110 protein-coding genes, 3 tRNA genes and 1 other RNA gene (1 of these 114 running past the window's edge) are annotated in these 109553 nt (G+C 64.4%); 53 read left to right on the forward strand and 61 right to left on the reverse strand.

Annotated features, from left to right (window positions below; translation table 11 throughout):
* Positions 1-319 precede the first annotated feature (319 nt).
* Positions 320-2584 (reverse strand): adenosylcobalamin-dependent ribonucleoside-diphosphate reductase, encoded by a 2265-nt coding sequence (locus P0X85_RS00005; RefSeq protein ID WP_275806531.1) that lies wholly within the window; start codon positions 2582-2584, stop codon positions 320-322.
* A gap of 156 nt (positions 2585-2740) precedes the next feature.
* Here P0X85_RS00005 and P0X85_RS00010 point away from each other — a divergent pair, with 156 nt between their 5' ends.
* Entirely contained in the window at positions 2741-3163 is a 423-nt protein-coding gene (locus P0X85_RS00010; RefSeq protein ID WP_275806534.1) for a DUF1489 family protein, read from the forward strand.
* 141 nt (positions 3164-3304) lie between these two features.
* Here P0X85_RS00010 and P0X85_RS00015 read toward each other — a convergent pair whose 3' ends face one another.
* Both P0X85_RS00015 and P0X85_RS00020 read right to left on the reverse strand, forming a co-directional pair.
* Positions 3305-4102 carry an SseB family protein gene (locus P0X85_RS00015; RefSeq protein WP_275806537.1) on the reverse strand — a complete coding sequence of 266 codons (798 nt, stop codon included), beginning with the start codon at positions 4100-4102 and terminating at the stop codon, positions 3305-3307.
* Entirely contained in the window at positions 4099-4680 is a 582-nt protein-coding gene (locus P0X85_RS00020) for a uracil-DNA glycosylase family protein (protein ID WP_275806540.1), read from the reverse strand. The genes P0X85_RS00015 and P0X85_RS00020 overlap by 4 nt, the downstream gene beginning before the upstream one ends.
* 164 nt (positions 4681-4844) lie before the next feature.
* Between P0X85_RS00020 and P0X85_RS00025 the strand changes: the two genes are divergently transcribed.
* From P0X85_RS00025 to P0X85_RS00040, 4 genes are all read left to right on the forward strand, one after another.
* Positions 4845-5498, forward strand: coding sequence for an ABC transporter ATP-binding protein (locus tag P0X85_RS00025; protein WP_275806543.1), 654 nt, complete (start codon positions 4845-4847; stop codon positions 5496-5498).
* Positions 5482-7182, forward strand: a complete 1701-nt coding sequence (locus P0X85_RS00030) for a KpsE/RkpR family capsule polysaccharide export protein (RefSeq protein WP_275806546.1) — start codon at positions 5482-5484, stop codon at positions 7180-7182. Before P0X85_RS00025 ends, P0X85_RS00030 begins: the two co-directional genes overlap by 17 nt.
* A gap of 23 nt (positions 7183-7205) precedes the next feature.
* Positions 7206-8039, forward strand: coding sequence for a 3-deoxy-8-phosphooctulonate synthase (kdsA, locus tag P0X85_RS00035; RefSeq protein ID WP_275806549.1), 834 nt, complete (start codon positions 7206-7208; stop codon positions 8037-8039).
* An 88-nt stretch (positions 8040-8127) separates the two neighbouring features.
* A complete protein-coding gene (locus P0X85_RS00040) occupies positions 8128-9696 on the forward strand; it encodes a hypothetical protein (protein ID WP_275806552.1) in 1569 nt (522 codons plus the stop codon).
* 16 nt (positions 9697-9712) lie between these two features.
* Here the strand turns inward: P0X85_RS00040 and P0X85_RS00045 are convergent, their stop codons facing one another.
* Positions 9713-10903: a BaiN/RdsA family NAD(P)/FAD-dependent oxidoreductase gene (locus P0X85_RS00045; protein WP_275806555.1), complete on the reverse strand. Its 1191-nt coding sequence runs from the start codon at positions 10901-10903 to the stop codon at positions 9713-9715.
* A 98-nt stretch (positions 10904-11001) separates the two neighbouring features.
* Here P0X85_RS00045 and P0X85_RS00050 point away from each other — a divergent pair.
* Positions 11002-11076: transfer RNA gene (locus P0X85_RS00050), tRNA-Gln, on the forward strand.
* 139 nt (positions 11077-11215) lie between these two features.
* On the opposite strand, the gene P0X85_RS00055 is transcribed toward P0X85_RS00050, so the two are convergent.
* From P0X85_RS00055 to P0X85_RS00160, 22 genes are all read right to left on the reverse strand, one after another.
* The gene (locus tag P0X85_RS00055) at positions 11216-11905 is read right to left on the reverse strand and encodes an anti-sigma factor (RefSeq protein ID WP_275806558.1); all 690 of its coding nucleotides are present in this window, start codon (positions 11903-11905) and stop codon (positions 11216-11218) included.
* Positions 11902-12444: a sigma-70 family RNA polymerase sigma factor gene (locus P0X85_RS00060; RefSeq protein ID WP_275806561.1), complete on the reverse strand. Its 543-nt coding sequence runs from the start codon at positions 12442-12444 to the stop codon at positions 11902-11904. The genes P0X85_RS00055 and P0X85_RS00060 overlap by 4 nt, the downstream gene beginning before the upstream one ends.
* A 130-nt stretch (positions 12445-12574) precedes the next feature.
* Entirely contained in the window at positions 12575-13102 is a 528-nt protein-coding gene (locus tag P0X85_RS00065; RefSeq protein WP_275806564.1) for a DUF2478 domain-containing protein, read from the reverse strand.
* 56 nt (positions 13103-13158) lie between these two features.
* Complete coding sequence (locus P0X85_RS00070) at positions 13159-13869, reverse strand: NapC/NirT family cytochrome c (RefSeq protein ID WP_275806567.1); 711 nt, start codon at positions 13867-13869, stop codon at positions 13159-13161.
* A gap of 24 nt (positions 13870-13893) precedes the next feature.
* Positions 13894-14331, reverse strand: coding sequence for a nitrate reductase cytochrome c-type subunit (locus P0X85_RS00075; RefSeq protein WP_275806570.1), 438 nt, complete (start codon positions 14329-14331; stop codon positions 13894-13896).
* Between the two features lie 20 nt (positions 14332-14351).
* Positions 14352-15272, reverse strand: coding sequence for a quinol dehydrogenase ferredoxin subunit NapH (gene napH, locus P0X85_RS00080; protein ID WP_275806573.1), 921 nt, complete (start codon positions 15270-15272; stop codon positions 14352-14354).
* Positions 15269-16093 (reverse strand): ferredoxin-type protein NapG, encoded by an 825-nt coding sequence (gene napG / locus P0X85_RS00085; protein ID WP_275806576.1) that lies wholly within the window; start codon positions 16091-16093, stop codon positions 15269-15271. The genes napH and napG overlap by 4 nt, the downstream gene beginning before the upstream one ends.
* A gap of 38 nt (positions 16094-16131) precedes the next feature.
* Positions 16132-18621, reverse strand: a complete 2490-nt coding sequence (napA, locus tag P0X85_RS00090) for a nitrate reductase catalytic subunit NapA (protein WP_275806579.1) — start codon at positions 18619-18621, stop codon at positions 16132-16134.
* Positions 18622-18636: 15 nt separating this feature from the next.
* Positions 18637-18897, reverse strand: coding sequence for a chaperone NapD (locus P0X85_RS00095; protein WP_275806582.1), 261 nt, complete (start codon positions 18895-18897; stop codon positions 18637-18639).
* Positions 18891-19394, reverse strand: coding sequence for a ferredoxin-type protein NapF (locus P0X85_RS00100; protein WP_275806586.1), 504 nt, complete (start codon positions 19392-19394; stop codon positions 18891-18893). Before P0X85_RS00100 ends, P0X85_RS00095 begins: the two co-directional genes overlap by 7 nt.
* A 231-nt stretch (positions 19395-19625) precedes the next feature.
* On the reverse strand, positions 19626-19928 hold the full coding sequence (locus P0X85_RS00105) for a hypothetical protein (RefSeq protein ID WP_275806589.1): 303 nt from the start codon (positions 19926-19928) through the stop codon (positions 19626-19628).
* Positions 19885-21384, reverse strand: coding sequence for a nitrite reductase (locus P0X85_RS00110; RefSeq protein ID WP_275807717.1), 1500 nt, complete (start codon positions 21382-21384; stop codon positions 19885-19887). The genes P0X85_RS00105 and P0X85_RS00110 overlap by 44 nt, the downstream gene beginning before the upstream one ends.
* A 130-nt stretch (positions 21385-21514) precedes the next feature.
* On the reverse strand, positions 21515-22726 hold the full coding sequence (gene nirJ / locus P0X85_RS00115; RefSeq protein WP_275806592.1) for a heme d1 biosynthesis radical SAM protein NirJ: 1212 nt from the start codon (positions 22724-22726) through the stop codon (positions 21515-21517).
* A 3-nt stretch (positions 22727-22729) separates the two neighbouring features.
* Positions 22730-23212: a siroheme decarboxylase subunit beta gene (gene ahbB, locus P0X85_RS00120; protein WP_275806595.1), complete on the reverse strand. Its 483-nt coding sequence runs from the start codon at positions 23210-23212 to the stop codon at positions 22730-22732.
* Positions 23209-23682: an Lrp/AsnC family transcriptional regulator gene (locus tag P0X85_RS00125; RefSeq protein WP_275806598.1), complete on the reverse strand. Its 474-nt coding sequence runs from the start codon at positions 23680-23682 to the stop codon at positions 23209-23211. Before P0X85_RS00125 ends, ahbB (P0X85_RS00120) begins: the two co-directional genes overlap by 4 nt.
* Entirely contained in the window at positions 23679-24668 is a 990-nt protein-coding gene (gene ahbB, locus P0X85_RS00130) for a siroheme decarboxylase subunit beta (protein WP_275806601.1), read from the reverse strand. The genes P0X85_RS00125 and ahbB (P0X85_RS00130) overlap by 4 nt, the downstream gene beginning before the upstream one ends.
* Before the next feature lie 2 nt (positions 24669-24670).
* The gene (locus tag P0X85_RS00135) at positions 24671-25819 is read right to left on the reverse strand and encodes a cytochrome D1 domain-containing protein (RefSeq protein ID WP_275806604.1); all 1149 of its coding nucleotides are present in this window, start codon (positions 25817-25819) and stop codon (positions 24671-24673) included.
* Positions 25816-26139, reverse strand: a complete 324-nt coding sequence (locus tag P0X85_RS00140) for a c-type cytochrome (RefSeq protein ID WP_275806607.1) — start codon at positions 26137-26139, stop codon at positions 25816-25818. The genes P0X85_RS00135 and P0X85_RS00140 overlap by 4 nt, the downstream gene beginning before the upstream one ends.
* Entirely contained in the window at positions 26132-26926 is a 795-nt protein-coding gene (gene cobA, locus P0X85_RS00145; protein ID WP_275806610.1) for a uroporphyrinogen-III C-methyltransferase, read from the reverse strand. Before cobA ends, P0X85_RS00140 begins: the two co-directional genes overlap by 8 nt.
* A 115-nt stretch (positions 26927-27041) precedes the next feature.
* Positions 27042-27455: a cupredoxin domain-containing protein gene (locus tag P0X85_RS00150; RefSeq protein WP_275806614.1), complete on the reverse strand. Its 414-nt coding sequence runs from the start codon at positions 27453-27455 to the stop codon at positions 27042-27044.
* A gap of 63 nt (positions 27456-27518) precedes the next feature.
* Positions 27519-29336: a NapC/NirT family cytochrome c gene (locus tag P0X85_RS00155; RefSeq protein ID WP_275806617.1), complete on the reverse strand. Its 1818-nt coding sequence runs from the start codon at positions 29334-29336 to the stop codon at positions 27519-27521.
* A gap of 119 nt (positions 29337-29455) precedes the next feature.
* Complete coding sequence (locus P0X85_RS00160) at positions 29456-31135, reverse strand: cytochrome D1 domain-containing protein (protein ID WP_275806620.1); 1680 nt, start codon at positions 31133-31135, stop codon at positions 29456-29458.
* Between the two features lie 287 nt (positions 31136-31422).
* Here P0X85_RS00160 and P0X85_RS00165 point away from each other — a divergent pair, with 287 nt between their 5' ends.
* From P0X85_RS00165 to P0X85_RS00195, 7 genes are all read left to right on the forward strand, one after another.
* A complete protein-coding gene (locus P0X85_RS00165) occupies positions 31423-32664 on the forward strand; it encodes an NnrS family protein (RefSeq protein WP_275806623.1) in 1242 nt (413 codons plus the stop codon).
* Positions 32665-32799: 135 nt separating this feature from the next.
* Positions 32800-33255 carry a c-type cytochrome gene (locus P0X85_RS00170; RefSeq protein ID WP_275806626.1) on the forward strand — a complete coding sequence of 152 codons (456 nt, stop codon included), beginning with the start codon at positions 32800-32802 and terminating at the stop codon, positions 33253-33255.
* 21 nt (positions 33256-33276) lie between these two features.
* The gene (locus P0X85_RS00175) at positions 33277-34635 is read left to right on the forward strand and encodes a cbb3-type cytochrome c oxidase subunit I (RefSeq protein WP_275806629.1); all 1359 of its coding nucleotides are present in this window, start codon (positions 33277-33279) and stop codon (positions 34633-34635) included.
* Between the two features lie 31 nt (positions 34636-34666).
* Positions 34667-35476: a CbbQ/NirQ/NorQ/GpvN family protein gene (locus P0X85_RS00180; protein WP_275806632.1), complete on the forward strand. Its 810-nt coding sequence runs from the start codon at positions 34667-34669 to the stop codon at positions 35474-35476.
* Between the two features lie 8 nt (positions 35477-35484).
* Positions 35485-37428, forward strand: coding sequence for a nitric oxide reductase activation protein NorD (locus tag P0X85_RS00185; RefSeq protein ID WP_275806635.1), 1944 nt, complete (start codon positions 35485-35487; stop codon positions 37426-37428).
* Positions 37425-38003 carry a cytochrome c oxidase subunit 3 family protein gene (locus P0X85_RS00190; protein ID WP_275806637.1) on the forward strand — a complete coding sequence of 193 codons (579 nt, stop codon included), beginning with the start codon at positions 37425-37427 and terminating at the stop codon, positions 38001-38003. The genes P0X85_RS00185 and P0X85_RS00190 overlap by 4 nt, the downstream gene beginning before the upstream one ends.
* Positions 38004-38007: 4 nt before the next feature.
* Positions 38008-38289, forward strand: a complete 282-nt coding sequence (locus P0X85_RS00195) for a nitric oxide reductase F protein (protein ID WP_275806640.1) — start codon at positions 38008-38010, stop codon at positions 38287-38289.
* A gap of 4 nt (positions 38290-38293) precedes the next feature.
* Here the strand turns inward: P0X85_RS00195 and P0X85_RS00200 are convergent, their stop codons facing one another.
* Positions 38294-38998 carry a Crp/Fnr family transcriptional regulator gene (locus tag P0X85_RS00200; protein ID WP_275806643.1) on the reverse strand — a complete coding sequence of 235 codons (705 nt, stop codon included), beginning with the start codon at positions 38996-38998 and terminating at the stop codon, positions 38294-38296.
* Positions 38999-39178: 180 nt separating this feature from the next.
* On the opposite strand from P0X85_RS00200, the gene P0X85_RS00205 reads away from it, so the two are divergent.
* Entirely contained in the window at positions 39179-39931 is a 753-nt protein-coding gene (locus tag P0X85_RS00205) for a ubiquinone/menaquinone biosynthesis methyltransferase (protein WP_275806646.1), read from the forward strand.
* Positions 39928-40836, forward strand: coding sequence for a 1,4-dihydroxy-2-naphthoate octaprenyltransferase (gene menA / locus P0X85_RS00210; RefSeq protein WP_275806649.1), 909 nt, complete (start codon positions 39928-39930; stop codon positions 40834-40836). The genes P0X85_RS00205 and menA overlap by 4 nt, the downstream gene beginning before the upstream one ends.
* 62 nt (positions 40837-40898) lie before the next feature.
* Here menA and P0X85_RS00215 read toward each other — a convergent pair whose 3' ends face one another.
* Positions 40899-41354: a copper chaperone PCu(A)C gene (locus P0X85_RS00215; RefSeq protein WP_275806652.1), complete on the reverse strand. Its 456-nt coding sequence runs from the start codon at positions 41352-41354 to the stop codon at positions 40899-40901.
* Positions 41355-41541: 187 nt separating this feature from the next.
* Here P0X85_RS00215 and nosZ point away from each other — a divergent pair, with 187 nt between their 5' ends.
* The 10 genes from nosZ (at position 41542) to P0X85_RS00265 (ending at position 51870) form a co-directional block, all read left to right on the forward strand.
* Positions 41542-43833, forward strand: a complete 2292-nt coding sequence (gene nosZ / locus P0X85_RS00220) for a Sec-dependent nitrous-oxide reductase (RefSeq protein WP_275806656.1) — start codon at positions 41542-41544, stop codon at positions 43831-43833.
* A gap of 77 nt (positions 43834-43910) precedes the next feature.
* Positions 43911-44561 carry a c-type cytochrome gene (locus P0X85_RS00225; protein ID WP_275806659.1) on the forward strand — a complete coding sequence of 217 codons (651 nt, stop codon included), beginning with the start codon at positions 43911-43913 and terminating at the stop codon, positions 44559-44561.
* Positions 44562-44577: 16 nt separating this feature from the next.
* Positions 44578-45291 carry a c-type cytochrome gene (locus P0X85_RS00230; RefSeq protein ID WP_275806663.1) on the forward strand — a complete coding sequence of 238 codons (714 nt, stop codon included), beginning with the start codon at positions 44578-44580 and terminating at the stop codon, positions 45289-45291.
* 65 nt (positions 45292-45356) lie between these two features.
* Positions 45357-46538, forward strand: coding sequence for a hypothetical protein (locus P0X85_RS00235; protein WP_275806666.1), 1182 nt, complete (start codon positions 45357-45359; stop codon positions 46536-46538).
* 8 nt (positions 46539-46546) lie between these two features.
* The gene (gene nosD / locus P0X85_RS00240; RefSeq protein WP_275806670.1) at positions 46547-47839 is read left to right on the forward strand and encodes a nitrous oxide reductase family maturation protein NosD; all 1293 of its coding nucleotides are present in this window, start codon (positions 46547-46549) and stop codon (positions 47837-47839) included.
* A complete protein-coding gene (locus P0X85_RS00245) occupies positions 47836-48624 on the forward strand; it encodes a 4Fe-4S dicluster domain-containing protein (RefSeq protein WP_275806673.1) in 789 nt (262 codons plus the stop codon). Before nosD ends, P0X85_RS00245 begins: the two co-directional genes overlap by 4 nt.
* On the forward strand, positions 48621-49598 hold the full coding sequence (locus P0X85_RS00250; protein ID WP_275806676.1) for a NapH/MauN family ferredoxin-type protein: 978 nt from the start codon (positions 48621-48623) through the stop codon (positions 49596-49598). Before P0X85_RS00245 ends, P0X85_RS00250 begins: the two co-directional genes overlap by 4 nt.
* An 8-nt stretch (positions 49599-49606) precedes the next feature.
* The gene (locus P0X85_RS00255; protein ID WP_275806680.1) at positions 49607-50470 is read left to right on the forward strand and encodes an ATP-binding cassette domain-containing protein; all 864 of its coding nucleotides are present in this window, start codon (positions 49607-49609) and stop codon (positions 50468-50470) included.
* 3 nt (positions 50471-50473) lie between these two features.
* Complete coding sequence (locus P0X85_RS00260; RefSeq protein ID WP_275806683.1) at positions 50474-50959, forward strand: hypothetical protein; 486 nt, start codon at positions 50474-50476, stop codon at positions 50957-50959.
* 11 nt (positions 50960-50970) lie between these two features.
* Entirely contained in the window at positions 50971-51870 is a 900-nt protein-coding gene (locus tag P0X85_RS00265; protein ID WP_275806686.1) for an ABC transporter permease, read from the forward strand.
* A gap of 53 nt (positions 51871-51923) precedes the next feature.
* On the opposite strand, the gene P0X85_RS00270 is transcribed toward P0X85_RS00265, so the two are convergent.
* Together P0X85_RS00270 and P0X85_RS00275 are read right to left on the reverse strand one after the other, a co-directional pair.
* A complete protein-coding gene (locus tag P0X85_RS00270; protein ID WP_275806689.1) occupies positions 51924-52466 on the reverse strand; it encodes a TlpA family protein disulfide reductase in 543 nt (180 codons plus the stop codon).
* Entirely contained in the window at positions 52463-53071 is a 609-nt protein-coding gene (locus tag P0X85_RS00275; protein WP_275806694.1) for an SCO family protein, read from the reverse strand. The genes P0X85_RS00270 and P0X85_RS00275 overlap by 4 nt, the downstream gene beginning before the upstream one ends.
* 127 nt (positions 53072-53198) lie before the next feature.
* Here P0X85_RS00275 and P0X85_RS00280 point away from each other — a divergent pair, with 127 nt between their 5' ends.
* Both P0X85_RS00280 and ilvD read left to right on the forward strand, forming a co-directional pair.
* Positions 53199-54065, forward strand: a complete 867-nt coding sequence (locus tag P0X85_RS00280; RefSeq protein ID WP_275806697.1) for a bile acid:sodium symporter family protein — start codon at positions 53199-53201, stop codon at positions 54063-54065.
* A gap of 111 nt (positions 54066-54176) precedes the next feature.
* Positions 54177-56012, forward strand: coding sequence for a dihydroxy-acid dehydratase (gene ilvD / locus P0X85_RS00285; RefSeq protein WP_275806700.1), 1836 nt, complete (start codon positions 54177-54179; stop codon positions 56010-56012).
* A gap of 51 nt (positions 56013-56063) precedes the next feature.
* On the opposite strand, the gene P0X85_RS00290 is transcribed toward ilvD, so the two are convergent.
* A complete protein-coding gene (locus tag P0X85_RS00290) occupies positions 56064-56459 on the reverse strand; it encodes a VOC family protein (protein ID WP_275806703.1) in 396 nt (131 codons plus the stop codon).
* 70 nt (positions 56460-56529) lie between these two features.
* Positions 56530-56606: transfer RNA gene (locus P0X85_RS00295), tRNA-His, on the reverse strand.
* A 155-nt stretch (positions 56607-56761) separates the two neighbouring features.
* Between P0X85_RS00295 and P0X85_RS00300 the strand changes: the two genes are divergently transcribed.
* A complete protein-coding gene (locus P0X85_RS00300; RefSeq protein ID WP_275806706.1) occupies positions 56762-56959 on the forward strand; it encodes a DUF6324 family protein in 198 nt (65 codons plus the stop codon).
* Positions 56960-56965: 6 nt separating this feature from the next.
* On the opposite strand, the gene P0X85_RS00305 is transcribed toward P0X85_RS00300, so the two are convergent.
* From P0X85_RS00305 to P0X85_RS00315, 3 genes are read right to left on the reverse strand one after another with little or no spacing between them, the layout of a single operon-like run.
* Entirely contained in the window at positions 56966-57418 is a 453-nt protein-coding gene (locus P0X85_RS00305) for an MmcB family DNA repair protein (RefSeq protein WP_275806709.1), read from the reverse strand.
* Positions 57419-57459: 41 nt separating this feature from the next.
* Positions 57460-57879 carry a diacylglycerol kinase gene (locus P0X85_RS00310; RefSeq protein ID WP_275806712.1) on the reverse strand — a complete coding sequence of 140 codons (420 nt, stop codon included), beginning with the start codon at positions 57877-57879 and terminating at the stop codon, positions 57460-57462.
* Between the two features lie 22 nt (positions 57880-57901).
* Positions 57902-59554, reverse strand: a complete 1653-nt coding sequence (locus tag P0X85_RS00315) for a phosphoethanolamine transferase (RefSeq protein ID WP_275806714.1) — start codon at positions 59552-59554, stop codon at positions 57902-57904.
* A gap of 190 nt (positions 59555-59744) precedes the next feature.
* Here P0X85_RS00315 and ssrS point away from each other — a divergent pair.
* Positions 59745-59902: non-coding RNA, 6S RNA (ssrS, locus tag P0X85_RS15190), on the forward strand.
* Positions 59903-60101: 199 nt separating this feature from the next.
* On the opposite strand, the gene P0X85_RS00320 is transcribed toward ssrS, so the two are convergent.
* From P0X85_RS00320 to P0X85_RS00340, 5 genes are all read right to left on the reverse strand, one after another.
* Positions 60102-60440, reverse strand: coding sequence for a hypothetical protein (locus P0X85_RS00320; protein ID WP_275806718.1), 339 nt, complete (start codon positions 60438-60440; stop codon positions 60102-60104).
* Positions 60441-60552: 112 nt separating this feature from the next.
* Positions 60553-61062, reverse strand: a complete 510-nt coding sequence (gene nusB, locus P0X85_RS00325; RefSeq protein WP_275806721.1) for a transcription antitermination factor NusB — start codon at positions 61060-61062, stop codon at positions 60553-60555.
* The gene (locus P0X85_RS00330; protein WP_275806724.1) at positions 61059-61610 is read right to left on the reverse strand and encodes a 6,7-dimethyl-8-ribityllumazine synthase; all 552 of its coding nucleotides are present in this window, start codon (positions 61608-61610) and stop codon (positions 61059-61061) included. The genes nusB and P0X85_RS00330 overlap by 4 nt, the downstream gene beginning before the upstream one ends.
* Positions 61611-61613: 3 nt before the next feature.
* Positions 61614-62756 carry a 3,4-dihydroxy-2-butanone-4-phosphate synthase gene (gene ribB / locus P0X85_RS00335; protein WP_275806727.1) on the reverse strand — a complete coding sequence of 381 codons (1143 nt, stop codon included), beginning with the start codon at positions 62754-62756 and terminating at the stop codon, positions 61614-61616.
* Positions 62753-63352, reverse strand: a complete 600-nt coding sequence (locus P0X85_RS00340) for a riboflavin synthase (protein ID WP_275806730.1) — start codon at positions 63350-63352, stop codon at positions 62753-62755. Before P0X85_RS00340 ends, ribB begins: the two co-directional genes overlap by 4 nt.
* 214 nt (positions 63353-63566) lie before the next feature.
* On the opposite strand from P0X85_RS00340, the gene P0X85_RS00345 reads away from it, so the two are divergent.
* From P0X85_RS00345 to P0X85_RS00355, 3 genes are all read left to right on the forward strand, one after another.
* Positions 63567-64853, forward strand: a complete 1287-nt coding sequence (locus P0X85_RS00345; protein WP_275806731.1) for a capsule biosynthesis protein — start codon at positions 63567-63569, stop codon at positions 64851-64853.
* Positions 64854-64967: 114 nt separating this feature from the next.
* Positions 64968-66071, forward strand: a complete 1104-nt coding sequence (locus P0X85_RS00350; RefSeq protein WP_275806734.1) for a polysaccharide biosynthesis/export family protein — start codon at positions 64968-64970, stop codon at positions 66069-66071.
* Positions 66071-68110 (forward strand): capsular polysaccharide biosynthesis protein, encoded by a 2040-nt coding sequence (locus P0X85_RS00355; RefSeq protein WP_275806737.1) that lies wholly within the window; start codon positions 66071-66073, stop codon positions 68108-68110. The genes P0X85_RS00350 and P0X85_RS00355 overlap by 1 nt, the downstream gene beginning before the upstream one ends.
* Here P0X85_RS00355 and ribD read toward each other — a convergent pair.
* The 5 genes from ribD to P0X85_RS00380 form a co-directional block, all read right to left on the reverse strand.
* Positions 68107-69201 carry a bifunctional diaminohydroxyphosphoribosylaminopyrimidine deaminase/5-amino-6-(5-phosphoribosylamino)uracil reductase RibD gene (gene ribD / locus P0X85_RS00360; protein WP_275806740.1) on the reverse strand — a complete coding sequence of 365 codons (1095 nt, stop codon included), beginning with the start codon at positions 69199-69201 and terminating at the stop codon, positions 68107-68109. The two genes, P0X85_RS00355 and ribD, sit on opposite strands and share 4 nt — an antisense overlap.
* Positions 69198-69668, reverse strand: a complete 471-nt coding sequence (gene nrdR, locus P0X85_RS00365; RefSeq protein ID WP_275806743.1) for a transcriptional regulator NrdR — start codon at positions 69666-69668, stop codon at positions 69198-69200. The genes ribD and nrdR overlap by 4 nt, the downstream gene beginning before the upstream one ends.
* 152 nt (positions 69669-69820) lie before the next feature.
* Complete coding sequence (locus tag P0X85_RS00370) at positions 69821-70240, reverse strand: secondary thiamine-phosphate synthase enzyme YjbQ (RefSeq protein WP_275806746.1); 420 nt, start codon at positions 70238-70240, stop codon at positions 69821-69823.
* On the reverse strand, positions 70237-70740 hold the full coding sequence (locus P0X85_RS00375; protein WP_275806749.1) for a hypothetical protein: 504 nt from the start codon (positions 70738-70740) through the stop codon (positions 70237-70239). The genes P0X85_RS00370 and P0X85_RS00375 overlap by 4 nt, the downstream gene beginning before the upstream one ends.
* Positions 70737-71093: a hypothetical protein gene (locus P0X85_RS00380; RefSeq protein WP_275806752.1), complete on the reverse strand. Its 357-nt coding sequence runs from the start codon at positions 71091-71093 to the stop codon at positions 70737-70739. Before P0X85_RS00380 ends, P0X85_RS00375 begins: the two co-directional genes overlap by 4 nt.
* Positions 71094-71311: 218 nt before the next feature.
* Here P0X85_RS00380 and P0X85_RS00385 point away from each other — a divergent pair, with 218 nt between their 5' ends.
* On the forward strand, positions 71312-71839 hold the full coding sequence (locus P0X85_RS00385) for a DUF4760 domain-containing protein (protein ID WP_275806755.1): 528 nt from the start codon (positions 71312-71314) through the stop codon (positions 71837-71839).
* Between the two features lie 31 nt (positions 71840-71870).
* On the opposite strand, the gene rpoD is transcribed toward P0X85_RS00385, so the two are convergent.
* Together rpoD and dnaG are read right to left on the reverse strand one after the other, a co-directional pair.
* Positions 71871-73862, reverse strand: coding sequence for an RNA polymerase sigma factor RpoD (rpoD, locus tag P0X85_RS00390; RefSeq protein ID WP_275806758.1), 1992 nt, complete (start codon positions 73860-73862; stop codon positions 71871-71873).
* Positions 73863-74059: 197 nt separating this feature from the next.
* Positions 74060-76033: a DNA primase gene (gene dnaG, locus P0X85_RS00395; RefSeq protein WP_275806762.1), complete on the reverse strand. Its 1974-nt coding sequence runs from the start codon at positions 76031-76033 to the stop codon at positions 74060-74062.
* 331 nt (positions 76034-76364) lie between these two features.
* Between dnaG and P0X85_RS00400 the strand changes: the two genes are divergently transcribed.
* From P0X85_RS00400 to P0X85_RS00415, 4 genes are all read left to right on the forward strand, one after another.
* Entirely contained in the window at positions 76365-78086 is a 1722-nt protein-coding gene (locus tag P0X85_RS00400; RefSeq protein ID WP_275806765.1) for a vWA domain-containing protein, read from the forward strand.
* Positions 78087-78117: 31 nt separating this feature from the next.
* Positions 78118-78711, forward strand: coding sequence for a TadE/TadG family type IV pilus assembly protein (locus tag P0X85_RS00405; protein WP_275806768.1), 594 nt, complete (start codon positions 78118-78120; stop codon positions 78709-78711).
* Positions 78712-78714: 3 nt separating this feature from the next.
* On the forward strand, positions 78715-79377 hold the full coding sequence (locus P0X85_RS00410) for a TadE/TadG family type IV pilus assembly protein (RefSeq protein ID WP_275806772.1): 663 nt from the start codon (positions 78715-78717) through the stop codon (positions 79375-79377).
* A gap of 164 nt (positions 79378-79541) precedes the next feature.
* Positions 79542-80453 carry a pirin family protein gene (locus P0X85_RS00415; protein ID WP_275806775.1) on the forward strand — a complete coding sequence of 304 codons (912 nt, stop codon included), beginning with the start codon at positions 79542-79544 and terminating at the stop codon, positions 80451-80453.
* A 59-nt stretch (positions 80454-80512) separates the two neighbouring features.
* On the opposite strand, the gene P0X85_RS00420 is transcribed toward P0X85_RS00415, so the two are convergent.
* Positions 80513-81100 (reverse strand): TetR-type transcription factor C-terminal domain-containing protein, encoded by a 588-nt coding sequence (locus P0X85_RS00420; protein WP_275806778.1) that lies wholly within the window; start codon positions 81098-81100, stop codon positions 80513-80515.
* Positions 81101-81221: 121 nt separating this feature from the next.
* On the opposite strand from P0X85_RS00420, the gene P0X85_RS00425 reads away from it, so the two are divergent.
* The 5 genes from P0X85_RS00425 to P0X85_RS00445 all read left to right on the forward strand — a co-directional run bounded on the left by P0X85_RS00425 (position 81222) and on the right by P0X85_RS00445 (position 85968).
* Positions 81222-81461 carry a hypothetical protein gene (locus tag P0X85_RS00425; RefSeq protein ID WP_275806781.1) on the forward strand — a complete coding sequence of 80 codons (240 nt, stop codon included), beginning with the start codon at positions 81222-81224 and terminating at the stop codon, positions 81459-81461.
* Positions 81462-81543: 82 nt separating this feature from the next.
* Positions 81544-82848, forward strand: coding sequence for a homoserine dehydrogenase (locus tag P0X85_RS00430; RefSeq protein WP_275806784.1), 1305 nt, complete (start codon positions 81544-81546; stop codon positions 82846-82848).
* 120 nt (positions 82849-82968) lie between these two features.
* Positions 82969-83931, forward strand: a complete 963-nt coding sequence (gene glpX, locus P0X85_RS00435) for a class II fructose-bisphosphatase (protein WP_275806787.1) — start codon at positions 82969-82971, stop codon at positions 83929-83931.
* An 82-nt stretch (positions 83932-84013) separates the two neighbouring features.
* Complete coding sequence (recJ, locus tag P0X85_RS00440; protein ID WP_275806790.1) at positions 84014-85756, forward strand: single-stranded-DNA-specific exonuclease RecJ; 1743 nt, start codon at positions 84014-84016, stop codon at positions 85754-85756.
* A gap of 137 nt (positions 85757-85893) precedes the next feature.
* Positions 85894-85968: transfer RNA gene (locus P0X85_RS00445), tRNA-Glu, on the forward strand.
* Between the two features lie 105 nt (positions 85969-86073).
* Here the strand turns inward: P0X85_RS00445 and P0X85_RS00450 are convergent.
* From P0X85_RS00450 to P0X85_RS00465, 4 genes are all read right to left on the reverse strand, one after another.
* Positions 86074-86334, reverse strand: a complete 261-nt coding sequence (locus P0X85_RS00450; protein ID WP_275806792.1) for a DUF6455 family protein — start codon at positions 86332-86334, stop codon at positions 86074-86076.
* Positions 86334-86642, reverse strand: coding sequence for a DUF6455 family protein (locus P0X85_RS00455; protein WP_275806795.1), 309 nt, complete (start codon positions 86640-86642; stop codon positions 86334-86336). The genes P0X85_RS00450 and P0X85_RS00455 overlap by 1 nt, the downstream gene beginning before the upstream one ends.
* Positions 86643-86807: 165 nt before the next feature.
* Positions 86808-88097 (reverse strand): DUF2254 domain-containing protein, encoded by a 1290-nt coding sequence (locus tag P0X85_RS00460; RefSeq protein ID WP_275806799.1) that lies wholly within the window; start codon positions 88095-88097, stop codon positions 86808-86810.
* Positions 88098-88179: 82 nt separating this feature from the next.
* The gene (locus P0X85_RS00465) at positions 88180-88935 is read right to left on the reverse strand and encodes a M48 family metallopeptidase (RefSeq protein WP_275806802.1); all 756 of its coding nucleotides are present in this window, start codon (positions 88933-88935) and stop codon (positions 88180-88182) included.
* A gap of 132 nt (positions 88936-89067) precedes the next feature.
* On the opposite strand from P0X85_RS00465, the gene P0X85_RS00470 reads away from it, so the two are divergent.
* Complete coding sequence (locus P0X85_RS00470; protein WP_275806805.1) at positions 89068-89334, forward strand: hypothetical protein; 267 nt, start codon at positions 89068-89070, stop codon at positions 89332-89334.
* A 4-nt stretch (positions 89335-89338) separates the two neighbouring features.
* Here the strand turns inward: P0X85_RS00470 and P0X85_RS00475 are convergent, their stop codons facing one another.
* Positions 89339-89590, reverse strand: a complete 252-nt coding sequence (locus P0X85_RS00475) for a DUF167 domain-containing protein (RefSeq protein ID WP_275806808.1) — start codon at positions 89588-89590, stop codon at positions 89339-89341.
* Between the two features lie 102 nt (positions 89591-89692).
* Here P0X85_RS00475 and P0X85_RS00480 point away from each other — a divergent pair, with 102 nt between their 5' ends.
* Together P0X85_RS00480 and P0X85_RS00485 are read left to right on the forward strand one after the other, a co-directional pair.
* The gene (locus P0X85_RS00480) at positions 89693-90298 is read left to right on the forward strand and encodes a nitroreductase family protein (protein ID WP_275806811.1); all 606 of its coding nucleotides are present in this window, start codon (positions 89693-89695) and stop codon (positions 90296-90298) included.
* Positions 90295-90993, forward strand: a complete 699-nt coding sequence (locus P0X85_RS00485; protein WP_275806813.1) for an EI24 domain-containing protein — start codon at positions 90295-90297, stop codon at positions 90991-90993. The genes P0X85_RS00480 and P0X85_RS00485 overlap by 4 nt, the downstream gene beginning before the upstream one ends.
* 59 nt (positions 90994-91052) lie before the next feature.
* On the opposite strand, the gene P0X85_RS00490 is transcribed toward P0X85_RS00485, so the two are convergent.
* Together P0X85_RS00490 and mce are read right to left on the reverse strand one after the other, a co-directional pair.
* Complete coding sequence (locus tag P0X85_RS00490) at positions 91053-91322, reverse strand: DUF1467 family protein (protein ID WP_275806818.1); 270 nt, start codon at positions 91320-91322, stop codon at positions 91053-91055.
* Positions 91322-91726: a methylmalonyl-CoA epimerase gene (mce, locus tag P0X85_RS00495; protein WP_275806821.1), complete on the reverse strand. Its 405-nt coding sequence runs from the start codon at positions 91724-91726 to the stop codon at positions 91322-91324. Before mce ends, P0X85_RS00490 begins: the two co-directional genes overlap by 1 nt.
* Positions 91727-91910: 184 nt before the next feature.
* On the opposite strand from mce, the gene P0X85_RS00500 reads away from it, so the two are divergent.
* Positions 91911-92621 carry a response regulator gene (locus tag P0X85_RS00500; protein ID WP_275806824.1) on the forward strand — a complete coding sequence of 237 codons (711 nt, stop codon included), beginning with the start codon at positions 91911-91913 and terminating at the stop codon, positions 92619-92621.
* A gap of 1 nt (position 92622) precedes the next feature.
* Here P0X85_RS00500 and P0X85_RS00505 read toward each other — a convergent pair whose 3' ends face one another.
* Complete coding sequence (locus P0X85_RS00505; RefSeq protein ID WP_275806827.1) at positions 92623-93339, reverse strand: GNAT family N-acetyltransferase; 717 nt, start codon at positions 93337-93339, stop codon at positions 92623-92625.
* 147 nt (positions 93340-93486) lie between these two features.
* Between P0X85_RS00505 and P0X85_RS00510 the strand changes: the two genes are divergently transcribed.
* A complete protein-coding gene (locus tag P0X85_RS00510) occupies positions 93487-93621 on the forward strand; it encodes a hypothetical protein (RefSeq protein ID WP_275806830.1) in 135 nt (44 codons plus the stop codon).
* Here the strand turns inward: P0X85_RS00510 and P0X85_RS00515 are convergent.
* The 3 genes from P0X85_RS00515 to aspS form a co-directional block, all read right to left on the reverse strand.
* A complete protein-coding gene (locus P0X85_RS00515) occupies positions 93618-94859 on the reverse strand; it encodes a DUF1501 domain-containing protein (RefSeq protein WP_275806833.1) in 1242 nt (413 codons plus the stop codon). The two genes, P0X85_RS00510 and P0X85_RS00515, sit on opposite strands and share 4 nt — an antisense overlap.
* Before the next feature lie 4 nt (positions 94860-94863).
* Positions 94864-96237, reverse strand: coding sequence for a DUF1800 domain-containing protein (locus P0X85_RS00520; protein ID WP_275806836.1), 1374 nt, complete (start codon positions 96235-96237; stop codon positions 94864-94866).
* A 287-nt stretch (positions 96238-96524) separates the two neighbouring features.
* Positions 96525-98306 carry an aspartate--tRNA ligase gene (aspS, locus tag P0X85_RS00525; RefSeq protein ID WP_275806839.1) on the reverse strand — a complete coding sequence of 594 codons (1782 nt, stop codon included), beginning with the start codon at positions 98304-98306 and terminating at the stop codon, positions 96525-96527.
* A gap of 219 nt (positions 98307-98525) precedes the next feature.
* On the opposite strand from aspS, the gene carB reads away from it, so the two are divergent.
* The 5 genes from carB to P0X85_RS00550 all read left to right on the forward strand — a co-directional run bounded on the left by carB (position 98526) and on the right by P0X85_RS00550 (position 105043).
* Entirely contained in the window at positions 98526-101858 is a 3333-nt protein-coding gene (carB, locus tag P0X85_RS00530) for a carbamoyl-phosphate synthase large subunit (protein ID WP_275806842.1), read from the forward strand.
* A 102-nt stretch (positions 101859-101960) separates the two neighbouring features.
* Positions 101961-103034 carry an NAD(P)/FAD-dependent oxidoreductase gene (locus P0X85_RS00535; RefSeq protein WP_275806845.1) on the forward strand — a complete coding sequence of 358 codons (1074 nt, stop codon included), beginning with the start codon at positions 101961-101963 and terminating at the stop codon, positions 103032-103034.
* Between the two features lie 92 nt (positions 103035-103126).
* Complete coding sequence (locus P0X85_RS00540; RefSeq protein ID WP_275806848.1) at positions 103127-103468, forward strand: carboxymuconolactone decarboxylase family protein; 342 nt, start codon at positions 103127-103129, stop codon at positions 103466-103468.
* Between the two features lie 91 nt (positions 103469-103559).
* The gene (locus tag P0X85_RS00545) at positions 103560-104105 is read left to right on the forward strand and encodes an EF-hand domain-containing protein (RefSeq protein ID WP_275806851.1); all 546 of its coding nucleotides are present in this window, start codon (positions 103560-103562) and stop codon (positions 104103-104105) included.
* 107 nt (positions 104106-104212) lie between these two features.
* Entirely contained in the window at positions 104213-105043 is an 831-nt protein-coding gene (locus P0X85_RS00550; RefSeq protein ID WP_275806854.1) for a glycoside hydrolase family 25 protein, read from the forward strand.
* A 95-nt stretch (positions 105044-105138) separates the two neighbouring features.
* Here the strand turns inward: P0X85_RS00550 and P0X85_RS00555 are convergent, their stop codons facing one another.
* Positions 105139-107640, reverse strand: coding sequence for a GcvT family protein (locus tag P0X85_RS00555; protein ID WP_275806857.1), 2502 nt, complete (start codon positions 107638-107640; stop codon positions 105139-105141).
* Positions 107641-107966: 326 nt separating this feature from the next.
* Here P0X85_RS00555 and P0X85_RS00560 point away from each other — a divergent pair, with 326 nt between their 5' ends.
* Positions 107967-108872 (forward strand): PRC-barrel domain-containing protein, encoded by a 906-nt coding sequence (locus P0X85_RS00560; protein WP_275806859.1) that lies wholly within the window; start codon positions 107967-107969, stop codon positions 108870-108872.
* A gap of 66 nt (positions 108873-108938) precedes the next feature.
* On the opposite strand, the gene P0X85_RS00565 is transcribed toward P0X85_RS00560, so the two are convergent.
* A protein-coding gene (locus tag P0X85_RS00565; RefSeq protein WP_275806862.1) for a 2-hydroxyacid dehydrogenase crosses the window boundary here: on the reverse strand, positions 108939-109553 show its 3' portion. Its footprint extends 372 nt past the window's final position; only the last 615 of its 987 coding nucleotides appear in the window; its start codon lies beyond the right edge, outside the window; its stop codon occupies positions 108939-108941.

Consider the following 109553-nt stretch of genomic DNA (forward strand, 5'->3'; position numbering starts at 1 on the left):
CTCAGCATAACCACGAAAGCCGCCTGATCATGACCTCAGGCCATCTGGGAAATTACACCACCTTGACGGACGCTACCATAAGGAACCCGGGTCGGAGGAGAGGTTAAGTCGATTTCTCCGGACGACGTCAACCGGGCCAGAGCGCCGGAAAACGGGTCAGAAAACCCCTTTGCCGAATATCCACCAAGGCATTGAAACAAAAAGAAACCACCGAAGGCAGAACCCTCGATGGTCACTTTATGCTTTCCGGAATGGACAAAAACCTACCGGAATGGACATTTTATGCGGCGCACATCAATCACATCGGCGCAGCTCTGTCTCAGCCGCATTTCGAATGGCCGCAATCGGCGCAGGTCATGCAACCTTCGACCTTACGCATCGCGTAGGAGCCACAAGACGGGCAGGCCGCGCCGCGCGGGGCTTCGCCGACGACCATGGCTTCAGCCTTGGGATCGGATTTGAGGCCCATCCCCTCACCCTCGATAAAGCCGATCGAGATCATGTGGCGCTCGATGACGCCGCCAATCGCCGCGAGGATCGACGGGATATACTGCCCCTGCATCCAAGCGCCGCCGCGCGGGTCGAACACGGCCTTCAGCTCTTCGACGACGAAACTCACATCGCCCCCACGCCGGAACACCGCCGAGATCATCCGCGTGAGCGCCACCGTCCAGGCGAAATGCTCCATGTTCTTGGAGTTGATGAAGACCTCGAACGGGCGGCGATGACCGCCTTGGACGATATCGTTGACGGTTATGTAGATGGCGTGCTCCGACCCCGGCCATTTGATCTTGTAGGTCGAGCCCTCAAGCTCATTCGGGCGGTCGAGCGGCTCCGTCAGGTAGACGACATCCGCGCCCTGATCGGCCTCGGGGGCCTTCTCGCTATCGGAGGCCACCGAGAGGACCGAGCCCGTGACATCGTTCGGACGGTAGGTGGTGCAGCCTTTGCAGCCAGTCTCGAACGCCTCCATGTAGACGTCCTTGAAGGCGTCGAAAGAAATATCCACCGGGCAGTTGATCGTCTTGGAAATGCTCGAGTCGATCCATTTCTGCGCCGCCGCCTGCATACGGACGTGATCCATCGGCGCAAGCGTCTGGGCGTTGACGAAATAGTCGGGCAGCGCCTTGTCGCCGAACTTGTCGCGCCACATCTGCACCGCGTAATCGACGACCTCTTCCTCGGTGCGCGAGCCGTCTTTCTGCAACACCTTGCGGGTGTAAGCATAGGCGAAGACCGGCTCGATCCCCGAGCTGACATTGCCCGCATAAAGCGAGATCGTCCCGGTCGGCGCGATCGAGGTCAGCAGCGCGTTGCGGATGCCATGGGTGCGGATCGCGTCGCGCACGTCATCATCCATCTGCATCATATTGCCCGACGCCAGATATTTCTCGGCGTCGAACAGCGGGAAGGCGCCCTTCTCCTTCGCAAGATCGACCGAGGCCAGATAGGAGGCCCGCGCGATCAGCTTCATCCATGCCTCGGTCTGCGCCGCCGCCTCTTCCGAACCATAACGCAGACCCAGCATCAACAGCGCATCGGCCAGCCCGGTCACACCCAGCCCGATGCGGCGCTTGTTCTGCGCCTCTTCGCGTTGTTGAGGCAGCGGGAAGCGCGAGGCATCCACCACATTGTCCATCATCCGGATCGCCGTGCGCACAAGCTCATCAAGCGCCGCCGGGTCCAGTTCGGCATTGGCCTCGAACGGGTTGGTGACCAGCCGCGCAAGGTTCACCGAGCCCAGAAGGCAGGCCCCATAGGGCGGCAGCGGCTGCTCGCCGCAGGGGTTGGTGGCCGAAATGCTCTCACAATAGCCGAGGTTGTTCATCTTGTTGATGCGGTCGATGAAGATCACGCCCGGCTCGGCGAAATCATAGGTCGCACGCATGATCTTGTTCCACAGATCGCGCGCCTCGATGGTGTGATAGACACGCCCGTCGAACTTGAGATCCCACGATCCGCCAGCCTTGACGGCCTCCATGAAGTCGTCGGTCACCAGCACCGAGAGGTTGAACATGCGCAGCCGCGCGGAGTCCTGCTTGGCGGTGATGAACTGCTCGATATCGGGGTGGTCGCAGCGCATCGTCGCCATCATCGCGCCGCGGCGCGAGCCTGCCGACATGATCGTGCGGCACATCGCATCCCAGACATCCATGAACGAGAGCGGCCCCGACGCATCCGCCGCGACACCCTTCACCTCGGCCCCGCGCGGGCGGATCGTCGAGAAATCATAGCCGATGCCGCCGCCTTGCTGCATCGTCAGCGCGGCTTCCTTGAGCATGTCGAAGATGCCCGACATCGAATCGGGGATCGTGCCCATGACGAAGCAGTTGAACAGCGTCACCGCCCGCCCCGTGCCCGCGCCCGCCGTGATCCGACCCGCCGGCAGATATTTGAAATCTTCGAGCGCCGCGTAGAATTTCTCTTCCCACAGAGCGGGTTCCGCCTCGACCTCGGCCAGCGCGCGGGCGATCCGGCGCCAGCTATCCTCGACCGAAAGGTCGATCGGCGTCCCATCGGCCTCTTTGAGACGATATTTCATGTCCCAGATCTGTTCGGCGATGGGGGCGGCAAAACGGGTCATCCGGTCGTCCTCTGAGGCTGTGGTCGGGTCTGGAAAAGGGGGCACACGATACGCCGGGGTAAAGAAACCGTCAACGCACCGCGGACGGTTTTCCACATTGGTTGAAGCCCGGCTATACCCCAGTATAAGGTAGGTAGATAGGCGGGAACCTACGACATGTCCGAAAAACTGAACATGATCAAACTCTGCGTCGGCGCCGAGAAGGTCGAGGACCTGATCCTCTGGCAGGCAGCACGCTACGGCGACGGGCCGGCCTGCCACGTCACTCGCATGTGGCCCAAGCGCAGCGCCGAAATTCTGGGCGGCGGCAGCCTCTATTGGGTCTTCAAGGGGCTGGTGCTCGCACGGCAAGAAATCACCGGCTTCGAAGAGCGGCTTGGGGCGGATGGCATCCAGCGCTGCGCGATCATTCTCGACCGCGAGGTGGTCCGCACCGAGGCCCTGCCCCGCCGCCCGTTTCAGGGCTGGCGCTATTTCAAACCCGAGGACGCACCGCGCGACCTGCCCCGGACGCGCAGCCGCGAGGAAAGCCTGCCGCGCGACCTGCTCAGCGCGCTTTCCGAACTTGGCTTGCGGTAGCGGGGGGCGCTGCCCCCTCTTTGCCTGACGGCAAATTCACCCCCGGGATATTTCATGCGATTGGAGGCGGAAGCGTTTCGTCCTTCCAATCGCGTCAAATATCCTCGGGGGTCCGGGGGCAGACAGCCCCCGGCTTCGGCCTTATCGCAGGATCGGCGGCTTGGTCGGGTCCATGCCGGGCATGGTGGGCTTGAGCTCCTGGACCTCTTCGATCTCGGGTTCGGGCAGGTGCAGGACCAGCGCTTTTTCGAGAAGCACCTCGGCGGCGGCACTATCGGCCTCGAGGAAGGTCACATCCAACTCGCCCGCGTCAAGCCCAGAGAAAGCGAGCGCTTCGCTCATCGCCTTGGCAATCCCGGGGCGGGCAGGCTCGGGCGCGCCGAGGAAGGCAAGGACGTGGCCGCGATGGCCGTCCTCATAGGTCACACCGCCCAGAAGCGCGTGGGTCGCAAGACCTGCAAGCTGGGCGAACTTGGCCTCGAATGCGGGCAACAGCAGGCCGAGGATTGCGGGCGGAAGTGGCGGGGCCTCGAAGCTGGCGGGACGCGCATCGGTGCGCGCGGGGGTGTGGGTCAGCGTCTCGGTGAGCCAGTCCAGCGCCTCGGGCGGCAAGAGCATGGCCGACTCCGCCACGCCGAGATTGATGCCAAGACCGATCCCCTCGCCCATGAGGTGCTGGGCGATCACGCGTCCCGGCAATGCGGCATAGGGCGCAGGCTCACCTGTGAACTCGGCCAGCCGTTCCTCAAGATCGAAGACCAGAACGAAGTCCCCCTCCTCGGTCGAAAAGACCTGCGGGCGGATATCCTCGTTCACCGGCTCCTCCTCGAGCAGCAGGAACAGCTCGGCATCGGCGAGCCGGTCATAGACCGCCAGCCGCGCAGTCTCGTTTTCGGGGTCAGCCGACATGGCGGCATGGGCACGATCATAGGGCGTCATAGAACCTCCTTCACCCGCGCGCGCAGGACCGGCAGCAGGTCGGCCTCGAACCACGGGTTGCGTTTGAGCCATCCCGTATTGCGCCAGGACGGATGGGGCAAGGGAAAGACGCCCGGCGCGTGCATTTGCCACTCGCGCACCGTGTCGGTGACGCTGCGCGCGCCCAGATGCCAGCGCTGCGCGGCACCGCCGACAAGAAGCGTGAGATCGACAGGCCCGAGGTGATCGAGCACCCGTTGCCGCCAGGTCTGCGCGCAGATTGCGGGCGGCGGCAGGTCGGAGCCCTTCGCGTCGTAGCCCGGAAAGCAAAACGCCATTGGCAGGATCGCGATCCGGTCCCGGTCGTAGAAGGTTTCGGCGTCAACCCCCATCCAGTCGCGCAGCCGGTCCCCCGACGGGTCGGTGAAGGGGCGCCCGGAGGCATGGACCCGCGCGCCCGGTGCTTGTCCTACGATCAGCAGCCGCGCACCGGGCCGCACCCAGACCACCGGGCGGGGCGCATGGGCCGTGGCCGTGGCGGCAAAGCGTTCAGCGCAAAGGCGACAGGCGCTAATATCTTCGAAAAGCGCCGCAGTCATAGCGGCTCGCCGTTTCGTGTAGCGAAACAACGCCATGGGGATTGTGTCGATTGGAGCATGCGGGACATAATATTGCCCTATTGACCACGTAGACCATGCCTTAAACAAATAGCGCCATATTCGCAAAGGCGCCCGAGGCAACGGCAGCACAGGCCACGACAGCGATGCTCGAATTCGAGAATGTCAGCAAGTCCTTCTGGACCGGCAAGCAGCGCAAGGTGATCCTTGACCGCGCCTCATTCCGCGTGGAACTGGGCAATAGCCTCGGCATTCTCGCCCCGAACGGCACCGGCAAAACGACGATCATCAACATGATGGCCGGGCTGGAGAAACCCGACGAGGGCGAGATCCGCAAGACCTGCCGGGTGTCCTTCCCGCTTGGCTTCATGGGGGGCGTGGTCAACAAGCACACCGCCCGCGAAAACGCGCGCTTTATCGCGCGGCTTTATGGGCTCGACCCCGATTATGTCGAGGCGTTCTGCCGCTGGCTCTGCGGGATCGAGGAATATTTCGACATGCCCGTCGGCACTTACAGCCAGGGCATGCGCGCGCGCTTCACCTTTTCCTTGATGCTGGCGCTTGAATTCGACATCTACCTCATCGACGAGGGGATGCCCTCGACAACGGATGTAGAGTTCAACCGCAAGGCCGGCTCCATCCTGCGCGAGCGCCTGCAAAGCGCGACCGTGATCGTTGTCTCGCATCAGGCCGAGACGCTGGAGAAATTCTGCCGCTCGGCGGCTGTGCTGCGCGATGGTCAGCTTTACATGTTCGATACCCTGGAAGAAGCGAAGCGGATGTATGATTACCATGCCTAAGGCCACGAAATACCGCATCCGCCGCAACAGCCCGGTCCTGTCCGGCCCCTCCAACGCCGCCCGCACGGTGGAGGCAGAGGCCGGGGCAGCGCCCGAAGCCAATGACGGCACGCAGTATTTCGAGCGTCACGACGATGGGTTCGGGGATCAGACCTTTCCGACCGCCGCCGCAGCACAGGACGACGGGTCGGTTCTTGGCCCCGGCGACAAGACGACCGAAGAACAGATCGCCGAGATTCGCGCCGAGGGGCTGACCGGTCGCCAGCTGCGGCTCGCGCGGCGGATGGCACAGAAATACGGGCTAGAGGTGACCTCGGATTTCGAGGCTGTCGTGATGCTGCGCCGAAAGGGGATCGACCCGTTCGACCGCTCGAACATCCTGTCGATGGTCAAGGATGGTGGCGCGAGTGACGATGCGCAGACCTCCAAGGCACTGGCCCGGATCGACGGGCCCGGCGCCGATGCGCGCGTCCAGCTTCCGCAGACGATCAAACCCGGACAGGTGCCCTCGACCGATGTCATGGGCGAGGATCACCGCGCCCGCGAGATCATCCGCATTCAGCGCGACATCGCCCGGCGCCGGCGCCGCAAGCTGGCACTGCTTTTCGCGCGCTTGTCCTTCTTCGTCTTCCTGCCGACGCTGATTGCGGGCTGGTATTTCTTTGTGATCGCCACGCCGCTTTACGCAACCAAGACGGAATTCGTCATCCAGAAGGCCGATGGCGCGGGCAGTTCCGGGCTGGGCGGGCTGTTTTCGGGGACGCAGCTTGCGACCTCGCAGGATTCGATCACCGTGCAATCCTATCTGCAATCGCGTGATGCGATGCTGCGGCTCGATGCCGATCAGGGCTTCAAGGCACATTTCTCCCGCCCCGAGATCGACCCGCTCAAGCGTCTCGCCACCGATGCGACCAACGAAGAGGCCTACAAGCTTTACCGCCGCAATGTGAAAATCGGCTACGACCCGTCCGAGGGCATCGTGAAGATGGAAGTGATCGCAGCCGATCCCGAGACCTCCAAGCAATTCTCGGAATCGCTGATCTCCTATGCCGAGGAGCAGGTCGACAACCTCACCCAACGGCTGCGCGGCGACCAGATGCAGGGCGCGCTTGAAAGCTATGCCGATGCCGAGCAGAAGGTCTTTATCGCCCAGGCCAAAGTCTTGGAGTTGCAAGAGAAGGTCGGCATTCTCGACCCGATCTCGGAAACCAATGTCGTGATGGGACAGATCTCGGGATTCGAGACGCAGCTTCAGCAGAAGAAGCTCGAACTGGGGCAATTGCGCGACAACCCGCGCCCGAACGCGGCCCGCGTCGCAGGGGTGGAGGGCGACATCGCCCGGCTTGAGCGGCTCATTGGCGAGCTGCGCTCGACGCTCACGCAGAAAGAACTCGGCAGCGGGGAGTCTCTGGCCTCGGTCACAGGTCAGCTTCGCATCGCCGAGGCAGAGCTTCAGACCCGGCAGATGTTGCTCTCGGGGGCCGCGCAATTGATGGAAACCGCGCGGATCGAGGCGAACAAACAAGTGCGTTACCTCGAGATGGGCGTGCGTCCGGTGGCTCCGGACGAACCCACCTACCCGCGCGCCTTCGAGAATACGCTGTTGGCATTCCTGATCTTCTCGGGCATCTATCTGATGCTGTCCCTGACCGCCTCAATCCTGCGCGAGCAGGTCTCGAGCTAAGGCCAAAGCTGCTGGAGAACCCGATGAAAGACGTGCAAATCGGCGGGCTGACCGTCAGCAATGATCGCCCGCTCACCGTGATCGCGGGGCCGTGCCAGCTCGAAACGCTCGATCATGCGCTGATGATCGCCGAGACGATGGCGCGGGCCTGTGAGCAGGCCGGGGCACAGTTCATCTTCAAGGCCAGCTACGACAAGGCCAACCGCACCTCGCTCAAGGGCAAGCGCGGCGTCGGCATCGCGGCGGGGCTCGACATCCTCGCCACGGTGCGCGATCGGATCGGCTGCCCGGTCCTGACTGACGTCCACGACATCGAACAGACCCGCCGCGCGGGCGCTGTCGTGGATGTGTTGCAGATCCCGGCGTTCCTCTGCCGTCAGACCGATCTGCTGCTGGCCGCCGGCGAAACCGGCAAGGTCGTAAACGTCAAGAAGGGTCAGTTCCTTGCGCCGTGGGACATGCCCAACGTCGCGGACAAGGTTGCCTCGACCGGCAATGACAAGATCATGCTGACCGAGCGCGGCACCTCGTTCGGCTATAACACGCTGGTCGCCGATATGCGCGGCCTGCCCGAGATGATGAAAACCGGCTACCCGGTGATCATGGATGCCACCCACTCCGTGCAGCAGCCCGGTGGACAGGGTGGCTCGTCGGGCGGGCAGCGCGAATTCGCGCCGGTGATGGCGCGCTGCGCGGTAGCGATCGGCATCGCGGGTGTGTTCATCGAAACCCATGAGGCGCCCGACACAGCGCCTTCGGACGGGCCGAACATGATCCCGCTGGCGCAGATGCCGAAGCTGATCGAAACGCTGATGCAGTTCGACCGCCTGGCCAAGGACGATCCGATCCGACTGTAAACCACTGGGCGCTTGCGGCACGGCCCGATTTGCGCAACCCTCTCTCCCATTACGACCGAATGAATTTCAACGGGTATTGGAGAGACGGATGTTTCGGCTGGTCACGGTTTTCATGCTCGCCCTCTGGCTCGCCCCGCTGCCCGCGCGGTCAGAGTTCCCCGAAGCGGCATTCGACGCTCAGCGCGACGCCGTGCGCGCCGCCGAAGACGCCGAAGATTTCGCACAACTCGAAGCCATCTTTTCAGAGGCGCACAAAGCCGCTCTGGCAGAGCATGACTTCCGGCAGCTCCGCTCGACCTATGCGACGTTCTATGTGAGCGTGAATGCGGAGCGCCGCGCCCTTGCCGAGCGCTGGCTGGCGGCCTATCCGGACTCGCCCTATGCCGCGACGGCGCTTGGCTGGCAGCTTTGGAAACTCGCCTGGGAGTATCGTGGCGACGGCTATGGCCGCTATATTTCCGCCGAGTCTTGGGACCATTTTCACCGCACCACCGAGCGCACGCAGGCGATTGCCGGAGCCGCCTTCGCGCGTACAAAGGACTTCCTGCCGCTCACGGACCTGATGCTGCAATTGCGCCGGGTCCACGCGAACGACCTGCCCGTTGCCCCGCTGGTGGCCAGCGCACTCAAGATCGCGCCCGGACGTCATGTGCTTTTGCTTGGGCTCTCGGCGCTGCATCCGAACTGGGGCGGCAGCCTCGCAGAAATCAGCGCTCTTTGCGCCGGGCAGGCGCCGAGCATTCCCGACTACAGCGAAGAGCTTTGCTTCATCGACGCGACCTTCCATCTGGGACTGAGCGGGATCTGGCGCGAAACCGCGCTTTCGCGGCTGGAACAGCATGACGAGCCTTTCCTCGATTACGCCCGTCTCGACGCCTATGTGAACGAATGGCGCGACCGGCCCGAAGCCGCGCAAGAAGCGATGCGCATCGCCCGCGATCAGGTTGGCGGCGTGATCTCTCCGAGCGGGTTTGAGGACCGGATCAACCGGATCGGCACGATGTTTCACAAGCCCGCATTTTACCAGGAGATGCGTGAGGCCCTGATCGCGCGCGCCGAGGCCCGGCGCCAATACAGCCCGCAGGATGGCGATCTGCTCTATTGGCTGGCGGAAACGACCATCTACAAACTCAACGAAGAGGTGCCGGGCGCCGATCCGAAGGTGGCCTTCGCGCTCTGGCAGGAGATGATGCCTCTTCGACGCTATCAGGGCGCGTTCTGGCGGCTCGGAACCACTGTTGACGAAAAACTGAACGGCGCATGGGACCTGAACCGGCGCGCACCTTTCTTCGAAAACGCAATCGCCTACAGCAACCACGCGCCCAACTACGTGATCGAGTATCTCATGTATCTGGATATGGTGCATGAAATCGCGGTGAACCCCATCATGCGCCCCCCGCCGGGCTTCGACAAGACCACGATGGCAGAGGCCAGCTCTTGCCTGATGGTGCGGGTGATCCGGATTTATGACGCGGTATGCGCGATGGACCCGAACTCGGATGGGTGCCACTATACGGGGCAGGCCGAACTCGCACGCGACAATGCGCGGGCGCTGCTGACGGGCGAAGCCTGCCCGCAGGAACGCGAGGCCCCGGTGCAAGAGCTTGCCTTCGCCCCGCGCGAAGTTTCGATCATCGTCTCGCCCGCCGCCGAATGAGCGCAGGGCGGGCGGGTCAGGCCACCTGCCCCGCGGTCCAGCCTGACGACCACGCCCACTGAAAGTTGTAGCCGCCGAGCCAGCCTGTCACGTCCACGACCTCGCCGATGATGTAAAGACCGGGCACCGACCGCGCCTCCATCGTGCGCGCGTCGATATCCTCGGTAGAGACCCCGCCCAGCGTGACCTCGGCGGTGCGGTAACCCTCCGATCCGACCGGTCGCACCTGCCATGCGTGGATTTGCGCGCCAAGCACCGCCAGCGCCTTGTTGCCGTGATCGGCCAGCCGCCCCGACAGCCCCGCCTCGCCCACCAGAAACGCCGCAAGCTTGTCGGGCATCAGCCGCGCCAGAGCGTTGTGGATGGCGATCTTGCCGCCCTCCTGCCGCATCTGCGCAAGCTCGGCCGCGATGTCGCGCCCCGGCGCCAGATCGACACGCAGCGTATCGCCCTCGCGCCAATAGCTGGAGATTTGCAGGATGGCAGGACCGGAGAGACCGCGATGGGTGAACAGCAGCGCCTCGTCGAAGCTCGTTTTGCCATGGCTCACCCGCGCGGCCATCGCGATGCCGGACAGGTTTGTCGTCTTGGCAAGATCCTGTTCGGCGAAGGTGAGCGGCACCAGCGCGGGGCGCGTTTCGGTCACGCGCAGGCCAAAGCTCTCGGCGATACGATAGCCGATACCGCTCGCCCCCATCTTGGGGATCGACTTGCCCCCGGTCGCCACGATCACCGATTCCGCGCCGATCGGCCCCTCGGAGGTCTCAACGACGAAACCGTCGCCCTCACGCCGCACGGCCTCGACGCTGACCCCAAGACGCAGCGCGCCCCCGCCCGCGCGCAGGTCGTCGCACAGCATGTCGATGATCTGCACGGCCTTCCCGTCACAGAAGAGTTGACCGAGATGCTTTTCGTGCCACGCGATCCCCGCGCGATCCACGCGCGCGATGAAATCGGCGGGCGTAAAGCGCGACAGGGCCGAGAGTGCAAAGCGCGGATTGGCCGAGAGGAACCGCGCCGAGGCGTTCTGCCGGGTCAGGTCGCGATTCGTGAAATTGCACCGCCCGCCGCCCGAAATGCGGATTTTCTCGCCCGGCGCGCGCGCGTGATCGAGCACCAGAACGCGACGGCCGCGCCGCGCGGCCTCGGCGCCGGCGAACAAGCCTGCCGCACCGGCCCCTAGAATGACGATATCGGTTTTTTCCATGCGTTCCGCCTTAGCCGCCGCCCGTGACGCCCGCAATCGAATTTGCACGATTTTCCTCTTGCAGCGCCCCGCCGCCTTAGCTAAACACCGCCCCACGTTGGGGCGTAGCCAAGTGGTAAGGCACCGGTTTTTGGTACCGCGCACCGTAGGTTCGAATCCTACCGCCCCAGCCACTTTCCTCTGGAAATCCAAGACCAAAGGCCGCTTGAACAGCGTTTCTCGTGTCATGGTCTTCGACCTGTCTTTTCACGGGACGGTCCGAAAGGACGCACGCCCCGGCAGTGAACCGGGGCGCGCAGGATTTCGTCACTTTCAGATTTTCTGAACCGCGGCGACCGCGAGCACGTCGCCCGTCGCCGAACCGGTCGGCGAGCCGCCCGGTGGTTCGTCGGAAATTGCGAGCGTGCCCGTCGCCACCAGCCCGGCATAATCGCCCGGCACAAGGATGCGGGCCTCTGCCTCATCGGGCAACACGCCCAGCGACACGGCGGTCGGCGAGCCTTCTGGGAACAGCCACAGCTCGAGCGAGCGGCCCGGCCTTGCAGCCCCGGCACTGCGGGAAATGAGCAGGGTGCTGTCCTCGGGCACATAGGCGGCGGTCATCACGATACCGTCGCTCTCGGCGACCAGCTCTGCAAGGTAGCTCGGCGGGCGTTCACCCGGCCCCGTCAACAGACCAAAGGCCATGAACACGGTCAGCAGCAGGAGCACGGCAAAACCCGCGCCAAAACCAAAGAGCCAGCGCGGCAGCGCCTTGCGGTCCCCGCCCTCGGGCGCGATCCGCTTCAGAAGCGCAGCCCGCAGCGCCGCAGGCGGCGCGACTTCGGGCAGGTCCACAGCAAGGTCCGCCAACCGGATTTCCCAGTCATGGACCAGTCGGCGCAATGTCAGATCCTGCGACAAGCGCCGCTCGAACGCCGCACGCGCCTCCGGATCGAGAAGATGCAGGACATACTCGCCCGCGAGCAGGTCGTCCTCCTGTCTGCCATCGGACTCGGTCATCGCGTCAGGCACTCCTTGAGCTTCATCAGGCTGCGCCGCAGCCAGGTTCGCATCGTGTTGAGCGGCACCGCATGGCGCGCGGCCAGCTCGGCATAGGTCTCGCCGTCGAGATAGGCGCGCCGCACCGCATCCGCGCGCGGGGCCTCCAGCTCATCGAGGCATTGGTCGATCCGCGCGGTCTCGGAGCGCGCGATTACCTGCGCCTCGGGATCGGGCCGGCTATCGGCGACCACCTCTGCGGCATCAAGCGCCTGAACCGGCACCTTGCGGCGGCGCAAACGATCCACGCAAAGATTGCGCGCGACCGTCACCAGCCACGAGATCGGGCTATGCCCGGTCACCGCGTAGCTGTCAGCCTTGTGCCACACCCTCAGATATACCTCCTGCAAGGCGTCCTCTGCCTCGGCGCGGTTTCCCAGCACCCGCAGGCAAACGCCAAAAATCTTGGCGCTCGTCGCATCATAGAGCGCGGCGAATGCCCCTCTGTCGCGCAAAGCGATCCGCGCGATCATGGTCTCGATATCTGCCGGTGTGGTCATCGTGTGAAGCGTCCTCCATTGACGCCAGCCTCTAGATCGCCGTGCAGACATGACAAAGGCAAAGTGAAGCGCCTATCGTCATGCCCAAGACACGCAAAAACCCGCAAAAGAGTTTCACAGGTCGCAAGACTCAGATCGCGCGCACCAGCTTCGGCGTCACGGCGATTGCGTCGATCCAGTCGTAAAGCGCGGCGCGCGTCGGCGCAAGCCGGACGCCAAGCCCGTCGGAAAAAGCGTCGAAAGCCGCTTCATTGAGACCGTTCAGCCCCACGAGAACCGGGATGTCCGCCGCCAGCGCTTCGGCAATGACTTCACGAAAGCCACGGCCCTCGGCTTCGTGTTTGCCGAATTTATTGACGATCAGCAGATCGGCCCCTTGCACAAGACGCTGCTGCGTCTGGCGCACGGCGGTCTCAAGCACATGCGGGTTGAGCCGGCACCCCCGCGAGGCCCGGCCGAGCGACTGCGAGATGCGCAGCACCGGCCCGGCGGGCAGCACCATCACATCCATATCGCAGTGATGCGTTCCCTCGAGCGGCGTGTTGGTCTGGACAGTGCCACACAAGCGCAACCCGCGCGCCATGGCCCGGTCCGCCAGATCGGCCAGAAGCCGGTTCGTGGCACCGGGTTCGGGGGCGTGGACGGCGGCAAGTTTCATCGGGAATTCCCTTGAAAAATGGGCGCGAGGGTATCCCCGCGCCCGGTTCGTTTCGCTCAGTTGGCCGCGGGACCGTCGAGATAGCGGCTCACCGCGACCGCGTCGCCCTTGGGCTTGGGCGGTTCGATGTCACCGTCTTCGATCAGCTGATCGACGACTTCCTTGTAGCGCTCCAGATAGCCCGCCGGCAGGTCATGGGCGATACCCTGATGGCAGTCGATACAGGTCTTGCCCTCGTCGATCGCCTGCTGGTGGTTCGCCGCCGCGCGGTTCTCCTGCATGGTGAAATCCATGAACTCGAAATTGTGGCAGTTGCGGCATTCCTGACTGTCAGTCTTTTTCATGCGCTCCCATTCATGCGCGGCCAGCTCGATACGCATGTCCTCGAACTTCTCGGGGGTCCAGATCGACTTGGTCACGAAGTGGCCGTAGAGCTCTTTGGAGGCCTTGATCTTGCGCACGATCTTAGGGCCCCAATCCTTCGGCACATGGCAATCCGGGCAGGTCGCGCGCACGCCCGAGCCGTTGTTCTGGTGCACCGAGCCCTGATACTCGGCATAGACATTCTCTTCCATCTCGTGACAGGAGATGCAGAATTTCTCGTTATTGGTCATCTCGAGCGCGGTATGGAAGCCGCCCCAGAAGACGATCCCGGCGACGAAGCCGACGATCAGCAGAAAGCCCAGCGAGAAGACGCCCGAGGGCGAGGAAACGAAGCGCCAGATCCGGCGCAGCAGGCCAGGGCGGGGGGTGTTTGTGTCAGACATCGGTTCGATCCTTCATCGCGTCACTTACTGGCCAAACGGCTTGAAGGTGTTTTCGACCAGCTCGGGCGCGTTGACTTGCGGCACGTGGCATTGATTGCAGAACCAGCGCCGGGCCGAGACGGTCTCGCTTTGCAGCCCATCGCGGTCGACATAGTGCGTCATCGAGAGTGTGGGCGCCCCGCGCCCGGCCGAGTTCGACCATTCATGACACGCAAGGCACTCATTGGCCTTCACGTCGATCTGGTATTTCTCGATCGTGTGCGGGATCAGCGGCGGCTGCTGACGATAGGCGCGCTCGAAGCGCTGCTCTTCCTGATGGAAGACAGGCTCGACCGGCACCGCATCGGTGACATCGGCCCCGCGCAGCGACTGCACGGAACCGGCCGATTGCGCAAGCGCAGCACCGGCGGCGAAAGCAAAGGCCGTGGCGGCCAGAACACTGAGAAGAGCGGGCTGTTTCATGGCGTGGTCTCCGTATGAACTCAGGCGGCGCGCGCGTCGCGGGCCGGGGATTGGGTGGCGGCATCGTCCCGGCCCGGCGCGGGGCTCTGGTCGAAACGATGGGTGAAGCGGAACACATCGACGGAACAGACATCGATGCAGCGCCCGCAATTGGTGCAGTCGGGCGACAGAATGAGCGGGGTCTCATCGCCCTTGCCGCGCAGCGCGGGCGTGATGACATGCATTTCGGGGCAGACGGCAAAGCAATCCATGCAGTCGTCGCAGGCGGCGCGGTTGCGTGCGCTTACGCGTAGGATCGACTTGGTGCCGAGCAGGTCGTAGAAAGCGCCCACAGGGCACAGATGCCCGCACCAGCCGCGCCGCGACACGAACAGGTCGAACAGGAAGACGGCGATCACGAAGCTCCAGGCAAAGCCGATCCCGAAGATGAGACCGCGATGCAGCATGGTGATCGGATTGACGAACTCCCACGCGATCGTGCCGGTCAGCGCCGAGACGATCAGCACCATGCCCAGCACCCAGTAGCGGGTGTTCTTCTTCGGCTGCCAGCCTTTTTGCAGGCCAAGCTTTTCATGCAGCCAATGCGCGCCATCGGTCACCGGGTTGATCGGGCAGACCCAAGAGCAATAGACCCGCCCGCCGATCAGTGCATAGGCAACACCGACGATCAGCGCGCCGATGATGGCGGTCATCTCGGGCCAGTGCCGGGCCACGATTCCCTGCAACAGGACCAGCGGGTCGGTCAGCGGCAGCACGTCGAGCGTCAGCGACCCGGCCAGATTGCCCTTTACAATCCACAGGCCGAACCACGGCCCGATCAGAAACAGCAACAGGAAAATCGCCTGCGAAATCCGGCGCAGCAGCAGGTATTTATGCGCGCCGATCCAGCCTTTCTTTTCGATGGCTTCCTGTCCGATCGGCAGTTTGGTCTTGGCGCTCATTGGCCCGTCCCTCCGCTCGGCAATCTGAATGTCGGCTCAAAGCCGCCCGGCGTTGCAAGGTTGTCCGTGCCCGGCCCCGGTAAGCGGTCGGGCAAGTCGATCAGCCCGTCCACCAGCGGCGCGCCGTTCTCGTCCATCTGTTCCCAGCCGAGCCGGTAATGCTCGCCCAGTTTGCCCCGTGCGAGCCGCACCGGCAGCACCTTGATCGCCGCTTCGGGCAGCACGCAGGATTTCTCGCATTTGCCGCAGCCGGTGCAGAACTCCGCATGGACCACCGGCATGAACATCGCGTGGTGGCCAGAGCGCTCGTTATGCTGACGTTCCAGCGTGATTGCCTCGTCGATGACGGGGCAGACGCGGTAACACACATCGCAGCGCAGCCCGAGCGCGTTAAGACAGTTTTCCTCGTCCACAAGGACGGCGATGCCCATTTTGGCCTCGTCGATCTCGGTCAGGCCGGGATCGAGTGCGCCGGTCGGGCAGGCTTTGACGCAAGGAATGTCGTCGCACATCTCGCAAGGGATGTCGCGCGCGGTGAAAAACGGTGTGCCGGTGGCCGCGCCATCCACGCCGAGTTCCGCAAGGACCAACGTGTCATAGGGGCAGTCACGTACGCACAGCCCGCAGCGGATGCAGGCCGCGAGGAAATCCTCCTCGGGCAAGGCACCCGGCGGGCGCAGGGCCTCGGCCGGCAGCGCACGCGCATCGCGGGCATAAACCGCCAGAAGCGAGCCCGCCACCGCGCACCCGGCAGCGGCGCGCGCAGCATCCATCAGGAAGCGGCGGCGATCGACGACCTTGGGTTTCTTGGTGGCGGACATCTTCTGCTCCTGGGTCTTTCAGGGATCGGGAGGGGCCGTCAGGCCCGCTCCACCTTGCAAGCGCATTTCTTGTAGTCGGTCTCTTTCGAGATCGGGCAGGTCGCATCCAGCGTGAGCTGGTTGGTCAGTTGCCCCTCATCGAACCACGGCATGAACACGAGGCCCCGCGGCGGCTTGTTGCGCCCGCGCGTTTCGACCCGCGACTGGATCGAGCCGCGCCGGGTCGAGATGCGGATCTCCTGCCCGCGCTTGAGGCCGCGCTCCTTGGCATCCTCGGGGTGCATGAAGACCACCGCCGAAGGGAAGGCCCGGTGCAGTTCCGGCACGCGCCGCGTCATCGAGCCAGAGTGCCAGTGTTCGAGCACCCGGCCCGTCGCCAGCCACAGATCGAATTCCGCATCGGGGCTTTCGGCGGCGGGTTCATAAGGGGCAAAGATGATCGCGGCCTTGCCGTCGGGCTTGCCGTAGAACTTCACGCCCTCCCCTTCCTTCACATAGGGGTCATAGCCTTCACGGAAGCGATAGAGCGTTTCCTTGCCATCCACGACCGGCCAGCGCAGGCCGCGCGCCTGATGGTAGGTGTCGAAATCGGCGAGGTCATGGGCATGGCCGCGACCGAAATCGGCATATTCCTCGAAGAGGCCCTTCTGGACATAGTAGCCGAAATGCTCGCTCTCGTGGTTGTTGAAGCCCGCGGCCACTTGCGAGACCGGGTATTTGTTCACCTTGCCGTTTTCATAGAGCACTTCGTAAAGCGTCTTGCCGCGCAGCTCGGGCTTGAGCGCCAGAAGCTCCTCGGGCCAGACTTCTTCGGTCTTGAAGCGTTTGGCGAATTCCATCACCTGCCAGACGTCCGACTTGGCCTCGCCCGGCGCGCTTACCTGCTCGCGCCAGAACTGGGTGCGGCGCTCGGCATTGCCATAGGCGCCCTCTTTCTCGACCCACATTGCGGTCGGCAGGATCAGGTCGGCGGCCAGCGCGGTCACGGTCGGATAGGGGTCCGACACGGTGATGAAGTTCTCGGGGTTGCGATAGCCCGGATAGCCCTCTTCGTTCATGTTGGGCGCGGCCTGCATGTTGTTCGTGCACTGCACCCAATAGGCGTTGAGGACCCCATCCTTGAGCATCCGGTGTTGCAGCACCGCGTGGAAGCCCGGCTTGTCGGGGATCGTGCCCGCCGGGATCCCCCATGCGGTTTCACAGATCTCGCGGTGTTTCTCGTTCATCACGACCATGTCTGCGGGGAGACGGTGGGCGAATGTGCCAACCTCGCGCGCCGTGCCGCAGGCCGAAGGCTGCCCGGTCAGCGAGAAGGGCGAGTTGCCCGGCTCGGAGATTTTGCCGACCAGAAGGTGGACGTTATACATCAGCGAGTTCACCCACGATCCGCGGGTATGCTGGTTGAAGCCCATCGTCCAGAGCGACATGACCTTGCGGTTCGGGTCGGCATATTGCTTGGCCAGCCAGATCAGCTTGTCTTCCGGGACACCCGAAAGTTTCGACACTTTTTCAAGCGTGTATTCGCTGACCGCCGCCTTGTATTCCTCGAAGGTCATCGGTTCGAGCTTGCCTGCGTCGGGGTTTGCGGCGGCTTGTTGCAGCGCGTGCTCGGGGCGCAGGCCATAGCCGATATCGGTCGGCGTGCGGGTGAAGTTGACGTTCTTGTTCACGAAGTCCCAGTTCACCGCATCGTTCTCGATGATGTAGTTTGCGATGAAGTTGAGGATCGCGAGGTCGGTCTGCGGCACGAAGATCATGCCGTTATCGGCCAGCTCGAAAGAGCGGTGCTCGAAGGTCGAGAGCACATGCACCTCGGCGCCCGGCTTGGTCAGGCGGGTGTCGGTCAGGCGCGACCACAGGATCGGGTGCATCTCGGCCATATTCGAGCCCCAAAGCACGAACGTATCGGCGTGTTCGAGGTCATCATAGCAGCCCATCGGCTCGTCGATGCCGAAGGTGCGGATGAAGCCAGCCACGGCCGAGGCCATGCAGTGGCGCGCGTTCGGGTCGATATTGTTCGACCGGAAGCCCGCCTTCATCAGCTTGGAAGCGGCATAGCCTTCCCAGATCGTCCATTGGCCCGAGCCGAACATGCCGACCGAGGTCGGGCCCTTCTTGGCCAGTGCCTCTTTCCATTTCTGGGCCATCACATCGAAAGCCTCATCCCAGCTCACCGGGGTGAATTCACCTTCCTTGTCATAGACGCCGTTCGTCTTGCGCAGCAGCGGCGTTTGCAGGCGGTCCTGTCCATACATGATCTTGGACAGGAAATAGCCCTTGATGCAGTTCAGGCCGCGGTTCACCGGCGCCTCGGGGTCGCCTTGAGTTGCGACGACGCGGCCATCCTTGACGCCGACGAGAACCGAGCAACCGGTCCCGCAGAAACGGCAGGCGGCCTTGTCCCAGCGGATATCCGCGCTGGGGGTTGCGGCGGCGGCGCCCTCGGGCAGCGAAATTCCCGCAGCCGATGCGGTCGCAGCAGCGGCGGTGGCCTTCAGGAAAGAACGGCGAGTGGTATCGAGCGTCATGGGTCAGTCTCCCGGTCAGGAAAGGGTCTGGGGCGCTTCGTCGTCGAGCGCCTCGAAATGGTGGTAGGTCAGCGTCACGGCGAGCACGCCGGGGATCTGGTGCAGATCCATGATCTGGTCCGAAGCCCGCTTGGCCGGGGTGTCCTCGACGGTCACCACGATCCGCGCATCCTTGTGCGCGTGGACTTCGCCGCCTTCGGTGGCATTGATCTGGTTAATGACGGCCTCGGTGAAATCCGGATGTGTCCGGACAAGGCAGCCGCAAATATTCAGCATGGGCGGGTCTCCATCGGCTCGGATGCAGGAAGGGAATCGGGGGTAGGCGCCGCACGGACAAGGCCGATCGCCTCATTCGGGCAGGCGCTGATACAGGCGCCGCAGCCAGTGCAGTCAGCCTCGGTGAAAAGCGGGGCAGCGCAGCCGCCCGTGCGCAGCTCGAAACGGATCGCCCGCGGCTCGCAGGGGTCCTCGCAAGCGCGGCAGGCAATGCCGTTCAGCGACAGGCAGGCGGCAGGGCGCAGGGCGGCACGCCAGGGCCAGGGTTGATCGGGGATCAGCGCACCGGTTTCGCACGCTTCGGTGCAGGCCCCACAAAAGGTGCATTCGCCCTCGCGCAGATCCACCACCGGCAAGCCGTCGCGGTCGCGCAGGATGATGCCCTCTTCACAGGCGCGCGCGCAGTCGCCGCAGCTTGTGCAGGCGTCGCCAAAGGCAAGCCCTTCGAGCGCGCCGGGCGGACGCGGAACCACAGGCGCATTCACCCGGCCACGCAACAATGCACGCCGCGCGGGTGAACCGGTGCCTGTGGGGGAGTGGCTGCTGCCGGAGGACACGGAAACCGAGTCACCATCCCGCCCATGTCTGCCAGTGAAGGCATGTTTTGAGAGGATGGAGCGCATGGCGATGCCCTATCTTTAGGCTAGCTTTGTGCGCTTAGGATTATCAACAGCCTGTGATCGTCGCCTTGATATATGTCATATGAAACACGGATTGCCCCTGCCCGCTCACCAGCCTTCGGCCTCGTCGATCAGGTGGCGCACCCAGCGCCCTGCGGCCCATGTCGCTGGCACGCCAAGCAGGACTGAAATCCAGACGGCTGTCACCGGCGGGATCGCCGGCCAGCCAAGCCGCTGCCACATCAGCGACAGCATGAACAGGTTGATCGCCACCGCCGCCGCCGAGAACGGATAGAGCAGCACACCAAGCTTCCAGACCGGCCAGCGCGCCGCGAAGCGGGCCTCGTCCTCGGGGCTGCGGACCGGCTCAGTGGCTGGTGCCGCTTTCGAAGGTGATCTTGTTCCAGACATTGTATTTCCCCGAGGGCTTGCGCATCGGCAGCCGCTTGATTTCCTCGAGCGTGGCCGCGTCATAGACGATGACCGCGCCGTCATCTTCCCAGATCGAAACCAGCGCTTTCGAGCCGTCCTTGGTGAATTCGACATGCGCCACCGTCTTGCCCGGCGCCGGATCGAGCGTCTTGACGATTTCGAGGCTTTGCTTGTCGATCACATGCATCTTGTCCTTGTTCGGCCCGAAGAACACATCCGCCCAAGCATAGGGCGTGTTCGCATGGCTGCGCATGAAGAAGCCCGGCCCCTCGGTGCCGATCTGCTTGACCGTCTTCCAGCTCTCCATGTCGATCACAGAGATCACATTGCCCTTGAGATGCGGCGTCGCCATCACCGTGGTCCCGTTCCACGGCCAGGTGATCCCCGAGCCCAGATGCGGCATGCCGGGCAGATCGAGGCTCGCGATTTCCTGACCGATCACCATGTCGAGCACGACCCCATGCGCCCCGTCACGCGACGCACCGATCAGATGCTCGTAGTCGAGATCGAAGAAGAAATCGTCCATGATGTCAGAGACGGTGATCTTGCGCAGCGGGAAGGGATCGGCGGATTTCACCGGCGGCTCCATCCGGTAATCATGCGCAAAGCCCATCTGCGGCGGGTTGGCGCCGTAGAACACTTCCCAGACCTGCGGCACATCCTTGAGCGCAAGCACGAAGCTCTCGCGCGGGGGGGCCTGATAGACGGCGGAAACGCGCGACGGTGTGCCATCGGGCCCCTTCACGTCGATCACCTTCTGAACGCTCAGGTCTTCGGTCGACAGGATCGTGAGTGTCTGCGGCAGGTAATTCGCCACAGCCAGCCATTTGCCATCGCCCGACATGGCGATGTTGCGGCTGTTCAGCCCGGCGCGCACCTGCCCCACCACCTGCAAGGACCAGATATCGTATTTCTGGACCCAGCCATCGCGGCTCATCACAAAGACATAACGCCCATCGGGCGAGAATTTCGGACCGCCATGCACCGCGAAGGGGGTCGCAAACCGGTCGAGCACGTCAAACGTATCGCCATCAAGCACCGAGACATGGTGATCGCCGGTTTCCACCACCAGCGTGATATTCATCGGGTCCGAGGACCAGACCGGCGCCTCGGCGGGCGTATAGTCGGGGGACAAATCACGCGTGGCCATCGCATCCTCGACTGACCAGCGCGGCGTCTCGGCCAGCGGCTCCTCGAGGTAGGACGCGATCGCAGCAATCTCGTCGGCGCTCAGCACCTCATCGAACGCGGGCATCTGCGTGGCGGCACGCCCCTGCCCGATCACGGCCTGAAGCGCAGGCCCGTACATCCGCCCCAATGTCTCGGGGATCAGCGCAGGACCGGTGCCGCCCAGCCGCGACTCAGCGTGACATTCGGCGCAATGCTCTGAAAAAAGCGCGCGCGCATCCGGCTCGGCCCATGCCGCCCCGCCCATGCCCAGCGAGAGGGCCAGCGAGAGCGTCAGGATGCCCGCGACCGGGGCATATCGGGTTTGATGAAATCTATTGTCAGTCTGCGACAAATATCCCCCGCGGAGCGTCCCGCGGGCGGGGCCGGGAAAGCGGTCAGAAGAAACGGTGCGCAGGGTCATGGCTCTTGCCTCTGAAGGGGGTGGTCGTCACGGCGCGATCATCCGACTCGACACCGATTTCTTTGGCCGTCAGGTAGCAGGCCGGATCTTCGGCCCAGGGGTCGCCCGTAACCTGAAGCGCGCGAATACGCGTGTTGCCGCCGCAAACCGCCTTGTAGGCGCAGGCGCCGCAGCGCCCCTTGAGCGGACGGGGCCGCGTGCGCAGCGTGGCCAGCATCGGATCGGCGCCGGTCCAAAGCTCGGAAAACGGTGTCTGCTTGATCGAGCCGACCGTGTAATCCGACCAGTAGGTGTCAGGATGCACGCGGCCTTGCGTGTCAATATTGGCCACACCAAGTCCCGAGCTGTTCCCGCCCCAGGCCTCGAGATGGGCCCGGACATGATCGCCCTTGTCGGGGAAGTTCTTTTCGACCCAACGCAGGAAATAGACCGCGTCGGCATCGTTGTTGCCGGTGACGATTTCAAGCGGCTGATCCTCGGCCACGGCGACCCAAGCCCGGTCGATCAACTCGTCCATCGCGGCTTTGGTGCGGGCGTGTTCGGTATCTTCCCCCCGGTGTTTGTCGCCGCGCCCGGCATAGACCAAATGCGAGAGATAGAACTTGTCCACGCCTTCCCGGTCGCACAGGTCCATCATCGCGGGAAGCTGTTCGGCATTGTCCTCGGTGATGGTGAAGCGCAGGCCCACCTTGACCTTCCGCGCGAGCAACTGCCGCACGCCTTCGAGGGCGGCCTCGAACGCGCCGTCGAGGCCCCGGAACCAGTCATTCGTGGCCCCGATCCCGTCGAGCGAAATCCCGACATAATCAAAGCCCAGATCCGCGAGGCGGTCGGCATTGCCGGCATTGATCAGCGTCCCGTTCGTCGACAGGGACAGGTGGCGGAAGTTCAGCGCCTTGGCGCGCTCGGCCAGTTCGAAGAAGTCGAACCGCGAGAGCGGCTCGCCACCCGACAGGATCAGCGCCGGGATGCCAAACCCCTTGAGGTCGTCGAGCACACCCATCGCCTGCTCGTGGCTCAGCTCGCCCGGAAAGGACACATCCGCAGAGGTCGTGTAGCAGTGTCGGCAGCGCAGGTTGCAGCGCCGCGTCAGGTTCCAGATCACGACCGGCTTGACCGGCCCGCGGCGCTCTCGCACCGGGGTCGGCGCGACCAGTTCACGCATGTATTGTGTCAGGCGGAACATGGCTCAGCCCTCCCCTCTGAGGCGCAGCCCGGTCTTCTTCAGGATGCGGGTGGAATAGAGAATGTCCTGCGCGCGGCAGGCCGGGCCAAGCAGCGCGGCGATCTCGGCGCGTTTGGTCTCGACCTCGGCGCGGTCATGGCCGTGCACCATTGCGAACAGGTTATAAGGCCAGCCCTCGGCGCGCGGGCGCAGGTAGCAATGCGACACGAAATCCAGCGCACCGACCTTGGCGCCCAATTCGCTGGCGCGGTCATCGACGACATCCCAGACCGACATCCCATTCGCCACCATGCCAAGCGCATAGTGATTAGGTGCAAGCGCCACGCGGCGGATCACACCGCGCGCCTGCATCGACTGCATCCGGTCGATCACCTCCGCCTCGTCGATGCCAAGCTGGCGCGCGATCTCGGCATAGGGTTCGGGCGTGAGCGGCAACCCGGCCTGGGTTGCGCCGATCAGCCGTTTGTCGATTGCGTCGATGCTCATGCCGCGACCCTGAAGCCGATGAAAAACTCTTCGAGTTTGGGGAAACGAAGCACGCGAAGCCCCGTTTCCCCCTCGATCTCATCCGCCACGCGATCAATGCCTTCCGGAGCTACATCGGCCAGCACGAACCACATGTTCAGGCGGTGATTGCGTTCATAATTATGCGCCACCTCGTCGTGATCATTGACCAAAGTCATGACCTCTTCAAAACGTTCGGCCGGAACCTCCATCGCGCAAAGACAAAACGCCCCGCCCATCGCCGCCGCGTCGAAAAACGGCCCGAACCGGGTGATCGCGCCAATCTCGCGCAGGCGCAGGATGCGCGCGATCAGCGCCTCTCCGGCAAGGCCGAGCTCGGCACCGGCAGTGTCGAACGGGTGTGGGGCTATCGGAAACCCCTCTTGCAGCGCATTCAGGATCGCCCGGTCCGTGGCGTCGAGCGCATCGTCGGGGAGCGGCTTGCGTCTCATGCCGCGACCTCGCGCGGGCGATCGACCATGGCGCCCGTCTGTTTGAAACAGCGCACCGAGAACAGCACCTGATAGCGCGCGCCTTCGAGTTCGGGCATCGCCGCCGCATCGGCCAGAATGCCCTGCGCCTCGGAGCGGCTTTTCGCGTGGATCATGCAAAACAGCGGGTGATCCCATTTGCCGGGGCGCCGGACACGCTCATAGCACAGCGTCACGCCCGGATGGCGCACCAGCGCACGCCCCGCCGCTTCGATCCGGTCATCGGGCAGATCCCACGTCACCATCGCATTCGAGCGCCAGCCCAGCGCGCGGTGGCGCACGATCACGCCCATCCGGGTGATGATCCGCGCCTCGGTCAGCACGCGCAGCCGTTCAAGCACCTCGTCCTCGCTCATACCCAGACGTTCGCCAAGGCGTGCATAGGGCCGTTCCTGCAAGGGCAAACCATTGGTGAGCGCCTGCGTCAGCGCGCGATCCTTGGGGCCGATCACGCTCAGGTCCGCCGCTTCCTCGAGAGACAGCGCATGGCGCGGTCCTTCGAGACGGAAGCCGAGGTCGATATTGAAGGCACGTTTGAGTGGCAGGCTCAGCACTTCGAGACCGGTGCGCTCCTCGATCCGCGCCAGGCATTGCGCCAGATCGGCCGCATCGGGCGCAGTCGCCACGAACCACAGGTTCCAGTCGTGCTCGCGCAGATAGGAATGGTTGACGCCGCGCTCGGCCCCGACGATCTGGGCCACCTCCTCGACGCGCCAGTCGGGCACCGAAAGAGCGGCCAGCGTCGATTTGCCCAGCGTGTTCGGCCGACAGGTCGCCCCCACGCGCGCCATCGTCCCCGTGGTTTGCAGATGCTTGAGATGGCTCAGCAGGTCTTCAACGGTGGTCCCGAGCGTTTCGGCGATGTGCTTGAACGGCCTTGGCACCAGCGGAAAATCTCGCTGCCAGTCATCAAGAATGCGGGTTTCCAGAGCCGTCAGAACAGTCATCGTTACAATCCCAATCTATGCGCGCGCGCCGTGAAAAAAATTCCAGAAGGGCTTTGGACCTCGATCTCGCCAATCGGCTCGAGCGTGGTCGTGTCGTAGATCACCACCTTGTTCTCGTCGCGCACCGAAACCCAGGCTTCGGTCCCGCGCGAGGTGAATTCCATGTGCAGCACCGCCGGCCCCGGCACCATCTCGCCGATGACTTCGTGGGTCATCGTGTCGATGACCTGAATGGTGTCGTTCTCGGGATGGGCGAAATTGACCCAGACATGACGGCCACCGGGACGCGCCATGGCGAAAACGGGTTGGCTGTGAACCGCCGTACGCCCGGTTTCTTCAAGTGTGCGGGCGTCAACCCAAAGCACTTCGTGATGGTGGACGGCGGGCAGCACGATCTGATCGCCCGCCTTCGCCCAGCCTTCGAGATGGGGCATCTTGTAGACCGGCATTTCCTCCTGCCCGCGGCCGTAATGCGGCAGGATGCGTTTCACCTCGGGCACCTCGGCCCAGAGGTCGATCGCGCTCAGCCCGTCCTCGCCGAACAGCCCGGCGATATAGGTGCGCCCGTCATCGGTCACCAGCGCGTCATAGGGGTTTGCGCCAATGTCGGACAGCGTGGTCACCACCGGCTCCGCCCCGGAGAAATCGACGATCTTGGTCTCGTTGGTATCCCAGACCGAGAACACGAATTTCCGTCCCGCCGCATCCTCGAGACCCAGCGCCTTGCCGTCCGCCTCGATATGCGCAAGCTCCTCGAGCGTGTCCGCATCGAAGATCTTGACCCCGCCCGGCTCGTAATTGGCGACGGCAATCAGCTTGCCGTCATCCGAGATCGCCCCGCCGATGGAATTGCCCGACTGGATCACCCGGCCCACGACCTGTTGCGTCAGGATGTCGATCTTGCTCAGCCCGCCATCGCGGCCAAAGAGATAGGCAAAACGCTCATCGGGCGAGAAAACGAGGCTCGCATGGCTCAGATCGCCCAGACCCTCGACCCGCCCGATCGCGGCGCGTTCCGACTGATCGACGATCAGCACCGAGCCGGTCGCACGCTCCACGATCACGCCCAGATCGCCCGTAGCGCGCAACTCCTGCGCGAGTGCCGGAGCGGCCAGAACAGAGCACATCAAAAGCGCGGCAAGACGGGTCATTGAACGGTGTCCTTCAGAAGATAATCGGCGATCCAATAGGCTTCGGCCTCGCTCATCAGCGGGCGCCAGGGCGGCATCGCAGTGCCGGGCAGACCGTCGAGGATGATCTCGACCAGACCGTCGCGGTCGCGCCCTTCCATCGCCTCGGGGGTGAGCGGGCTGCCCAGACCACCCTTGCGCGTCAGCCCGTGGCACGAGCCGCAATCCTGATAAAGCAGATGGCGCAGCTCATCGGCCTTTTCCGGCGAGATCGTTTCCGCCGCCCCCGGCAGCGCCAGAAGCGCCGCGATCAGCGCTGTCATGGCAAGCCGTTCAGGCATGGCAGCCCTCCTTGGCGCGCAAGTCGCGCGCCTGTGCGATCAGCCGAAACGAGTCGCGCCGTCCCGCCAGTCCCGCGACCTTGCCAATCAGGAAAATCACCGGGCTTTCCAGCCCGTGCTCGGCCATATCGGCCTCGATCTGGTCGAGCTGAGAGTCGAGCCGGCGTTCCTGCGCCGAGGTAGCCGAGGCGACCGCCATCACCGGGGTATGACCCGGCAGGCCATGCGCCATGAGTTTTTGCGCGATCAGCCGGATCGTCGCCTTGCCCATGTAGAACACCAGCGTCGTCTCGGGATCGGCCAGCCCCGCCCAGTCGAGATCGAGCATTTCATCGGCCTTGCAATGGCCCGTGATATAGCGGACCGAGCGCGCCAGCCCGCGATGGGTCAGCGGCACACCGGTCGAAGCCGAGGCGCCCTGCGCGGCCGTGATTCCCGGCACAACGTCGAACGGCACCCCTGCCTCGGCCAGCCGGGCGGTCTCTTCGCAGCCCCGCCCGAAGATGAACGGATCGCCCCCCTTCAGGCGGATCACATCCCGCCCTTCGAGTGCGAAACGCACAAGGATTTCGTTGATTTCATCCTGCGGCACCGGGTGGTGATGCGTGCGCTTGCCCACATTCACGCGCTCGGCGGAGTCCGGGATCATGGCGAGAATCTCGGGCGCGACGAGGCGATCATAGACCACGACCTGCGCCGTTTCGATCAGCCGCGCGGCCTTGAGCGTGAGAAGCTCGGGGTCGCCGGGACCAGCCCCGACAAGCGTAACCGTTCCAACGCGCGCCATCCCGAACTCCTTTTCAACCGGTTCACCTTTCAAGAATGCCAAAAGCGAGGGCCGAAGCCCTTGACGGAAGTCAAAAGCTTCGGCCCTTGGCACGATCGAGCGTGATCTCCGGGCGTTACGGCCGCACAATGACCTTGCCGATCATGTCGCGGCTCTCCCAATGGGGGCCACACAAGTAGCCATACTCGCCCGGCACATCGAAGGTCTGCTCGGCGGTTTCCTCGGGAAAGAGGCGCTCACTCTCGGGCTGGCCCGCATCGCGGAACCATGTCGAATGCGAGGTCCGTTTGTCCACGTTCACCCAGCGCACGGTCGTGCCCACCGGCACATCGAGCGTCACGGGGCAGAACGTGTATTTGTACATGAGCGCAACCGCCACGCCCTCCTCCTCCGAAGACGGGTGGCCGTAGATCTCGACATAGCGGTCTTCGGCCTCGGCACAGATCGCGGCGATCTTCTCGGGGTCGGTTTCCGCCAGTGCAGGGGCCGCGATCAGCAGGGCGGCCACCGTCAGACACAGGTCTTTCATTGCAGCTCTCCTTTGCGAGAATCCGAAGGGCGGCCCGTGTCCGGGCCGCCCCTCAGTCTGTCATCATTGCGCGGTCGCGTTCAACTCCACGCTCGGATCGTCAAGCGCAAGCCGCCAATCCATCGACACATGGTGGAACCGGGCCGAGGTAAAGTCATCGTGGATCGCGAAACCGACCGTGTAGACCTTGCCCGGCTCGATCTTCACGTCACCCGGTGCCCCGGTATCGAGCGGGCGCTTGATGACCGCGGTCCAGGTCGTGCCATCAAGCGTGACCGAGCTCTCGATCGCGGCGCCCGAATTCGAGACACGGTGATCGAGGATATGGCCATTATCGCCGCCGGTCGGGTTGGCGCGCAGCACATCCATGAAGCTGCCACCCTCGAGAAGCGCGGTGATCTCGCCGTCATCCTTGAGCTTGTCCCAACCGCCCAGTGGCTTGTCGTTCCGGCCCTTGAGTTCGATCTCGGTCCGGCTCTCGGCGATATATTTGGTGACATAGCCTTCGTTGATGCCAAGCCGAGCCGTCAGATCGCCCGCTGCCCCCAGAGCGGCCTCATCGGGCGCGTCCGGCATGTAGCGGTTGTCATTGTGACAGGTCGCCCAGCACCCGGCCTGCTCGACATATTCGATGCCGGTTCCGGCGATCATCATGGCGATCTTGACCTCGTTTTCGGGGTCCATCTTGCCACCATCGACGAAGGGCACGGGGTTATGCGGGCCCGCTTGCCATTGCACGCGCAGATACAGGTTCTCGCCATCATGCGTCGCCTGAACCGTGGTGTCGATCGAACCGCGCTTGCCCGGGATCGGGGTCGGCTCGGCCTTCTCGCCGGTCACGATCTTCTGGCCCATCGCGGCCAGTTCCTTGGCGTGACAGGTCGAGCACTTATCCCCACCTTTGGTGAAGGGGCGCGCACCGCCATGGGTCTTGCCGTTCTGCACCCATTCGAAGCTGGCCTGGCCCGGATAGAAGAGGGTCACGCCGACGGGCGACAAGGCCGCCCAGTCGATATCGCCCCCGACCGATCCGCCTGCCCCGGCCGCAGCCGCTGGCGTCGGCACGGGCGCATCGCCATTGGCAGCCGCCATCTTGGCCTGCTCCTCGGCACGGGCTTTCTCGACCGCAGAGGCGATCTGCGCCGCGACAGCCTGTTGCTGCGCTTTGGCCGCATCGGCGGCGGCAGCTTCGGCGGCAGCCTCCTCGGCGTTGATCTTTTCAAGCGAGGCCAGATATTCCGGCGGGATGTCGCGGGCGAATTTCGGGTTCGGCGCCTCGAGTTCCGCGAGATATTCTTCGTCGGCCCGATCCCGCAGATCCTTGTGCGCAATCCCTTTGTGGCAGTCGATACAGGTCTGTCCCGTCTCGATCGCGTTCAAGTGCTGCTGGCGCGCGCGGGGGCGCTGTTTCTCGGGCAGCATGGATTCGAAATCGTGGCAGTTACGGCACTCGCGCGAGTCGGTCTTTTTCATCCGCTCCCATTCGTGCATCGCCAGTTCCAGCCGCTTGGCGTCGAATTTCTCGGGGGTCGAGATCGTTCCGGTCATCTTGCCCCAGACTTCCTTCGAGGCCTGAATCTTGCGGATGATCTTGTGGGTCCAGTCCTTCGGCACGTGACAGTCCGAGCAGACCGCGCCCACGCCCGAGCGGTTCACATCGTGGATGGTGCCCTTGTATTCGGCGTAAACGTTATCCTCCATCTCGTGACACGAGATACAGAAGGTCATCGTGTTCGTGGCCTCCATGGCGGTGTTGAACCCGCCCCAGAAGACGATCCCCGCAACGAAGGCGGCGGCGGCGCCCGCAACGGGCACGCCGAAATAGACATAGCGGCGCCAAAGGCTGCCGGTTTTTGGGTTTTCTTCGCGCTCTTGCGACATCTGTTCGCGGCTCCTGCGGGGCAAGCGTCCGCCCCTGTGCCGGAGCCGGAGGCCGCCTGCCTGATCGTTGGAAATAGGTCGGGCGGGCCGAGAAACCGGCCCGCCCTGCCCGCGTCACATCAGGTGACGTGGTTCGTGCGGTTGTAGACGTTGAACTTGCCGGTCGGGGCGTAGAGGCCGTCGATCCGTGCTTTTTCTTCAAGCGTCTCTGCGTCGTAGATCACCATGGCGCCGTTCGGCTCTTTGGAGTCCTTCATGTTCCACTTGGACACCCACACTTCGGTGCCGTCCTTGTTGAACTCGAAGTGCACAGCCGCGCTGCCTTCTTCGTCGGTGACCTGGATCGTCTTGGCGATCTCGCCGGTGGCCTTGTCGATGACCTGGATCGACTGCTGCACTTCCGGATCCGGGTGTTTGGTCTGGTCAGCCCAGACGTATTTCGAATTCGGGTGGGTGCGGATGAACAGGCCGGGGCCGTCCGTTTCCACGGTGTAGCAGACTTTCCATGCCTGATCGGCATGCGCTTCGGGATCGTTACCCCAAACCGTCACGGTGCCTTCGCCGAGGTGCGTGGTACCCGCGACCGGGCCGCAATTCGGGTCATCCCAGTTCGCGCCCGGACCCGGGTGCGGCAGGGCGCCGACATCGATGATCGATTCCAGCTTGCGCTCTTTGGTGTCCACGACGACCATCTGGTTCGACGCGTTCGCCGCAATCTGGAAGTAACGACCGGTGGTATCGAAGAACCCGTCATGCAGGAACTTGGACGAGTTGATCGCCTCGATCCGCAGGTTGTCGAGATCCGAGTAGTCCACCTGCCACATCTGGCCCAGCTCCTTCACGGCGACCAGGAAGGTCGGCTCGTTCGGGGTGGTGTAGATCGCGGCCACGCGGGCCTCTTCGACATAGTTGCCGTCAACGTTCACGCCGCGGGTCGACACGACTTTCAGCGGCTCCATGGTTTCGGCATCTGCGATCACGAAGTGCGGCGGCCAGTAGCCCCCACCGATCACGTATTTGCCATCGCCGGACACGGCCACGTCACGGGCGTCATGCGCGATGTCGACTTCGGCGACCAGCATCTTGTCCGGGGTCTGCCAGAGGTCGATCTTGGTCATCTTGCCGTCGCGGCCCATGGTGTACCAGAAGCGGCCCGGGTTCTCCATGTGCTCCACGTTGTGGTGCTCGGAGGCCTTGATCACGTGCACGGCATAGCCGGTCGGGATGTGGGTCACGACTTCTTTGGTGTCGCCGTCGATGATCGCAACCTTGCCGACGTCACGCTCGATGACGACGAAGAAGTTCTCCCAGTTGCGGCCATGCAGCGGCTCGGTTGGATAATCGGCCGGCTCCACATAGACCTTGCGCGAGGATTTCATCTGCTCGAGCGACCATTCCGGCGGCTTCGGCGGGTCCATCTGGATATAGGTGGCCATATCCTTGATTTCCTGCTCGGTCATGATGTCCGAGAAGTTGTTCATCCCGCCTTCGGTGCCGAAGGAGATGATTTTCTCAAGGCGTTCCTGGCCAAGCGTCAGGGTGCCGCCTTCGGTGACGGTGCCGTCCGCTGCGGTCTTCTTCCATTTCGGCTCGAGGTTTTTCCCGGTTGCCCCTTTACGAAGGACACCGTGGCAGCCTGCGCATTGCTGGAAGTAGATTTCCTTGGAATGCTCAAACGCTTCGTCGCTCAGCGTGGGCGCTTCTTGCGCAAAGGCAGGCAGCGCAACGCCGGTCAGGAACACAGCAAGCCCGGCACCCAGGGCGAGTGCGGGCCGTTTGGTTTTCTTCTCAAGTGACATGATCACTCTCCTATGGGGCAATGAGGCATGAGTGAACCTGCCAAGAGGGCGGCTTGCGAGCATTGACCAAAGTCAAGACTTTGTGATCGTTCCAAATCGAAGCTGAAAATGTCGGCCAAATATTTGTTTCATATATATATTTCCGGATGCGACACTTGCGACCATGCGCGCGATGCGATCCCGCGAAGCGAAGCTTGACTTTCGTTAAGGTCGGCTGGAGCGGATCGGGCAATCTGGCAAAAATCTGAATGTTTCAACGGGCGCAGAGGCGTCAGGAAAGGGAAGCGATGACCGTGCTCGAACGCCTGTTCTCGGAAGGGTTTCGCATCTTCTTTCTGGCCAGCGCCACGTTGGCAGTGCTCGCCATCGGCGTCTGGGAGGCCGTGCTCTTGCGCGACGCGCTCGGGCTTTCCCTGCCCACCCTGGCGAGCGCAGCGGGCGAGACCGAGTGGCACGCCCATGAGATGATCTTCGGATTCGCAGGTGCCGCGCTTGGCGGCTTCTTCCTGACGGCGGTCCCGAACTGGACGGGGGCGCGGGCCGCACGGCATCTCTTTATAGGGACCGTGTTCGGACTGTGGCTGATCGGTCGTCTGGCGGTGTGGTTCTCGGCACTGCTGCCCGCGCCCGTGGTGGCCATCGCGGCGCTGGCGTTCCTGCCGGTTCTGGGGGCCAAGATCGCCGCGCAGCTCGTCAAGCGGCCCAAGCCGCAGAACGTCATGTTCCTTGGTATTCTTGCGCTGCTCTGGATCGCGGAGCTCCTGGTGCAGGCCGACTGGATGGGTCTGGACTGGGGCGATGCGTGGCTCGGGTTGCGCGGCGGGCTTCTGGCGATCTGCGCGCTGATCGCGGTGCTGGGCGGGCGGATCACCCCGGCCTTCACCCGGAACGCGATGACCCGGATGGGGATCGAGACCGGCCTGCCCGACAGCCGTAAACCCCTTGAGCTGCTGGGGATCGCCTCTGCCATGAGCCTTCCATTGGCAGTGATGCTTGGCCTGCCCGCGAGCGCCGTGGGCGCGCTGGCCTGTGTGAGCGGGCTGGCGACCCTGGCACGTCTGGCGCTCTGGCGTGGGCTGTGGACCCGGCCCTTCCCGATTCTGTGGACGATGCATCTGTCCTATGGGGCGCTTGGCCTTGGCTATCTTGCCTACGGCGCGGCACAACTCGGGCTCGGCAACGAGATCTCCGCGCTGCACATCCTCGGGATTGGCGCGGTGGGCGGGATGGTGCTATCGGTGATGAGTCGCGCCAGCCTCGGCCACACCGGGCGCCCCCTGATCGCGCCACGCCCCGTTGCGCTGGCCTATGCGCTGGTGCCGGTGGCTGCGGTGCTGCGCTGGAGCGACACGCTCTGGCCCGAAGCGCATCTGGCGCTGTCGATTGCCGCTGGCCTGGTCTGGCTGGTGGCCTTCGGGCTGGCACTGAGCGCGCTGTTCCCGATTCTGAGCGCCCCGCGCCTGCCCCGGCCCGACATCGCTGTGCAGCCGGACCTGCCGCGCCGCAACCAGCGCGCCGCGGCCGAGTGACGCCCCGGCGTCGAATTCCGACAAAAATCGCCAGAAATCCTCCGACCGCCTCCGCGATTGACTTTCGTTAAGGCGAGTCGCCCCCCGTCACGGTTCTGTGAACCTACCATCAACCGCTCCGAAAAGGAGAGCGCAATGCGCGAAGTCATGACCAAGAGCATGGCCCGAAATATTTTTTATGGCGGGTCACTGTTCTTCATCATCATCTTTGTGGGCCTGTCTGCCCACAGCCACCTGCATATCGTCAACAACGCGACAAATGCCGAGACGCTGACCGACTCGGTCCGCGCGGGCAAACGCGTCTGGGAAGAGAAAGCCTGCATCAACTGCCACACGATCATGGGGGAAGGCGCCTACTTCGCGCCCGAACTGATGAACGTCATGAGCCGCTGGGGCATCGAACAGGGCGACCATGAAGGCGCCAAGGACACGCTTCAGGCGTGGATGGACGCGATGCCCACGGGCATCGAAGGTCGTCGCCAGATGCCGGCCTTCCACCTCTCGGACGAAGAATATCAGAACCTCGCCGACTTCCTGCTCTGGGTCGACTCGATCGACGCGCAGGACTGGCCGCCGAATGACGCCGGCTAAGCGCGGGAAGGAGACACGGATATGAAATACCAATCCCAGAAAGTCGCCCTTATCTACATGCTGACAGCGCTCGCGCTGTTTGCCGTGCAGGTGACCATGGGGCTCGTGATCGGCTGGATCTATGTCGATCCCAACTTCCTCTCGGAGCTTCTGCCGTTCAACATCGCGCGGATGCTGCATACCAACTCGCTCGTGGTCTGGCTGATCACCGGCTTCTTCGGCGCGGCCTACTTCCTCGTCCCGGAAGAGGCGGAGCGCGAACTTCACTCGGTCAAGCTGGCCTATATCCAGCTCGCGATCCTCGTGCTTGGCACGGCGGGCGTGGTCGTGACCTATCTCTTCAACCTGTTTGAAGGGAACTTCCTGCTCGGCAAGGAGGGGCGCGAGTTCCTCGAACAGCCGCTCTGGGTCAAGGCAGGCATCGTCGTTGCGGCGCTGATCTTCCTGTTCAACATCACGATGACGGTGCTCAAGGGCCGCAAGACGGCAATCACGAACATCCTGCTGCTCGGCCTCTGGGGTCTGGCGCTGCTGTTCCTGTTCGCCTTCTACAACCCGGGCAACCTCGCACTCGACAAGCAATACTGGTGGTATGTCGTCCACCTCTGGGTTGAAGGCGTGTGGGAGCTCATCATGGCTTCGATCCTCGCCTACCTGATGCTGAAACTGACCGGCGTCGACCGCGAGATCGTCGAGAAATGGCTCTATGTGATCGTCGCGGCTGCCCTGTTCTCGGGCATCCTCGGGACCGGCCACCACTACTACTGGATCGGTACGCCCGGTTACTGGCAGTGGATCGGCTCGATCTTCTCGTCGCTCGAAGTGATCCCGTTCTTCGCGATGATGGCCTTTGCCTTCGTCATGGTCTGGAAAGGCCGCCGCGATCACCCGAACAAGGCCGCGCTGCTGTGGTCGCTCGGCTGTGCCACGCTGGCCTTCTTCGGCGCGGGCGTCTGGGGCTTCCTGCACACGCTGCACGGTGTGAACTACTACACCCACGGCACGCAGATCACCGCCGCACACGGGCACCTCGCCTTCTTCGGGGCCTATGTGGCGCTGAACCTCGCGATCATGTCCTACGCGATGCCGATCCTGAAGGGCCGCGATCCCTACAACCAGGTGCTCAACATGGCCTCGTTCTGGCTGATGTCGGGCGGCATGGTGTTCATGACCTTCACGCTGACCTTCGCGGGCACGGTGCAAACCCACCTGCAACGCGTGATGGGCGAGTACTTCATGGACGTGCAGGAACAGCTCTGGGTCTTCTACGTCATGCGCTTCGGCTCTGGCGTGGCGGTGGTGCTGGGTTGCCTGCTCTTCATCTACGCGCTGCTCGCACCGCGTAAGGAGATCATCGCCCAAGGCGTTGCCGCGGAATAACGCAACCTGACCAACACAGGACATCATGGAAATGAACGCGCAAAACACGAAACTGGAGGGGGCGGCGAAAGCCCCCTTCTACCTCCCCCAAGGCGACGAGTGCGACATCTTCGCAGCCGCCTATCAGAATTCCCTGCCCGTGCTCCTGAAGGGGCCGACGGGCTGCGGCAAGACCCGCTTCGTGGCGCATATGGCCGCGACGCTCGGGCGCCCGCTCTACACGGTCGCCTGCCATGACGACCTCTCGGCGGCAGACCTGATCGGGCGCTACCTGCTCAAGGGCGGCGAGACCGTCTGGGTCGACGGCCCACTGACGCGGGCGGTGCGCGAGGGCGCAATCTGCTATCTCGACGAGGTGGTCGAGGCCCGCAAGGACGTGACCGTCGTGCTGCACCCGCTGACCGACGACCGGCGCATTCTGCCGATCGACCGCACCGGCGAAGAACTCGAGGCGGCACCGGGCTTCATGCTCGTCGCCTCCTACAACCCGGGCTATCAGAATATCCTCAAGACGCTCAAACCCTCCACCCGGCAGCGGTTCGTCTCGATGGAATTCGACTTCCCCGCCCCCGAACACGAAATTCCCGTCGTGGCCCGCGAATCCGGGCTCGATGAGGAACGTGTGAAACCGCTGGTGCGTCTGGCCAACAAGCTGCGCGCACTCAAGGGGCAGGATCTTGAGGAAGGGGTCTCAACCCGCCTCGTGGTTTACGCGGCCACACTGATCGCACAGGGCATGTCCCACGACCGCGCGATCACCGCCGCGATGATCGAACCGCTCAGCGATGATGCGGATGTGAAACGCGGGCTCCGCGATCTTGTAACGGCCATTTTCGGGTGAGGCAGGCCGTGTCCAGGATCGACTTCGAGCCATGGGAACCCGAAGAAAGTGTCGGGAAACTGTGGCACGCAATTGCCAGCCGTTTTGACGCCCCAGAGGCGTATGACGGAGCCCGTGTCGGCCTCTCCGAGGTCGGCGGACGGCTGGCAGTCCTATTCCGCGCCCTTGGGGGCGCATCCTCGGTCGAAATGAAACCCGTCGCAGAAGAGGTCAGCCGTCACCGGCTGTCCTTCCTGCGTCGGCTCGGCACCGAGGCAGAGGCGATCCCCCGCGCCTCGTTCGACGGCGCGGCCCTGCGCCTTCCGGCAAGCCTCGCGCTGTTCCCCGCGCGCGAGGCCAATGCCGCCGCCTATATCTGGATCGCGGCGATCGCCGCACATGCCCCCGAGACGCAGGAGCGTCCCGAGGACGCGTTGCAGGCCGATCTGCAACAGCTGGCCGCCGCAAACCGGATGGTCCGCGATACGCTGGCCGATGCGCCCGGTTTCCGCGCGCTTTATGCCGATCTGTGCGCGGCGACACTGGCGACCCGCCCCACCCCGTCCCTGCCCGCGACCGAGGCCGCGCTCGAAGCGCTGATCCGCGCAGAATTGGGCGACCCCGCCCCCCTGCCCGACGAGGCCCGCGCCATGCGTGAGATGCTGATCTCGGGGGATATTTCCGCCGCCCGCGCCCCGCGCGGTTATCAACCCTTCCGCCCGGTCGCGCTCTGGCCCGATTTGCGCGTGGCCGGGAGTTCCGCCCATACCGAGGTCGAGACCCGCGCCACTGAAGGCACGCCCGAAGAGGGCGAAGGCAACACCATGCACCGCGCCAAGCGGCGCAAGGCCGATCAGATCGAGCGCAAGGACAGCTTCATCCTGCACAAGTTCGAAGCGATCCTAAGCTGGGCCGAGTTCATCAACCTCAACCGCCGTGTCGAGGATGACGACCCAGACAGTGCCAAGAAAGCCGCTGACGATCAGGATGAGATCGGGTTGGGCCAGATCTCCAAGGCGCCCGCCACGCGGCTCAAGCTGCATCTTGACCTTGCCCCCGAGGATGTCGACCGCGAGGCCGTTGCGGGCAAGTTCACCTATCCCGAATGGGATGTGCGCACCGGCGCCTACATGCCCGCGCATTGCTGCGTTCTGGCCTCCGATGTCGAGCCGGGCGACGGCATTCCCGATTTCCGTGCCGACCCGCGCGCCACCCGCCGCATCCGCGCCGTCAAACGTCAGTTCGAGGCGCTGAGGCCGGGTCGGGTTTCGACCACCGGGCATCTCGATGGCGACGAGCTGGACATGGAGGCGACCGTGCGCGCCGCCTGCGATCTGCGCGCCACCGGCGAGGGCCGCGAACGTATCTGGCGCCAGACCCGCCCGCTCAAACGCGATCTGGCGGTGTCGATCCTGCTCGATGTCTCGCGCTCGACGGAAAGCGCGGTCTCGGGTCGCGCGGTGATCGAGGTCGAGCACGAAGCACTGGCCGCGCTCGCATGGGGGCTGGATGCCTGCGGCGATGATTTCGCCATCAACGCCTTCTCTTCCCTCAAACGAAACCGCGTCTACTTCATGAACTGCAAACGGTTCGGCGAGCCGATGGGGCCGAGCGTGGAGTCGCGCATCGCAGAGCTGCGCCCCGGCTTCTACACCCGGCTTGGCGCCGCGATCCGCCATGCCTCGGCCGATCTGGCCGAGCAGACGCGCAAGCGGCGGCTGCTGCTGGTCATCACCGACGGCAAGCCCAACGATCTCGACCATTACGAGGGCCGCCACGGCATCGAGGACTCGCGCATGGCGGTACTCGAGGCCCGCCGCGCGGGACATGCGGTCTTTGGCATCACCATCGACCGCGAGGGCAAGGCGTGGTTCCCGCGCATCTTCGGGCGGGGAGGCTTTGCGCTGATCCCGCATCCCGATCACCTCACTGCGGCCTTGCCCGAGATCTACCGGCAACTGGTGGGGGCATGAGCGAGCATCTCCCCGAACTGATCGCCCCCGAACCGCCGAGCGTGCTCGACGAGTTGCCGGGTGATCTGATGATGTGGGTGTTGATCGTTTCCGAGCTTCTGGTCTTTGGAGCGGGGCTTGCGGCGTTCCTCGGCGCGCGCATCTTCGACCCCGAGGGCTTTGCCGCGGCACAGGACGCGCTGCACCGCACCGGCGCGGGGATCAACACGCTGGTGCTGGTCACTTCGGGCTTTTTCGCGGCGCTTGGCGTGCGCATGGCCGAGGCCGGGCGCAAGGCGGCGACGCGCGGCTGGCTGGCAGCGGCCTCGGCGCTTGGCGTGGTGTTCCTGATCGTGAAATTCGTCGAATACGCCGACAAGGCCCGCCATGGGATCGGCATCGAAACGCATCCGTTTTATACGTTCTACTACCTTCTGACCGGCTTTCACGCGGCCCATGTGGTCGCCGGGATCGTCATCCTCGGGCTGGTCTCGATCCGCTGCGTGCCGCGCACGGTCGAAGTCGGCGCGGCCTTCTGGCATATGGTCGATCTGGTCTGGGTGCTGCTGTTCCCCGTCATCTATTTGCTGAGGTGAACCAATGACCGCAGCTCTCCGCGACCCGCTGATCTCTGCATGGCTCTGGCTGCTCGCCCTGTCGGGCGCATCCACGCTGCTGGCGGCGGCTGTGTCGCAAGGCTGGCTGACGGGGCTGGGCGTCACACTTGGCGGGGCAGCAATCCTCGCGCTGGCATGGGCCAAGGCACGGGTCATCCTCGCACGTTATCTGGGCCTTGCCGAAGCCCCATTCTGGCATCGCGGCTTTTCGATCACGCTGGCGATCTATGCGCTGCTGTTGCTTGGGCTTTACCTGATCGGCTAGGGGCTCAGCCCTTCGACCACGCCATTGCCGGGTCTTCCTCGGCATAGTTGCGCAGCGATTGCACATCCTCGATCACAGCGTGGTTCTGTTTCACGCGCACGCCCTGATCGCGCAGCTTGGCGAAGGCGCGGCTGAGGCTCTCGGGTTTCATCCCCAACCGCCCCGCGATCAGCACCTTGTCATAGGGCAGCGTGACATCGATCGAACCTTCGGCCTCCTCGGGCACATGCTCAAGCAGGAACTCTGCCACCCGTTGCGCCCCGGTCTGCGCCTTGAGCTGTTCGATCTGCGCCACCAGCCGGTGCAAGTGCGCGAAGGTCGCGGACAGAAGCGAGAGCGCGAATTCCGGCTTGTCGCGCAGCAGGCGCAGGATGGTATCGGTCTCGATCCGGATCAGACGGCAGTCGGTCGCACATTCCGCCGAGACCGGATAGGCATCGTGGGTAAACGCCACCGCCTCACCGAAACTGTGGCCGCGGGTAAAGACCCCCACCACCGCCTCGGCCCCGTTCGGCGCGATCCGGTAAAGCTTGATCCAGCCCTCGACCACGATATAGACGGCCGCCGCGCGCTCGCCCTGAAGAAACACGGTCGCACCGCGCTCCATCTCGCGCACGCGGGCATGTTCGAGAATGGCCTTGGCGGCATCGTCGGGCAACCCGGCCAACAGCAGGGATTTGCGAGCAACGTGATAATGATCCGCGGGCATCGGCACCTCTTCCGGACGGTCAGATCCTTTGTTGGAATTTTGACCAGTCAGCCAACAGTTCTAGTGCTTTCCGCCCCAGATGCAATCACCGACGCCGCGGCATATTCGATTGAGTTAAGTCAAGGCTGTCAAAACGATGCCCGTGCTAGCGAAAATCGGGGAGCAACCGGAGAAGATGCGATGACGCGTGCGAATAACCTTGATGCGATGCGCACCAGTTTCGGCACCGAACAGGTGACGATGGAAGAGCGCCGCAAGCTGGTCACCGAGCTGTTCGACCGGATCGCGCCGCGCTATGACCTGATGAACGACCTGATGAGCTTTGGCCTGCACCGGCTGTGGAAAGCCAAGATGGTGCGGCGCACGATGGCGGTTCTGGTCGGGCATGACGGGCCGCTGGTCGATCTTGCCGGCGGCACCGGAGATATCGCGCTGGCGGTCAAGGCCGCCGATCCCGCGCGACCGGTCATCGTTGCCGACGCCTCGGCGGGGATGCTTGCGCAGGCGCAGGCGCGGGGCGGAGACCGGCTGAGCTATATGCACAGCCCCGCCGAAGACCTGCCTTTCGAGAATGGGTCGGCGGCGGGCATCACACTTGCTTTCGGATTGCGCAACATGACCGATCCGGGCTGCGCGCTCCACGAGGCGGCGCGGGTGCTTGCCCCCGGCGCGGCGCTGGTGCTTCTGGAATTCTCCGACCCGGACCGCTGGTTCGCGCCCCTTTACGCGATCCATGCGCGCTATGTGATCCCTGCGCTTGGCACATTGGTCGCCCGCGATACCCGTGCTTACCGCTATCTGGTCGAGTCGATCGAGAAATTCCCCAACCGGGAAGATATTGCCCGCGAGCTTGAAGCGGCAGGTCTGCGCGTCACCGAGGAGCGCAGCTTCATGTTCGGCATCGCGCGGCTCCATGTGGCGGTGAAGCCATGACACAGGCGGCGGCGCACTCTGCCAATGCCGCGGCGCGGGAGCGCCTGTCGCGGCTGCCGCGCCCTGCCCTGTGGGCGATCGCGGCGCGGCTCAAGACGGTCAGCCTGTCGCTGACGCCGGTTCTGGCGGGCACATGGTGGGCGGCGCAGGCGGGTCTCTGGCGCGCCGATGTCGCGCTCGTGGCGATGATCTCGGCCAGCGCGATCCAGATCGGCACGAATTTGTGGAACGATGCCGCCGATGCCGAACGTGGCGTGGACCGGGCCGATCGGCTCGGCCCGCCGCGACTGACCTCACTGGGGCTGCTCGGGGCGGGCGAAGTGCGGCGTGCTGCGCTTGCCGCGTTCGGGGTGGCCGCGCTGGCGGGGCTATATCTGAGCGCAATCGGCGGCTGGCCGATCATCGGGATCGGGTTGGTTTCACTCGCGCTTGGCTATCTCTATTCGATGGGACCACGCCCGATGTCGGGCCAGCCTTTTGGCGAAGTGCTTGTGATCGCCTTCTTCGGATTGGTCGCGGTGTCGGGCACGGCATGGCTGCAAGGGGCGGCACCCCTGTCACCGGCGCTTTTGGCGCTTGGGCTGATGATCGGGCTTCCGGCGGCCGCGGTGCTCATGCTCAACAATCATCGTGACCGGGTGCAGGATGCGCGGGCGGGCCGGCGCACGCTGGCCATCGTCATCGGAGAGACCGGCGCGCGCGTTTTCTATTTCGCGGCACTTCTGGCGGCGCTTGGCCTGGCCGGGATGATCGCACCCAGCCCTTGGCTGACCGGCCCCGCCATCCTCGCACTTTGGCTCGGCCACGCGATGTGGCACTGGCCGGTCTCGGCGCGGCTCAATGCGCTTCTGGGGCAGACGGCGCTCTACCAGTTTCTGCTCTTGCTGGCCGTCACCTTGGGCTGAGGCAAAAACGAAGGCCGCCGGTTGCCCGGCGGCCCGTTATGCGCGCTGAACCGAAGGGACGGTCAGTTCATCGCGCCCGCGCCTTTGACCGGCAGGGAGAGCTCCACTTCTCCGGCCTGCTCAAAGACAAGCGTTACATCGACATTGGTGCCTTCCTGCATCGGCTCGACGAGATCGATGAACATCAGATGCAGACTGCCCGGTTTGAGGACGGCCTCACCCCCGGCGGGGATGTCGATGGCTTCGACCTGACGCATCCGCATCATGCCGTTCTCGTTGATATGGGTGTGCAACTCGGGCGTGTTGCAGGCGGAGGACCGGAACGCCACAAGCCGGTCCGCCGGACCCTTCGAGCGGATCGTCATGAAACCGGCGCCCGCCCCCGCCACCATGGGCGAGGCGCGGGTAAACCCACCGCTGATCTCCAACGTGTCGGTCACAGCCTCCTGCGCCGCCGCGGGCAGGGTCATAAGAACAGTCATCGCGATGGCACCGAAAAACGCGGAACGCCGTTTCATCTGTTTGTCTCCAGGCAGAACTCTATTCACTGTTTTCTCTTTTCAGCGATTTGGCACATCTCAGCCTTAACAATAGTCAAGGCGACTCCCCTCGCGCTCATGTGAAGAAAATGGCGGCACAGTTCACGAACCGTCTGTGCCATCGGGAAACGCGTTTACGCATACGGTTCGAAAGCGAGGGCACAAAATGGTTAAGTCCATTCACAAGCGCCTGTTGGCGACGACGGGAATCGTCGCTATGGGCATCGCGATGAGCGCATCGGCCGAGACGCTGGATGAAGTCATGGCGCGTCGCGGCCTGTCCCAACAGGACCTGGTCGCCGCAGCGAAAACCTACACGCCGACGGGCGGTCGTGACGAATTCATCGTCTTCTCCTCGGGCGGGCAGTCGGGCCAGATCATGGTCTACGGCGTCCCCTCGATGCGGATTCTGAAATATGTCTCCGTCTTCACCCCCGAGCCGTGGCAAGGCTATGGCTTCGACGAAGAATCGAAAGCGATTCTCGAACAGGGCAAGGTCGACGGGCGCGAGTTGCACTGGGGGGATACCCACCACCCGGCCATCACCGAAACCAACGGTGATCTGGACGGCGAATACCTGTTCATCAACGATAAATCCGCGCCGCGCGTGGGCGTGATCTCGCTGCATGACTTCGAGACGCAGCAGATCGTCGTGAACCCGATCCTGCAATCCGAACACGGCGGCACCTTTGTCACGCCGAACTCGGAATATGTGATCGAGGCAGCGCAATATCCGGGCGTTCTGGGCCGTGGCTATGCGCCGCTGTCGCAGTTCAACGAGAAATTCCGCGGGGCCGTCACCTACTGGAAGTTCAACCGCGAAAAAGGCCGCATCGAGCCCGAGAACTCCTTCTCGATCGAACTGCCGCCCTACAGCCAGGACTTGTCGGACGCGGGTAAACTCGTGTCGGATGGCTGGTCGTTCACCAACTCCTTCTGTGCCGAGCGTTACGTTGGCGGGATCGAGTCGGGCCGTCCGCCCTTCGAGGCCGGCTGCTCGCAAAACGACACCGACTATCTGCACATCATCAACTGGAAAAAGGCCGAAGAGGTCTACAAGGCCGGCAAGGTCACCATGATCAATGACCACCCGGTCATCTCCATGGAAACCGCGATTGCCGAAGGTCTCGTGCATCTCGTGGCCGAGCCGAAATCGCCGCACGGCGTCGACGTGTCGCCCGATGGCAAATTCATCGTGGTCGGCGGCAAGCTCGACACCCAGGCTTCGGTTTACTCGTTCGAGAAAATCCAGAAGGCGATCGAAGAGAAGAAATTCTCGGGCGAAGATCCCTACGGCATTCCGGTCATCGCGATGGAAGACGCGCTGCACACGCAAGTGCCGCTCGGCCTCGGTCCGCTGCACAACCAGTTCGACAGCAAACCCTGCGTTGTCTACACCTCGCTCTACGTGGACAGCCAAGTGGCGAAATGGGACTATTGCGAAGGCAAGGTGCTCGACAAGGTTTCGATCCACTACAATATCGGCCACCTCGTGGCGATGGAGGGCGAATCCGTCAACCCGGCAGGTAAATACCTGATCTCGCTCAACAAGCTGGCAATCGACCGGTTCAACCCGGTGGGTCCGCTGCACCCGCAGAACCACCAGCTGATCGATATCTCTGGCGACAAGATGGAGCTTCTCTACGACATGCCGGTGCCGCTGGGCGAACCCCACTACGCCACCGCCATCTCGGCCGAGAAACTCAAGCCGCTGGTCCGTTACAAATACGGCACCAACTCGCGCACCGGTGAACGCCACGAAGGCGCGGTGCGTCCGGGCCAGGAGCGCATCGAGCGCGACGGCACCAACGTCAAGGTCTACATGACCGCGATCCGGTCGCACTTCACCCCGGAAATCGTGGAAGTGAACGAAGGCGATACCGTCGAGTTCATCATCACCAACTCCGAGCGTGCGCAGGACGAAACCCACGGCTTCTCGATTTCGACCTATGACGTGAACCTCTCGCTGGAACCCGGCAAGACGGCGACCGCCAAGATCGTGGCCGACAAGCCCGGCGCCTTCTCGTTCTACTGCACCGAGTTCTGCTCGGCGCTGCACCTCGAGATGACCGGCTACCTCATGGTCAAGCCGAAAGGCTATGTCGATGAGGCCTCGGGCGAAGTGGCCGAGGGCCAAGCCTACAGCAAGGAAGATTACGACAAGCAGACCGCGAACAACGTGGCCACGCAAGAAGTGATCGACTCTGTGGTCGTCTACATCACCGAGCGCAACTATGCGGACTTCCCGGAAGTCGTGGCGCTGGTTGAGGACGCGACCGACCAGCTCAACTTCGCCGCCGAAGCCAAGGCCAAGGCCGAGGAAGCTGCGGGCAAGGAAGACTGGCAGAACGCGACGCTCTGGGCCGGCCAGTGGTGGCAGTATCAGGTGAAAGCCGCCGATATCGGCCTGCGCGCCAAGACCTTCCTCGACGAGCATGGCGCTGTGAAAGCGCAATGATGATGCAAGGGGCGGCGGCCAGCGTCGCCGCCCCTCCCCATCCGCAACACATGCAAACATTCGCAAGGAAACGCCTTATGCGCCCGATCCTCCAAAGCCTGTTCGCCGCCGCTCTGGCGCTGACCGCGCTCCCCGCGATGGCCGATGACATCGCTGACGGCAAAAAGATCTACATGACCAAATCCTGCATGGCCTGCCACGGCATGAAGGGCGCAAAGCCCGTGCTGAGCTATCCGATGCTTGCAGGCCAGAACGAGAAATACCTGCTGACCCAGATGAAAGACATCAAGGCCGGCAAGCGGGTCGGCACGATCGACCCGGCCAACAATGCCCCTTATGTGCAGGGCATGATCGACGTGATGCATCTCGTCGATGAGAGCGAGTTGAAGAAGGTTGCGAAATACCTCGCCTCGCTGCCGCCCGGCAAACCCAAACCCGTCGATCCGCCGCATGATCCGGCGCTGATCGCGGCTGGTGAAGAAGCCTACAAAAGCCTTGGCTGCAAATCCTGCCACGGCAACGAAGGCTCCAAGCCAACCACCAAGACCTATCCCTATCTCGCCGGGCTGAACGCGGAATATCTCGCCCGGGCAATGACCGAGATGCGCGAGAAGGTGCGCGTCAACGGCCAGTCTAAACTGATGTTCGGGACGATCAAGAAAGCCTCGGACGAAGACATCACCGCGATCGCCGCATGGCTGTCGCAAATCGACCGCTCCGCTGAGTGACGAAAGGAATTCATTCATGAAAACCCATCTTCTTTCCGCCGCCCTCATCGCACTGGCCCTGCCGGCCTTTGCACAGGAAGGCACTGTCGACACCTCGTCCTGGAACCAGGGCGGGGGCGAGCAGGACGAAGCGCTCCACCTGACCCCGGACCATGAGAACGGGATCGAGGTCTATGAGGTCTGCTCGGCCTGTCACCAACTGAACGGCTGGGGTCTCGATGACGGCACCTTCCCGCAGATCGCGGGGCAGCATTACACTGTCATCATCAAGCAGCTTGCCGACATCCGCGCGCTGAACCGCGACAACCCGACGATGTATCCGTTCGCGCTGCCCTCGGAAATCGGCGGCTCGCAGTCGATCGCGGACGTGGCCGAGTATATCTCCAACCTGCCGATGAACCCGAATAACGGCGTCGGCGCGGGCGATGACCTCGAGCACGGCGCGCAGCTTTATAAAGACAACTGCGTGCGCTGCCACGGCGAAAACGGCGAAGGTGACAACGACAAGTTCTATCCGCGCATCCACGGCCAGCACTACAACTACCTCGTGCGCCAGTATCAGTGGATCAAGGAAGGCAAACGCCGCAACGCGAACCCGGACATGGTCCAGCAGATTCAGACCTTTACCGAGCGCGATACGCTCGCGGTGCTCGACTACGTGTCGCGGCTGAAACCGCCGGCGGAAATGGTCGCTGACCCCGATTGGGTCAACCCCGACTACGACTGGTAAGACGACAAGACCGGGCGGGGTCATCGCATCCCGCCCGACTGAACATAAGCCAAAGGACCTCACCCATGGCCAAGGCCGCTTCTGACAAGCGCGGGATCGTTTTCCGCGTCCTGACCTTCATATCCGTCTGCCTGATCGCCGCATCCTTCTTCAGCCCCGGCTGGTGGGTGTCGCTGACCGCGCCCAACTACCCCGAGGCAACCTTCCCGCAGGGGATCAAGATCCTGTTCCACATGGACTCGGTGCGCAATGGCTGCACGATCCGCACCAGCGAAGAGGTCGAAGAGAACGAGGCGCTCGATTGCGTCCACGAGATGGACACGATCAACCACTATGTCGGCATGTATCCGATCGCTTCGGGCGGACCGGTCGAGAAAGCCTTCTCGCCATTCCTGTTCGCCATGATGGGGGTGATGCTTCTGGCCTTTGCCGCCCCTGGGCGCAGCGCCCGGATCGGCGTTTCGGTTCTGGGCTATGGCGCGATCGCGGTCTGGATGTGGATGGCGATCTACGGGCAGAACGGGATCTCCAAGCACACGACCGGCTATCTTGAGGGGCTTGTGGTCTCGCTTGGGCAGGACAGTTCCGAGACGGTGGACGACTCGAACCTCTCTCCCATCGTCAAGATGTTGCGTGACAGCCTCGCCGAGAGTGAGAAAGAAGAACAGGTCACGGTGGCCGCAACCGGCGACAAACAGGCGCTGATCGACAACCTGCGCGCCAATTTCAACATCGACCAGAACAAGCTGCCCGCCGCCGAGCAGGAAGAGTGGACCGGCTCGGTAATGCAGGTCTTCAAATGGCACTATGCGAAATCGCTGGCGCGCTGGTTCAACGAACCCGAACGCAATGATCCCTTGGTGGCGACGATGTCCTCGGTCGCGCAGATCCTGTTCGTCGTGATCCTCGCCTTCATGGCGCTGATGATCTTTGCCGCCTTCTCGGCACGCTCGGTCTTTTACTGGCTGCTGGTGCTGGTGCCGATGGCACTGCCGGTCGGGTTCCTCGCGGAATATGCCGGTTGGCTGTGGTGGTATGGGCACTCGCTCAACGAGATGGGCGCGTTCACACTCAAACCGTTCATGCCGACGGTGTTCGGGGACGGCAAGGTGGCGCAGTTCACCACGCATTCCTACCCGTCCATCGGCTTTGGCCTGATGATCGCCTCCTCGGCGCTCCTGCTGCTCGCCGCGCTGATCCGCTTCAAGCAGATCCGCCTCGCGGGTGATGACGCCGCACGCATGTGAGAGCCGCCATGATCCGCCGTGCCGCCCTTGTGATTGCCGCCTGCGCCGCCCTGCTTCCGGGGCTGGCGCAAGCGGGCGCGCTTCAGGACATGATCGACGCCGCCCCCGATGGCGCCGAGATCGTGCTGCCTGCGGGTGTCCATGAAGGGCCCATCGTCATCACCCATCCGGTGGTGATCGACGGACAGGGCGCGGCGGTGATCGACGGCGGCGGCACGGGCACCGTGGTCACAATCGAGACCAATGGGGTCACACTCAAGAACCTGACGATCCGCAACTCGGGTCGTCTGCACAACAAGGTGGATGCCGGGCTGCGCATCCATGGCAGCTTCAACGTCATCCGCGACGTGCGCATCGAGAATTCGCTGTTCGGCATGGACCTGACGCAGGCCTCGAACAACGTGCTGCGGCGCAACTATATCAGCTCCAAGGACATGCCGCTGGAAATGCGCGGCGACTCGGTGCGGATCTGGTATTCGAACGACAATATTTTCGAACAGAACCATATCGAGCATTCGCGCGATTTCGTGATCTGGTATTCCGAGGGCAACAAGATCCGTGACAACCGTATCCAGCACGGGCGCTATGGCATCCATTTCATGTATGCCCACGAGAATTTCGTCGAGGATAACGAGATCTCGGACTGCGTGGTCGGCATTTTCCTGATGTATGCCAACGATATCCGGGTGACCGGCAACCAGATCCTGCGCGCCTGGGGCGCGAGCGGCATGGGGGTTGGCTTCAAGGAAACTTCGGGCGCCGTGGTCGAGGATAATAAAATCCTCGGGAACGCCATCGGCATCTATCTCGATCCCTCGCCCTGGGACCCGGACAAGACGAACGAATTTCACCGCAACCACATCGCCTATAACGGCGTGGGGGTCGAGTTCCACACCGACTGGGTGGGCAATAACTTCTCGCAGAACAACTTCCGCTCGAACTTCACCCAGGTTTCGGTGCGTGGGCGTGGCACGGCGCTGCGCGAGGGCTGGCACGGCAATCACTGGGACGACTTCGCGGGTTTTGACCGCGATGGCGACGGCATCGGCGACAGCCCCTATGAGGTCTATAACTATGCCGACCGGCTCTGGATGGACCTGCCGCCGGCACAGTTCTTCCGGGGCGGCATCGCGCTCTCGGCGCTCGATTTCGTCGAGCGTCTGGCGCCCTTCACCGAGCCCCGCCTGCTCGTGCGCGAGGCCGCCCCGGTGGTCGAGCCGATCGAGCACGCCGCCGCTGTGGCCCCCACCGCCACGCAATCCGACAGACCCAAAACCGCACTGGAGATGCTGACGCAATGACCCAGTCCGACACCCCAAAACCGGCCCCCGTGCCCGCCCCCAAGAAGCAGCGCCTGACCCGGCGCGAGCTGGAGCGACGGCGCATCCTGCTGCGCTCTGTGGGCGCGGGCGCCGCCGCCATCGCCGCCGGGCTGATCGGCTGGTATCCGGTGCGCGAGCGCATCTTCGACCGGCTCCGCCCACCCGGCGCACTGGACGAGGACGCCTTCCTCGCCGCCTGCATCAAATGCGGGCAATGCGTGCAGGTCTGCCCGGTTGAGGCGATCAAGCTGGCCGATGGCGACGAGGGCTACGGCCTCGGCGTGCCCTATATCGACGCGCGCGCGCAGGCCTGCGATTTTTCCTGCGACGCGGTGCAATGCGTGCTGGCCTGTCCTACGGGCGCGCTCAGCCATGAGATCGCGCATAAGGAAGAGGTCACGATGGGCTTTGCCCGGCTTGCCCGGCCCGATAGCTGTCTGGCGGTCAAGGGTGAGGGCTTTACCGGCCTTGCGCGCGGTTACGACTTCGAGGGCCTGCTGCGTTACGAGGAAATCGACCGCTGGGAGCCGCAACCCGTCGCCTCCTATTCCTACGATCTGGAGCTGTGCGACCTGTGCATGCGCGAATGCCCGATCGAAGGGGCGATCACGCTGGAACCGATCTCGGCCGATGCGGATGACCCGCGCCGGATGCCGACGATCCATAAATCCTGCGTCGGCTGCGGCACCTGCGAGATGATGTGCCCGACCGAACCCGCCTCGATCGTGATCGACACCGAACTCAAGCTGGGGGACATCGCATGAAATGGTATCTCCACAAGCTGGCGATGATGTTCGGGGCCGCCCCGCGCAAGGCCTCTCCTGCCGAGGAGACAGAGGCCGCGCGGGAGATGAAGAAGTTCAAAAAGACCCCCGAGCAGGCGCAAAAGCGCAAGGACATCATCGAGCATGAGCACCAGTATCCGGTGATCAGTCACAAATGGCGCAACCTGCGCTGGCTCTCGATTATCGTGATCAACGCGATGTTCATCGTGTCCTTCGCGTGGGACGTGCAGCTTGTCGAAGGCTCGATGTCCGCCTCGCGGTTCCTTGGCTTCCACATGGCCGATCCGAATGCCGCGATTCAGGTCACGCTGGCCTTCAAGGAGCTGATGCTGAACCTCGTGATCGGTACGGTGACGGTGATCTTGCTATGGTGGCTGGTCGGCGGGCGGGCATTTTGTTCCTGGGCCTGCCCCTATCACCTGCTGGCCGAATGGGCCGAGGCGATCCACCTGTTCCTCGCCCGCAAGGGCTGGGTCAAGGATCACCCGTTCCATCGCGGGATGCGCGTGGTGCTCTGGGTCGTGTTCATGGTGCTGGCCTTCGTCACCGGCTACACGGTGTTCGAGTATATCAACCCTGTGGGCATCGTCAGCCGCGCGCTGATCTATGGCCCCACCGTCGCGGTGATCTGGGTGATCTTCCTGCTCGGGATCGAGATCTTCTTCTCGCGCCGGTTCTGGTGCCGCTATGTCTGCCCGATCGGGCTCACCTATGGGGTGACTTCGGCAGCGGCGCCCTTGCAGATCAAATACGACCTCGACAAATGCGTCCACGAGGGCGAGTGCCGCGCGGTCTGCCTTGTGCCGCATGTTCTGGAAATCACCAAGATGGGCTATGCTTCGGACACGACCGAGTATATCGGCCCCGATTGCACACGCTGCGGCCTGTGCGTCGATGCCTGCCCGCAAAAGGCGCTGAGCTTCACGGTTCGCGGCCTCGATAAGATCGTCTGAGGAGTGCCATGATTACCATCGACCGCCTCACCAAACGCTTCGACCGCCGCGCGGTTCTCGACGAGTTGACGCTCTCGATTGATGCGGGCGACCGGATTGCATTGATCGGCTCGAACGGCGCGGGCAAGACCACACTGTTTCGCTGCCTGCTGGGCCATTACGGCCATCAGGGCACGATCAGTTTTGACGGCAGCGCGGGCCGCCGACGCGAGGCGTCTGCGCTCGCGCGGGTGGCCTTCGTGCCGCAACTGCCGCCGCCGCTGCGGATGCCTGTGGGCGAGTTGCTGGCCTTCGCCGAGCGTGGCGCGGGCGCGGATGCGGCGCTCATGCGCGAGATCGCGGGGCGGATGGGGATCGACCTCGACGAGGTGAAATCGCGTCCCTTCTATCGGCTATCCGGCGGGCAGAAGCAGAAAATCCTCGTGACCGTCGCACTTGGTCGCGCGGTCGACCTGATGATCTTCGACGAACCGGCGGCCAATCTCGACCCGGCCGCGCGCGCGGTCTTTATCGACCTGCTGGCCGAGCGCAAGGAGGCCTCGATGCTGATCGCCTCGCACCGGCTTGAAGAGGTCGCGCCACTGGTGAACCGGGTGATCGAACTGGACCGGGGCCGCGTGGTGCTCGATGACGAGGTGGTGGACCGGCTGCGCGCGGGCGAGTTCCGCATGGCGACCATCACACTTGCTCAGCCGCATGAGCCGTTCGCCGCGGCTCTGGCCGGATGGGGCTTTGCCACCGATCCTGCGGGGCTGCGTTTCACCGGCCCCGTCCCCGCCGCCGAGACCTTCCGCTTCCTCGGCCTTCTCGCCCGCTACGGCAGCCTGATCGACAGTCTCGCGCTCGATCAGGACGTTATGGAAAGGGTCTGACCCATGTGCCGCAACTGCTCTCCGCTCAGCCGCCGCCAAATACTCGCCCTGCTCGCCGCCGCCCCGCTGGTCGGCGCGTGCAAACCGCAGACCGAGGGTCCCGAAGACATCCGCTGGGGCCGGGAGACCTGCGAGATTTGCGGGATGATCATCTCCGAGCCGCATTACGCCGCCGAAGTGCGCGGCGGACCCGAGAAAAAACTGGTGAAATTCGACGATATCGGGGACGCGGTGCATTGGCTCGAATTGCAGGATTGGCGCGCACAGCCGGGCACAGAATTCTGGGTGATGAACAGCGAGAACGGCACCGAATGGCTTGACGCAAGGCAAGCGGCCTATCGCACCGGCGTCATCAGCCCGATGGATTACGGCTTTGCCGCCGTGAAGTACCCGGCCTCGGATACGGTGGATTACGCGGCCATGTATCAGGCCTGCCTTGATCGCGGGCTGACGTCGCGCTGCTTGCCGGAAGCCCATCTGGAGGGATAATGATGAACGCCATGAGCACCGATCCTCTCTCCGCCCCGACGACGCCCGGCCTGCGCCTGCCCGCCCGGCCCGAGGCCCCGCCCCGCACCGGGCTTGGCCTCTCGATGCGGCTGGAATTCGCGGAATCGCTGCGCTCGCGCTGGTTCCATTTCTATTCTGTCGTGGTGGTGGGGCTGATGCTCTTGCTGATCACCACCGGGATTTCCGAAAGCCGCGTGCTTGGCTTCACCGGGCTGTCGCGGCTTCTGGTGACCTACATCCAGATCATGATGGCGGTGCTGCCGCTGTTCATCGTGGTGACCACCGCGCGCTCGATGGTGGGTGACCGCGAGGCGGGCAATCTCGAATATATGCTCGCCTTCCCGGTCTCGCTGCGAGTCTGGTACTGGGGCCGGTTCCTTGCGCGTCTGGGGCTTGTGCTGGCGCCGATCGCGCTCTCGCTTGCGCTGGCGGCGGGGTATGGGATGGTCCGCGGCCACAGCGTCCCCTGGACCCATATCGCGCTTTATTCCGGGCTGACCGCAGCGCTCACGGCCTGTTTCCTCGGCATCGGCTTTCTGATCTCGGCGCTCTCGCGGTCCACCGAGGTGGCGCTCGGCGCATCGCTTCTGGTCTGGCTTGCGCTTGTCGCGCTGCTCGATCTGCTGCTGCTTTCGGTTCTGATCCAGGGGCAGTTCATCCCGGAATTCGTGATCGGGATTGCGCTGGCCAACCCGCTGCAAAGCTTCCGCACGGCTTCGATGATCCTGTTCGACCCGCAGCTGATCCTGCTTGGCCCGGCCTCTTACGTGATCCTCGACCACTTTGGAGTCACGGGCTATGTGGTCTGGGCAATGATCTACCCGACCGTTCTGGGGCTGGTTTTTGCCGCGCTTGGCTACTGGCGGTTCTCGCGCGGCGATCTGGTGTAACGCAAAAGGCCCGGACGCGTGTCCGGGCCTTCGTTTTGGTGCGAGGGCGCGGCTCAGAGCATCGCGCGCAGCCAGTCGACCGTCTTATCATCGTCCCAGCGAGCCTCTCCCGCGACGACGAAGCGCATCCGCCCCTCGGCGTCGAGGATCGCCGTGCTGGGCAGGTTCTCGAGATCGAGCACAGCCTTGAGGTTCTCGCCCTCACCGATCAGCACCGGCAGGTTGTCGATCCCGGTCTCGGTGTAGAAGCGGCGCACGCCCGAAGCCCCGCGCCAGTCGAAGGCAAGCGGCATCACATCCACCGCATGCCCCTCCAGCAGCTCCGCCAGACGTGCCAGCGACGGCATCTCGCGGCGGCATGGCACGCACCACGGTCCCCAGAGGTTGAGCACGACGATCCGTCCCGCATGATCTGCGAGACTGACAGGCGCACCCGTCCCATCTTCGATCTGCAACGGCTTGGCATCGGGCAGACCCGGCACCGGACGGGCCAGCGAAACCGCGGAGGGCGCGAAATTCTCAGCCAGAAGCGGTCGGGGCAAGACGGCAAAAGCGCCCATCCCGCCCAGAACCGCACGTCGCGTGGGGCGCGTCATTGGCCGATCACCTCATCCATGATCGCGGCGATATCCGTGGCCATCGCCTCGGCGGTGGTGCCATGTGGATAGCGTTTGATCAGCATCCCGTCGGGGCCAAGAAACGCGATCGAAGCCGTGTGGTCGATCGAATAACGATCGGGCTGCGCGGGGTCGGGGATGTGGATTTCGTAGCGGGCGTTGAACGCCTTCACCATATGATCGGTATAGGCCTTGGGTCCGCGCAGCGCGATGATCCGCTCATGGAAGAAACCGGTATAGTCGCGCAGCAGTTTGGCGGTGTCGCGCTCGGGGTCCACGGTGACGAAGATCGGCGCGATCCCGTCGGCCTTGTCGCCCAACAGGTCGAGCGCATCCGCCATCGTCGCAAGCGAGGTCGGGCACACATCCGGGCAGCCGGTATAGCCAAAGTAGATCAGCGCAAAGCGGCCCTGAAAATCCTCGTTGGTCTGCACATTGCCATAGACATCTTCCATCATGAAGCGGCGCTGCATCGGCGTATCCGTGCCGGCCTCCGGTTCGAGATCGGCATGTTGCGCCATGAGCGGTCCGACCGTGAGCGCGGTCAGCGCGGCGGCGATCAGCATCGTTCTGCGGGTGAGCATTCTGAACGGTCCTTTTTCAAATCCTGAGGCAATCTAGGCGGCGAATCCACGATCTGCCTTGACTTTGGTCAGAGAGACCGCGCCGCAGCCCGGCCCATTCTTCCGGCACCAAACCGGAGAACCGCGCATGTCCAGCCTGATTCAGATTTTTCTGCCCGCCGCGATGATGGTGCTGATGCTCGCGCTGGGGCTACGGCTGCGGCCCTCGGAGCTGGGGCGCGCCTTTCGCAACCTCCGCGCCTATGGCACCGGGCTTGCCGTGCAGCTGATCGGGCTGCCGCTGCTGGCCTTCGGGATCGCGAAAGCGCTCGATCTCTCCGCGCCGCTGACGCTCGGGCTGATGCTTGTCGCGGCCAGTCCGGGGGGCGTGACCTCGAATTACGTGGCGCTGCTGGCGCGCGGGTCCGTGGGGCTTTCCGTAGCGATGACGTTGACCACATCGCTGATCGCACCGCTTTCACTGCCGCTTGTGCTGGTGACGGCGGGCGTGGCTGCACCGGACCCCGCGCAGCTTTGGAAAATCTCGATGGGGATGACCACCGTCGCTCTCGTTCCGCTGCTGATCGGGATCGCGCTGTGCTGGCTTTGGCCGCTTGGGGCGGAGCGCGCGCGGCGGCTTCTTGATCCACTGGCCAAGGCGCTGTTCGCGCTGATGGTGCTTGCGACCTTCGCACAGAACTGGGGGGCGATGCGCGAGGCCTTTGCCGAGGCCGGTCTTGCGGTGACGCTGCTGGCCATCGGCGCGCCGCTGCTGGCGCTTGGAGCCGGGCGCGGCGCAGGCCTGAGCCTGCCGCAGATCCGCACCGTGATGACCGAGGCGTCTTTGCAGAACGTGGCGATCACGATCTTCGTGGCGACACAATTGCTTGGCATGCCGGCATTGGCCATTCCGGGCCTGATCTATGCGGTGCTGATGAATGTCGTGGCGCTCGCCCTGATCGGACAGGCCCAGCTCGGCGGGTTTGGCCCCTCTGCGCAGACCCATCGGGGCTAGGGCGCGCATCCTGCCCCTGTTCAACACGCCCGTCCTGCATTAGAAAGCTGCGACCCCGGTCCGGCGCAGCCGCGCCCCCGGCCCTTTGCGAACAGCCAGACGGATACCGACATGCCCCATTACCGTTCCCGCAAATCCACCCATGGCCGCAACATGGCGGGCGCCCGCGGCCTGTGGCGCGCAACCGGCATGACCGACAGCGATTTCGGCAAGCCGATCATCGCGGTTGTGAACTCGTTCACGCAATTCGTACCCGGCCACGTCCACCTCAAGGATCTTGGCCAGATGGTCGCGCGCGAGATCGAGAAGGCGGGCGGCGTCGCCAAGGAGTTCAACACGATCGCGATCGACGACGGCATCGCGATGGGCCATGATGGCATGCTCTACTCGCTGCCCTCGCGCGAAATCATCGCGGACTCGGTCGAATACATGGTCAATGGCCACTGCGCGGATGCGATGGTCTGCATCTCGAACTGCGACAAGATCACGCCCGGCATGATGATGGCGGCGATGCGGCTCAACATCCCGGTGATCTTCGTCTCGGGCGGGCCGATGGAAGCGGGTAAGGACGGCGCCGAGATCGTTGGCCACGACCTCGATCTGGTCGATGCGATGGTCGCCGCCGCCGATGACAAATACACCGACGAGGAAGTCCTCGCGATCGAGAAGTCGGCCTGCCCGACCTGCGGGTCGTGCTCGGGCATGTTCACCGCCAACTCGATGAACTGTCTGGCCGAGGCGCTTGGCCTCGCGCTGCCGGGCAATGGCTCGATGCTGGCTACGCATGCAGACCGCAAGGCGCTATTCCTCGAAGCGGGCCGCAAGATCGTCGAGATCACCAAGGCGCATTACGAGGGCAACCAGCCGGGCCTGCTGCCGCGTGAGATTGCCACCTATCAAGCCTTTGAAAACGCGATGAGCCTCGACATCGCCATGGGCGGCTCGACCAACACGGTGCTGCACCTGCTGGCCATCGCCCATGAGGGCAAGGTCGATTTCACCATGGCCGATATGGACCGCCTGTCGCGCAAGGTGCCCTGCCTCTCGAAGGTCGCGCCCGCCAAGCAGGACGTGCATATGGAAGACGTGCATCGCGCGGGCGGCATCATGGCGATCCTCGGGGAATTGCACCGTGGCGGGCTCTTGCATGGCGATGTGCGCACTGTTCATTCCGACACGCTGGCCGAGGCCATCGCCAAATGGGACGTGATGACCGCGAACGACCCCAAGGTCGAGGAGTTCTATCGCGCAGCGCCGGGTGGTGTGCGCACCACGCAGGCCTTCTCGACCGAAAACCGCTACAAGGAGCTGGACCGCGACCGCGCAAAGGGTGTGATCCGCTCGGTCGAACATGCCTTCTCGAAGGACGGCGGGCTGGCGGTGCTTTACGGCAATATCGCGCTCGACGGCTGCATCGTGAAAACCGCCGGCGTGGACGAGTCGATCCTGAAATTCTCGGGCCCGGCGAAGGTGTTTGAATCGCAAGACGACGCGGTCTCGGGCATCCTGACCGGCAAGGTCACCGAGGGCGAAGTGGTGGTGATCCGCTACGAAGGCCCGCGTGGCGGACCGGGCATGCAGGAAATGCTCTACCCGACCTCGTATCTGAAATCGAAGGGCCTTGGCGCAAAATGCGCGCTGCTCACCGACGGGCGTTTCTCGGGCGGCACCTCGGGCCTCTCGATCGGGCACGTCTCGCCCGAAGCTGAGGAAGGCGGGCTGATCGGGCTCGTGGAAACCGGCGACCTGATTGAGATCGACATCCCGAACCGCACGATCAACCTCGCCGTGACCGAGGACGTCCTGGAGGCGCGCCGCGCCGCCAAGGGGCCTCTGCCCTGGGCACCCGCCAAGCCGCGCCCGCGCGCCGTTTCGACCGCGCTCAAGGCCTATGCGATGCTGGCCTCCTCGGCGGCCAAGGGCGGGGTCCGTATCCTGCCGGAGTGATCGCAGATCACGGAATTGCAAAGGCCGCGTCCCCGGGCGCGGCCTTTTGCGTTAAAGATAGCGCCCGCCGCGTTCGAGCACTTCGATCTGGTAGCCGTCGGGGTCGGCGATGAAGAAGAACCGGGCGATCACGTCGCCAGCCGGAGCGAAATCCACGATCTTGCGCGGAGCCAGACCCGCCGCCTCTAACCGCGCATGCTCCGCCGCCACATCCGCGACTGAAACCGCCAGATGCCCGTAGCCGTCGCCTTGGTTATAGGGCTCCGTCCGGCCTTTGTTGACGGTCAGTTCCAGCTCGAACGCACTCTCAGGATTGGACAGGTAGATCAGTGTGAATTCGGGGAAATCCAGCCGTTCCGCCACACTTAACCCAAAGGCCGCCTCGTAGAAGGCGAGCGAGCGCGCCTCGTCCAGAACGCGGATCATGGAATGGATCATCTTGGCCATAATGCTCTCCTGTTTGGCACAGGCTAAGCGCGCGCCGGAAGCGCTGCAAGCGACCATGAATGGAGGGAGATGGTACCGCCTCCCCGGCTTGAACGGGGGACCTCTGGATCCACAATCCAGCGCTCTAACCAACTGAGCTAAGGCGGCACTGCGCGCGGATTTAGCCCTCCGGGGCGCGGATTGCAAGAGCGGTTTTCACCCTTCGCGCCCGGAAAATGCGCGCGAGAGCGCTGTGCTCTTGTGCGGGCGCGGCCAAAAGGCTACGCCCGAAACAGTCAACGGCCCGCGCATAGGAGGCGATCATGGGGATCAACAAAGAGAGCGACATCGCGGCGAATCTGCAAATCGGCCCGACCTCGCAGGGCATGGTGCGGATCTATGTGGAAGGGGATGGGATCGAGCTGCCGCTCGACTTCGACCCGGAAGAGGCCGAAGAGATCGCCGAAGAGTTGATGGCCGCCGCCGAGACCGCACGCATGATGGCCAAGAAGGGCCGCTAAGCGCGTCTAGTCCTCGGGCAGGATCGGCAGGCGCGGATCGTTCGCAACCTGAAGCCGATGCGCCGCGCGACGCGCGAAATCAAGCGTGAGCGCCTTGCGCCGCGCGGGGGCGAGTTTGCTGAGCGGCGCCTCGCGCAGCATCTCTGCCCCGAAGCCATCCGCGATGAACAACCCCGTTTCCGGCGGCAAAAGATCAGTTGGAAACTCTGCATCGACCGCCCAGAAATAGCGGTCGCACCAGTCGAGATAACCCTGCCATTTCCGGTCTGACTGAAAATCCGCACGGCAGGATTTGCACTCGACGATCCAGATCTCGCCCTTGGGTCCCAACGCCATGAGATCTGCGCGCAGCCGCGGTCGCAGCGGCATCTCGGCGACGCTCGCCATACCATAGCCCCGCAGCGCACGGGCCACGCCGCGCGCGAGGATTTGTCCGGGTTGAAGGTCACTCAGGCTCATGCCGACAGCATGAACAAAAAATGAACAAATGTCGAGAGGGCTCAGGTAATCAGGACGTAGGCGAGCAAGATGCCATGCGCGACCAGCACGAAGGCCACCGCCAGAGAGCCAAGATCCTTAGCGTGTTTCGCGGTGGACGAGCGCTCTGGCGAGATGCGGTCGGTGAGTTCCTCGATGGCCGTGTTGATCGCCTCGAAAGCGAAGCCGACAAGGCAAAGCAGCAGGAAGGCGATGATCTCAAACGGGCGCGCGCCCGCCCCGATATAGACCGGCAGCAAGAGTGCCGCCGCCAGAACCTGATGACGGAACGCGGTTTCTTGCCAGAGCCGCGCGGCCCCGTCGATCGAGTAGCGCGCGGCGGCCAGCACATGCGCGGGACCGCTCACGGGCGCGGGCGGAACTGCGCCTTCGGGCAGCGGCCCGCCCTGCGCGCTACGCGGACCTTCGGAGGGTTCGGTCATCGAATGTCCTTTGCCTTCCCGCTCAGCCGATGGGCCCCTTGCAGGCGGCCACAAGATCATGGGCCGGGTCATGGGCGGCAGTGCGGATATCCATCATCCCGAGGATCGTATGGAACATGTAATCCTGGCTCAAGGGCTGATCGGATTGCGCGGCGACGCAGGCGCTATCGAGCCCCATCGCATCGCGGTAGCCTTCGGAAAGCCAGATCTCCATCGGCACCTTGTATTGCACCTCGGGGGCAAGGAAACGCGGCGCGCCATGAAGGAAGAGGCCGCCCTCGCCCAAGCTCTCGCCATGATCTGACAGGAACAGCAACGCAGGCGCCACACGGTCCTGCGCAGCCTCAAGCTCGGCCATGGCCTGCGCCAGCACGTGATCGGTGAAGAGCAGCGTGTTGTCATAGGCGTTGGCGATTTCCTCTTCGGTGCAGGTGTTGAAATCCGCGCTCCGGCAGTCCGGGGTGAAGCGGCGGAAGTCGTCGGTGTAGCGCATGAAATAGGCGGGGCCGTGGCTGCCGATCATGTGGAAGACCAGCACGGTGTCTTCGGTGATGGACGCGAGTTTCTCCCGCAGGATCGGCAGGAAGACCTCGTCGGTGCACTCGCCAGCCGCGCAGGCGACGGGGTCGGCATCGGCACGGATGCGGCTGGACCCAGTTCGCGCGCCAATCCCTTGATCGCCGGTATTGTTGTCGATCCACTCGATCTTGACGCCGGCATGCGAGAGCACATCGAGCAGGTTCTCGCGGGAGCGGAAGCGGGTGGTGGAGAAGTCGCTCTCGGTAAGGTCGGAGAACATGCAGGGCAGCGAGACGGCGGTCGCGGTGCCGCAGCTTTCGACATTCGAGAAGTTGATGGCGCCCGCCGCAATCGTCTCGGGCGAGGTGTTACGCGCGTAGCCGTTGGCCCCCCAGTTCTGGGCGCGGGCGGTCTCACCGGCAAAGATCACGGTGACCACGGGCTTGCGCGCCGCGGCGAGCAGCGGGCCTTTTTGCGCATCGAGGCCAAGGGGTTCGACCTCGGTCTGCGCCGAGGCCAGCATCATCTTGCCATAGCGGTAGGCGCCCACGATCGGGGTGAGCGGCTGGTAGGCGTTCACGATATCCTTGCGCTCGCGCAGAAGCGAAGAAAAGGCTTTGAAATCAGTGATCAAGAGGCCCGGCACAAAGGCGAAGGACAGCAGGACACTCAGCGCCCAGATCACCAGATCGCGGCGCAGGGACAGCGGCTTGATCCGCACGAGAAGGATCGCCAGCGCGGGCAACACGCCCCAGACCAGCATGTGCAGCGCATAGGGCAAGGTCACGAGATGACGCGCCTCGGTCACGGTCGTCTGCATGACGTTCTGGATCATGTCGCGGTTGATCGTCGCGCCGAGTTCGTCCTGATACCAGCTCGCCGCCGCGCCGATCAGGATCATCGTGATCAGCACCGGCTTTTGCAGCCAGCGCGGACCCAGCAGCGTGGCCACGAAAAGGGTCAGCGCCCAGAACGCCCCCGCGAGGATCACCATCTGCACCGGATGCCCGTCAAGCGCGCCCGAGAGCCGCCCCCACCAGGTGTTGTTGAACGCCGCGAGCATGAACAGCGTCGCGCCAACATTCAGAAATAACGGGGAAATTTCGGGACGCGTGACTTTGGGAATATAGGTCTCGCTGCTCGGCATATCGGTCATGTCTCGCCTCTTTGGAGCGTTTGGACCGAGATGGCAGGGTGCGGGCGGGCGGGCTATGGTTTCTGGGGTGGAGTGGGGCGATCTGCAACCCGAGTTTGAGGCCCAAAATCAGCGGGAAACGGCGGATTTGCGACCTTGCACGAAGGCCCCCCTTGTCGGCGCGCCCGCGCCCGCCTATCTGTGAACGCGGCGGTTACTGCTCTTCGCGTGCGAGGCCCTTTTCCAGTGGCCGATAAGCATTTCCGAGGGGGCTGGCTCTGTCGAGACCCTGGTCTCGTTACCTGGCACCCACCTGATTTAGTCAGGCTCTCGGGAAATTCACGCCTCCACGGTTGCTGTGGTTTCCGCCACCTTTTCCCCAAAATCCTCGCCAGATGCGCAGCCGCTTTGCAGGCGGTTTTGGGGTCGGTTTGCAAAGCTGGCTTTCGTCTGGTTTTGCGCCAGCTTTGCGCCAGATTATTGTCCGGCCAGAGCCGCGCAGCAAAGCGCCCCAAACGACAAAGCCCCCCGCGCGGCGGAGGGCCTTTAGCTCAGTTGTCAGATCGGATCAGCGGCGGCGATGCACGCGGCGCGCGGGTTCGTCGGCGGGGACCGGGATCGCAACCATCTGTGCCGCATCGACCGAGGGGATCGCGTCGCGCTTGCCACCGCCCGAGCCATCCTCGGGTTCGGCCATGCGCATGATGGCGATGCCGAATTGAACGCCCGCGAAAACGATCGTGTTGAACACGACCAGAAGCGCAATGGCGATATAGCCTATATCGGAGGTCGAGATCAGGTGCCAGAGGTTCGCCACGTTGAACCACAAGAGCAACCCGACAAAGGTCAGGGCCAGCCCGAAGCCGATGAAGATGTTCTTGATATACAGGCGCACGAGTTCAGGCATGACGACTCCCCTTCATGTCACATTTATTAATGTAACGCAGATTCGTGTTAATCCAACGTGCAATCTCGCCGCAGGTGCGAAGGCGCGCGGGAAACCGCGCGCGGGCGATGGATCAGAACGCCTCCGGGCGGAAATGGCGCGCCATGTGATCGAGCACGGCGTTCACGAATTTCGGCTCCTTGCCTTCGGGGAAGAAGGCGCGGGCGACATCAACGAATTCGTTGATGACAACCTTGGGGGGCGTCGCCGGGGTCACCAGCTCGGCGCCCGCCGCGCGAAAGAGCGCGCGCAGCACCGGGTCGATACGGTCGATGGGCCAGGCCTCGACGAGCGCGCGGTCGGTGGCTTGGTCGATCTTGGCCTGCCAGGTCACGGCATCGTCCACCAGACGGCGGAAGAGATTGCTGTCGCCCTCGGCCATCTCGTCGCCCTCGTAGATGGCGCCGAAGCGGTGGGTTTCGAATTCGCGCACCACACGATCCGCGCCCTGCCCCGAGGCTTCCATCTGGAAGAGCGCCTGCACGGCATAGAGGCGCGCCGCAGATTTCATCTGGCGCTTCTCTTCCTGGGTGAGCTTGCGCGGCTTCTCAGCCGGGGTCTCGGGCGTGGTATCTTCGGTCATGCGCGGGTCGGTCCTTCGGTATCGCCGGCGATGCGGAACGACTCACCTTGCGGTTTGAAGCCGATCCCCGTCTTCCGGGCGGCCCATTTGCGCGACAATGCGATCAGATGCAAGGCCGCAGCAGCCGCCCCGCCGCCTTTGTTCATGCGGGCGGGATCGGCGCGGACCTCGGCCTGCTCGCGGGTCTCGACGGTGAGGATGCCATTGCCGACGCAGACGCCTTGCAGGCCGAGCATGGTCAGCCCGCGCGAGCTGTCGTTGCAGACGGTGTCGTAATGGGTGGTCTCTCCGCGGATCACGCAGCCCAGCGCCACGAAGCCGTCGTAATCGGCCATGCGCGCGGCCATGCCGACGGCGGTCGGGATTTCCAGCGCGCCGGGCACTTCGATCAGATCGACGGTGGCGCCTGCGGCCTCGCCGGTGGCGCGGGCGCCCGCGATCAGGTCATCGGCGATGTCGCGGTAGTAGGGGGCGACCACGATCAGCAGGCGCACCGGCTTGTCGAACCCGGGCAGCGGCAGTTCGTAATGGGTTTCGGTTCCGGCCATGTCTCAGCTCTCCATGATGGGGCGGGTGCCGACGATTTCGAGATCGTAGGCCTCGAGGCCGACATAGCGCGTTTGCGGCTTGTCGGTCAGCAGGATCATTTTGTGCACGCCCAGCGTCGAGAGGATCTGCGAGCCAAGGCCGATCTGCTTGATCGTGCGGGGGCCTTTTTCCTCTTCGCGCAGGAGTTTGGCGGAGGGGTCGCGGAACAGGCACACCGCGCCGCGCCCTTCGGCGGCGACGATCTCCATCGCGCGGGCGAGCTCGCCTGCGGGCGCGGGGCCGATGCCGAGCACGTCTTCGAGAAGGCTCAGCGAATGGGTGCGCACGAGGACCGGTTCGGGCGTGGTTATGTCGCCCTTGATGAGCGCGATATGGTCGATGCCTTCGGCGAGGTCGGTGAAGACGCGCATCTGCCAGTCGCCGCCAAAGGCGGAGTGGACCGGCATCGAGACGCTCTCGCGCACGAGGTTGTCGTGGCGGCGGCGGTAGGCGATCAGGTCGGAGATGGTGCCGATCTTGAGCCCGTGTTTCTGGCCGAATTCGATCAGGTCGGGGAGACGGGCCATGGTGCCGTCATCCTTCATGATCTCGCAGATGACGCCAGCGGGGGTGAGACCCGCGAGACGGGCGATGTCGACGGCGGCCTCGGTATGGCCCGCGCGTTCGAGCACGCCGCCGGGGCGGGCGCGCAGCGGGAAGACGTGACCCGGCGAGGCGATGTCCTGCGCGCCGCTCTCGGGGTCGATGGCGACGGCGATGGTGCGGGCGCGGTCGGGCGCGGAGATGCCGGTCGAGATGCCCTCGCGCGCCTCGATCGAGACGGTGAAGGCGGTTTCGTGGCGCATGGCGTTGAAGCTGGCCATTTGCGGCAGGCCGAGCGCCTCGACGCGCTCCTCGGTAAGCGGCAGGCAGATCAGCCCGCGCCCGTGGGTCGCCATGAAGTTCACGGCCTCGGCGGTGCATTTGGAGGCGGGGATATAAAGGTCGCCCTCGTTCTCGCGGTCCTCGTGATCGACGAGGATCACCATGCGGCCCGCGCGGGCCTCGGCGATGATCTCTTCGGTCGGGCTGATCGCGCTGCGGTAGCTTTCCTCGACCGCGCCGGGGACGTCATGGGTGCCGGATTTGTCGACGCGGGTCGTCATGCGTTCCACTCCTGAAGCCGGGCGACGTAGCGCGCCAGCGTGTCGATTTCGAGATTGATCCGGTCGCCGATTTTCTCCGCGCCCCAGATCGTCACCGCCTTTGTATGCGGGATGATGTTCACGCCGAATTCGGTGCCCGACACCTCGTTGACGGTCAGCGACGTGCCGTTGAGCGCGACCGAGCCCTTGGGCGCGATGAATTTCGCCAGCGCGTCCGGGGCGCGGAAGGTGAAGCGGGTGCTGTCGCCCTCGTCCGAAAGGCCAACGATCTCGGCCACGCCATCGACATGGCCCGAGACGATATGGCCACCGAGTTCGTCGCCGACCTTGAGCGCGCGTTCGAGGTTGAGCTTCGAGCCGATGGCCCAGTCGCCGATATTGGTCTTGGCGACGCTCTCGGCGGAGATCTGCACGTCGAACCAGTCGCGGGGCGTGCGGCCCTTGGCGATGACGGTGAGGCAGACCCCGTTGCAGGCGATCGACGCGCCGATCTCGACGCGGTCCATGTCATAGCCGCAGCCGATCCGCGCGCGCAGGTCGCCCTGCTGGTCCAGCGCCTCGACCGTGCCGATATCGGTGATGATCCCGGTGAACATAGCCATCCCCTCGATTGCTGCCCTTGCCTAGCCCGCGCGACCGGTCCGCGCAAGGCCCGCAAGCGGCGAGACGACGTGCAGTCACGCACAGCCGCGCGTTCAGACTGTCTTCACCCTTTTGCCGCACTATCGCCCCGGATCACGGCTTGAATGCAGAAATCGCGTGACAGGACCCCGACGGATGCGCAAACAACGGAGAAACCGTGAGACCAGTATGAACCGTTTTGCCGATCGACGATTTCTGATGTTGCAGGGGCCGCACGGGCCATTCTTCAACCAGCTCGGGCGCATGCTGCGCGCGGCGGGCTGCACTGTCTGGCGGGTGGGATTCAACAAGGGCGACGAGGTGTTCTGGACGCATCGGCCCTCTTTCATCCGCTTCGACCGCCCGCATGAAGACTGGGCCGGGACGGCGCGCGATCTGATCGTGGGGCGCGGGATCACCGATCTGGTGCTTTACGGCGACACCCGCCCGATCCATGCCGAAGCGATAGAAATCGCGCGGGCCGAGGGCGTCACGGTCCATGTCTTTGAAGAGGGGTATCTGCGCCCCTATTGGGTCAGCTATGAGCGGGGCGGCTCGAACGGGCATTCGCGCCTGATGGAGATGACGGTGACCGAAATGCGCGCGGCGCTGGCGCAGTCGCAGATCGAGTTTCCCGAGGCACCGCCACGGTGGGGCGATATGCGCCAGCATGTGTTCTACGGCGCGCTTTATCATTTCATGGTGATGGCGCTGAACGGCGGCTATCGCAATTTCCGCCCGCATCGCGGGATCACGGTCTTCGACGAGTTCCGGCTTTACCTGCGCCGCCTGCTGACGATGCCGCTCCATATGATCGAGCGGCGGATCGCCACGGCGCGGGTGAAGTTCGGCGGGTTCCCGTTCCACCTTGTGCTGATGCAGCTTGAACATGATGCGAGCTTTCGGATGCACTCACCGTTTGGCTCGCAGACGGAGTTCATCGACATGGTGATGGAGGGCTTTGCCAAGGGCGCGCCGCGCCACCATCATCTGGTGTTCAAGGCCCACCCGCTCGAAGACGGGCGCGCGCCGGTGACGGCCACGATCCGCGCGGCGACACGCAAGTTCGGGCTGGATGGCCGGGTGCATTTCGTGCGCGGCGGCAAACTCGCGGGGCTGCTCGCGCAGGCGCGCTCGGCGGTGACGGTGAATTCGACCGCCGCGCAACAGGTGCTGTGGCGCGGCCTGCCGCTCAAGGCATTCGGGCGGGCGGTGTTCGACAAGCCCGAATTTGTCTCGCCGCAACCGCTCACCGAATTTTTCGCCAACCCCTCGCGCCCCGACACGCGCGCCTATCGGGACTATCGCCATTACCTGCTGGAGACGAGTCAGGTGCCGGGGGGGTTCTATTCGGCGGTCGGGCGCCGGGCGCTGCTGCGGCAGGTGGTCGATATGATGCTCGCCGCCGAAGACCCCTATCAGGCGCTCGTCGCGGGCACAGCGGCACCACGGCAACAGTTGCGCGCCGTCACATAACGGCACTGGCTTTTTTGCGCGTGTTTCGCTAGGGTTGCGGGCAAAACATAAAGCAGCATCCCGCAAAGAGGAGCTCGAGCAGTGAAATCGACGACGTCGCGCAGGACCCTTTTGATGGGTTTCTCGGCGGCCCTTCTGGGCACCGCCTCTTGTGGTCTGCCCCGGTCCGGCCCCAATAAAAAAGAGATTTTCGCAGGCTCCGTGATGCGCGAAGGCGATGCCTTCGTGGTCTCGGTGAACGACCATGTGACGCGCACCACCGCGGTGCAGCCCGCGCTGGGGTTCTCGTCGCGGTTCCAGAATGCCGGGCTGGTCGGCTCGGATACGATCCGGCCGGGCGATACGCTGGTGCTCACGATCTGGGAGAACGTCGATGACGGGCTTCTGGCGACGCAGGGCGCGAATGCGACGCAGTTGACCGAGGTGCAGGTCGATGGCTCGGGCTATATTTTCGTCCCCTATGCGGGCCGGATCAAAGCCGCGGGTAACACGCCCGATGCGCTGCGCCGGGTGATCACCGCCAAGCTCGACCCGCAAACGCCCGACCCGCAGGTCTCGGTCAGCCGGGCCGCGGGCGATGGGGCGACGGTGTCCGTCATGGGCGCGATCAGCGGTCAGGGCGTCTATGCGATCGAGCGTCCGACGCGCACGCTGTCGTCGATGATCGCGCGGGCGGGCGGCGTTGCCGTCAAGCCCGAGATCGCCAAGATCACCGTGACGCGCGGCAGCGAGAGCGGGACGGTCTGGCTCAAGGATCTCTACAAGCATCCGAAGATGGATATTCCGCTGCGGCCGGGCGATGTGATCCTCGTCGAGGAGGACACGCGCGCCTTTACCTCGCTTGGCGCAACGGGTGCGCAGGCACGGGTGCCGTTCGATACGCAGACGCTCTCGGCGCTGGAGGCGATCGCGACGGTTGGCGGGCTGAATTCGCGGCTGGCCGATCCGACCGGGGTGTTCGTGTTCCGGAACGAGCCCGAGGACATCGCGCGCGCCGTGCTGGGACGCAACGATCTGGTGGGCGATCAGCGCATGATCTATGTGCTCGACCTGACCGAGCCGAACGGCATGTTCATGGCGCGCGATTTCGCGATCCGCGATGGCGATACGGTCTATGTCACCGAAGCGCCCTATGTGCAGTGGCAGAAATCGCTTTCGGCCTTTACCGGCGCTGTCGGCACAGCGAATACGCTCGACAATCTCGCCAACGGGGATTGATGCGGGCGCAGGACAGAGATGATGCCGCCGGGGCTGTGCCTCGGCGGCTTTGCTATTACAATGGCGGCTTTCTCACAGAGCGGCGGCTGCGCGAGATCCTGCGGGCGGCCGGGTATGAGCTACGGTTTGGGCGCCCGCAAGCGGGCGATGGGGTCGCCGTGTGGGGGCAATCGCCCTATGCCAAACGCGGCGAGGCGATGGCCGCGCGCTATGGGGCACCGATCATCCGGGTGGAGGATGCGTTTTTACGCTCGATCCGGCCGGGACGGCAGGGAGAGGCGCCGCTTGGGCTTTTGATCGACCCGATGGGGGTGCATTTCGATCCGCGGCAACCTTCACTTATCGAACATTTGCTGCGAACCGAGCCTTTGGACGACACGGCGCTTCTGAACCGGGCGCGGACCGGGATCGCGCGGCTGAAGGCGCTGGAACTGTCCAAGTATAATGCCTTTGACCCATTGAGGCCGCCGCCGGAACCCGGCTATGTTTTAGTGGTGGATCAGACGCGCGGGGACGCGTCTGTAACGGCGTCAGGGGCGGCAGAAAATACATTCCGCGAGATGCTCGCCTATGCCGAAATCGAACATCCCGGCGCACGCATCCTGATCAAGACGCATCCCGAGACACAAGCGGGGCTGCGCGCGGGCTATTACGGGGCGGAGCAGTGCAACGGGCGTGCGGAGCTTTACGCTGAACCGGTCTCGCCGTGGCAGCTTCTGGACGGGGCGATCGCGGTCTATACGGTCTCCTCACAGCTTGGCTTCGAGGCGATCCTTGCGGGGCACAAACCACGCGTTTTCGGCCAGCCCTTCTATGCGGGCTGGGGTCTGACGCAGGACGAAAACCCGGTGGCCCGGCGCGAACGGGTCCTGACGCGCGCGCAGCTTTTCGCGGTGAGCCATATTCTCGCGCCGACATGGTTTGATCCGTGCCGCGAGCGGCTGTGCAGCTTCGAAGAGGCGGTGGATCAACTGGGGGCCGAGGTGCGGACCTTCCGTGAGGATCGCTACGGCCATGTCGCCGTGGGGATGCGTGCATGGAAACGCAAACCGTTGCAGCAGGTCTTTGGTCGGGAGACGCCGCTTCAGTTCCAGACCAACCCCGAGCGCGCGGCACAGATCGCGCGCGAGACCGATCGTGACCTGCTGGTCTGGGCCAGCAATGCGCCGGACGATCTGCCCGAGGATCTAGTCGTGCGCCGGGTCGAGGACGGGTTTCTGCGCTCGCGGGGGCTGGGTGCGGACCTGATCCCGCCGCTGTCGCTGGTCACGGATTTGCAAGGCATTTACTACGACCCGACCGCGCCTTCGGACCTTGAGGACATCATCGCACAAGACCTGCCGCCCGGCGGGCGGATGCGGGCGGAGCGGCTGCTTGATGCGTTGCGGGTGCGGGGTTTGTCCAAATACAACATTGGCGCAGAGCCCCCCGCCCTGCCCGAGGGACATAGAATCCTTGTGCCCGGGCAGGTTGAGGATGACGCCTCGATCCGGTTGGGCGCAGGCGAGATTTGCACAAATCATGCATTACTAGAGGCGTGTCGGCGTCAAAACCCTGAAGCCATCATCATTTTCAAACCTCACCCGGATGTCGAGGCGGGGCTGCGGCCCGGAGCGATCCCTGAGGCGGAGGCGCTGGCGCTGGCCGATCTGGTCGTGCAGAAAACCGACCCGATCGGCTTGATCGAGGCGGTGGATGAGGTCTGGACCATGACTTCTCTGCTGGGCTTCGAGGCGCTGTTGCGCGGCAAGCCCGTGACCTGCACCGGCGCGCCCTTCTATGCCGGCTGGGGGCTCACGCGGGACCTTGGGCCAGTGCCGGATCAGCGCCGCCAGGCGCGGCCCGATCTGGTGCATCTGGTCCATGCGGTGCTGATCGCCTATCCGCGCTATTTCGATCCGGTGACGCGTCGCCCCTGCCCGCCCGAAGTCGTGCTGGATCGGCTGTCAGAGGGTCCGATTCCGCGCCCCGGACCCGCCACGCGGATGCTTGCGAAACTCCAGGGTCTGTTCGCGGGTTACGCGCATCTGTGGCGTTAAGGCGCGCGGCGCCAGCGGTGCAGAATGTCCGGGCCGATGCGGGAGAGCTCTTGCAAGGTGAAACGCGGGGCGTCCGCCAGCCGTGAAAGCCCCAGATCGCCAAGTGCCGGGCGGCCATCCGCGCCAAGGGCGAGCCCGGCGGTGAAGCCGATCAGTTCATCCACCAGCCCCGCGCGCAGAAGCGTCGCGCCAAACTGGCCGCCGCCCTCGCAGAACACGCGGGTGAGGCCGCGCGCGCCGAGCGCCTCCATCAGGGCTTGCGTGTCGAGGCCTGTGCCGGACCGCGGCAGCGCGATCAGCGCGGCCCCGCGTGCGTGCCAGAAGTCTTGCGCTTCGGCGGGCGCATTCGGACCATGGCAGAGCCAGAGCGGCGCCTGATCGAGCGAGGCCGCGAGCCGGTCGCGCGGCAGGTCGAGGTCGCTTGCGACGACGATGCGGACGGGGGGACGTGCGGGGGTGAAGCCGCGCACGGTCAGAAGCGGGTCATCGGCACGCGCGGTGCCGCCGCCGACCATGACCGCGTCGAACCGGGCGCGGAGCGCATGGACACGGGCGCGGGCTTCGGGGCCGGTGATCCACTGGCTTTCGCCGCTGGCGGTGGCGATCCGCCCGTCAAAACTCGTGGCAAGCTTGAGGGCGAGCCATGGGCGGGCGCGCTCGATCCGGCTGAGAAAACCACATTGCAGCGCACGCGCTTCGGCCTCCATGAGACCTTCGGTCACGGTGATCCCGGCGGCGCGGAGCATCGCGTGCCCCTTACCTGCCACGCGCGGATCGGGGTCGGTGAGGGCCGAGACGACACGGGTCACGCCCGCCGCAATGAGCCCCTCGGCACAGGGCGGCGTCTGGCCGTGATGGGCGCAAGGCTCGAGCGTGACATAGGCGGTGGCCCCGCGCGCGGCGTCGCCCGCCTGATCGAGCGCGCGACGTTCGGCATGGGGGCGACCGCCGGGCTGGGTCCAGCCTCGCCCGACGATCCGCCCGTCCTTCACGAGAACACAGCCGACCGCGGGATTGGGCCAAACCTGCCCCAATCCACGCGCGGCCAGCGACAGGGCCAGCGCCATGAAGCGCTGGTCGGTGCTGCTCACTCGGCCTCGCCCGTGCTGGGCGGACGCAGTTCCGAGACGAATTTGTCGAAGTCGTCCGCGGCCTGGAAGTTCTTGTAAACGCTGGCAAAACGCACATAGGCCACGGTGTCGATCCGGGCGAGCGTTTCCATGACGATCTCACCGATGACCTTCGAGGAGATGTCGGTTTCGCCCATGCTTTCGAGCCGCCGCACGATGCCAGAGATCATCTGATCAATGCGCTCGGGATCGACCGGGCGTTTCTGCATCGAGATCCGGATCGAGCGTTCCAGCTTGTCGCGGTCGAAATCTTCGCGCTTGCCGGAGGATTTGATGACCACGAGGTCGCGCAGTTGAACACGCTCATAGGTGGTGAAACGGCCCCCGCAGGCCGGACAGAAGCGCCGCCGCCGGATGGCGACGTGATCTTCGGCCGGACGGCTGTCTTTCACTTGCGTATCAACGTTACCGCAAAATGGGCAGCGCATGGCGTCCCCCTTCTTCCTGTTCCCGCCTCATATTGGGGTCTTTATGCCCCAGTTATCCACAGACTATAGGCCCGCCCCGAGGATTTGGGTAGGAAAAATACCGCCCCACCACATGCTGTGGGGCGAGGTGTGGCGAAGAGGACTCAGGCCGCTTAGCGCAGCAGCGCGACGACGTCGCGGCGATGGGATGCGCGGCGATGTTCGAAAAGGTAAATTCCCTGCCATGTCCCCAGCATCATGCGGCCTGAAATGACGGGAATCTGCAAGCTGGTGGGCAGAAGCGCCGACTTGATATGCGCGGGCATATCGTCCGGACCCTCATAGGTATGGGTGAGATAGGCCATGCTCGGGTCGGTCGTGGGCGGCACGAGGCGATGGAAGAAGGCTGTGAGGTCGGTGCGAACCTCGGGGTCGGCGTTTTCCTGAATGACGAGGCTCGCGGAGGTGTGGCGGACAAACAGCGTGAGCAGCGCCTCGTCGGGGGCGGCGTCGCGGACCCATTGGGCAACCTCGCGGGTGAACTCGTAGAGGCCCGGGCCATGGGTGTCGATCTGAAACTGGCGAGACGTCATTCGCACAGCCAGCCGCCGCGACCGGGGCGCCAACCCTCGGGGGCGTGACAGAACCCGCGCGCGATGAGGGCCTCGCCGATGGGAGAGAAATCCGCGGCGGCGTCGCCCTGACAGGTGAGTTCGGCAAGCGGTTGCGCGCCCCGGAGCACAATCAGCCCGGTGCCCGAACGCGGGGTCTCGCCGGTGTCGAGCGGGCGCTCGACCCAGCTATGGATCGCGTAGGTGACGCCTTCGTTCGTGATCTCGACATCTTCCCAGATGGTGCGACCGATGCCGGGCCACGGGGTGTAGGCGATTTCGGAGAGGTCGCGCGTGAGTTCGAGCTCCGGCGCGCCGGGGCGCCCGAAACGATAGGTGAGCCGCCCGCCGTCGAGACAGAGTTCAAGCTGTTTGCGGCTGTTCGTGACGGTGCAATCGACGAGGGAGACCCCGGCGCAAGCCGCGAAGATCGGGGTGGCGCAGAGCGACAGGAGCGCCGCGCCGAGCACCCGGACGATCATTTTTTCGCGGTCTCGACCGGGGCCGGAGCGGGCGCCGGGCGCGCTTGCGTGCGGTCGGTCGCGTAGATCGCGAGACATTCGGGGTTGATGTCCATGATTGCACGCTCCTTCGCCCAAAGTGCGTCGGTGCTCTCGGCACTCAGCCCGCGCTTGACGGTGCCGAGCGGGTTCCGGCTGCCATCGCCCACGCCTGAGGTCACCGAGTATTTCCCGTTACCCTCTTCGGTCACGTAGAGAAAGCAGGTGCCGATTTGCTCGATCCGGGGCTGTTTCGGGTCGGCGGGCATCCCTTCGAGGGTGCAGGCGCCGAGCGCGAGGGGGGCAAGGGTCAGGGCAAAAAGGACACGGCGCATGGGAAACCTCTGGAACTGTTCTCGGTTTTGGATAGCAGGCGGGGAGCAGCGGGGGAAGAGGTTTAGCTGGGCGGCCAAGATGGCCGGGAGGGGCGCTGCCCCTCTGGGGCCTTTGGCCCCATTCACCCCGGGATATTTGGAGCAGAATGAGGGGAGTTGCAGCGGGTGCGGCAGGCGGGGTTTAATCGCGTCCGTGATATTTCGTGCGAGGTCGGTTCATGTGGCAGCAATCCATTGGTTTTTTCATTGAGGTGATTTCCACCATCCTGATCTTTGTCGGCCTGCTGGTCGCAGCGTATCAGATCCACCAGACGCGGCTCAGCCTCGACCAGAGCGCAGAGCACCATAAGCAGGCCAATATCTGGAACCGCAAGGTCGCGGCCCAGCAGGCGCTCGACCAGTTGAAGGGCTCGCCGGTGCTGAGCAAATTGCAGAGCCGGTTTCGCTATATCGACCATAAGGAGGTCATCCCGCTTGGAGAATTGCGCGCAGCGTTCGAGGCCGATCCCGACCTTCAGCCCGATCTCTATGAGCTTTTGAACAGCTATGAAAAGCTCGCGCGCGGGGTGAATCTGGGGATCTACGACGAAGAGGTGATCCGCGTCGGGCGGCGCGGCGCGATGTCGAAAGCCTATGTCGCGTTCCGCGAAGTGATCGACGCGCGGCGCACGGATTACGGCGCGCCGAATGCGTGGCTGGAGTTGGAGCGGCTGGTGTTGCGCTGGGAGGCACAGCACGCAGGTTAAACAAAAACGCCCCCTTCCGGGGGCGCCTTGATTACTGGTCGAGGAAGCTGCGCAGTTTGCGCGAGCGCGAGGGGTGTTTGAGTTTCCTCAGCGCCTTGGCCTCGATCTGGCGGATGCGTTCGCGGGTCACCGAGAACTGTTGGCCGACCTCTTCGAGCGTGTGGTCGGTGTTCATGCCGATCCCGAAGCGCATCCGCAGCACGCGTTCTTCGCGCGGCGTGAGCGAGGCGAGCACGCGGGTCGTGGTTTCCTTGAGGTTCTCCTGAATCGCGGAGTCGAGGGGCAGGACCGCGTTCTTGTCCTCGATGAAATCGCCAAGCTGGCTGTCTTCCTCGTCCCCGATCGGGGTTTCGAGGGAGATCGGCTCTTTGGCGATCTTCATGACCTTGCGGACCTTTTCGAGCGGCATTTGCAGCTTCTCGGCCAGTTCCTCGGGCGTCGGCTCGCGGCCGATCTCGTGGAGCATCTGGCGACCGGTGCGCACCAGCTTGTTGATCGTCTCGATCATGTGGACCGGGATACGGATCGTGCGGGCCTGATCCGCGATGGAGCGGGTGATCGCCTGACGGATCCACCAGGTCGCGTAGGTCGAGAATTTATAGCCGCGACGGTATTCGAACTTATCGACCGCCTTCATCAGGCCGATATTGCCTTCCTGAATGAGATCAAGGAATTGCAGGCCGCGGTTGGTGTATTTCTTGGCGATGGAGATCACGAGACGCAGGTTCGCCTCGACCATTTCCTTCTTGGCCTGACGGGCCTCTTTCTCGCCCTTCTGCACCTGATTCACGATCCGGCGGAATTCGGAGATGTCGACGCCGACATATTGGCCGACCTGCGCCATCTCGGCGCGCAGTTCCTCGACCTTGTCGCGGGATTTTTCAAGGAGCATCTGCCAGCCGCGGCCGGCCTTGTCGTTCATCCGGTCGAGCCAGGACGGGTCGAGCTCGTAGCCGCGATATTCGTCGATGAATTCGCGCCGGTTGATGCGGGCCTGATCGGCGAGCTTCACCATGCCCGAGTCGATCGACATGATCTTGCGGTTGATGCCGTAAAGCTGGTCGATCAGCGCCTCGATCCGGTTGTTGTGCAGGTGGAGCGAGTTCACCAGTTCGACGATCTCGGAGCGGAGTTTCTGATAGGCGGCCTCTTCGGCGACGGAGAAGGTGCCGTCCTCGTTCAGCGTTGCGGACATGCGCTGGTCCTGCATCTCGGCCAGTTCGGCATAGTCGCGCGCAATGAGTTCGAGCGTTTCGAGCACGCGCGGTTTCAGCGCGGCTTCCATCGCGGCGAGGGACATGTTCACGCCCTCGTCGTCGTCATCATCGTCATCCGCGTTTGCGATCGGGTTGCCGTCGGCGTCGAGTTCGGGTTCGTCCGAGCGGGACTCGTCGGATTTGGCCGCGCCATCGGTGGCGCCCACGACCGGCTCGTCGATCTCGTCGCCATCCTCGTCCATGCCACGCCCGAAGGTGGTTTCGAGGTCGATCACGTCGCGCAGCAGAATGTCTTCGTTGAGAAGTTCGTCGCGCCAGATGGTGATGGCCTGGAAGGTCAGCGGGCTTTCGCACAGCCCCGCAATCATCGTGTTGCGGCCGGCCTCGATGCGCTTGGCGATGGCGATCTCGCCCTCGCGGGACAGAAGCTCGACCGAGCCCATTTCGCGCAGATACATGCGGACCGGGTCGTCGGTGCGGTCGAGCGTCTCGCTTTGCGAGGTGGCGACCGCGACTTCGCGCGAGCCGCCGTCGGTGGTGGTGACGGCGTTGGAATTGTCGTCATCGGCCTCTTCGGCCTCGATCACGTTGATGCCCATCTCGGAGAGCATCGACATCACGTCCTCGATCTGATCGCCCGAGACCTGATCGGGCGGCATCACGGCGTTGAGCTGATCGTAGGTGATATACCCGCGCTCCTTCGCCTCGGCGATCATGCGTTTGACCGCCGCCTTCGACATGTCGAAGGAAGTGTCGTCGTCGCTCGCGGTGTCGGGCTTGTTCTCGTCGATATCTTTGGCGGCCATGTGGGCTCCTTGGTCGGGCTGGCGGCGAGTGCGGGGCTCGGCGCCCAAAGGCTGTCACGCAAGGGCGGAACGAATCATACCCTTCGGTTTTATCGAATCACGCGGGCGAATCACAGAGGCGAAACGAGATGATTCGGCCCTGTGCCGCACGGGTGACGGCGGTGCGTCCGGCGCGAGGGTCCTGCCCCCCGCGCGGGTCATTTCTTGCGCCAGATCTCTGCGTCGATCATGGCCTGCAACTGGGCGGAAAGCGCGGCGCGATCCTCGCCCATGTCGTTATTGTCGTCGAGCTTCGAGCGTTCGGCCCGGTGGCGTGCGGTCGCGGCCTGACTGAGCCGCCATGTGACGCCCTCATCAGCCAGCCCCTCCAGATCCTCCATCGCGTCTTCGATCTCTGCGCGCATCGCGCGGGCGGCGGCCAGTTTGGCGAATTCCTCAGCCAGGCACATCCGCGCCAGTTCGACATCGTCGCGCTTGAGCACCGGGGGGGCAGAGCGCAGATGGGGCTGGTTCATCAGCTTTTCAAGGTCATCGCGCGCATCGGCAAGGAGTCGTTCAGGGATCGTTTCGGGCGGTTCATGGGCGTGGCGCAGCATCGCATGGCGGAGCCGGTCATGGGCCGGATCGGCCAGCGGCACGGTGTCGAGCTGGCTCTCGAATTCGGGGATCAGGGCGGGATGCGCCACGCAGATGCCCAGCGCCATCGCCTCGCGCAGATGCTCGGCCAGATCCTCGCCCTGCCCCGCCGCGAGGAGCGATGATTTGGTGACGGGGAGCGGCAGCACCGGCCCCCAGTTGCGCCCGCCCGGACCCGAGCCAAAACGCACACCGCGCCCGCGCGGAGAGGCGGGGTTGGGACCGGCCTCCTTGCGCGGGCCGCCGCGCCCCGTGCCGAAGAGTTCCCAGCGCAGGCGCTTGATTTCCTCGCCGTAATGGGCGCGGATCGAGAGGTCGGTGATGCGCTGAAGGGCGGCGCGCAGGGTCTTGTCGAGGGCGGCGCGCCGCTCGGGACTGTCGAAGACGCGGCCTTCGGTTTCCCGCGCCCACAGCAGGTCGACCATCGGGCGGGCGCTATCGAGCACCTTTTGCATGGCGTCGCGCCCTTGCGCCTTGATGAGATCGTCCGGGTCGAGCCCCGGCGGCATCATCGCAATACGCAGGCTCTTGCCCGCGACCAGAAGCGGCAGGGACAGATCGACGACGCGCAGCGCCGCCTTTTGCCCCGCCGCGTCGCCGTCGAGCGCCACCAGCGGCTCGTCATGGATGCGCCAGAGCAGGTGGAGCTGATCTTCGGTGACGGCGGTGCCAAGGGGCGCGACGGCGCCGCCAAACCCCGCCTCGGCCAGCGCGATCACATCCATATAGCCTTCGGCGACAATGAGTTGCGCGCCCTTGCCGCAAGCCTCGCGTGCGGGGCCGTGATTGTAGAGCGTGCGGCCCTTGTCGAAGAGTTCGGTCTCGGGCGAGTTGAGATATTTCGCCGGATCGTCCGGGTCCATCGCCCGCCCGCCAAAGGCGATGCAGCGCCCGCGCGGGTCGCGGATCGGGAACATGATCCGGTTGCGGAACACGTCATAGGGCGGCTTGCCGGTCTGGCCCTGCTTGGCGAGGCCCGCGGCGAGGATCAGCTCGTCGGAGATGCCCTTGGCGCGCAGCGCGTCATGGAGGTTCTGCCAGCCGGGCGGCGCGAAGCCGATCTCGAAGCGGGCAAGCGCGTCCGGGCCGAGGCGGCGGCGGGCGAGATAGTCGCGCGCGGCGGCCCCCCCTTGGGTCGAAAGTTGCAGGCGGAAGAATTTCAGCGCCTCTTCCATCACGGCGGCGAGTTCGGTGCGCCGATCCGCGCGCTCGGCCGCTTTGGGGTCACGCGCGGGCATCGGTATCCCGGCCTCGCGGGCGAGAATCTCGACCGCCTCCATGAAGCCGACATTCTCGGTCTCGCGCACGAAACTCAGCGCGTCGCCCTTCGCGTGACAGCCGAAGCAATAGTAATAGCCCTTGCGGTCATCGACGTGGAAAGAGGCGGATTTTTCCTGATGGAAGGGGCATGGTGCCCACATGTCGCCTTTGGCCTGATTGGACTTGCGCATGTCCCAAATGACCTTGCGCCCGACCACCTGAGCGATCGAGGTGCGGGTGCGCAGTTCATCGAGGAATCCGGGCGGCAGGCTCATGGTCCCTATATTGGGTTTTCATCGGGCGGAGTCGAGGGGCGGCGGCGTCAGACCCGGGCGGCGCGCCAACCGAGTCGCGGAACTGATTCTAAGGTTAATCGCGCAAGTGGCGGAGTGCGCAGGATTTTCCGGGCCGCCCTGAGTTTACTGACCCCAGAGCGCGAACGATGCCGCCGCCAGCGCCCAAATCGTTGAGGCAAAAGATACAATTGGGCGCATTTGCCTGCGCTTTGCCATTATTTTGCCGCAGGTCTGTATCATTAGTATAGGACCTCATTCCCTAATGCGGCCACCGCCGGATTCGGCGGGCATGGCTGGCAGGAGAAGCGATATGACGATTGATAACCGGTTTACCAAGCTGCTCGGGCGTGCCCTGCCGTCGCGCTTTGCGCGTCGGTTCGCGCGAGACGAAGACGGTGCGCTGATCATCTTGTCGTTGCAGATCCTGATCATCATGCTGATCTGCACCGGGATCGCCATCGACTTCGTCCGGCAAGAAGAACGCCGGACGCTGATTCAGGCGACGATCGACCGTGCCGCGCTGGCCGCAGCCGACCTTGGGCAGCTTCTGGACCCGAAAGAGGTGGTGCTCGACTATCTCGACAAGGCGGGGCTGGGCTATCTGGATGTCGACCCGAAGGTCGAACAGGGTGAGTATGACGAATATCGCCGGATCAGCATCGAGCTGAAGGACGAAATGCCGACGATCTTCGGCCCGCTGGTCGGGGTCAATTCGTTGACCTCGAACGGTGTCGCCAAGGCCGAGGAATCGATCGGTGGCGTGGAAATCTCGCTGGTGCTCGATATTTCGGGTTCGATGAACGACCCGGTCGGAACCGGCACGCGGATGGACAAGCTCCATGACGCGGCGGAATATTTCGTCGAACGCATGTTCGATCAGGTGCAGCCGCCCGGCGCGCCGCCCGGTCGCCTGTCGATCTCCATCGTGCCCTATAATCAGCAGGTGCAACTCGGCACCAAGCTGGCCAGCGTCTACAAGCTTTCGACGGATCACACCCAGAACACCTGTGGCGACGTGCAGACGCTGGGCTTTAGCGCGCTTTCGATCACACCTTCGGCCGGTCTCCAGCGCACAATGTATGGCGACAGCTTCAACTATTCTGGCCAGGATGAGCTTGGGCAGGGGTATTGGAACACGCCGCAATACACGAATATCAAAAGCTGCGCGGGCTATAGCTATGCCGATATCATGGCCTGGGGCAACGATGAGGGCAAACTGACGACCAAGATCAAATCGTTGCAGGCCTCGGGCGATACGGCGATTGATATTGGCGCACGCTGGGGCCTCGCGCTGCTTGACCCATCGGCGCAGCCCGCGCTCGAAGCGCTCAAGGATGCGACGCTGGTGGATGCCTCGTTGCTGGGGCGCCCGCTCGATTACAATCAAGCCGGCCTGCCCGCGGAACAACGCGCGATGAAGGTCATGGTTCTGATGACGGACGGGATGAACACCCGGAGCTATTCGACCAAGTCCGAATACCGCAGCGGCAACTCTCCGCTGTTCTCGACCTACACCAACTCTTACCTGCCGAGCAGAAGCTACTATGGCGGTTGGGACAGTTCGTATCGCTATCTCTATTACTACGCGCCCGGCCGCTCGCGCCCCTATTACCGGTTCTATGACGGCAATTGGTATAAATCGAACGAGATTTACGGCACGCTGCGTCGCTTCACCTGGGATACGATCTGGAGCAAGGGCTACACGCTCAACTGGGTGACCTCGAACTTCATGTATCCCGCAGAGCGTCAGCTGAGCTGGGTGAATGAGGAGGACGTGTTCGACAAATACGCCATCCAGAGCGAGTTCGGCGAGAAGGACACGAACCTGAACAAGATTTGCGAATTGGCCAAAGACGACACGCGCAAGGTGGTGATCTTCACCGTTGCGGTGGATGCGCCGCCCGAAGGGTCCAGCGTGCTTGAGGACTGCTCCAGCGGCGAGGCCTATGCGCATGACGTGTCATCGAGCGACCTGACCAATGCCTTTGCGCAGATCGCCTCGGCCATCAACGCGCTGCGTCTGACGAACTGACCGGATGCACGAGAAAAGCGAGCAGAGTGATATGATGCGTTCCAATGCCAGCCCCTTCCGCCAAGACCCGATGCGGCCACGCCGCAGCGGGCTCTTGCGGCGGTTCAAGCGGCGTGAAGACGGCGCCTCGACCATCGCCGCCGTGCTGTTCCTGCCGTTCTTCATCATGATCATGGCGGCCTCGGTCGAGATCTGCGTGCTGATCTTCAAGCAGACGATGCTTGATCGCGGCGTCGAGATGACGACCCGCGTGATGCGGCTCGGGCTGGACGCAATGCCCGATCACGAAGAGCTGAAGCGCTCGATCTGCAACAATGTGGCGATCGTGTCGAACTGCATGGATGATCTTGCGGTGGAGGTCTATTCGGTCAACCGGAACACATGGACCTCGACCAAGGCCGGGACGCGGGCGCTGTGTGCGGATGGGATCGAAGAAGGTGTGAACGATCCGACCATCGAGAGCGGGAATTCGGATCAGCTCATGCTGATGCGCGCCTGTCTCAAGGTGGAGCCGATGATGTCGCTCAACCCGCTGGCGCTGGCGCTGGCCAAGGATGCGAGCGGCAAAACCGCGCTGATCACGACGACCGCCTTCGTGAACGAACCGCGTCTCGGAGGGACTTGAGCCATGGCCGCTTTGACGAAGCTTCGAGTTCTGTCCCGCTTTCGCACCGATGAGCGTGGTTCGATCCCGATCGAGGGGCTGTTGGGCGCGCTGATGCTGCTGACATGGTATGCGGTGGCGTTCCAGTTCTATGACGCCTTCCGGATGCGCGCAGTGGCGACGCGGGCGAGCTATACGGTTGCTGACATGCTCTCGCGCGAGAAGCTCAATGTCGGGCCGACCTATGTCGGCGGGATGCAGAAGGTGTTCGACTTCATCACCAATGCGACGATCAACCGGCAGACATGGATCCGGGTGACGATGTTCCATTGCCCGGCCACCGAGACCGACAAGCGCCCCTGCGATGGCGAAACCAAGGATTTCGCCGTGGATCGGGATGGATCGGGCAACGAGGTGTCCTATGCGACGCTGTCGGATATCTCGACCCATACCGACGCCTCGCTCAAGCTGGAGGGCTACCGCATTCCGAAGATGGCGGCGGGAGATACGGCAGTGCTTCTGGAGAGCAGCTATTGGTATAACCCGGTGCTCGGGATTGGCACGAAAGAGCTTGCGGTGGACGGCAAGAACTTTACCCGCAACGGGTTTGCCTATTCGGTGCGGTTCTCGAACTTCGTCGTGACACGGCCGCGCGGACCCAAGGTGGTCTGGGACCCGACCAAGTAATCCGCCCCACCGGGCTTGATCGCATCAAGGGCGCGTGGTCAGCGGACCGCGCGCCTTTTGCATGTCCGCGACTGTGCGCCGGCTCACAGACACCCCTGCCCGGCCACGCAATTGCTTTTGGCCGGGCCGCGCCTAGCTTGAAGGCAGCAAAGGAGATCCGCACCATGTCGATCCGTCCCGTCCTCGAAACCCGCCGCGCCCGCCCGACGATGGAGGGCGCAGGCGTCCATCTGCACCGCGCGTTCGGCTTCACCGATCCGAGCGAATGCGACCCGTTCCTGATGTTCGACGATTTCCGCGGCGAGCGCCCGTCGGATTACATGGCGGGCTTCCCGTGGCACCCCCATCGCGGCATCGAGACGATCACCTATGTTCTGGCGGGCGAGGTGACCCATGGCGACAGTTTGGGTAACTCGGGCACGCTCGGCGCGGGCGATGTGCAGTGGATGACGGCGGGGTCCGGCATCCTGCACCAAGAGATGCCGCGCGGGAATGCGAAGGGCCAGATGCACGGGTTCCAGCTTTGGGCGAACCTGCCGTCGAGCCTGAAGATGACCGCGCCGCGCTATCAGGATGTGAAGGGCAAGGATATTCCCGAGATCACCGATGACGATGGCACGACGGTGCGCGTGATCGTGGGCGAGTTCTGGGGCAAGCGCGGGCCGGTGGACGGCATCGCCGCCGATCCGCAATATCTCGACGTCTCGATCCCGCCGGGCGTGAAAAAGACGATCCGCATCGACACCTATCGCCGGGCCTTTGCCTATGTGTTCCAAGGCTCGGCCTTCTTCACCGATGCCGCAGCGCCGCAGGGTGTATTGCTGGAGAAAGAGGTGATGGGCGAGGAGGTCAATATTCGCGATCTCTCGGGCAATCGGACGTTGGTGCGCTTTGGCACGGGCGATGAGATCACCGTGCAGGCGGGCGAGGAAGGCGTGCGCTTCCTGCTGATCTCGGGTGCGCCGATCGAGGAGCCGGTCGCGTGGCACGGGCCGATCGTGATGAACACGCAAGAGGAGTTGCGCACCGCGATGATGGAGCTGCGCAACGGGACGTTCATCAAGCCGCAGCACTGAGTGGCGAGGCCGGGGGCGCTGCCCCCGGACCCCCGGGATATTTCAGGCAGAATGAGGGGTCAGGCGCCGACGGCTTTGCGGACCATGTCCCAGTAGATCGTTTCGACCTTATCGCGCGAGAGGCGCCCGCCTTCACGGAACCATGTATTGACGCCGGTCAGCATGGCGATGATCGCCATCGTGGCGAGCTTGCTGTCGGGCAGTTGGAAGACGCCCGCGTCTTGGCCGGATTTCAGGATCGCTTCGAGTTCGGTCTCGTAGGTTTTGCGCAGGTCCTCGATCACGGCGAAGTTCTCGGGGCTAAGGTTGCGCAACTCCATGTAGGAGAGGAACACCGCTTCGGCGCGTTCGAGGTTGAAGCGGATGTGGAAGCGGACGAACTCTTCGAGACGGGCGGTCGGATCGTTCGATTTGGAGATCGCGCGCCAGGCCGCAATAAGTTCGTCCATATGGGTTTTCAAGAGATCGACGAGCAGTGCTTCCTTGTCGGGCGTGTAGAGGTAGAGCGCGCCGGCCTGCACGCCGACCGCTGCCGCGATCTGGCGCATGGAGACGGCCGCAAAGCCGTGGCGCGCGAAGAGGCGTTGGGCCTCAGCGCGGATTTTCGGGCCGGTGATTTCGGAGTGAGAGCCTGCTTTGCGTGCCATGGGCGCAGGTTATCTGAACGTTTGTTCAATATCAAATGCGAAGCGAGGGGGTTGAGGGCACTGGCATTCGGGCGGGTGCGCGGCTATTTTCGGCCCGGTCTTGCCGAAGGATTGTTCCGCGATGCGCCCTGCCCTGTTCCTTGCTGTGCTTTTGGCGCTGGCCGCCTGCGGTGCCGGGACGGATGAGGCCTATCCGAAACTGGTGCCGATCTCGCAGCTTCTCGCGCCCGAGGCGGTCGGGACCGAGGCCGATCCGGCGGCAGGGGTGGATGCGCGGGCAGCGGCCTTGCGCGAGCGGGCGGAACGGTTGCGCGATCCGGTGATTCCGCCCGGCACGATGCCCGCCCCGACCAGTCCCTGACGCGCCCGCGCGGGACGCGCGTTGCAAGCGCCGCGCAATGGCTGTAACAGGTCGGGAACACCAAACAGGACACGAGGTTCCCATGTCTGCCCCGACCGCTTCCGGCGCTCCGCTTCGCCTTGGTATTGCCGGACTGGGCACTGTGGGGATTGGCGTCGTCAAGATCGTGCAGCGCCATGCCGAGATGTTGGCGGCACGCACGGGTCGCCCCATCGAAATCACCGCCGTGAGCGCGCGTGACCGTTCGAAGAACCGCGATGCGGATTTGTCGGGCTATGCGTGGGAGACCGATCCCGTCGCACTGGCCACGCGCGAGGATGTGGATGTGTTCGTCGAACTGATGGGCGGTCATGAAGGTGCGGCGAAGGCGGCGACCGAGGCTGCGCTTGCGGCGGGCAAGGATGTGGTCACGGCCAACAAGGCGCTTCTCGCGCATCACGGTCAGGCGCTGGCCGAGACCGCCGAGGCCGCTGGCCGCGTGATCCGGTTCGAGGCCGCCGTTGCGGGCGGTATCCCGGTCATCAAGGCGCTGACCGAGGGGCTTGCGGGCAACCAGATGCGCCGGGTGATGGGCGTGATGAACGGCACCTGCAACTACATCCTGACCCGGATGGAAGATGCGGGCCTGCCCTATGACACCGTGTTCGAAGAGGCGAGCCAGCTTGGCTATCTCGAGGCCGATCCCAATCTCGACGTGGGCGGCATCGACGCGGGGCACAAGCTCTCGATCCTCGCCGCCATCGCGTTTGGAACCAAGGTTGCCTTTGACGATGTGGTGCTGGAAGGCATCGGACGGATTTCCATCGACGATATCCGTCGCGCGGGCGACATGGGTTACAAGATCAAGCTGCTGGGCGTGGCGCAGATGACGGGGCGCGGGCTGGAGCAGCGGATGACGCCCTGCCTTGTGCCGGCCTCCTCGCCGCTGGGGCAGCTGACGGGCGGGACCAACATGGTCGTGCTCGAGGGCGACTCGGTCGGGCAGATCGTGCTGCGGGGCGCGGGTGCGGGCGAAGGCCCGACGGCGAGCGCCGTGATGGGCGATGTGCTGGACCTTGCGCGCGGGCTGCGGCTGCCGACCTTCGGTCAGCCCGCCAATACGCTCAAGGAGGCGCAACCCGCCGTGACCTCGGCACCGGCGCCCTATTACCTGCGCATTCAACTCATGGATAAGCCGGGGGCGCTTGCCAAAGTGGCTTCGGTGCTGGGCGATGCGGGCGTTTCGATCAGCCGGATGCGCCAATATGGCCATGCCGACAGCTCGGCGCCCGTGCTGATCGTCACCCACAAGACCACCCGCGACGCGATTGACGCGGCCATCGAGGGCTTCCCCGCGACCCGCGTGGTCGAGGGCGAGCCGGTCGCGATCCGCATCGAAGAATTGTGAGACTGTCCAACAGCCCGCTGGCACTTTGCGCGGGCCGTTAGCGTTCTCACCCTTGTATCCCTGCGCCGGAGCGGGTTTTCTGCATCGGCCCCTTGTCCTTATGCACATAGGAACGACCTCATGACCTCTGCCTCCGATTTCAACGATCGCATGCTCTCGCTCGGGCTTGCCCGCGTTTCCGAAGCGGCCGCCCATGCCTCTGCCCGCCTGATCGGGCGCGGCGACGAGAAGGCGGCGGATCAGGCCGCCGTGAATGCGATGCGCGATCAGCTGAATCGGCTCGACATCGCGGGCACCGTGGTGATCGGTGAGGGGGAGCGCGACGAGGCGCCGATGCTCTATATCGGCGAAGAGGTCGGTACCGGAAATGGCCCGGCAGTGGATATCGCGCTCGACCCGCTCGAAGGCACCACGCTGACCGCGAAGGACATGCCCAACGCGCTGACCGTGATCGCGATGGCACCGCGCGGCACCATGCTGCATGCGCCCGACACCTATATGGAAAAGCTGGCGATTGGGCCGGGCTACCCGAAGGATGTGGTGTCGCTCTCGATGTCGCCGCGTGAGCGCGTCGAGGCGCTGGCAAAGGCGCAGGGCGTAAAGACCTCCGACATCACCGTGTGTATCCTCGAGCGTCCGCGCCATGAGGCAATGATTGCCGAAGTGCGCGAGACGGGCGCCGCGATCCGCCTGATCACCGATGGCGACGTTGCGGGTGTGATCCACTGTGCCGAGCCGGAAATCACCGGGATCGACATGTATATGGGCCAAGGCGGCGCGCCCGAGGGCGTTCTGGCGGCTTCGGCGCTTAAATGCATGGGCGGTCAGATGTGGGGCCAGCTTGTGTTCCGCAACGATGACGAGCGCGGTCGCGCGGCCAAGGCCGGGATCACTGATCTCGACAAGATCTATTCGCGCGACGAGATGGTGCGCTCGGACGTGATCTTTGCTGCGACCGGCGTGACCAACGGCTCGATCCTGAGCGGTGTGAAGCGCGAGCCGAACTATATCGAGACCGAGACGATCCTGATGCGCTCGAAGACCGGATCGGTCCGGCGCATGATCTACCGCAATCCGCGCTGATCTTGACGGGGGGCCAAGCGCCCCCCGCTTCTTTTCGGGCTTTGGCCTTTGCGCGCGGCCAGATTTTGCCTAAGACAGAGCCATGACCGCATTCCTTGGTGTTGAGCAATCGCTGACCGGGCGGCGTTGGGTGGGCCCCAGCGCCGAATCCGACCGTTTGTCGGAGCAGATGGTGCAGGAAACCGGCCTGCCCGAAGCGCTGGCCCGCGTGTTGGTCGCGCGCGGTGTCGCACCCGAGGAGGCGGCCGGGTTCCTTGATCCGACCTTGCGCGAATTGCTGCCAGACCCGCGTTCGCTGCGCGACATGGAGGCGGCGGCGGCGCGGTTCCTGCGCGCGGTCAAGGCGCGCGAGCCGGTCGCGATTTTTGCCGATTACGATGTGGACGGGGGATCGTCAGCGGCGCTGCTGATCCATTGGCTGCGTGCGATGGGGCATGGCGCGACGCTTTATATTCCCGACCGGATCGACGAGGGCTATGGCCCGAACGTCCCGGCGATGGAGGCGTTGGCCCGCGATCATGCGCTGATCGTCTGCGTCGATTGCGGGACGCTCAGCCATGAGCCGGTGGCGGCGGCGAAGGGGGCGGATGTGGTGATCCTCGATCACCATTTGGGCGGCGAGACCCTGCCCGACTGTCTGGCCTGCGTGAACCCGAACCGGCAGGATGAAAGCGGCGATCTGAGCCATCTCTGCGCGGCCTCGGTGGTGTTCCTGATGCTGGTGGAGGCGAACCGGCAGCTGCGCGACGACGGGATTACGGGACCGCCGTTGATGGCGCTTCTGGATCTGGTGGCGCTGGCGACCGTCGCGGATGTCGCGCCGCTGGTGGGCGTGAACCGCGCGCTGGTGCGGCAGGGGCTGCGGGTCATGGCGCGGCGCGAGCGGCCCGGTCTGGTGGCTCTGGCCGATGTGGCGCGGATGGATCAGGCGCCGAGCACCTATCATCTGGGCTTCCTGCTGGGCCCGCGCGTGAATGCGGGCGGGCGGATCGGGGCGGCCGATCTGGGGGCGCGGCTGCTGGCCACGACCGACCCGGCCGAGGCCGAGGCGCTGGCCGCGCGGCTCGATGAGCTGAACACCGAGCGGCGCGAGATCGAGAACCGCGTGCGCGAGGCCGCACTGGCGCAGGCCGAGGCGCGGGGGCTGGACGGGCCGCTGGTCTGGGCGGCGGGCAAGGGCTGGCATCCGGGCGTGGTGGGCATTGTCGCGGCGCGGCTGAAAGAGGCGACGAACCGCCCCGCGGTCGTGATCGGTCTGGAAGACGGAATCGGCAAGGGCTCGGCCCGCTCGGTCGCGGGGGTCGATCTGGGCGCGGCGGTGCAGCGGGTGGCGGCGGAAGGGCTGCTTCTCAAGGGCGGCGGGCACAAGATGGCGGCGGGGCTGACCGTCGAGGAAGACAAGCTGGACGCGGCGATGGCGCGGCTGGCGGAGCTGCTGGAGAAGCAGGGCGCCGGTCAGGGCGGCCCGCGCGATCTGCGACTCGATGCGCTTCTGATGCCGGGGGCGGCAACCCTGCGGTTGATCGAAGAAATCGAGAAGGCCGGACCCTTCGGCCAAGGCGCCCCTGCCCCGCGCTTCGCCTTCCCCGAGGTCGAGATTCGCGGCGCGCGCCGGATCGGCGAAAGCCACCTGCGTTTCACCTTTGGCGACGGTCTGGGCGCGCGGCTCGATGCGATTGCATTCGGGGCCTTCGACACCGCGCTTGGCGATACATTACTGACCCCCGGCGCGGGGCGTTTTCACCTTGCCGGGCGGCTGGAAATCAACACTTGGGGCGGTCGATCCAAGGCGCAGCTACGTCTTGAGGATGCGGCAAGATACTGAAAACGCTTACAAACAAAGGGCACACGGGGGCAAGCTCAACAAAGTTGCGAAAAAACGCAAAATCCCCCTTGCGAGTCACGCGGCTCTGGCCTAAACACCGCTCCACGCCGACGGGGCAACGCCCCAAGCGTCAGAGTGGCCCGTTCGTCTATCGGTTAGGACGCCAGGTTTTCAACCTGGAAAGAGGGGTTCGATTCCCCTACGGGCTGCCACTTCTTCCTGAAATTACGACACAGAAGCCGCCCTGACGGGTAGGTATCCGCATGAGTGCCGTCGACGGATGCGTGGCTTTGGCGGGTCCGGCGGGGCTGCTTGGGCTAGTGCAGCGCGCGCAGCTCGCCAAGGATCGGCGCGTTCGGGCACCAGTCGGGCGCCGACGCCAGAGGGCCGTCATTCTCGGACAGGAAGGCCATGCAGCCCTGCGCCCGTGAGCACCCCCGACACCGCGTGATCAGGTCCGCGAAATCAGCTTGCGTCAGGAATCCGTGATGAATGGACTCGGTGATATTGACACCCAGCCGCCGCGCAAGACCGCGTGTCAGCCAGAAATGCAGATCTATATTCCCTTGCACACCCATCATTGTGCTCCTTCTTCGAGGGTCGGGCTGTCCATCGCCTCCTTCAGGCAGGCCATCAGAAAGCGGTTGTTGCAGTAGTCGGGCGCGGCACATTCCGGCGCCGCGTCAGGATCATCGGCGGCGTGATCGGCCAGCCAGTGCAGGCAGGCGGTGGGATCGTCGCAGCTTGCGCAACTGACCACCGCATCGCGCCAGCCTTCGGAGGAGAACTGTCCCCGGCGCATCGCCTCGGTCAGATCGACACCAAGCGTCTCGGCCATCCGGTTCATGAGCGCGGCATGGCGGTTCAGGGCTCTCGCTCCAAACATGGCAGCTCCTTGCATTTGACCCGTCCGATGCTGCCTGCGACGCCCCGGGCTCACCATGACTTAGATCAAGCCCCCGCGACGCAGCCCCGTTGGCGCAGATTTCCGCCGAGCGCCTGCGGCAGACGCCCGCAAAACAGGCAGGCCGCGCGGTTGCGCTGCGATCTGTCAGGGGGCGGGTGACCCGGCGCTGTGTCGTGCGGCGAGGGCACGGATCTCGGCGCGCTGAGACTCGAGCGGGAGCGCCTCGGCGCTCATCTGCGCGGCCTCTTGGGCAAGCTCTGCCGCGCGCGCGGCAAAGGCCTCGGGCGCGATCCGCGCCAGCGCCCAAAGCGCGTCCTGCAAGCGCCGGGCGACCTCAATCTGCCCCGCCCCATCGCGCGCCATCCCCTCAAAGCCCGCCCCCACCAGCGCATCGCCCGAAAGCGGCGCGAAATGCAGCCGGTCATAGTCCGGCTCCTCTGCGGGGACTGTGACCTGCGGGCGCCACTCGGCGAGGACGCGCACAAGCCGCCCGAGAATGTCGATCGCCGTGCCCGGATCGTTCACCCCCGGCGAGAGCGCGCGCTGGCCGATCTCGGCAAGGGTCGTGAGGCCGAAGCGCGGATCCTGGTGGAAATCGCGGGCATGGTCGATGCTGATCGCATCGCGCACGGCCTCGGTGATACGCGCGCGGGCCTCGGTATCCGTTGGCAGCGCATCGCAGCGCACCAGATCGCTCGCGGGATGGGCAAAGGCGCCCGGCTCGGCAAAGATCCAGAAGCGGCAATCCTCGGCCTCGGCACAGTCCTGCAAGCGGTTCATGTCGATGTGCTGAACATGGCCCGTGCGGGCGGGCGCGATGGGCCAACTCCCCTCGGGGGGCGTGCAGTCCGAATAGGCCCCGAGGCTCGGGCGGGCGGCGCGGTCGAGAATGGCATCGCGCGCGGCGCGCTCCACCCGCCCGATGGTATCGTCGAGACGGCCGAAATCGGTCAGGTGCTGAATCCAGCGCAAGAGCATGGCGACGATGAGCGCGATCACCCCGATGGTGACCGCGAAGAGGATGAGCCGCTCGGAATCGTCGTAAAGGCCGCTCTCGATGGCGATGATACCCACGAGCGCATAGACGAAAGCGCCGATGAAGGTGGCGAGCACGCGCTGTGTGGTCGGATCGGATTGCAGCAGTGCGATGGCGCGCGGCGTGGCCCCCGATTGCGCCGCCCCGAACGCGGTGACCATGATCGAGAGCGAGAAGGTGGTGACCGTGAGCATCGACGTCGCGATGATCTGGAGGATTTGCTCCACCGATCCCGCACCGAGTCGAAAGCCGATCTCGTCAGGGATAAATCGCCCGAACAGAGAAGCGCCCAGCGCGGTCGCCAGCCCGAGCATCCCGAAGGCCGTGACCGGCACCCAAATCTTGCGCAGCGCCCGTTCGAGCCGCCATTTCGCCTTGGACAGGTTCATCCCCCGCATGCCCTCGTTCACGTCGCGCGTAGCGCACTTTCGAGGTCAACGCGCAAAGGCGTGCGCCGGTTCCATGAAAAGAGTGTCCCCCTCAGAGCCGTCCCGCGCGCAGTTCTGCAACGGTGCGGCGGACCTCGTCGATGCGCAACCCATTGGCCGGGTGGGTGCCGAGGAAGGTCTGCCCCGGATCGGGGATGCGGGTGAAGAATTCGGCGCCGCGCAGCGGATCGAATCCCGCGTTCCAGGTGATGATCGTGCCGAGGCGATCGGCCTCAAGCTCGTAGTCCTTGGAATAGGCGCGGCTGCCCACGGCGGCACCGATATTCTGCGCCTCGGAGATGCCGCGCGCATCGGCGCCGTAAGCCGCCGCCAGAACGCCCAGAATCGCAGCGCCCGTGTAGGCGTCTTGCGTCTTGCTTTGCAGATGGCCCGCGATGTGATGCGCGGCCTCATGGCCCATCACGAAGGCCAGTTCATCCTCATTGCGTGCCTCGGCGATGAGCGCGAGGGTAAAGCCGACGATGGGGCGCCCCGAGCGGTCCTCGGTCTGGAAGGCGTTGGCAGGCTGGCCGGGACGGTCATCGACAACGATCTGATAATCGCAATTGCGCCCGCGGGTCCGGGCAAGGCACTCGGCCTCGATCTGCGGTTCCATCGCGCCCGCGACACGCACGAAATTCGCGGCTTGCTGGGTGGGGGACGGCAGAGCGTCCGAGGCTTCGGCCTGCGGTGCAATGGGCGCGGGGCGCATCACGGGCGCCTCGCAGCCCGCAAGAAGCACGAGCAGGAGCGCAGCCCCCAACAGCCCTTTGGGCGCGCGCAGCATCGGAATTGTTGCCTGTAGCATCCTGCCTCCTTGGGCGCGGTGTTTTGAGGACGCAGTTTAAAGCCTGCCCCGGAACGCGAAAAGGGCACGCCGGGCGGCCTCACCAAAATGTTTGCCCTTTCCGGCCCGCGCGGGGCGCGCTAGCATGGGGCCATGTTCACCATCGAGCACGAATTCGACGCCACCGTGATCACCCTCGTCGATGAAGGGGATGATCCGCGTGACTATTTGCAGGAAGACATCAAGATCGAGTCTTTCGAGGAATGTGTCGTGGTGGAGCAGGTCGACGAAAACGACATCGTCCAGCGCATCACCTTCTCGCACGCGCAGTTGCGTGAGCTGGCCGCCGCCCTCAACCTGCCAGAGGGCGTTTATCGCCTGCGCCAGCAGGGCGAGGCGGAGATGCAGGACGACGAGTAAGCCTTTAGGGGTCGATCCGAAACACCTTGTCCCGAGAGGTCTGCCCGCGGATCAGCGTGAGCCGCGACTTGGCCACGCCCAATTCCTTGGCGAGCAGCTTTTGCACGGCGGCATTGGCCTTGCCGTCCTCGGGCACCACGGTGACATAGGCGCGCAAACCGTCCTCGGCCTCGGTGATCCGATTGCGCGAGGCCTTGGGGGTCACGCGAATTGCGATCTCGGCGCCGGGCTGGGCAAGATGGGCAAGGCTGGTCATCCGGAGTTTCTAGCGCGCGGCGGGCGGGCTGAAAAGGCGCGCGGGTTGAAGTCGGGGCGCGGCTGACCGATATGTCAGGCAGAACAACCACAGGACAGGCGCATGAGCATCGAACCGGGCCAGATCAATCCCGCCCTCCCCAACCCCGCCGCGATGGAATTTCTGCTGACCCGGCGCTCGCGCCCGGCCAAGACGCTGACACTTCCGGTGCCGGATCGCGATCAGCTTAGCCCGATTCTTCAGGCCGCTGCGCGCACGCCCGATCATGGCAAGCTGGAACCGTGGCGCTTCATCGTCCTGAGCCGCCCCGCGCTCGAACGTCTCGCGGCGCAGGCGACGGCAGGGGCCGAGGCCGCAGGGCTCGCGCCCGATCTGGTCACCAAGGCGGGCTTGCAGTTTTCCGACAGTCACCTCTGCGTTGCGGTGGTTTCCGTGCCGCGTTCGACCGAGAAAGTGCCAGAAATCGAACAAACGCTCTCTGTGGGGGCTGTTTGCCTGTCGCTGCTGAATGCGGCGCTTGCATCCGGTTGGGGCGCGAACTGGCTCTCTGGCTGGGCCGCGCATGATGCGGGTTTCGGGCGCGAAGCGCTTGGGCTTCGGCCGGGGGAATGGGTTGCGGGCTTTGTCCATATCGGCACCGAGGGCATCGCCCCGCCCGAGCGCCCGCGCCCTGATCTTGATGCCATCACCGATTGGGTGGATGCATGATCTTTACCGCGTTCTTTCGCGCGATCGGCGACCTGTTCGAAGGGCATTCGATCAAGGTGCTCGCCAAGGGCGTCGGGCTCGCGCTGGCGCTGCTGATCGCGGCCTATATCGTGGTGGCGAAACTCGTGGGCTTCCTCGTGCCGGACACGCTCACCCTGCCCTTCATCGGCCCGGTAACCTGGGTCGAGGATCTGGCAAGCTGGGGCTCGGTTCTGCTGATGATGGTGCTCTCGGTGTTCCTGATGGCGCCGGTCGCGTCGGCCTTTATCGGGCTGTTCATCGAGGAGGTGGCGGATGCCGTCGAGGATCGTCACTACCCCAACCTGCCCGCGCTGACCGACAAGCCGCTGTCGCAGACAATCTCGGAATCGATCAAGTTCTTCGGCGTCGTGCTGGGCGCGAACCTGATCGCGCTGGCGCTCATGGTGATCCCGCTCTTCTGGCCGTTTGCGCCGTTCATCTTTACCGGGGTCAACGGCTACCTGCTGGGGCGCGAATATTTCCAGATGGTTGCACTGCGCCGGATGAACCCGCCCGAGGCCAAGGCGCTGTTCGAGCGGCACAAGCTGACCATCGTGACAGCGGGTGTTCTGATGGCGATCCCGCTGGCGGTGCCGGTGGTGAACCTTGTGGTCCCGGTACTGGGCGCGGCGAGTTTCACCCACCTCTACCATCAGATCGTGCGGCGGCGCTGACCCAATGAAAACGGCGCGCGAGGGGGCCTCGCGCGCCGTTTCTTTTCGGTGGTCGGGGCTTAGCGATCCAGTCGCCCGAACCAGTCGATATCGTGCAGCGTCACCATGCCCGACAGGATGACCGTGGCGATGATTGCCCAGAGCACGACCGACACTGCCGTCGTGATCTTCACCTTCTTCTTCAGATGCGCCTCATGCGGAGCACCGGCGGGCGTGCCATGCACGATCTCGCCGACATCGCCCTGCGTGCGCAGGCGCAGCGGCAGGACGAGGAAAAACACCATGAACCAGATCACGGCAAAAAGGACGATCCCGCCGGTGAGGTTCATCAGACCTGCTCCAGCTCCACGAGGCAGCCGTTGAAGTCCTTGGGATGCAGGAACAGCACGGGCTTGCCATGCGCGCCGATCTTCGGCTCGCCGGTGCCGAGGACGCGCGCGCCTTCGGCCTTGAGCTTGTCACGCGCGGCAAGGATGTCATCGACCTCGTAGCAGATGTGGTGGATGCCGCCGGCGGGGTTCTTTTCAAGGAAGCCCGCGATCGGGGAGTTCTCGCCCAGCGGGTAGAGCAGCTCGATCTTGGTGTTGGGCAGTTCGATGAATACGACGGTCACACCGTGATCCGGTTCATCCTGGGGCGCGCCGACATTCGCGCCAAGGGTATTGCGGTATTGCGCCGATGCAGCGTCCAGATCCGGAACGGCAATGGCGACATGGTTCAAACGTCCGATCATGAGTTGGGCCTCCTCTCACTCGTTCCTCTTGGCTTTAGGGGGGGGGCGCGGCTGATGCAAGTCTTGGGCGCATTCCCGGCCCGGCGGAGTGCGTGAAACTGCCGCGTGAGGGCAATTAACGCTTCGTTAGGCAAGGCTGCGCTTAACTCGGGAAGACCGATTCTTCCGCGAAAGGTGTCCCGCCATGACCGATGATCTGAATGCCCTGCTCTCTCACCCCGCCGCCAGCGCCGCGCGTCCGCTGACCGGCCTCACCGTTCTGGTGGTGGAGGATAGCCGCTTCGCATCCGAAGCGATGCGGCTTTTGTGCCTGCGCTCGGGGGCGCGCATTCGGCGGGCGGATTGCCTGCGCTCGGCGCATCGGCATCTGGCGACCTATCGGCCTGGGGTGGTGATCGTGGATATGGGGCTGCCCGACGGGTCGGGGGCCGATCTCATCCGGGAGATCAAGGCGATGCAGGCCCCGGTGCCGGTCGTGCTGGGCACCTCTGGCGAGAGCGGGCTGGAGGCAGAGGCGCTGGCAGCCGGGGCGGATGGCTTCATGCCGAAGCCGCTTGAAAGCCTCGCGCAGTTTCAGCAGACGATCCTTGCCGCGCTACCCGATGAGCGTCGCCCGCAAGGGCTTTATGCGCTCAGCGATGCGGTGATCGCGCCCGATCCGATCGCGCTTCAGGACGACCTGCATCACATGGCCGAGGTGCTCTCGGATGCGAGCAGCCCGGCACAGTTCGGCTATGTCGCGCAGTTTCTGGCAGGCGTGGCCCGTTCCGCCCATGATCCGGCGCTGGAAACCGCGGCAGAGGCTGTCGGACGCGATGGCGGCCCCTCGCCCGAGGCCGTGTCGCATCTGTCTTCGCTAATGCAGGACCGGATTGCAGCCGGGGCGCGGTTCTGAGCTAGCCTGCCCGCTCTGCAAGAAGCGGATCGGAATGCGCCCGCACAAGCCGCGTAAGATCCGACAGACGTTCGATCTGGCGCCCGTCTGCGTCGAAATTCGATGGCGCGAGCCACGCCTCATAGGCAGCCTGAAGCCCCGGCCACTCCGCATCGATCGCGGCAAACCAGGCTGTGTCCCGGTTGCGCCCCTTAACGACGGCGGCCTGCCGGAAAACCCCCTCGAAGCTCAGGCCCAGACGCTCGGCCGCGCGCCGGGACGGCAGGTTGAGCGCATCGCATTTCCACTCGAAGCGACGATAGCCCGCCTCGAACGCCCAACCGATCAGGCGCATCATCGCCTCACTCGACGCGCGCGTCCCCTGCAATCCCGGCGAAAGGCAGATATGACCAAGCTCGATAGAGCCAGCCTCGGGTGTGATCCGCATCAACGCCATGACACCGCCCGGCCGACCGGTTTCAAGGTCGATCACCGTGAAAAAACAGGGATCGCTCAGCGCCGCCATGTCCTTGACCCAGCGGATATAGGCGGGTTCGGAAACGAAGGGGCCGTAGGGCAGGTAATCCCAGATTGCGTCGTCGGTGGCGTTTGCGCGAAAGAGCCCGTGGGCATGGGCCTCACTCAACCGCTCCAAACGCATGTAACGCCCGGACAGGCTGTCGATTTCCGGCCTCACGGGCTGCGTCCAGCCCGGCAGCTCCACTCCGAATTTGCGCATACTCATCACCGACCTGGCTTGTTTCGCGCCACGCTAGCGCAGGGCGGACCGGGGCGCAATTGCCCCCAAAGCGCGCCAAAGCCATCCAATTCCTGCCGCATTTCGAAGCGATTCTACCAAGGTCAAAGCTGCCAAGAGACACAGAAGATGAAGCACCGCATCACCCGCATGATCGAGAATGAGCGCCTTGTGAACGCGACGCATTGGGCCGTGTTCAGCCTTGGCGCGCTGGCGCTCGGCGCCTCGCTGACCGCGACGGCGCTCAACCTGCTCTCCGCTTAAAGCAGGAACCCCGGGTCCGCGCCCAGATCGAGCCCCGGGAAGATCGACTCCTCCACCAGCGCCCGGTCCGCGCCGAACATCGCGCGCAAGGCCCAGCCCGCATAGGACCGGATATCCGCCGTGGGCATAAGATCGCGCCGGTCATAAAGATCAGCCTCCGCCAGCCCCGGCCAGCGCCCATAGACGCGCCCGCCGCGCAACGCGCCCCCGGCCATCACCATCGCACCGCCCGTCCCGTGATCTGTCCCGCGCGTGCCGTTCTCGCGCAGCGTGCGCCCGAATTCGGTCATCGCGAGCACCAGCGTCTCCCCCCAAACTGCCCCCAAGTGCGCGCGCAGCGTCAGAATCGCCGCCGAGAGACTGGCTGCCGGTCCCCGGATCAGCCCGGCTTGCCCGCGATGCGTGTCCCAGCCGTTGATCGAAAAGGCCGCGATTCGGGTCTCGCCGCGCAGCCGCTCGGCGGTGAATTCGGCCAGCGCCTCGATGCTGCGGGTGGCCGCCTGACGGGCGGGCGACTGTGCGGAGGACATCATCGACGGCTCTATCTCGGCCTCGCCCTCATCTTCTGGCACAGCCATGGCCGGGTCGTCCGCGTCGGTGATCCGCATCGCCTCGAGCGCGGCTTCGCGGAACAGTGGATCGTCGTGATAGACGTGATCGAGCAGCGCCCGCCCCTGCCCGGACAACGTAAGCCTCGCCTCGGGCGCCCATGACATCGAGGGGGCCGCGCCCGCGAGGATCGGGAGTTCCTGCTCGCCCACGGAAAACGCGGTTTCGGCCCGCGCGCCCGGCATGGATTGCAGCAGCCGGTTCAGCCAGCCATCGCGCCGCATCTCACCCGGCACATCGAGACCGGTCCCCGCTTCGAGCATATCCTGCCCGTCGAAATGCGAGCGCTTGTCCCGATAAGGCGTGGAGACGGCCTGCGCAAAGCCCAACTCCCCCGCCGACCAGAGCGGCATCAGATCGCTCAGAAGCGGGCTGAGCGCGAAGAAGCCGTCCAGATCATGCGCCCCCGCCTCAGGCCCGATGGCAAAGCCTGGACGTGCGGCGCGCAGGTTCGGGTCGCCATAGGGTTGGACCATGTCCAGTCCGTCCATCGCGCCCCGCAGGATGATGACAACCAACCGCCGATCACCCGGAGCAGCCGCCAGCGTGACCGAAGACATGAGCGGATGCGCCGCCGCCGAACAGCCGAGGATCGCCGAGCCTTGCAGGAAAATGCGTCTGGAAATCATACCGTTACCTCCGGGAGAACTCTGGCGAGACGAGCACGAGCGCGATCGCCTCATGGCGCGCCTCGGCGCGGGGCACGGCAAAACGCAGCGCCTCGGAGGCACGGGCGCCCAGTGCCTGCTCGACGAAATCGCGCGGGTCGGGCAGCTTGGGCAGGATTTGCCTTGGGGCGGCCAGCGCCCATTGAATGCGGGCGGCCAATTGCTGCGGCGCGATCCAGGCCTCGGCCTCTTCGGGCCAGCCATCCGGCCCCGGCGCGCCGAGCCAGCGCTGCCCCATCACGCGCAGCGGCCAATAGACGTGACGCCGCATCTGCGCCGGATCGAGCGCCATCACGTCGGCCCCCGTAAGGCCTAGCGCACGCAGTGAGGCCGCGATGAATTCGAGCGGCTGGCGCAGTTTCGCACCCAAATCGGATTGCGCCTCGGGATGGGTGAGCAAGACCTCATAGACCGGCAAGAGGGCGCCGTCTTGAGCCAGATACCGCTCGGCCATCGCCGCCACGAGATCGGGCGCAGGATCGGAGCCGATGAAATGGGCCGCCAGCTTATGGGACAGGTGCCGCGCCGTATCGGGGTGCAATGCCAACGCGTCGAGCGCCTCGAAGATCGGTGCCAGCGTCGCCGGGTCGCCCCCGTAACGCACGCCCAGAACCTGCTCCGCCCCCGGCTCGGCGAGATCGGGGTTGAAAAAGAACCCCTCCTCGCCATTGGCGCGCATCCCGGTGAAGAGTTCCGCCAGTTGGCGCACGTCATCTTGGGTGTAGCTGCCCCCGACGCCGAGCGTGTGCAGCTCCATCACCTCGCGCGCGAGGTTCTCGTTCAGCCCGAGTTGGCGCTGCGGTTTCTTTTGCGCGAGGCGGGAATTCGGCCCAACGGAATTCACCTGATCGAGATAGTGCAGCATCATCGGATGCGTTACCGCCGCGCGCAGCATGTCTGGAAAACGGCCCGTGAGATGCGGACGGAGCGCTGTTTCGGCATGGCTCACGGCGAGGCTTTGCTCCAGCAGACGGCGGCTGCGGATGGTGAAATGGTCGCTCCAGAACCCCATGAGCCGCTCGCGCAGGCCCGTCGGGTCTTCGACCCCGCGGGCAAGCGTGATTTGCAGGCTGCCGATGAGCGCCTCGTGAAGGCTTTGCTTGTGACGCTTGAAGGCAGGCCCTACGGCATCGGGATCGTCCCGTTCGGCCCGCTTCAGGCGCAGAAATTCCCGCTGCATTTCGAGCGCTTGCGCCAGACCCATCCCCGGCCAGCGCGCAGCGAGATGATCCTCGCCGCGCAAAGCCGCGAGCACGGCGTCCGGGCTGTCTGACGGGGCCTGATGGGGCGACAGGCCATAGCCGAAGCGAAAGGCGGAAATCTCGGAAAAGGCGGGCACTGGCGACTCCTGTCACGATCCGCCCCGGCGAAGCGGCGCGATCCTTGCGGTCAGTATTGCGCAAGCGCGCGGCGCGGCAAGCACACAAATACGTCACCGAAAGCCACCCGGCGGAGCCTCGCCGGCAAAGAAAAAGGGGGCGCTGCCCCCTCTGGCGCTTTGCGCCATTCACCCCCGGGATATTTGCGGCAGACTGACAGGCAAGCGGGTTGGCTTCCAATCGCTCAAAATATCCCGGGGGAGGCCGAAGGCCGGGGGCAGAGCCCCCTCTTCGTGGCCGCCCCCGATCAGTCCTGCGGGATCACTCGCAGCGACAGTTCGCGCAGCTGTTCGTTGGTGGGTTCCGAAGGCGCGCCCATCATCAGGTCTTCGGCGCGCTGGTTCATCGGGAACATGATGACTTCGCGGATGTTCGCCTCATCCGCGAGCAGCATCACGATCCGGTCGATACCCGCCGCGCAGCCACCGTGGGGCGGGGCGCCGTATTTGAACGCCTTGACCATGCCGCCAAAGCGTTTTTCAACTTCGGAGGCCGGGTAGCCGGCAATCTCGAAGGCCTTGTACATGATCTCGAGCTTGTGGTTCCGGATTGCGCCGGACACGAGTTCGTAGCCGTTGCAGGCGAGGTCATATTGGTAGCCGAGCACGTCGAGCGGGTCGCCCGAGAGCGCCTCCATGCCACCTTGCGGCATCGAGAACGGGTTGTGCGAGAAGTCCACCTTGCCCTCGTCGTCCTTCTCATACATCGGGAAGTCGACGATCCATGCGAATTTGAACTGATCCTTGTCGGCCAGACCTAGCTCGTCGCCGATCACGTTGCGCGCACGCCCCGCGACCGCTTCGAAGCTCTCGGGTTTGCCGCCGAGGAAGAAGGCCGCGTCGCCCACGCCAAGACCAAGCTGCTGGCGGATCGCCTCGGTGCGCTCGGGGCCGATATTTTTCGCCAGCGGACCAGCGGCTTCCATGCCCGAGCCATCCTCGGCCTCGCGCCAGAAGATATAGCCCATCCCCGGCAGGCCCTGCTCTTGCGCGAATTTGTTCATCCGGTCGCAGAACTTGCGCGAGCCGCCGGTCGGCGCGGGGATCGCGCGAATTTCGGTGCCGTCTTGCTCCAGGAGCTTGGCGAAGATCGCAAAGCCCGAGCCGGCGAAATGCTCCGAGACGACCTGCATCTCGATCGGGTTGCGCAGGTCGGGCTTGTCGGAGCCGTATTTCAGCAGCGCCTCGGCATAGGGGATGCGCGGCCAGTCGCTATCGACGCGGCGCCCGCCACCGAACTCTTCGAAGAGGCCCTGAATCACCGGTTGGATCGCGGCGAAAATGTCCTCTTGCTCGACGAAGCTCATTTCGAGGTCGAGCTGGTAGAAGTCGGTCGGGCTCCGGTCGGCGCGCGGGTCTTCGTCACGGAAGCAGGGCGCGATCTGGAAGTATTTGTCGAAACCGCCCACCATGATGAGCTGCTTGAACTGCTGCGGTGCCTGCGGCAGCGCGTAGAACTTGCCCGGATGCAGGCGCGAGGGCACGAGGAAGTCGCGCGCGCCCTCGGGCGAGGAGGCCGTGATGATCGGGGTCTGGAACTCGGTGAAGCCGCTGTCCCACATGCGGTTGCGCAGCGAGCGGACCACGTTCGAGCGCAGCATGATGTTGTGGTGCAGGCTCTCGCGGCGCAGGTCGAGGAAGCGGTAGGCCAGACGGGTTTCCTCGGGGTAGTCCTGATCGCCAAAGACCGGGAGCGGCAATTCGCCCTCGACCGCGCCCAGCACTTCGATCTCGCGGACATAGACCTCGATCTCGCCGGTCGGGATCTTGGGGTTGATCAGGCTTTCGTCGCGGCGCTTCACGGTGCCGTCGATGCGGATCACCCATTCCGAGCGCACGCTTTCCATCGCCTTGAACGCGTCCGAGTCGCCATCGCAGAGCACCTGTGTCATGCCGTAATGGTCGCGCAGATCGATGAACAGGACCCCGCCATGATCGCGCACACGATGGACCCAGCCCGCAAGACGGACGGTTTCCCCCGCGTTGGCAGCAGTCAGATCGGCGCAGGTATGGCTGCGATAGGCGTGCATATGGCTCCCCTTTTCTGGGCCCGAGTTCGTCATTCGGCCCGATCAACAGCGAGCCGACGCCAAAGTCAAGCGCACCGCTCCAAAAACCCAAGAGGAAAAGCGCGAGGGGCGGCTTTTCGGGCCTTGCGCCGGGCGGCTTGATGGCTATAACCCCCATCAATTTGCGCGCGCCCTTCCGGGCTGCGGGCTTTCTGCTGCCAAACATCGCCGGGGGTCACCATGCCGAAGAGAACAGACATCAAGTCCATCCTCATCATCGGTGCCGGGCCCATTGTGATCGGCCAGGCCTGCGAGTTCGACTACTCGGGCGCGCAAGCCTGTAAGGCGCTTCGCGAAGAGGGCTACCGCGTCATCCTCGTGAACTCGAACCCCGCGACGATCATGACCGACCCGGAAATGGCGGACGCGACCTATATCGAGCCGATCACCCCCGAAGTCGTCGCCAAGATCATCGAGAAAGAACGCCCCGACGCGCTCTTGCCCACCATGGGCGGGCAGACCGGCCTCAACACCTCGCTCGCGCTGGCCGATATGGGGGTGTTGGAGAAGTTCGGCGTCGAGATGATCGGTGCCAAGCGCGAGGCCATCGAGATGGCCGAAGACCGCAAGCTGTTCCGCGAGGCGATGGACCGCCTCGGCATTGAAAACCCCAAGGCCACGATTGTCACCGCGCCGAAACTGCCCAACGGCAAATACGACATCAACGCGGGCGTGGCGCAGGCAATGGCCGAGCTTGACCATATCGGCCTGCCCGCAATCATCCGACCCGCCTTTACGCTGGGCGGCACCGGCGGCGGCGTCGCCTATAACCGTGACGACTACGAAGCGATCTGCCGCTCGGGCCTCGATGCCTCGCCGATGGCGCAGATCCTCGTCGATGAATCGCTTCTGGGCTGGAAAGAATACGAGATGGAGGTCGTGCGCGACAAAGCGGACAACGCCATCATCGTCTGCTCCATCGAAAATATCGACCCGATGGGCGTGCACACGGGCGACAGTATCACCGTGGCGCCGGCGCTCACGCTCACCGACAAGGAATACCAGATCATGCGCAACGGCTCGATCGCCGTTTTGCGCGAGATCGGGGTCGAAACCGGCGGGTCGAACGTGCAATGGGCGATCAACCCGAAAGACGGCCGCATGGTCGTGATCGAGATGAACCCGCGCGTGTCGCGCTCTTCGGCACTGGCGTCCAAGGCCACCGGCTTCCCGATCGCCAAGATCGCCGCGAAACTGGCCATCGGCTACACGCTCGACGAGCTGGACAATGACATCACCAAGGTCACGCCCGCCTCGTTCGAGCCGACCATCGACTATGTCGTGACGAAAATCCCGCGCTTCGCCTTCGAGAAGTTCCCCGGTTCCAAGCCGGAACTGACCACGGCGATGAAATCGGTGGGCGAAGCGATGGCCATTGGCCGCACCTTCCACGAATCGGTGCAAAAGGCGCTGGCCTCGATGGAAACCGGTCTCACCGGTTTTGACGAGATCGAGATCGAGGGCGCGCCCGACAAGGCCGCCGTCATCAAGGCGATCTCGGTGCAGACCCCGGACCGTCTGCGCCTGATCGCGCAGGCGATGCGTCACGGGCTGAGCGATGACGAGATCATCGCCGCGACCAGCTTCGATCCTTGGTTCCTCTCCCGCATCCGCGAAATCGTTGAGATGGAAGCCAGCATCCGCAAGAACGGCTTGCCGCTCGACGAAAAGGGGCTGCGCGCGCTCAAGATGATGGGCTTCACCGATGCCCGTCTGGCCGCGCTGACCGGCCGCGACGAGGCACAGGTTCGCCGTGCGCGGCGCAACCTCGGCGTCACCGCCGTGTTCAAGCGCATCGACACCTGCGCCGCCGAGTTCGAGGCGCAGACGCCTTATATGTATTCGACCTACGAAGCCCCCGCGATGGGCGATGTCGAATGCGAGGCGCGCCCCTCGGATCGCAAGAAGGTCGTAATCCTCGGCGGTGGTCCGAACCGGATCGGCCAGGGGATCGAGTTCGACTATTGCTGCTGTCACGCCTGTTTCGCGCTGACCAATGCGGGCTATGAGACCATCATGGTCAACTGTAACCCGGAGACGGTTTCGACCGACTACGACACCTCGGATCGCCTTTACTTCGAGCCGCTCACGCTCGAGCATGTGCTCGAAATCCTGCGCGTAGAGCAAGAGAACGGCACGCTGCATGGCGTCATCGTCCAGTTTGGCGGCCAGACGCCGCTGAAACTTGCCAATGCGCTCGAAGCCGAAGGCATCCCGATCCTCGGCACGACGCCGGACGCGATCGACCTCGCCGAGGACCGCGAGCGGTTCCAGGCGCTCCTGAACGATCTGGAGCTGAAGCAACCGGTCAACGGCATCGCCCATTCCGACGCCGAAGCCTTTGAAATCGCGGGCCGCGTGGGCTACCCGCTGGTGATCCGCCCGTCCTATGTTCTGGGCGGTCGAGCGATGGAAATTGTGCGCGATCTCGACCAGCTCAAGCGCTACATCACCACCGCCGTGGTCGTTTCGGGCGACAGCCCGGTGCTGCTCGACAGCTATCTGGCGGGCGCGATCGAGGTGGATGTGGACGCGCTCAGCGACGGCAAGACCGTGCATGTCGCGGGCATCATGCAGCATATCGAAGAGGCGGGCGTCCACTCGGGCGACAGTGCCTGCTCGCTGCCGCCCTACTCGCTCTCAGCCGAAACCATCGCGGAACTCAAGGCGCAGACCGTCAAACTCGCGCTCGGGCTGAACGTGGTTGGCCTGATGAACGTGCAATTCGCAATCAAGGACGGCGTGATCTACGTGCTCGAAGTGAACCCGCGCGCCTCGCGCACGGTGCCCTTCGTCGCCAAGGCGACCGACTCGGCGATTGCCTCGATCGCTGCGCGTCTGATGGCGGGTGAGCCGATGGAGAACTTCCCCGCCCGCGCGCCCTACCCCGAGAATGTCGGCCCCGAGGACAACCTCCCCTATGCCGACCCGCTGACGCTGGCCGATCCGAACACGCCGTGGTTCTCGGTCAAGGAGGCAGTGCTGCCCTTCGCCCGTTTCCCGGGCGTGGATACGCTGCTCGGGCCGGAGATGCGCTCGACCGGCGAGGTCATGGGCTGGGACCGCAACTTCCCGCGCGCCTTCCTCAAGGCGCAGCTGGGCGCTGGCACCGTCCTGCCGAAAGCGGGGGCCGTGTTCTTCTCGATCAAGGATGCCGACAAGTCGGACGAGCTGGCCGATGCTGCGCGTGATCTGATCGAGATGGGCTTCTCGATCATCGCGACCCGTGGCACCGCCGCATGGCTGGCCGAGAAGGGTGTCGCGGCAGAGGCCGTGCTCAAGGTCTATGAGGGCCGTCCGAACATCGTGGACCGTCTGAAGAACGGCGAAGTGCAGCTTGTCTTCAACACCACCGATGGCAGTCAGGCGATCTCGGATTCGCGTGAAATCCGTTCCGTCGCGCTCTATGATAAGATCCCCTATTTCACCACCGCCGCCGCCTCCATCGCCGCCGTCGCCGCGATGAAATCGCGGGCCGAAGGCGAGATCGGCGTGCGCCCGCTGCAAGCCTGATCCGGGCCACAAACCACACGAAGGGCCACCCGCCGGGTGGCCCTTTTGCATTGTGCAAGATGGGCCTTCACTCGGCCTCGGCGCCGTGCCACTCTGCGCGCCATGACACATGATTTCCTGATCATCGGCGGGGGCATCGCGGGAATTTCCGCTGCGGCCCGCCTCGCGCCGCTCGGCTCGGTCCTTCTGCTCGAAGCCGAGGATAATTTCGCCTATCACGCCTCGGGACGCTCCGCCGCGCTCTATGAGCCGCGCTACGGCAATCCGGCTGTGGTCGCGCTTTCGATGGCCTCGAACGACTTCTTTCAGGCGTCGGGCACGCTGAGCCCGCGCGGGCTCATGTTCATCGACACCCCCGATCAGCGCGCCCGGTTCGAGCAAAGCGTTAAGGCCTTTGATCTCGATCCCCTCTCGGTCGAGGAGGCGCGCGCGATCGTGCCGATCCTGAACCCGGAAGTGGTGGGGCTCGCGGCCTATGCGCGCCATGCTTGGGATGTCGATACCGACCTGCTGATCCAGAATTTCCTGCGCGAGGCCCGCGCGCATGGGGCGGAGACCCGCAGCCGCGCGCCGGTCCGTGCGATCCGCCAGATCACGGGCGGCTGGGCGGTTGAGACCCCCGAAGGCACGCATGAGGCGCGGATCATCGTGAACGCGGCGGGGGCCTGGGCCGATCCGGTGGCGGAGATGGCAGGCCTCGCGCCGCTCGGCATTCAGCCCTATCGCCGCTCTATGGCGCGCCTGCCCGCACCCGGTGGCCATGACGTCTCGGGCTGGCCGATGCTGATCGGCGGGGCCGAGGATTGGTATGCCAAGCCCGATGCGGGGGCACTGATCGTCTCGCCCGCCGAGGAAGACCCGATGACCCCGCATGACGCCTTTGCGGACGATATGGTGCTGGCCGAGGGCCTTGCGCGCTATGAAGAGATGGTCACCGAACCCGTCACGCGGCTTCTGAGCAACTGGGCCGGTCTGCGCAGCTTTGCCCCCGACCGGGTGCCGGTCATCGGCTTTGCGCCCGATGCGCCCGGGTTCTTCTGGCTTGCGGGACAGGGCGGATATGGGTTCCAGACCTGCCCCGCCGCCTGTCAGCTTGTTGCCGACCTGATCGGCGGGCGGGCGCCTGATCTGCCGCCCGAGATCGTCGCCTCGCTGTCGCCCGCGCGCTTCGCCTGACATTCGAAAAGCTGCATCTGATTGATGCACATCAAGGCCCGCCGGGGCGATCCGTGCGACAGGGAATAATCCCTTTCGAACAGGAGAACCCCATGAGCTACAAAGAGAAAATCGGCGAAATGCGCAATGAGTTGCGCGTCATGTACAAGACCATCCCCGACGCGACCGCCGGGTTCGGCGTGCTGTCGAAGGCGGTAAAAGAAAACGGTCCGCTCGACGTCAAGACCAAGGAATTCATCGCGCTCGGCATGGCGGTCGTGCTGCGCTGCGAGCCCTGCATCATGTTCCACGTCGAGGCGTTGATGAAGGCCGGCGGCACCCGCGAGGAACTGGGTGATGTGCTGGCGATGGCGATCCAGATGGGTGGCGGGCCTGGCGTCATGTATGCGGGCCACGCGCTGGCTTGCTGGGACGAGCTCGCGGGCGAGGCCTGATCCGATCCCAACATTCTATCTGTGACAGGCCCGCGCCGGAAACGCGGGCCTGTTGCGTTTCATGAGTAATCATTGTGTTACGGAGGACGAAATGATCCGTCTTGCAGCTCTGACCGCAATCGCAACGCTCGTCGCAGGAAGCGCCCTTGCGCAAACGAGCTTCACCCCCGGCGCGCAGTTCATGGAACAATGGGATCTGGACAGCGATGGCCGCGTGACACTCGCCGAGGCGCGCGAACAGCGTGAGAATATTTTCTACATGTTCGACCAGGACAGCGATGGCCGCTTCTCGGCGGAGGAGTTGGCCGGTGTGGATGAGCATAAGGCGCTGGAGCGCGAGGCCGGCAAAGGCCCGGGCCATAACCAGCCGCAAATGCGCGGTCAGGGCATGGGGCCGGGGCGCGGACAGGGCGGCATGGGACCCGGTCAGGGTCAAGGCCGGATGACGCAGCAAGGCCCGATGGGCATGCCTGGCTTCGACATGCCTGCCGCCGAAGGGATGCGCCTGTTCGACGCGAACCGGGACGGCACCATCACGCAGGCCGAATTCGTCGCCGGGACGGATCAATGGTTCGCCATGCGCGACCGCAATGGCGATGGCACACTGACACCAGCCGATTTCGGCCCCGGACGCTAAAGCGCCCTCCGCAAGAACCCGCTGATCGCGGAAAAAAGCCCGGCTGCCCCCCGTGACAGCCGGGCCATTTTACGAAACCCTGCGGGAAATCATCCCGGAGGGTGGAAATGTCTTTCTTTAAAGCGATTCTGGCTGCTGGCGCGTTGAGCGTCGGCCTTGTTGGCTGCGGGGGCGATAGTGCGCCCCACAAGGGCGAATTGATGAGGCCAGAGTTTCTCGACCCGGCCGATTACCGCGCGCCGGGCGTGCCCGCGACCCTCGGCGATACCGACCCGCATGAATGGGGCGGCGCGGCACCGGCCCGTTACGCCGTGCACGGGATCGACGCCGCGCGCTATCAAGGACTGATCGACTTCGGCAAGGCCCGCGCCGCCGGGGTGCAGTTCGCCTGGCTCAAGGCGACCGAAGGGGGCGACCGCGTCGATCCCGGCTTTGCGCCCAACAGCCGCAATGCCCGCGCGGCGGGTGTGCCCGTGGGCGCCTATCACTTCTTCTATTTCTGCCGCCCCGCGAGCGAACAGGCCGAATGGTTCATCCGACATGTGCCCAAGCGCGCGGGCGACCTGCCCCCGGTGCTCGATATCGAGTGGAACCACACCTCGCCCAGTTGCCGCAAACGTCCGCCCGCCGCCGAGGTCCAGCGCGAGATGCGCACCTTCCTCGACGCGCTGAGCGCGCATTACGGAACGCGTCCGGTGATCTATACGACCATCGATTTCTGGCGCGACAACGACCTCGAGCATTTCGCGGGCTACGAACTCTGGCTCCGCTCGGTGACCGCACCGCCCGAAGAGCGCTATCCGGGCACGCATTGGACCTTCTGGCAGTGGACCGGCACCGGAGTCGTGCCTGGCGTGCGGGGGATATCGGATGTGAACGCCTTCCGGGGCAATGCGGCGGCGTGGCGGGATTGGCTCGCACGACGGCTTCAGCGCTAAATGAAAAACGGGGGCGCTGCCCCCGTCCTTCGGACTGCCCCGAAATACTCCGGGGATGAATGGCCGCAGGCCCGAGGGGGCAGCGCCCCCTCCCCTTAGCCGTCCACGCGGATGCGTGCGTTCGTCGGGTCGAACGGGCAGTCTTCGGTCACGACCGCGTCCCACTCCTTGAGCAGCATCTTGACCTTCAGCTTGGTGCCCGGCGCCGCGAGATCGGGGCGCACATAGCCCATGCCGATCTGCTTGTTGAACGCAACCGAGTAGCCCCCCGAGGTCAGCCGCCCGACCTTTTCGCCGTCGAGCAGGATCGCTTCTTTGCCCCACGGATCGGTATCGTCCGGACCGTCGATCAGCAGCGTCACGCAGCTCGCACGGAGCCCCGTGTCGATCATGGCCTGCTTGCCCTTGAAGTCTTTCTCCATGTCGATGAAGCGGTCGAGACCGGCCTCCAACGGGGTCGCATCGCGGCCGAGTTCCGTACCGAAGGCGCGGTAGCTCTTTTCCTGACGCAGCCAGTTCTGGGCGCGGGCGCCCACGAGTTTCATCCCGTGTTTCGCGCCTGCCGCCATCAGCTGATCCCAGAGGTAGCGCGACATCTCTACGGGGTGGTGAAGTTCCCAGCCAAGCTCACCCGTATAGGCCACGCGGACCGCGCGCACCGGGCACATACCCAGTTCGATGTCGCGGTAGCTCAGCCACGGGAAGCGCTTGTTCGAGAGCACGGTTTCCGGCACGCCGTCCTTGACGAGCTCATTGAGAATGGCGCGGCTGTTCGGGCCTGCCAGAGCGAAGACACCCCACTGCGTGGTGATGTCGTGGCAATCTACATAGTCGCCGCCTGCCGCACGGAAATCCTCGATGGATTTGCGCAGGAAGTCCGCGTCGTAATCGGTCCATGCGCCCGCCGAAACGAGGTAATACTCGTCGTCCTTCAGGCGGACGATGGTGTATTCGGTGCGCGTGGTGCCCGCATCGGTAAGCGCATAGGTCAGGTTGATACGCCCGACTTTCGGCAGCTTGTTGCAGGTGAAGTAATCGAGGAAGGCCGTCGCGCCGGGCCCGCGCACGAGGTGCTTGGTGAAGGCCGAGGCGTCGATCAGACCGGCGGTCTCGCGGATCGCCTTGGCCTCATCGACGGCATATTGCCACCAGCCACCGCGACGGAAGCTGCGCGAGTCATGGTCGAAGCTCGCGGGCGCGTCCTTGGGACCGTAATAGTTCGGACGCTCCCAGCCGTTCACCTGACCGAATTGCGCGCCAAGCTCTTTCTGGCGATCGTAATTCGGCGCGGTGCGCAGCGGACGGCAGGCTTCGCGCTCTTCGTCCGGGTGGTGCAGGATGAAGACGTGCTCGTAGCACTCTTCGTTCTTGCGCGCGGCATATTCGGTGGTCATCCACGAGCCGTAGCGCTTGGGATCGAGCGACGCCATGTCGATCTCGGCCTCGCCCTCGACCATCATCTGCGCAAGGTAGTAGCCGGTGCCGCCAGCGGCGGTGATGCCAAAGGAGAAACCCTCGGCGAGCCACATGTTGCGCAGACCCGGTGCCGGACCGACCAGCGGGTTGCCATCCGGCGTGTAGCAGATCGGGCCGTTGAAATCGTCCTTCAGACCCACGGTTTCCGAGGTCGGCAGGCGGTAGATCATCGACATGTATTCTTCCTCGATCCGTTCGAGGTCGAGCGGGAAGAGGTCGGCGCGGAAAGTTTCCGGCACGTCATAGAGGAACCGCGCCGGGGCGCCGCGCTCATAGGGGCCGAGGATCCAGCCGCCGCGCTCTTCGCGGACATACCACTTGGCGTCGGCATCGCGGAGCACCGGGTGCTCGGGGTTACCCTCGGCGCGCCATTTGACGAGCGCGGGGTCCGGTTCGGTCACGATGAACTGGTGTTCGACCGGGATCGCCGGGATCTTGATGCCAAGCAGGCGCGCGGTGCGCTGAGCGTGGTTGCCCGTCGCGGTCACGACATGCTCGGCATGCACGTCGATCAGCTCGCCGGAGCCGACGAGGTTGCCGCCCTTCTCGACCATCTTCTCCAGCGTCACGATCCACTCGGAGCCGGTCCATTTATACGCGTTGACCTGAAGCTTGCGCACAATCTCGACGCCGCGCTGACGCGCACCCTTGGCCATGGCCTGGGTCACGTCGGCGGGGTTGATATAGCCGTCCTGCGGGTGGAACAGCGCGCCCTTGAGGTCTTCGGTGTTGAGAAGCGGCCAACGCTCTTTCATCTGAGCGGGGGTCAGGAATTCGTGATAGACGCCCGCAGTCTCGGCGACCGACGAATAGAGCATGTATTCGTCCATACGCTCTTGCGTCTGCGCCATCCGCAGGTTGCCGCAGATCGAGAAGCCCGCGTTGAGGCCGGTTTCAGCTTCGAGCGTCTTGTAGAAATCGACCGAGTATTTGTGGATATGCGTGGTCGCGTAGCTCATGTTGAAGAGCGGCAGCAGCCCCGCCGCATGCCAGGTCGAACCCGACGTCAGCTCGTCGCGCTCGACAAGCATCGTGTCCCAGCCAGCCTTGGCCAGATGATAGGCGACCCCGCATCCGACGGCACCGCCGCCGACGACCAGAGCTTTGACATGGGTCTTCATTGGGCAACTCCTCGCAGAACTTTTCCTTGTTCTGCCAGAAGCGCATGACGCGGGGCAATCCGCGCCGACCTTTGCCAGACAAAAGCGACATTTTCACGCGCGAAGGGTCGCTGGCCGCAGTGGCGGGCCCGGCTTGGCGTGTGGTTTGGCGCGGGGCGCCAAGCGCTACCCGCGGCGCGCGCGAACGCCTTCCGGCCCTGTCCGGTTCCGCAAATTTTCCCGGTTTTTCTAGTGCCCCAAAGCGGAACAGAAGCCACTTCGGCCTTGTTGTCTCGACATCTGGGGCCGGCAAATGGCCGACCCGCAAACCAGTTTGGGAGATCGACATGAAAAAGCTTCTTGCGACCACCGCCCTTGGCCTGATGATGGCCATGCCCGCTCTTGCCGACAACCACGCGGCACCCGCCGGGGCCATGGCGACCGAGACTTTCTACGGCGCCGTTGACCATGCCGTGATGGCCAGTGACCTGATCGGCAAGCGCGTCTATGCGACCGAGACCGACTATGACCCCAACGCCGCGCTCACTGAAATCGACGGCAACTGGGACGACATTGGCGAGGTCAGCGACGTGATCATCGGCCTGCAAGGCGATGTCGAGGCGGTTCTGGTCGATATTGGCGGCTTCCTCGGGATCGGTGAAAAGACGGTGGCCGTGAACCTCGGCACGCTCGCAATGATTCCCGATGGCGATAGCGAGGGCGAGTTCTTCATCGTGATGAAAGGTAACCGCGCGGCGCTCGAAGGGGCTCCGGCCTATTCGACGGACATGGATCATTCGGATGCCTCGGGGGCGATGGGGGCCGCCGAGACCCGGATCGAAAGCGCCGCGGCTGAGACCCGCACCACGATGGATGAGGCCATGCAGTCGGCAGAGACCGCTGTCAAAGACGCCGCAGCCAAGACCGAGGCGATGGCCGATGCGACCGCCGGCACGGTGGCCGCGATGACCGACCCGCGCGATATCAGCGCGCTGACCGCCGAAGACCTGACCGGTGAACCGGTCTGGGGCCCGAACGGTGACCGTGTGGGCGAGGTCGGCGAGGTTGTCCTCGATGACCAGATGAAGGTTTCCGGCATCGTGATCGACGTCGGCGGGTTCCTCGGCATCGGTGAAAAGCCGGTGGAACTCTCGCCCGGGATGGTTCAGGTCACCTCGGACGATGCCGGCGTGACCCTGAACGTGGCGCTGACCGAGGCCGAGCTGGAGCAGCTCCCCGAATTTCAGGGCTGATGCCGCTCTGATCTGACGCAAACGGCCCGGAGCATTGCTCCGGGCCGCTCAGCATTTCCGAACGCGTCACATGACGCCCGGCACGACCAGATCCGGCGGGCGGTGCCCATCGGCGAAGGTCTTGACGTTGATGATGACCTTCTCGCCCATCTCCGCGCGCCCCTCGACGGTCGAGGAGCCCATATGCGGCAGCAGCACGACATTCGGCATCTCGCGCAGGCGCGGGTTGACCTCGGTGCCGCGCTCGAACACGTCGAGACCCGCCCCGGCCAGTTCTCCGGCATCCAGCATCCGCGTCAGCGCGTTCTCGTCGATCACTTCGCCGCGCGAGGTGTTCACGATCACCGCCGAGGGCTTCATCATCTTCAGCCGCCGCGCATTGAGCAGGTGGAAGGTCGAGGGCGTGTGCGGACAGTTGATCGAGATGATGTCCATCCGGCTCACCATCTGATCGAGGCTTTCCCAATAGGTCGCGCCGAGGCTCTCTTCGATCTCCGGGCGCAGACGCTTGCGGTTGTGGTAGTGAACCTGCATCCCGAAGGCCGCCGCGCGCTTGGCGACCGCCTGACCGATCCGGCCCATGCCGAGAATGCCCAGCCGTTTGCCGCCGATCCGACCGCCGAGGAAGGCGGTGGGCGACCAGCCCTGCCACTCCCCGGCCTGCATCACGGCAAGCCCCTC

This window comes from Pseudothioclava nitratireducens, assembly GCF_029210495.1.
Lineage (GTDB): Bacteria > Pseudomonadota > Alphaproteobacteria > Rhodobacterales > Rhodobacteraceae > Pseudothioclava > Pseudothioclava nitratireducens.

Excerpts from the sequence above, each read along its gene's own strand:
- P0X85_RS00165 (WP_275806623.1), top strand. The coding sequence starts at position 31,423 with ATGACCGTGCTCGAACGCCTGTTCTCGGAAGGGTTTCGCATCTTCTTT.
- P0X85_RS00045 (WP_275806555.1), bottom strand. The coding sequence starts at position 10,903 with ATGGAAAAAACCGATATCGTCATTCTAGGGGCCGGTGCGGCAGGCTTG.
- P0X85_RS00485 (WP_275806813.1), top strand. The coding sequence starts at position 90,295 with ATGATCTTTACCGCGTTCTTTCGCGCGATCGGCGACCTGTTCGAAGGG.
- P0X85_RS00320 (WP_275806718.1), bottom strand. The coding sequence starts at position 60,440 with ATGCCTGAACTCGTGCGCCTGTATATCAAGAACATCTTCATCGGCTTC.
- P0X85_RS00105 (WP_275806589.1), bottom strand. The coding sequence starts at position 19,928 with ATGTCTGGAACAAGATCACCTTCGAAAGCGGCACCAGCCACTGAGCCG.
- P0X85_RS00265 (WP_275806686.1), top strand. The coding sequence starts at position 50,971 with ATGAGCACCGATCCTCTCTCCGCCCCGACGACGCCCGGCCTGCGCCTG.
- P0X85_RS00450 (WP_275806792.1), bottom strand. The coding sequence starts at position 86,334 with ATGGGTGTGCAAGGGAATATAGATCTGCATTTCTGGCTGACACGCGGT.
- P0X85_RS00535 (WP_275806845.1), top strand. The coding sequence starts at position 101,961 with ATGACACATGATTTCCTGATCATCGGCGGGGGCATCGCGGGAATTTCC.
- P0X85_RS00380 (WP_275806752.1), bottom strand. The coding sequence starts at position 71,093 with ATGCGCCGTGTCCTTTTTGCCCTGACCCTTGCCCCCCTCGCGCTCGGC.
- P0X85_RS00060 (WP_275806561.1), bottom strand. The coding sequence starts at position 12,444 with ATGACCACACCGGCAGATATCGAGACCATGATCGCGCGGATCGCTTTG.
- P0X85_RS00545 (WP_275806851.1), top strand. The coding sequence starts at position 103,560 with ATGATCCGTCTTGCAGCTCTGACCGCAATCGCAACGCTCGTCGCAGGA.
- P0X85_RS00430 (WP_275806784.1), top strand. The coding sequence starts at position 81,544 with ATGTCTGCCCCGACCGCTTCCGGCGCTCCGCTTCGCCTTGGTATTGCC.
- P0X85_RS00025 (WP_275806543.1), top strand. The coding sequence starts at position 4,845 with ATGCTCGAATTCGAGAATGTCAGCAAGTCCTTCTGGACCGGCAAGCAG.
- dnaG (WP_275806762.1), bottom strand. The coding sequence starts at position 76,033 with ATGAGCCTGCCGCCCGGATTCCTCGATGAACTGCGCACCCGCACCTCG.
- P0X85_RS00150 (WP_275806614.1), bottom strand. The coding sequence starts at position 27,455 with ATGAAAGACCTGTGTCTGACGGTGGCCGCCCTGCTGATCGCGGCCCCT.
- P0X85_RS00345 (WP_275806731.1), top strand. The coding sequence starts at position 63,567 with ATGAACCGTTTTGCCGATCGACGATTTCTGATGTTGCAGGGGCCGCAC.
- napG (WP_275806576.1), bottom strand. The coding sequence starts at position 16,093 with ATGTCCGCCACCAAGAAACCCAAGGTCGTCGATCGCCGCCGCTTCCTG.
- ilvD (WP_275806700.1), top strand. The coding sequence starts at position 54,177 with ATGCCCCATTACCGTTCCCGCAAATCCACCCATGGCCGCAACATGGCG.
- P0X85_RS00300 (WP_275806706.1), top strand. The coding sequence starts at position 56,762 with ATGGGGATCAACAAAGAGAGCGACATCGCGGCGAATCTGCAAATCGGC.
- P0X85_RS00235 (WP_275806666.1), top strand. The coding sequence starts at position 45,357 with ATGGCCAAGGCCGCTTCTGACAAGCGCGGGATCGTTTTCCGCGTCCTG.
- P0X85_RS00290 (WP_275806703.1), bottom strand. The coding sequence starts at position 56,459 with ATGGCCAAGATGATCCATTCCATGATCCGCGTTCTGGACGAGGCGCGC.
- P0X85_RS00160 (WP_275806620.1), bottom strand. The coding sequence starts at position 31,135 with ATGTCACTTGAGAAGAAAACCAAACGGCCCGCACTCGCCCTGGGTGCC.
- P0X85_RS00245 (WP_275806673.1), top strand. The coding sequence starts at position 47,836 with ATGACCCAGTCCGACACCCCAAAACCGGCCCCCGTGCCCGCCCCCAAG.
- napA (WP_275806579.1), bottom strand. The coding sequence starts at position 18,621 with ATGACGCTCGATACCACTCGCCGTTCTTTCCTGAAGGCCACCGCCGCT.
- P0X85_RS00305 (WP_275806709.1), bottom strand. The coding sequence starts at position 57,418 with ATGAGCCTGAGTGACCTTCAACCCGGACAAATCCTCGCGCGCGGCGTG.
- P0X85_RS00500 (WP_275806824.1), top strand. The coding sequence starts at position 91,911 with ATGACCGATGATCTGAATGCCCTGCTCTCTCACCCCGCCGCCAGCGCC.
- P0X85_RS00030 (WP_275806546.1), top strand. The coding sequence starts at position 5,482 with ATGATTACCATGCCTAAGGCCACGAAATACCGCATCCGCCGCAACAGC.
- P0X85_RS00315 (WP_275806714.1), bottom strand. The coding sequence starts at position 59,554 with ATGACCGATATGCCGAGCAGCGAGACCTATATTCCCAAAGTCACGCGT.
- P0X85_RS00340 (WP_275806730.1), bottom strand. The coding sequence starts at position 63,352 with ATGTTCACCGGGATCATCACCGATATCGGCACGGTCGAGGCGCTGGAC.
- P0X85_RS00470 (WP_275806805.1), top strand. The coding sequence starts at position 89,068 with ATGTTCACCATCGAGCACGAATTCGACGCCACCGTGATCACCCTCGTC.
- P0X85_RS00280 (WP_275806697.1), top strand. The coding sequence starts at position 53,199 with ATGTCCAGCCTGATTCAGATTTTTCTGCCCGCCGCGATGATGGTGCTG.
- nrdR (WP_275806743.1), bottom strand. The coding sequence starts at position 69,668 with ATGCGCTGCCCATTTTGCGGTAACGTTGATACGCAAGTGAAAGACAGC.
- mce (WP_275806821.1), bottom strand. The coding sequence starts at position 91,726 with ATGATCGGACGTTTGAACCATGTCGCCATTGCCGTTCCGGATCTGGAC.
- P0X85_RS00015 (WP_275806537.1), bottom strand. The coding sequence starts at position 4,102 with ATGACGCCCTATGATCGTGCCCATGCCGCCATGTCGGCTGACCCCGAA.
- P0X85_RS00560 (WP_275806859.1), top strand. The coding sequence starts at position 107,967 with ATGAAAAAGCTTCTTGCGACCACCGCCCTTGGCCTGATGATGGCCATG.
- ahbB (WP_275806595.1), bottom strand. The coding sequence starts at position 23,212 with ATGAGCATCGACGCAATCGACAAACGGCTGATCGGCGCAACCCAGGCC.
- P0X85_RS00415 (WP_275806775.1), top strand. The coding sequence starts at position 79,542 with ATGTCGATCCGTCCCGTCCTCGAAACCCGCCGCGCCCGCCCGACGATG.
- P0X85_RS00110 (WP_275807717.1), bottom strand. The coding sequence starts at position 21,384 with ATGGGCGGGGCGGCATGGGCCGAGCCGGATGCGCGCGCGCTTTTTTCA.
- P0X85_RS00425 (WP_275806781.1), top strand. The coding sequence starts at position 81,222 with ATGCGCCCTGCCCTGTTCCTTGCTGTGCTTTTGGCGCTGGCCGCCTGC.
- cobA (WP_275806610.1), bottom strand. The coding sequence starts at position 26,926 with ATGGCGCGCGTTGGAACGGTTACGCTTGTCGGGGCTGGTCCCGGCGAC.
- P0X85_RS00350 (WP_275806734.1), top strand. The coding sequence starts at position 64,968 with ATGGGTTTCTCGGCGGCCCTTCTGGGCACCGCCTCTTGTGGTCTGCCC.
- P0X85_RS00330 (WP_275806724.1), bottom strand. The coding sequence starts at position 61,610 with ATGGCCGGAACCGAAACCCATTACGAACTGCCGCTGCCCGGGTTCGAC.
- carB (WP_275806842.1), top strand. The coding sequence starts at position 98,526 with ATGCCGAAGAGAACAGACATCAAGTCCATCCTCATCATCGGTGCCGGG.
- P0X85_RS00540 (WP_275806848.1), top strand. The coding sequence starts at position 103,127 with ATGAGCTACAAAGAGAAAATCGGCGAAATGCGCAATGAGTTGCGCGTC.
- P0X85_RS00170 (WP_275806626.1), top strand. The coding sequence starts at position 32,800 with ATGCGCGAAGTCATGACCAAGAGCATGGCCCGAAATATTTTTTATGGC.
- P0X85_RS00205 (WP_275806646.1), top strand. The coding sequence starts at position 39,179 with ATGACGCGTGCGAATAACCTTGATGCGATGCGCACCAGTTTCGGCACC.
- P0X85_RS00140 (WP_275806607.1), bottom strand. The coding sequence starts at position 26,139 with ATGCCTGAACGGCTTGCCATGACAGCGCTGATCGCGGCGCTTCTGGCG.
- P0X85_RS00275 (WP_275806694.1), bottom strand. The coding sequence starts at position 53,071 with ATGCTCACCCGCAGAACGATGCTGATCGCCGCCGCGCTGACCGCGCTC.
- P0X85_RS00250 (WP_275806676.1), top strand. The coding sequence starts at position 48,621 with ATGAAATGGTATCTCCACAAGCTGGCGATGATGTTCGGGGCCGCCCCG.
- recJ (WP_275806790.1), top strand. The coding sequence starts at position 84,014 with ATGACCGCATTCCTTGGTGTTGAGCAATCGCTGACCGGGCGGCGTTGG.
- P0X85_RS00230 (WP_275806663.1), top strand. The coding sequence starts at position 44,578 with ATGAAAACCCATCTTCTTTCCGCCGCCCTCATCGCACTGGCCCTGCCG.
- P0X85_RS00375 (WP_275806749.1), bottom strand. The coding sequence starts at position 70,740 with ATGATCGTCCGGGTGCTCGGCGCGGCGCTCCTGTCGCTCTGCGCCACC.
- P0X85_RS00190 (WP_275806637.1), top strand. The coding sequence starts at position 37,425 with ATGAGCGAGCATCTCCCCGAACTGATCGCCCCCGAACCGCCGAGCGTG.
- P0X85_RS00270 (WP_275806689.1), bottom strand. The coding sequence starts at position 52,466 with ATGACGCGCCCCACGCGACGTGCGGTTCTGGGCGGGATGGGCGCTTTT.
- P0X85_RS00460 (WP_275806799.1), bottom strand. The coding sequence starts at position 88,097 with ATGCGGGGGATGAACCTGTCCAAGGCGAAATGGCGGCTCGAACGGGCG.
- P0X85_RS00550 (WP_275806854.1), top strand. The coding sequence starts at position 104,213 with ATGTCTTTCTTTAAAGCGATTCTGGCTGCTGGCGCGTTGAGCGTCGGC.
- P0X85_RS00405 (WP_275806768.1), top strand. The coding sequence starts at position 78,118 with ATGATGCGTTCCAATGCCAGCCCCTTCCGCCAAGACCCGATGCGGCCA.
- aspS (WP_275806839.1), bottom strand. The coding sequence starts at position 98,306 with ATGCACGCCTATCGCAGCCATACCTGCGCCGATCTGACTGCTGCCAAC.
- P0X85_RS00515 (WP_275806833.1), bottom strand. The coding sequence starts at position 94,859 with ATGATTTCCAGACGCATTTTCCTGCAAGGCTCGGCGATCCTCGGCTGT.
- kdsA (WP_275806549.1), top strand. The coding sequence starts at position 7,206 with ATGAAAGACGTGCAAATCGGCGGGCTGACCGTCAGCAATGATCGCCCG.
- P0X85_RS00175 (WP_275806629.1), top strand. The coding sequence starts at position 33,277 with ATGAAATACCAATCCCAGAAAGTCGCCCTTATCTACATGCTGACAGCG.
- P0X85_RS00490 (WP_275806818.1), bottom strand. The coding sequence starts at position 91,322 with ATGAACCTCACCGGCGGGATCGTCCTTTTTGCCGTGATCTGGTTCATG.
- P0X85_RS00055 (WP_275806558.1), bottom strand. The coding sequence starts at position 11,905 with ATGACCGAGTCCGATGGCAGACAGGAGGACGACCTGCTCGCGGGCGAG.
- nosZ (WP_275806656.1), top strand. The coding sequence starts at position 41,542 with ATGGTTAAGTCCATTCACAAGCGCCTGTTGGCGACGACGGGAATCGTC.
- menA (WP_275806649.1), top strand. The coding sequence starts at position 39,928 with ATGACACAGGCGGCGGCGCACTCTGCCAATGCCGCGGCGCGGGAGCGC.
- ribB (WP_275806727.1), bottom strand. The coding sequence starts at position 62,756 with ATGACGACCCGCGTCGACAAATCCGGCACCCATGACGTCCCCGGCGCG.
- P0X85_RS00420 (WP_275806778.1), bottom strand. The coding sequence starts at position 81,100 with ATGGCACGCAAAGCAGGCTCTCACTCCGAAATCACCGGCCCGAAAATC.
- nirJ (WP_275806592.1), bottom strand. The coding sequence starts at position 22,726 with ATGTTCCGCCTGACACAATACATGCGTGAACTGGTCGCGCCGACCCCG.
- P0X85_RS00005 (WP_275806531.1), bottom strand. The coding sequence starts at position 2,584 with ATGACCCGTTTTGCCGCCCCCATCGCCGAACAGATCTGGGACATGAAA.
- glpX (WP_275806787.1), top strand. The coding sequence starts at position 82,969 with ATGACCTCTGCCTCCGATTTCAACGATCGCATGCTCTCGCTCGGGCTT.
- P0X85_RS00075 (WP_275806570.1), bottom strand. The coding sequence starts at position 14,331 with ATGAAACAGCCCGCTCTTCTCAGTGTTCTGGCCGCCACGGCCTTTGCT.
- P0X85_RS00310 (WP_275806712.1), bottom strand. The coding sequence starts at position 57,879 with ATGACCGAACCCTCCGAAGGTCCGCGTAGCGCGCAGGGCGGGCCGCTG.
- P0X85_RS00180 (WP_275806632.1), top strand. The coding sequence starts at position 34,667 with ATGAACGCGCAAAACACGAAACTGGAGGGGGCGGCGAAAGCCCCCTTC.
- P0X85_RS00505 (WP_275806827.1), bottom strand. The coding sequence starts at position 93,339 with ATGCGCAAATTCGGAGTGGAGCTGCCGGGCTGGACGCAGCCCGTGAGG.
- P0X85_RS00455 (WP_275806795.1), bottom strand. The coding sequence starts at position 86,642 with ATGTTTGGAGCGAGAGCCCTGAACCGCCATGCCGCGCTCATGAACCGG.
- P0X85_RS00135 (WP_275806604.1), bottom strand. The coding sequence starts at position 25,819 with ATGACCCGTCTTGCCGCGCTTTTGATGTGCTCTGTTCTGGCCGCTCCG.
- P0X85_RS00385 (WP_275806755.1), top strand. The coding sequence starts at position 71,312 with ATGTGGCAGCAATCCATTGGTTTTTTCATTGAGGTGATTTCCACCATC.
- P0X85_RS00400 (WP_275806765.1), top strand. The coding sequence starts at position 76,365 with ATGACGATTGATAACCGGTTTACCAAGCTGCTCGGGCGTGCCCTGCCG.
- P0X85_RS00070 (WP_275806567.1), bottom strand. The coding sequence starts at position 13,869 with ATGTCTGACACAAACACCCCCCGCCCTGGCCTGCTGCGCCGGATCTGG.
- P0X85_RS00200 (WP_275806643.1), bottom strand. The coding sequence starts at position 38,998 with ATGCCCGCGGATCATTATCACGTTGCTCGCAAATCCCTGCTGTTGGCC.
- P0X85_RS00370 (WP_275806746.1), bottom strand. The coding sequence starts at position 70,240 with ATGACGTCTCGCCAGTTTCAGATCGACACCCATGGCCCGGGCCTCTAC.
- P0X85_RS00125 (WP_275806598.1), bottom strand. The coding sequence starts at position 23,682 with ATGAGACGCAAGCCGCTCCCCGACGATGCGCTCGACGCCACGGACCGG.
- nosD (WP_275806670.1), top strand. The coding sequence starts at position 46,547 with ATGATCCGCCGTGCCGCCCTTGTGATTGCCGCCTGCGCCGCCCTGCTT.
- P0X85_RS00095 (WP_275806582.1), bottom strand. The coding sequence starts at position 18,897 with ATGCTGAATATTTGCGGCTGCCTTGTCCGGACACATCCGGATTTCACC.
- P0X85_RS00040 (WP_275806552.1), top strand. The coding sequence starts at position 8,128 with ATGTTTCGGCTGGTCACGGTTTTCATGCTCGCCCTCTGGCTCGCCCCG.
- P0X85_RS00010 (WP_275806534.1), top strand. The coding sequence starts at position 2,741 with ATGTCCGAAAAACTGAACATGATCAAACTCTGCGTCGGCGCCGAGAAG.
- P0X85_RS00020 (WP_275806540.1), bottom strand. The coding sequence starts at position 4,680 with ATGACTGCGGCGCTTTTCGAAGATATTAGCGCCTGTCGCCTTTGCGCT.
- P0X85_RS00065 (WP_275806564.1), bottom strand. The coding sequence starts at position 13,102 with ATGAAACTTGCCGCCGTCCACGCCCCCGAACCCGGTGCCACGAACCGG.
- P0X85_RS00215 (WP_275806652.1), bottom strand. The coding sequence starts at position 41,354 with ATGAAACGGCGTTCCGCGTTTTTCGGTGCCATCGCGATGACTGTTCTT.
- rpoD (WP_275806758.1), bottom strand. The coding sequence starts at position 73,862 with ATGGCCGCCAAAGATATCGACGAGAACAAGCCCGACACCGCGAGCGAC.
- P0X85_RS00510 (WP_275806830.1), top strand. The coding sequence starts at position 93,487 with ATGAAGCACCGCATCACCCGCATGATCGAGAATGAGCGCCTTGTGAAC.
- P0X85_RS00255 (WP_275806680.1), top strand. The coding sequence starts at position 49,607 with ATGATTACCATCGACCGCCTCACCAAACGCTTCGACCGCCGCGCGGTT.
- nusB (WP_275806721.1), bottom strand. The coding sequence starts at position 61,062 with ATGACCGAAGATACCACGCCCGAGACCCCGGCTGAGAAGCCGCGCAAG.
- P0X85_RS00225 (WP_275806659.1), top strand. The coding sequence starts at position 43,911 with ATGCGCCCGATCCTCCAAAGCCTGTTCGCCGCCGCTCTGGCGCTGACC.
- P0X85_RS00480 (WP_275806811.1), top strand. The coding sequence starts at position 89,693 with ATGAGCATCGAACCGGGCCAGATCAATCCCGCCCTCCCCAACCCCGCC.
- P0X85_RS00355 (WP_275806737.1), top strand. The coding sequence starts at position 66,071 with ATGCGGGCGCAGGACAGAGATGATGCCGCCGGGGCTGTGCCTCGGCGG.
- P0X85_RS00410 (WP_275806772.1), top strand. The coding sequence starts at position 78,715 with ATGGCCGCTTTGACGAAGCTTCGAGTTCTGTCCCGCTTTCGCACCGAT.
- P0X85_RS00195 (WP_275806640.1), top strand. The coding sequence starts at position 38,008 with ATGACCGCAGCTCTCCGCGACCCGCTGATCTCTGCATGGCTCTGGCTG.
- P0X85_RS00475 (WP_275806808.1), bottom strand. The coding sequence starts at position 89,590 with ATGACCAGCCTTGCCCATCTTGCCCAGCCCGGCGCCGAGATCGCAATT.
- ahbB (WP_275806601.1), bottom strand. The coding sequence starts at position 24,668 with ATGACTGTTCTGACGGCTCTGGAAACCCGCATTCTTGATGACTGGCAG.
- napH (WP_275806573.1), bottom strand. The coding sequence starts at position 15,272 with ATGAGCGCCAAGACCAAACTGCCGATCGGACAGGAAGCCATCGAAAAG.
- P0X85_RS00555 (WP_275806857.1), bottom strand. The coding sequence starts at position 107,640 with ATGAAGACCCATGTCAAAGCTCTGGTCGTCGGCGGCGGTGCCGTCGGA.
- P0X85_RS00260 (WP_275806683.1), top strand. The coding sequence starts at position 50,474 with ATGTGCCGCAACTGCTCTCCGCTCAGCCGCCGCCAAATACTCGCCCTG.
- P0X85_RS00465 (WP_275806802.1), bottom strand. The coding sequence starts at position 88,935 with ATGCTACAGGCAACAATTCCGATGCTGCGCGCGCCCAAAGGGCTGTTG.
- P0X85_RS00155 (WP_275806617.1), bottom strand. The coding sequence starts at position 29,336 with ATGTCGCAAGAGCGCGAAGAAAACCCAAAAACCGGCAGCCTTTGGCGC.